Annotated in this window: 67 protein-coding genes, 1 tRNA gene, 1 pseudogene and 1 riboswitch; of the genes and pseudogenes, 43 read left to right on the plus strand and 26 right to left on the minus strand. The window is 72.3% G+C overall.

What is annotated here, in order from left to right:
* Nucleotides 1-98: 98 nt before the first annotated feature.
* Nucleotides 99-1,280, plus strand: a pseudogene (locus tag ABD329_RS26865) (DoxX family protein); the annotation flags it as partial.
* A gap of 485 nt (nt 1,281-1,765) precedes the next feature.
* On the opposite strand, the gene ABD329_RS26870 reads toward ABD329_RS26865, so the two are convergent.
* The 3 genes from ABD329_RS26870 to ABD329_RS26880 all read right to left on the minus strand — a co-directional run bounded on the left by ABD329_RS26870 (nt 1,766) and on the right by ABD329_RS26880 (nt 4,569).
* Nucleotides 1,766-2,566 carry a nucleotidyltransferase family protein gene (locus ABD329_RS26870; protein ID WP_198282466.1) on the minus strand — a complete coding sequence of 267 codons (801 nt, stop codon included), beginning with the start codon at nt 2,564-2,566 and terminating at the stop codon, nt 1,766-1,768.
* 136 nt (nt 2,567-2,702) lie between these two features.
* On the minus strand, nt 2,703-3,122 hold the full coding sequence (locus ABD329_RS26875) for a hypothetical protein (protein ID WP_020870433.1): 420 nt from the start codon (nt 3,120-3,122) through the stop codon (nt 2,703-2,705).
* A 310-nt stretch (nt 3,123-3,432) separates the two neighbouring features.
* Complete coding sequence (locus ABD329_RS26880) at nt 3,433-4,569, minus strand: ABC transporter ATP-binding protein (protein WP_198280759.1); 1,137 nt, start codon at nt 4,567-4,569, stop codon at nt 3,433-3,435.
* Nucleotides 4,570-4,745: 176 nt separating this feature from the next.
* Between ABD329_RS26880 and ABD329_RS26885 the strand changes: the two genes are divergently transcribed.
* The 7 genes from ABD329_RS26885 to ABD329_RS26915 all read left to right on the plus strand — a co-directional run bounded on the left by ABD329_RS26885 (nt 4,746) and on the right by ABD329_RS26915 (nt 11,437).
* A tRNA-Thr gene (locus tag ABD329_RS26885) sits at nt 4,746-4,818 on the plus strand.
* Between the two features lie 464 nt (nt 4,819-5,282).
* Nucleotides 5,283-5,540, plus strand: coding sequence for a LysR family transcriptional regulator (locus ABD329_RS26890; protein WP_014061570.1), 258 nt, complete (start codon nt 5,283-5,285; stop codon nt 5,538-5,540).
* Nucleotides 5,541-6,192: 652 nt separating this feature from the next.
* The gene (locus tag ABD329_RS26895) at nt 6,193-6,921 is read left to right on the plus strand and encodes a helix-turn-helix transcriptional regulator (RefSeq protein WP_309142895.1); all 729 of its coding nucleotides are present in this window, start codon (nt 6,193-6,195) and stop codon (nt 6,919-6,921) included.
* Between the two features lie 94 nt (nt 6,922-7,015).
* Nucleotides 7,016-7,846: a LuxR family transcriptional regulator gene (locus tag ABD329_RS26900; protein WP_309142894.1), complete on the plus strand. Its 831-nt coding sequence runs from the start codon at nt 7,016-7,018 to the stop codon at nt 7,844-7,846.
* 157 nt (nt 7,847-8,003) lie between these two features.
* Complete coding sequence (locus tag ABD329_RS26905; RefSeq protein WP_198280756.1) at nt 8,004-8,747, plus strand: thioesterase II family protein; 744 nt, start codon at nt 8,004-8,006, stop codon at nt 8,745-8,747.
* A gap of 4 nt (nt 8,748-8,751) precedes the next feature.
* Nucleotides 8,752-9,480: an IclR family transcriptional regulator gene (locus ABD329_RS26910; protein WP_344317014.1), complete on the plus strand. Its 729-nt coding sequence runs from the start codon at nt 8,752-8,754 to the stop codon at nt 9,478-9,480.
* An 85-nt stretch (nt 9,481-9,565) separates the two neighbouring features.
* Entirely contained in the window at nt 9,566-11,437 is a 1,872-nt protein-coding gene (locus ABD329_RS26915) for an AfsR/SARP family transcriptional regulator (protein ID WP_344317015.1), read from the plus strand.
* 117 nt (nt 11,438-11,554) lie between these two features.
* Here the strand turns inward: ABD329_RS26915 and ABD329_RS26920 are convergent, their stop codons facing one another.
* Both ABD329_RS26920 and ABD329_RS26925 read right to left on the minus strand, forming a co-directional pair.
* Nucleotides 11,555-11,821, minus strand: coding sequence for a hypothetical protein (locus ABD329_RS26920; protein WP_344317016.1), 267 nt, complete (start codon nt 11,819-11,821; stop codon nt 11,555-11,557).
* 119 nt (nt 11,822-11,940) lie between these two features.
* Entirely contained in the window at nt 11,941-12,438 is a 498-nt protein-coding gene (locus ABD329_RS26925; RefSeq protein WP_344317017.1) for a hypothetical protein, read from the minus strand.
* A 577-nt stretch (nt 12,439-13,015) separates the two neighbouring features.
* Here ABD329_RS26925 and ABD329_RS26930 point away from each other — a divergent pair.
* From ABD329_RS26930 to ABD329_RS26990, 13 genes are all read left to right on the plus strand, one after another.
* A complete protein-coding gene (locus ABD329_RS26930) occupies nt 13,016-13,267 on the plus strand; it encodes an acyl carrier protein (RefSeq protein WP_014061562.1) in 252 nt (83 codons plus the stop codon).
* 55 nt (nt 13,268-13,322) lie between these two features.
* Entirely contained in the window at nt 13,323-14,564 is a 1,242-nt protein-coding gene (locus ABD329_RS26935) for a beta-ketoacyl-[acyl-carrier-protein] synthase family protein (RefSeq protein ID WP_344317018.1), read from the plus strand.
* Entirely contained in the window at nt 14,561-15,694 is a 1,134-nt protein-coding gene (locus tag ABD329_RS26940; RefSeq protein ID WP_344317019.1) for a beta-ketoacyl-[acyl-carrier-protein] synthase family protein, read from the plus strand. Before ABD329_RS26935 ends, ABD329_RS26940 begins: the two co-directional genes overlap by 4 nt.
* A complete protein-coding gene (locus ABD329_RS26945) occupies nt 15,691-16,635 on the plus strand; it encodes a beta-ketoacyl synthase N-terminal-like domain-containing protein (protein ID WP_344317020.1) in 945 nt (314 codons plus the stop codon). The genes ABD329_RS26940 and ABD329_RS26945 overlap by 4 nt, the downstream gene beginning before the upstream one ends.
* A complete protein-coding gene (locus ABD329_RS26950; protein ID WP_344317021.1) occupies nt 16,635-17,561 on the plus strand; it encodes an alpha/beta fold hydrolase in 927 nt (308 codons plus the stop codon). Before ABD329_RS26945 ends, ABD329_RS26950 begins: the two co-directional genes overlap by 1 nt.
* Nucleotides 17,558-18,577 (plus strand): hypothetical protein, encoded by a 1,020-nt coding sequence (locus ABD329_RS26955; protein WP_344317023.1) that lies wholly within the window; start codon nt 17,558-17,560, stop codon nt 18,575-18,577. Before ABD329_RS26950 ends, ABD329_RS26955 begins: the two co-directional genes overlap by 4 nt.
* 31 nt (nt 18,578-18,608) lie before the next feature.
* The gene (locus ABD329_RS26960) at nt 18,609-19,736 is read left to right on the plus strand and encodes a beta-ketoacyl synthase N-terminal-like domain-containing protein (RefSeq protein WP_344317024.1); all 1,128 of its coding nucleotides are present in this window, start codon (nt 18,609-18,611) and stop codon (nt 19,734-19,736) included.
* Nucleotides 19,733-20,182 (plus strand): 3-hydroxyacyl-ACP dehydratase FabZ family protein, encoded by a 450-nt coding sequence (locus ABD329_RS26965; protein WP_344317025.1) that lies wholly within the window; start codon nt 19,733-19,735, stop codon nt 20,180-20,182. Before ABD329_RS26960 ends, ABD329_RS26965 begins: the two co-directional genes overlap by 4 nt.
* A complete protein-coding gene (locus ABD329_RS26970) occupies nt 20,182-20,682 on the plus strand; it encodes a 3-hydroxyacyl-ACP dehydratase FabZ family protein (protein WP_344317026.1) in 501 nt (166 codons plus the stop codon). The genes ABD329_RS26965 and ABD329_RS26970 overlap by 1 nt, the downstream gene beginning before the upstream one ends.
* A 56-nt stretch (nt 20,683-20,738) precedes the next feature.
* Nucleotides 20,739-21,485 carry a 3-oxoacyl-[acyl-carrier-protein] reductase gene (fabG, locus tag ABD329_RS26975; RefSeq protein ID WP_344317027.1) on the plus strand — a complete coding sequence of 249 codons (747 nt, stop codon included), beginning with the start codon at nt 20,739-20,741 and terminating at the stop codon, nt 21,483-21,485.
* A 26-nt stretch (nt 21,486-21,511) separates the two neighbouring features.
* Nucleotides 21,512-22,225 carry a 2-hydroxychromene-2-carboxylate isomerase gene (locus ABD329_RS26980; RefSeq protein ID WP_344317028.1) on the plus strand — a complete coding sequence of 238 codons (714 nt, stop codon included), beginning with the start codon at nt 21,512-21,514 and terminating at the stop codon, nt 22,223-22,225.
* Nucleotides 22,226-22,330: 105 nt separating this feature from the next.
* Complete coding sequence (locus tag ABD329_RS26985) at nt 22,331-22,537, plus strand: MbtH family protein (protein WP_344317029.1); 207 nt, start codon at nt 22,331-22,333, stop codon at nt 22,535-22,537.
* A 162-nt stretch (nt 22,538-22,699) separates the two neighbouring features.
* Complete coding sequence (locus ABD329_RS26990) at nt 22,700-24,787, plus strand: ABC1 kinase family protein (RefSeq protein WP_344317031.1); 2,088 nt, start codon at nt 22,700-22,702, stop codon at nt 24,785-24,787.
* A 210-nt stretch (nt 24,788-24,997) separates the two neighbouring features.
* Here ABD329_RS26990 and ABD329_RS26995 read toward each other — a convergent pair whose 3' ends face one another.
* From ABD329_RS26995 to ABD329_RS27010, 4 genes are all read right to left on the minus strand, one after another.
* Nucleotides 24,998-26,107, minus strand: a complete 1,110-nt coding sequence (locus tag ABD329_RS26995) for a prephenate dehydrogenase (RefSeq protein ID WP_344317032.1) — start codon at nt 26,105-26,107, stop codon at nt 24,998-25,000.
* Complete coding sequence (locus ABD329_RS27000) at nt 26,104-28,677, minus strand: aminotransferase class I/II-fold pyridoxal phosphate-dependent enzyme (protein WP_344317033.1); 2,574 nt, start codon at nt 28,675-28,677, stop codon at nt 26,104-26,106. Before ABD329_RS27000 ends, ABD329_RS26995 begins: the two co-directional genes overlap by 4 nt.
* On the minus strand, nt 28,674-29,705 hold the full coding sequence (gene hppD / locus ABD329_RS27005; protein ID WP_344317034.1) for a 4-hydroxyphenylpyruvate dioxygenase: 1,032 nt from the start codon (nt 29,703-29,705) through the stop codon (nt 28,674-28,676). The genes ABD329_RS27000 and hppD overlap by 4 nt, the downstream gene beginning before the upstream one ends.
* 266 nt (nt 29,706-29,971) lie before the next feature.
* Nucleotides 29,972-30,583 (minus strand): hypothetical protein, encoded by a 612-nt coding sequence (locus tag ABD329_RS27010; protein ID WP_344317035.1) that lies wholly within the window; start codon nt 30,581-30,583, stop codon nt 29,972-29,974.
* Nucleotides 30,584-30,909: 326 nt separating this feature from the next.
* Between ABD329_RS27010 and ABD329_RS27015 the strand changes: the two genes are divergently transcribed.
* Genes ABD329_RS27015 through ABD329_RS27025 form a run of 3 tightly spaced genes read left to right on the plus strand, consistent with a single transcriptional unit; the run spans nt 30,910 to nt 33,989 of the window.
* On the plus strand, nt 30,910-32,136 hold the full coding sequence (locus ABD329_RS27015) for a cytochrome P450 family protein (protein ID WP_344317036.1): 1,227 nt from the start codon (nt 30,910-30,912) through the stop codon (nt 32,134-32,136).
* Between the two features lie 45 nt (nt 32,137-32,181).
* Nucleotides 32,182-33,198 (plus strand): ATP-binding cassette domain-containing protein, encoded by a 1,017-nt coding sequence (locus ABD329_RS27020; protein WP_344317037.1) that lies wholly within the window; start codon nt 32,182-32,184, stop codon nt 33,196-33,198.
* The gene (locus ABD329_RS27025) at nt 33,195-33,989 is read left to right on the plus strand and encodes an ABC transporter permease (protein WP_344317038.1); all 795 of its coding nucleotides are present in this window, start codon (nt 33,195-33,197) and stop codon (nt 33,987-33,989) included. Before ABD329_RS27020 ends, ABD329_RS27025 begins: the two co-directional genes overlap by 4 nt.
* Before the next feature lie 105 nt (nt 33,990-34,094).
* Here the strand turns inward: ABD329_RS27025 and ABD329_RS27030 are convergent, their stop codons facing one another.
* On the minus strand, nt 34,095-35,168 hold the full coding sequence (locus ABD329_RS27030; protein ID WP_344317039.1) for a MupA/Atu3671 family FMN-dependent luciferase-like monooxygenase: 1,074 nt from the start codon (nt 35,166-35,168) through the stop codon (nt 34,095-34,097).
* A 79-nt stretch (nt 35,169-35,247) separates the two neighbouring features.
* Nucleotides 35,248-36,465 (minus strand): cytochrome P450 family protein, encoded by a 1,218-nt coding sequence (locus tag ABD329_RS27035; protein WP_344317040.1) that lies wholly within the window; start codon nt 36,463-36,465, stop codon nt 35,248-35,250.
* Between the two features lie 276 nt (nt 36,466-36,741).
* Here ABD329_RS27035 and ABD329_RS27040 point away from each other — a divergent pair, with 276 nt between their 5' ends.
* From ABD329_RS27040 to ABD329_RS27050, 3 genes are all read left to right on the plus strand, one after another.
* Nucleotides 36,742-47,742 carry a non-ribosomal peptide synthetase gene (locus tag ABD329_RS27040; RefSeq protein ID WP_344317041.1) on the plus strand — a complete coding sequence of 3,667 codons (11,001 nt, stop codon included), beginning with the start codon at nt 36,742-36,744 and terminating at the stop codon, nt 47,740-47,742.
* Between the two features lie 156 nt (nt 47,743-47,898).
* Nucleotides 47,899-59,652, plus strand: a complete 11,754-nt coding sequence (locus ABD329_RS27045; RefSeq protein WP_344317042.1) for an amino acid adenylation domain-containing protein — start codon at nt 47,899-47,901, stop codon at nt 59,650-59,652.
* A gap of 16 nt (nt 59,653-59,668) precedes the next feature.
* Nucleotides 59,669-60,934 carry a cytochrome P450 gene (locus ABD329_RS27050; protein ID WP_198278732.1) on the plus strand — a complete coding sequence of 422 codons (1,266 nt, stop codon included), beginning with the start codon at nt 59,669-59,671 and terminating at the stop codon, nt 60,932-60,934.
* A gap of 27 nt (nt 60,935-60,961) precedes the next feature.
* Here the strand turns inward: ABD329_RS27050 and ABD329_RS27055 are convergent, their stop codons facing one another.
* Together ABD329_RS27055 and ABD329_RS27060 are read right to left on the minus strand one after the other, a co-directional pair.
* Nucleotides 60,962-61,438, minus strand: coding sequence for a 3-hydroxyacyl-ACP dehydratase FabZ family protein (locus ABD329_RS27055; protein ID WP_309142794.1), 477 nt, complete (start codon nt 61,436-61,438; stop codon nt 60,962-60,964).
* A complete protein-coding gene (locus tag ABD329_RS27060) occupies nt 61,435-61,809 on the minus strand; it encodes an ApeI family dehydratase (protein ID WP_198278730.1) in 375 nt (124 codons plus the stop codon). The genes ABD329_RS27055 and ABD329_RS27060 overlap by 4 nt, the downstream gene beginning before the upstream one ends.
* Nucleotides 61,810-62,040: 231 nt before the next feature.
* Between ABD329_RS27060 and ABD329_RS27065 the strand changes: the two genes are divergently transcribed.
* Together ABD329_RS27065 and ABD329_RS27070 are read left to right on the plus strand one after the other, a co-directional pair.
* Nucleotides 62,041-76,428: an amino acid adenylation domain-containing protein gene (locus ABD329_RS27065; RefSeq protein ID WP_344317044.1), complete on the plus strand. Its 14,388-nt coding sequence runs from the start codon at nt 62,041-62,043 to the stop codon at nt 76,426-76,428.
* Between the two features lie 7 nt (nt 76,429-76,435).
* On the plus strand, nt 76,436-76,945 hold the full coding sequence (locus tag ABD329_RS27070; protein WP_198277737.1) for a flavin reductase family protein: 510 nt from the start codon (nt 76,436-76,438) through the stop codon (nt 76,943-76,945).
* Between the two features lie 39 nt (nt 76,946-76,984).
* On the opposite strand, the gene ABD329_RS27075 is transcribed toward ABD329_RS27070, so the two are convergent.
* From ABD329_RS27075 to ABD329_RS27090, 4 genes are all read right to left on the minus strand, one after another.
* Nucleotides 76,985-77,623, minus strand: a complete 639-nt coding sequence (locus tag ABD329_RS27075) for an MBL fold metallo-hydrolase (protein ID WP_198277736.1) — start codon at nt 77,621-77,623, stop codon at nt 76,985-76,987.
* A complete protein-coding gene (locus ABD329_RS27080) occupies nt 77,623-78,708 on the minus strand; it encodes an S-(hydroxymethyl)mycothiol dehydrogenase (RefSeq protein ID WP_198277735.1) in 1,086 nt (361 codons plus the stop codon). The genes ABD329_RS27075 and ABD329_RS27080 overlap by 1 nt, the downstream gene beginning before the upstream one ends.
* Before the next feature lie 118 nt (nt 78,709-78,826).
* Entirely contained in the window at nt 78,827-80,446 is a 1,620-nt protein-coding gene (locus ABD329_RS27085; protein ID WP_198277734.1) for a M4 family metallopeptidase, read from the minus strand.
* Nucleotides 80,447-80,927: 481 nt separating this feature from the next.
* Nucleotides 80,928-81,938: an NAD(P)-dependent alcohol dehydrogenase gene (locus ABD329_RS27090; RefSeq protein ID WP_198277733.1), complete on the minus strand. Its 1,011-nt coding sequence runs from the start codon at nt 81,936-81,938 to the stop codon at nt 80,928-80,930.
* A 102-nt stretch (nt 81,939-82,040) separates the two neighbouring features.
* On the opposite strand from ABD329_RS27090, the gene ABD329_RS27095 reads away from it, so the two are divergent.
* Entirely contained in the window at nt 82,041-82,637 is a 597-nt protein-coding gene (locus ABD329_RS27095; protein WP_198277732.1) for a TetR/AcrR family transcriptional regulator, read from the plus strand.
* 69 nt (nt 82,638-82,706) lie between these two features.
* Nucleotides 82,707-83,303, plus strand: a complete 597-nt coding sequence (locus ABD329_RS27100; RefSeq protein ID WP_078642106.1) for a Uma2 family endonuclease — start codon at nt 82,707-82,709, stop codon at nt 83,301-83,303.
* A gap of 93 nt (nt 83,304-83,396) precedes the next feature.
* On the opposite strand, the gene ABD329_RS27105 is transcribed toward ABD329_RS27100, so the two are convergent.
* Nucleotides 83,397-83,972 (minus strand): TerD family protein, encoded by a 576-nt coding sequence (locus ABD329_RS27105; RefSeq protein WP_037956321.1) that lies wholly within the window; start codon nt 83,970-83,972, stop codon nt 83,397-83,399.
* A 174-nt stretch (nt 83,973-84,146) separates the two neighbouring features.
* Here ABD329_RS27105 and arfB point away from each other — a divergent pair, with 174 nt between their 5' ends.
* On the plus strand, nt 84,147-84,584 hold the full coding sequence (gene arfB, locus ABD329_RS27110) for an alternative ribosome rescue aminoacyl-tRNA hydrolase ArfB (RefSeq protein ID WP_138915090.1): 438 nt from the start codon (nt 84,147-84,149) through the stop codon (nt 84,582-84,584).
* 116 nt (nt 84,585-84,700) lie between these two features.
* Here the strand turns inward: arfB and ABD329_RS27115 are convergent, their stop codons facing one another.
* Entirely contained in the window at nt 84,701-85,201 is a 501-nt protein-coding gene (locus ABD329_RS27115; protein WP_198277731.1) for a flavin reductase family protein, read from the minus strand.
* A gap of 404 nt (nt 85,202-85,605) precedes the next feature.
* On the opposite strand from ABD329_RS27115, the gene cdgB reads away from it, so the two are divergent.
* Both cdgB and ABD329_RS27125 read left to right on the plus strand, forming a co-directional pair.
* Entirely contained in the window at nt 85,606-87,297 is a 1,692-nt protein-coding gene (gene cdgB, locus ABD329_RS27120; RefSeq protein WP_198277730.1) for a diguanylate cyclase CdgB, read from the plus strand.
* 186 nt (nt 87,298-87,483) lie between these two features.
* Entirely contained in the window at nt 87,484-88,479 is a 996-nt protein-coding gene (locus tag ABD329_RS27125; RefSeq protein WP_198277729.1) for a carbohydrate-binding protein, read from the plus strand.
* Between the two features lie 485 nt (nt 88,480-88,964).
* Here ABD329_RS27125 and ABD329_RS27130 read toward each other — a convergent pair whose 3' ends face one another.
* The 3 genes from ABD329_RS27130 to ABD329_RS27140 all read right to left on the minus strand — a co-directional run bounded on the left by ABD329_RS27130 (nt 88,965) and on the right by ABD329_RS27140 (nt 92,356).
* Nucleotides 88,965-89,927: a 1-phosphofructokinase family hexose kinase gene (locus ABD329_RS27130; protein ID WP_198281015.1), complete on the minus strand. Its 963-nt coding sequence runs from the start codon at nt 89,925-89,927 to the stop codon at nt 88,965-88,967.
* Between the two features lie 225 nt (nt 89,928-90,152).
* Nucleotides 90,153-91,424 (minus strand): N-acetylglucosamine-6-phosphate deacetylase, encoded by a 1,272-nt coding sequence (nagA, locus tag ABD329_RS27135; RefSeq protein WP_198281014.1) that lies wholly within the window; start codon nt 91,422-91,424, stop codon nt 90,153-90,155.
* Nucleotides 91,424-92,356, minus strand: a complete 933-nt coding sequence (locus ABD329_RS27140) for an ROK family protein (protein WP_198281013.1) — start codon at nt 92,354-92,356, stop codon at nt 91,424-91,426. Before ABD329_RS27140 ends, nagA begins: the two co-directional genes overlap by 1 nt.
* A gap of 324 nt (nt 92,357-92,680) precedes the next feature.
* On the opposite strand from ABD329_RS27140, the gene ABD329_RS27145 reads away from it, so the two are divergent.
* From ABD329_RS27145 to otsB, 3 genes are all read left to right on the plus strand, one after another.
* Nucleotides 92,681-93,964 carry an extracellular solute-binding protein gene (locus tag ABD329_RS27145; RefSeq protein ID WP_198281012.1) on the plus strand — a complete coding sequence of 428 codons (1,284 nt, stop codon included), beginning with the start codon at nt 92,681-92,683 and terminating at the stop codon, nt 93,962-93,964.
* Entirely contained in the window at nt 93,961-94,284 is a 324-nt protein-coding gene (locus tag ABD329_RS27150; RefSeq protein WP_198281011.1) for a DUF3263 domain-containing protein, read from the plus strand. Before ABD329_RS27145 ends, ABD329_RS27150 begins: the two co-directional genes overlap by 4 nt.
* Nucleotides 94,285-94,486: 202 nt before the next feature.
* On the plus strand, nt 94,487-95,338 hold the full coding sequence (gene otsB, locus ABD329_RS27155) for a trehalose-phosphatase (RefSeq protein WP_344317048.1): 852 nt from the start codon (nt 94,487-94,489) through the stop codon (nt 95,336-95,338).
* Nucleotides 95,339-95,668: 330 nt separating this feature from the next.
* On the opposite strand, the gene ABD329_RS27160 is transcribed toward otsB, so the two are convergent.
* Together ABD329_RS27160 and ABD329_RS27165 are read right to left on the minus strand one after the other, a co-directional pair.
* Entirely contained in the window at nt 95,669-97,159 is a 1,491-nt protein-coding gene (locus ABD329_RS27160; protein ID WP_198279546.1) for an alpha,alpha-trehalose-phosphate synthase (UDP-forming), read from the minus strand.
* Nucleotides 97,160-97,341: 182 nt separating this feature from the next.
* The gene (locus ABD329_RS27165; protein WP_198279545.1) at nt 97,342-98,289 is read right to left on the minus strand and encodes a glucosyl-3-phosphoglycerate synthase; all 948 of its coding nucleotides are present in this window, start codon (nt 98,287-98,289) and stop codon (nt 97,342-97,344) included.
* 190 nt (nt 98,290-98,479) lie between these two features.
* A riboswitch (SAM riboswitch) is annotated at nt 98,480-98,621 on the plus strand.
* Nucleotides 98,622-98,639: 18 nt separating this feature from the next.
* Here ABD329_RS27165 and thrC point away from each other — a divergent pair.
* The 4 genes from thrC (at nt 98,640) to groL (ending at nt 102,764) form a co-directional block, all read left to right on the plus strand.
* A complete protein-coding gene (gene thrC / locus ABD329_RS27170) occupies nt 98,640-99,932 on the plus strand; it encodes a threonine synthase (RefSeq protein WP_198279544.1) in 1,293 nt (430 codons plus the stop codon).
* A complete protein-coding gene (locus tag ABD329_RS27175; RefSeq protein ID WP_037960442.1) occupies nt 99,929-100,207 on the plus strand; it encodes a MoaD/ThiS family protein in 279 nt (92 codons plus the stop codon). Before thrC ends, ABD329_RS27175 begins: the two co-directional genes overlap by 4 nt.
* 408 nt (nt 100,208-100,615) lie before the next feature.
* On the plus strand, nt 100,616-100,822 hold the full coding sequence (locus ABD329_RS27180) for a cold-shock protein (protein WP_009716982.1): 207 nt from the start codon (nt 100,616-100,618) through the stop codon (nt 100,820-100,822).
* A 316-nt stretch (nt 100,823-101,138) separates the two neighbouring features.
* Nucleotides 101,139-102,764 carry a chaperonin GroEL gene (gene groL, locus ABD329_RS27185; protein WP_086885898.1) on the plus strand — a complete coding sequence of 542 codons (1,626 nt, stop codon included), beginning with the start codon at nt 101,139-101,141 and terminating at the stop codon, nt 102,762-102,764.
* Nucleotides 102,765-102,867: 103 nt separating this feature from the next.
* Here groL and murQ read toward each other — a convergent pair whose 3' ends face one another.
* Both murQ and ABD329_RS27195 read right to left on the minus strand, forming a co-directional pair.
* A complete protein-coding gene (gene murQ / locus ABD329_RS27190) occupies nt 102,868-103,800 on the minus strand; it encodes an N-acetylmuramic acid 6-phosphate etherase (RefSeq protein WP_198279543.1) in 933 nt (310 codons plus the stop codon).
* A gap of 177 nt (nt 103,801-103,977) precedes the next feature.
* Complete coding sequence (locus ABD329_RS27195; RefSeq protein WP_425574383.1) at nt 103,978-104,940, minus strand: MurR/RpiR family transcriptional regulator; 963 nt, start codon at nt 104,938-104,940, stop codon at nt 103,978-103,980.
* A 119-nt stretch (nt 104,941-105,059) separates the two neighbouring features.
* Between ABD329_RS27195 and ABD329_RS27200 the strand changes: the two genes are divergently transcribed.
* Together ABD329_RS27200 and ABD329_RS27205 are read left to right on the plus strand one after the other, a co-directional pair.
* Nucleotides 105,060-105,416, plus strand: coding sequence for a hypothetical protein (locus ABD329_RS27200; protein ID WP_198279992.1), 357 nt, complete (start codon nt 105,060-105,062; stop codon nt 105,414-105,416).
* A complete protein-coding gene (locus tag ABD329_RS27205; RefSeq protein WP_138915104.1) occupies nt 105,416-105,688 on the plus strand; it encodes a DUF4031 domain-containing protein in 273 nt (90 codons plus the stop codon). Before ABD329_RS27200 ends, ABD329_RS27205 begins: the two co-directional genes overlap by 1 nt.
* The last annotated feature ends 62 nt before the right edge of the window (nt 105,689-105,750 follow it).

Genomic DNA, 105,750 nt, shown 5'->3' on the forward strand with positions numbered 1-105,750 from the left:
AACGGGCGGTGGCGGCCGTGGTGGCAGGGCGATAAGGAGCCGCGGCAGGAGGAGGGAGGGCGGCCTGGGCGAGCGCGGTGGCCAGGGCGGCCGGCGCGGCGCGGCGCGGCGCGGCCTCCGCACGGCCGGGCGCCCTCGACGGAGAGCGGGACGCGGCGGGGCGCGCAGCGGTTCCGCGCCCGCGCCGCCACTCCGAGTCCGTACGCCACGCCTACTACCCCGGGCGCCGGATGAACCTCGGCGTCGTCCTGCTCCCGCTGCGCATCTTCCTCGGCTTCATCTCCATCTACGGCGGGATGGGCAAGCTCTCCGACCCCGTCTACTTCGACGGCGGCGAACGCGGCTCGATGGTCACCTGGCTGCGCAGGCTGCACCCCTGGCCGATCGCCGAGCCGCTGCGCGACCTGGCGCTGGAGCATCCGGTGGGCGCCGGGCTGACCGTGGCCTTCCTGCAAATCGTGGTCGGGGTGCTGACCGTGCTCGGGCTGTGGCAGCGGCTGGCCGCCTCGTTCGGCGCGCTGCTGTCCGCCGCGCTGATCGTCACCGTGAGCTGGCGCACGGTGCCGGTCTACGACGCGCCCGACATCATCTACCTCGCCGCCTGGAGCCCACTGATCATCGCGGGCGCGCCGGTCTACTCGGTGGACGGCCGCCTCGCCGGTGAGGCGTGGCGGCGGCTCGGCCCCCGGGCCGAACTGTGGGCGCTGCGGCGCCGGGTGCTGCGCCGCGGCGGCGTGATGGCGATGGTGGTCGCCGGGCTGACGCTGCTGGTGGGCTCGATGCTGGGCGCCGCCGTGCGGTCCTCGGAGGTCGTGAAGGCGCCGGAGCCGAGCGATATGCCGACGAACAACCTGCCCGGCTCGCCGCTGCCCAGCAAGCCCGCGGAGAGCCCGCGCGGCGGGCAGCGCGGGACGGTGGGCACGGGCGGTGGCACGGGGGGCACGCCGTCGCCGCGCGAGCGGCTGCCGCACCGTCCGCGGCCGTCCGCCTCGGACTCCTCGGCGTCGGCGTCCTCGGCCGGGGTGCCGAGCGCGACGGATTCGGCGTCCGGCACGTCGGGCCGCCCCAGCGGCGCGTCCGGGCCCCGCCCGGGCCTCGGTACCACCCCCCGCTCCCCGCGCCATCCCCTCGCCCCGACGGCGCCGGGCCCGTCCTCGCTGGGCGGCGCCGGGGGCGGTCTGTCCGCGGGGGGCCCGGAGGGTGGGCCGCCGGAGGACAACACGTACAACTACAGCGACCCGGCCGCCGAGGAAGCCGCCCTGGGCGGCCTCCTCGGCTGAGAACGATCCCGCGCGTAGCGGTGCCCGACGGGTCCAGGGGTTCTGCCCCTGGGCCCCGGGTTCGGGGGTGGGGGCTCGGGGCCTGTGGTGTGCTGGCGCGTGGTGACGGCGGGGCGGTGGGTCTTTCCCCTACCCGCTCCTTCCCGTAACCAGGGGCTCTGCCCCTGGGCCCCGGGTTCGCCGTGGGGCGTTGGGTGCCGTCTGGTGTGTGCTGGCGCGCGGTGACGCCGGGGGGTTGGCGGCTGGGCCGACGTGCCTTCCCGCCGCGTTTCTTCCCGCGGCTTCGGTATGCGGCTCCGCCGCGTGGCGGGGGCTCTGCCACTGGGCCCCGGGGTCTGGGGCGGAGCCCCAGTTTCGGGAAGGGGCGGGGAGGGGAGCAGCCCGCCGCAGGCGCCGTCAGGAAGGGCTCCGGCCCCGAGCCGCAGCCCAGTGCCGCCCGCGGCCAGCGGAGCGGCAGCCCTCCGCGCCGCGTGGCGCGCCGCGGCTCAGGCGTGTGGCACAGGGGTCGTGTCGAAGGGGCCGTGGCCGTGGGGTGGGGGGCCCGCGGCCAGTTCCTTGGCGGCCTCGGTGAGGTCCTTGGCCGTGTCGATGGCCCGCCAGTACGCACCCTGGGGGAGGGGGAAGCCCGCCAGCCGGCGCTCCCGCGCCAGGCGCGGGAAGGTGGTGCGCTCGTGGTCGCCCCGGTCGGGCAGCAGCGCGGTGAACGCGGCGGAGAAGACGTAGACGCCCGCGTTGATGAGGTACGGCGAGGGCGGCGACTCGATGAAGTCCAGGACGTGGCCGAACTCATTGGTCTCCACCGCTCCCCACGGAATGCGCGGCCGGGCGAGGGCGAGCGTGGCGGTGGCGCCGCGCTCGTCGTGGAAGTCCGCCATGTCGCGGAGCGAGAAGCGGGTCCAGATGTCGCCGTTGGTGGCGTACCAGGGCTGGTCGGGCTCCGGGAGCCTGGCGGCGGCGAACTTCAGGCCGCCGCCGCGCCCCAGCGGCTCCTTCTCGACGACGGTCCGCACCCGCAGCGGCAGCTCCGCCGCCTCGAGCCAGTCCTGGAGGACGGCGGCGAGGTGGCCGCAGGAGACCACGGCGTCGGTGACGCCCTCGGCGGCCAGCCAGGCCAGTTGGTGGCCGATGATCGGAGTCCCGGTGCCCGGGATCTCGACCATCGGCTTGGGGCGGTCGTCGGTGTACGGACGCAGCCGTGAGCCCTGGCCTCCGGCCAGGACGACGGCTTGTGTGGGGCGCGCGGTCTGGTGGTGATGCCCGGGCTTGCGCTCGTCGTCATCGCTCATGAACCGCACCATATGCGGTGCGGGGACCGCCGAAGGGGGAACAGAGGGGAACGAGGGCGGGAAGAGCCCCGGCGGGGGACGGAGGGACGGCGGGGACGGCGCGGACGGCGCGGACGGCGCGGACGGCGGGACGCGGTCAGCGGTACGCCTGGGTGGTCCCGGACGCGAACGAGGTGTCGCAGACGGGCCGTGCGTACGCCTGGGCGCGGCTCACACCGCCGTACTTGGCGACCGCCGCGCGGCCGAGCGCCCGGGCGATGGAGGCGCAGTGCTTGGCCAGCGAGGGCCGTTCGGCCGTCGCCACCTGGAGGTGGGTGAGCGCCACGGAGGGGTTCTTCTCCTGGAGCTCGGCGAGCAGCCGGTCCCGCAGCAGCTCATGCGGCGCCCGGTGGGTGGCATGGGTGGACGCCCGGTCGGAGGAGGCGGTGAGGATCTGCGACTCGGCGCTCGGCGAGGCCCAGGGGACGCGGGTGACCGCGAGGGTGCCGGAGAGGACGAGCACGACGGGGAGGACGAGGGCGAGCGTTCTGCCGATGCGGCGGGCTGCGTGGTTCACGGGGTGGTTCCTCGCGGGTGGGTGGTACGGAGTGGGTGGTACGGAACTGCGTACGCGGTGATCGTAGCGAGGAGCGACGATTTGGCGACATTCCGTCACCGGGCCGGGTGATGGAAACCCGCTCCTGGCGTTCGGAGGGTTGACGCTCGGGGGCGAAATGCGCGAAATGTCGGGGAATTTATCGACAACGCAACACCGCGACGCAACACCGCGCCGCGCTCGCTCCCCCGCCCACCCAACGCGACGGCGCCGCCCGTCCGCGGGAAGCGGACGAACGGCGCCGTCGGTACGAACTGACGGGCTCGCGGCCTCAGTCGCTGAGCCGCTCCCCGGACGAGGTCGAGAAGACGTGGGTCTCGCCCGGCCGCGGCACGACGTGCAGCTGCGCGCCCTTCTCCGGCACCTGGCGCCCGTTCACGCGGACGACCAGGTCCTTGACCTCGCCGCCGACGTCGGCGGTGCCGTAGACGTAGCCGTCGGCGCCGAGTTCCTCGACGACGTTGACGGTGACGGCGAGACCGGCCGGGGCGTCGTCGGACGCCTTGGTGAGGCCCTGGGCGGCGCCGCCGTTCTGCTCGACCACGTCGAAGTGCTCGGGCCGGACGCCCACGGTGACCGTGCGGTCTCCCTTGTCGGACGCGGCGCTCAGCGCCTCGCGCGAGACCGGGACGACGCTGTTGCCGAACTTCACACCGCCGTCGGCGATCGGCACCTCGACCAGGTTCATCGCGGGCGAGCCGATGAAGCCCGCGACGAAGAGGTTGGCGGGGCGGTCGTACATGTTGCGCGGCGAGTCGACCTGCTGGAGCAGCCCGTCCTTGAGCACCGCCACCCGGTCGCCCATGGTCATGGCCTCGACCTGGTCGTGGGTGACGTACACCGTCGTGATGCCCAGCCGCCGCTGGAGGCTGGCGATCTGGGTACGCGTCTGCACACGCAGCTTGGCGTCCAGGTTGGACAGCGGCTCGTCCATGAGGAACACCTGCGGCTCCCGGACGATCGCCCGGCCCATCGCGACACGCTGCCGCTGACCACCGGACAGCGCCTTCGGCTTGCGCTCCAGGTACTCGGTGAGGTCCAGGATCTTCGCCGCGTCCTCGACCTTCTGCCGGATCTCGGTCTTGTTGACGCCGGCGATCTTGAGCGCGAAGCCCATGTTCTGGGCGACGGTCATGTGCGGGTACAGCGCGTAGTTCTGGAACACCATGGCGATGTCCCGGTCCTTCGGCGGCAGGTGGGTGACGTCCCGGTCCCCGATCCGGATGGCTCCGCCGTTGACGTCCTCGAGCCCCGCGAGCATCCGCAGGGAGGTGGACTTGCCGCAGCCGGAGGGGCCGACGAGGACGAGGAACTCGCCGTCCTCGATGCCGATGTCGAGCTGGTCGACGGCGGGCTTCTCGGTGCCCGGGTACACCCGGGTTGCCTTGTCGTACGTGACCGTGGCCATGGTGATCTGTCCCTTCACCGGCAGGAACGTGCCGGACGATCCGAGTAAAGGAGGGGTCTAGTCCACCGGAGGTGGATTGGCGTGACGCTATACCGGCGGGGGTGGCCGTGTCTCTAGCCAGGACCCGAGAATTTTCGAACGGATCACCCCCCGGGGCCGGGTACACTACGGGGGACGCCGACTTAGCTCAGCTGGTAGAGCACCGCTCTTGTAAAGCGAAGGTCGTCGGTTCGAACCCGACAGTCGGCTCTGAGCCCGAGCAGGGAAGAAGAAGCCCCGGACGGTCTGCCCTCCGGGGGCGTCCGCTGTCTCCACCCGACCGCTTCTGAGTCGCCGCTTCTGAGTCGCCGCATCTGGGCCGCCACTTCCGGTCCACGGCTTCTGGTCCACTGCTTCCGGTCCGCCGCTTCTGAGCCGCCGCTTCCGAGCCGCCGCGAAGTCATCGCGGCCGGAGTCGCCACGGACCGCCCGCGCGGTGTGTGCGGTGAACGACGGGTGAACTTTCATCGGGGCCGGGTTCTTCACCTCCGGTGTTGCAGCATGTTCCGCTCTTGTGAAGTCTTCGCGGCCCGTCGCATTGCAGCTTCCTGCACCGGATGTTGCCTTCCAAGATTGAGTACGTTGATATGGTCTCGACGGATCGGATAACCCGTGCCTTCTCGGCGACGGGTTCTCGACGGCCATCGGATGATGGCCGCCGGACAGGGGGCAAAATGCATGAGCGGGAGTTCCGCGCTTTCGTTTCCATCGCTGAGATAGGGCGTATGGATCAGGCGGCCAAGGCGCTCGGCTATTCACAACCGGCCATTAGTTACCAGATCAAGTGCCTGGAACAGATGCTGGGCACCAAGCTTTTCACTCGCGACTCCACCGGTGCCCAGCTCACCAGGGAAGGTCGCATGATTCTTCCGTCCGCACGGGCGGTGCTCGCGCTGATCGACAGCATGAAGGGCGTCTGCGCGGCGGCCTGACGCATGCCGTAATCGCCACTTCGGTCCGGGTTGTGGCGGCGGTCACTCAGGAATGAGGAACTCCTCATGTGAATGATCGCCACACGGGTTTGGAGTGGTATGACCCGCTGGTTCGCGGCTTGTCGGAGTCATTCTCCGATTCCCTACGTTGGCTGGCAGTAACAGGACAGAAACAACCCGGGACGCTCGCTGAAAGCCTCCTGACCGATGCGTACAGTGATGATCACGACGTCGGAGGCGGGGGACCCCGGGGATGGTGCTTACAGCTAGCTGACAACTTCGGGGGTTCGCGCGGGGGATCGAGGGGGCCGATAAGGGGGGAGGCGTGCCTACTCTTTCCGGGCCGACTCGAACGCGTTGACTGGCGTAGGAGTGGGAACTACTGTCGGCCGCGCATCGATAATTGAAGTGTTCCGCCTTTCAACCTTTGGCGAACGGAACATACCTGGCCATTCAGGGGGATGGTCACTCACTTCAACCTCCCAGCCGCATCCCGGACCTACCGGTCCGATGTCCGCTGGTGATCGTTGTGTCATAACGGGGGTAAAGCGTGACAGGTTTGGCGATGGCGCCTGTTTCCGCGAGAGCGGGGGAACCGGCGGCGGTAAGCGCGGCTTCGGGAGCCTGTGGTCCCGAACCGGGCCGTGACGGTGTGGTGCAGGCACTGCTCCAGGCCCGTAAATTGATCGATTCGACGGTGAATCTGCACCGCCGCACCGTGGCCCGGCACGCCGTGGTGACGATGAAGGGGAATGACGCGGCCGTCGGACACGCCGTGGAAGGGCTCGTCGACCGGGCCCGGCACGGCGTCAGCATCGCGCTCCCCGCCGGCGGCGACCGGGCCGAGGTCATGGTGTCGGCGCTGCGCCGGCTGACCGGGCCGGGCCGGGGGCGCATTCCGGTGCGGCTGCTGTGCACTCCTGGTGCGCTCGCCGACCCCGCGACCCGCGCCGCCGTGGAAAGCGGTGTGAACACGCAGGTCAAGGTGGTCGACGCGGTCATGGAGATGCTGATCGTGGACGGCGGCGTGGCCATGGTCCGGTCCTCCGTGGAGCGCGGGGGAGGGGACGTGGTGTCGGTCATCGAGGACACGGCGTCCGTCCGGGCCCTGGATCTGCTGTTCGCCGGTGCGTGGTCGGGCGCGGTGCGCCTCGCGGAGCACCGCTGGATCAGCGAGCGGCTGCGGACCGAGTCCGCCCGGCGCATCCTGGAGCGGCTCTGCAAGGGCTACACCGACGATGTCGCGGCACGTGAGGTCGAGGTGTCGTTACGCACCTACCGGCGCCATGTCGCGGAGATCATGCGGGCCTTGGGGGCCAGCTCCCGGTTCCAGGCGGGGGTGCGGGCGGTCGAGCTGGGCCTGCTGTCGACGGCCGACTGACCCGTGGAGTGACGCGGTGCGGGGCGGGCCGCGCCGATGGGCGGACACGAGTGGGTGTTCCGCGGTTGATACGCGATGAAGGACTCACGCGGGGGTGAGTGGTGTGCCATCCGGGGTGCCCGAGAGCTCTTCGGGCAGCAGCCGTCGAGAGGTCGACCTCGTTCCGGTCGAGGCCGCCGATGAATTCGAACGGGAGCTGCTGGAAGTCAGCGCGCTCCTCGCGTCCACGGTGGACAGACGCCGTAATCAGTTGAACCGCGACTCCATGGTGGACGTCGTCGACGCCCATGAGGACGCCGTCGAGACGGCGGCGCGGCTGGTCACGGACGCCACCAAGCGCGTCGACGTGGTGCTCGCCGCGGAGCCCGCGTACTCCGACGCGGTCCACGGCGCCCTGACCGCGCTGCTGTCCGGTACGGCGCGGAAGACCTCCCGGGTGCGGCTGCTGTGCACGCCCTCGACGCTCGACTGGCGGTTCGTCTCGGCGCATGCCGCCGAACCGCGGGTACGGACCCGGGTGGCGCGGATCCCCGCGCTGGTCGCCGTGATCGCCGACAACGAGCACGCGCTGGTGTGCGCCGCGTCGGTGGCGGGCCGCCGGGCCTCGGTGGTCCGCGCCCCCGGTGTCATCCAGCCGCTGGTCGCGCTGTTCGACGGGGTATGGCGCAACGCGGTCGAGGTCTCGGACCGCATCGAATTCGGTGACAAGACGCGGGCGGATATCGCACAGCAGATACTCGAGCGGCTGCGGGCCGGGGTGACCGACGAGGTCGCGGCTCGGGAACTCGCGATGTCCGTGCGCACCTACCGAAGATATGTCGCGGAGATCATGGCATTGCTCGGGGCGAATTCACGATTTCAGGCCGGAGTGCGTGCCGCGGAACTCGGTCTGCTCATCTCACAATCCACCGGCGAGCGACGGTGACGGGCCATCGCATTCTTTTCAGCGGCCCAATGGCAGCTTCCTGACCGGCCGTTGCCCGGTGCATCGGGGCGCGGCTAGAACTGGCCGCAAGGAATGCGGGCGGGTCACCAGGGCGACGGGGGATCGGCCGACGATGACGAGGAGGTGCGTGGAGAAGATGGCCGTCGGCATCGACAGCAAGTGGTTCCGCAGATACGGGACCGGGGCGGCACCGCGCGGGCGGCTGGTCTGCCTGCCGCACGCGGGGGGATCCGCCGGGTTCTTCCACGGCTGGGGGACCGCCTTCGACTACGGGGTGGAAGTGCTCGCCACGCGCTATCCGGGTCGGCAGGAGCGGCTCGCCGAGCCGGGCATCGACCGCATCGAGGACCTCGCGGAGGAGGTCACGGCGGCCCTGCTGCCCTTCGCGGACGTGCCGTTGACCCTCTTCGGCCACAGCATGGGCGCCTCCGTGGGGTACGAGGTCGCGCTGCGTCTCGAGAGCCGGCACGGCATCCTCCCCCAGGCGCTCTTCGTCTCCAGCCGGAAGGCCCCGCACGAACTGACGCCCAGGACCACCTACCTGGACGGCGACGAGGCGCTGCTCGAGGAGGTGCGGGGGCTCGGCGGCACCGACGGCGAGCTGCTGGACGACCCGGATCTGCGCGAGGTGGTGCTGCCCGCGCTCCGGTCGGACTTCAAGGCGGTCGGGACGTACGGCCCCCGTACCGCGGTGCCGGTCGGCTGCCCGGTGGTGGCCCATGTCGGGGACGGCGACCCGCACATCACCGTGGAGGACATGGCCGCGTGGGGCGAGGTGGCACCGGCGGGCTTCGAACTGCGAGTGCTGCCGGGGAACCACTTCTACCTGGTGGAGCAGCGCGACGCCGTCGTCCGCGCGCTCGCCGCGTATCTGGGTTGACCTCATGGCCCACTCGACGATGACCTCACCGCCGCAGATGAGCGGAGTGGGCGTGCTCGACAAGGCGTCGCTGCTGCTGGGCGTGTTGGAGGGCGGCCCCGCCACGCTGGCCCGGCTGGTCTCCGACACCGGTCTGAAACGGCCCACCGTGCACCGGCTGGTGGTGGCCCTGGAGCGGCTGAGACTGGTCGCCCGTGACGGGCAGGGGCGCTTCGCCCTCGGCCCCCGGCTGGGCGACATGGTCGTCGAGGCGCGCCAGGACCGGCTGAAGGCCCAGGCGGGCCCGGTGCTGGCGCAGGTGAGCGCCCGGACCGGGACGAGCGCCCGGCTCCACCGGCGGCGTGGCCGGATGCGGATCTGTGTGGCCTCGTCCGAGGTGCTGGGCGGTGAGCCGATGCCGGTGGGCACCGCGTTCCCCATGAAGTCCGGGGCGGTGGCCCAGGTGCTGCTCGCGTGGGAGGAACCCGAGGTGCTGTACGAGGCGCTGCGCGGGGCCCGGTTCTCCGCGGCCATGCTCTCCGGCGTACGGCGGCGGGGCTGGGCCCAGAGCGTCGGGGGCTGGGAGCCGGACATGGCGACCGTATCGGCGCCGGTGCGCTCCCCGGAGGGGCGGGTGATCGCGGCGCTGTCGCTCTCCGGGCCGATCAGCCGGGTGAGCCGCAATCCGGGGCATCAGCTCGGCTGTGAGGCGATCGACGCGGCGGTGCGGATCGCCGAGTTGTCAGGTAACTGACGTCCCGCGGCCGGCGGGGCGGGGTGGGACGAACGAGGGCGGGGGTGGTCGGGCCGAACGACACCGAGGCCGTGGGGAGGCAGCTGTGCGGCAGGTGGAGTTCGGAATCCTGGGGCCGGTGGAGGTGCGCGTGGACGGGCTGTTGCTGCCCGTCGACGGGGCCAAACAGCGGACCGTGCTGGCCGCTCTGCTGCTGTCCGGCGGCCGGGTGGTCTCGGACGACCGGCTCAGCGAGCTGCTGTGGGGACGCAATCCGCCGGTCACGATGACCGCGCAGCTCTACACCCATATCTCGCGGCTGCGGAAGCGCTGCGCCCCCTGGCTCCAGCTGGCCCGCCGGGGCCCGGGGTACGCCATGGACCCGAGCTGGGCCCGGTTCGACTGGGAGGAGTTCCAGCGCCTCGCCGAGCAGGGGCGCGGTGAACTCGCCGACGGCCGGTACGCGGACGCCGCCGAGCGGCTGCACACCGCCCTGGCGCTGTGGCGGGGGCCCGCGCTGTCGGATGTGACGGGCTTCCTGGAGGAGACGGAGCTGCCGCGGCTGGAGGAGGCCCGGATCAGCGCGGTGGAGCACCGCATCGAGGCGGAGCTGGCGCTGGGCCGGCACGCCCGGTCCGTACCCGAACTGACCCGGCTGGTGGCCGAGCATCCGCTCCGGGAGGGCCTGCGCGGACAGTTGATGACCGCCCTGTACCGGTGTGACCGGCGGGCGGACGCGCTGGCGGTCTACGAGCGCGGCCGGCGGGTGCTGCGCGACGAGCTCGGGATGGATCCCGGCGCGGGGCTGCGCCACGTCCACCACGGGGTGCTGCGCGGCGATCTGCCCGGCCCCGCCGCCCCGGAGCCGGTCCGGGTGCGGCTGCACAAGGCGGGGCGGGCGGGCGTTCCCGGGCCGGAGCCGATGGCCGGGGACATCTGGGCCGGTCTGATGCCGGCCATGCTGCCGACCGACATCGCCGATCTGAGCGGGCGCGCCGAGCAGCTCGCGGTCGTGTCGGACGGGCTGCGGGCCCCCGGGCGCGGCGGGGCGACGGTGCTGACCGGCGCTCCGGGGACGGGCACCTCGGCGCTGGCGGTGCACGCCGCGCACCGGTGCCGTGCCGACTTTCCGCACGGGCAGCTCTACGCCGACCTGAGGGAGGAGGACGGCGGGCCCAAGGATCCGCTGGATGTGCTCGGCTGGTTTCTGCGGGCGCTCGGCGTCGGCCACCACGATCTGCCCGCCGCCCTGGACGAACGGGCGCAGCTGTACCGCAGCCGGCTGGCCGGCCGCCGGGCGCTGGTGGTGCTGGACAACGCGGTCGAGGACCGGCAGGTGCGCCCGCTGCTGGTGAACGGCGACGGCTGCCGCACCCTGATCACCGGTCACTCCTCGCTCGCCTCGGTGGAGGGGGTGCGCCTGGTGCGGCTCGATCCGCTGGACGCCGCGGAGGGGCGGCTGCTGCTGGCGGCACTCGCGGGGCCCGGGAGGGTGGCGGCGGAGCCGGACGCGGCGGACCGGATCGTGGCGCGGTGCGACGGGCTGCCCCTGGCGCTGCGGATCTGCGCGGCGCGGCTGGCGGCCTATCCGCAGTGGCGGCTGGCGCATCTGGCGGACCGGCTGGCGCCCGCGGAGCGGCGGCTGGGCGAGCTCTCCCTGGGCAGTCTCGATGTGCGGGCGACCCTGAGCCGCTGTCACGCCCGGCTGGCGCCGACGGCCCGGTACGCGTTCCGGATGCTGGCGTACCGGGACGGGGGCGCCGCGTTCACGGCGCGTCAGGCGGCCGTGGAGCTGCGGTGGCCGGAGGGGCGGGCCGAGGACGTACTGGAGTCGATCTCGGAGGTCCGCCTGCTGGACATCATCGCCGACGGGGACCAACTGCGGTACCGGTACCGGCCGTTGGTGTGGCTGTTCGCCCGTGAGCAGCGGGGCCGCGGACCGGGGCCGCAGTCACCGCCGGGCGGCGGTACGGGCTGATCCGGGCCGGGGCCGGGCGGTCCTCGGCGGTCGTCGGCCCCGGCCGGTCCTGGCGGATGCCGGGGCCCGGGCGGTCCTCGGCGGGCCCGGGCCCCGGCCGATCCGGTTCGAGACGCCTCAGGGCGTGTCCGCGATGGTGCTGTGGACGGCGTTGATGAGCATGGCCACCAGGCTGGCCCAGCGGGCGCCCGCGTCGCTCATCAGCGACTGCCGGGTCCCGATGTATTCGGCGTACTCCGTGCGGTGCGGGTCGAGCGCCAGCTCGCGGACGACCGCGGCGAACTCCGCCGGATCGCCCAGGTCCCGGCGTTCCAGGTGCTGAAGCCAGGCCGTGAAATCGAGTTCCACTCCGGCCGGAATCTCAGTGGTCGATACGTTTTCCACTGCACCTCCCTGGTTCGTGCGGACCGGCATCCAAGTCCGCGGGACCAGCATGGAATGCCCGCCTATGGCCGTCCTATTCCAGTGGGGGTCCGTGACTATAGGCCGGTGATAGACGGACGCTAGACGCGGGGGAAACGGGCCTGGAGATTCCAGATCGCGGGGTTGTCCGCGAGCTCCTCGTGCAGATCCACCAGATCCGCGATCAGATCGTGCAGGAAGTCCCTGGCCTCGCGGCGCAGTTCGGCGTGGGAGAAATTCAGCGGTGGTTCCGTGGCCGGTGACCAGTCGGCGGTAATGTCCACCCATCCGAAACGCCGTTCGAAGCGCATCCGGTCGGTGGATTCGGTGAAGTCCAGTTCCGCGTGGACGGGGGTGGCGGAGCGGCTGCCGCGCGGATCCCGGTCGAGCAGTTCGACGATGTCGCACAGCGCCCAGGCGAAGTCCAGCACCGGCACCCATCCCCAGGCTGTGGACAGTTCACGGCCGGTCGAGGTGTCCGTCAGATGGACATCGCCGCAGAACAGGTCGTGGCGCAGGGCCTGGACCGGCGCACCCCGGTAGTCCGTCTGCGAGGGGTCCGGGAAGCGGTGGGAGAGGGAGTAGCCGAGCTCGATCACCGACCGATGGTGTCATGGCGCCCCGGCGGCCCGCGGCGGGGGCTGGTCCCGCGCTGGCACCTTCCTGTTAGCGCCATTGTGGAAGATCAACGGACTCGGATAGAAATCCAGTCGGTTGACGGAAGACCCCGTGTCCCGGACGTGGACGGCGGGAGATCCGACTCCGGCGGTGGTCATCCCCCGAACGACCGCCGGTGCCTCCCCCCGGCGCGCCCGCGGTGCTCCGCGCACCCGCCGTGGCATGCCGGGAGGAGGAGGTCAGGGGCTCGGATCCACCGTGTGAACCGTCCACGGGACCGGGCCCCTGATCAGGGGGCGGCGGCGGCCGGGAGCGATTCGCTGGCAGCTTCCTGTACCGGCTGTTGCGCGGTACCGATCGCCCGGATAGTTCTGTTGGGAAGCGCCGATAAATAGCCGCCGATGAGCGGGAATCCGGGTAGCGAGCAGGTCTGCCGACCGGGATGTGGCAGCTTTATGCAGTGGGCATTGCGCGGTATCGCGGGGTGCCATAGAAAGATCCGAGTCCGAAATGGAAACGGGCCGTGGGTCGGCCTTGTTCGAAAGTGGGGGATCCATCATGAGTTCGGTTCACGAGGAGCGCGTGCAGAAGATCAAGGAGATCGTCTGCGACGTTCTGGAGATCGAAGAGGACGAGGTTACCGAGACCAGCCTCTTCAAGGAGGACCACTCGGCTGACTCGCTGCGGTCCATCGAAATTCTCGCGAATCTCGAGAAGGAATTCCACGTCACCATCGACCAGTCGGAACTCCCCCGGATGGTGCACCTCAAGGGCGTCTACGAGGTAGTCGCCGAGTCCGCCGGCTGGTAAAGCGGCGCTTTCGTATCTGCGGACACGGCCGGAACAGCGGACTTAAGGGGTCGGGATGGCGGAGTCGGGGCATGCGAGCCCGCGAAGAGTGGTGATCACCGGTCTTGGTGTGGTCTCCAGTATCGGTATGGGCGTCGATGAGTTCCGGCGGGGACTGCGCGCCGGATCCAGCGGGGCCAAGCCGATCACGGTGTTCGACGTCGAGGGGTTCGACCACGCGAACGGTTGTGAGGTGGAGGATTTCGACCCCGAGCGGTGGATACGCCACCTCGCGGTCGAGCAGCTGGGCCGGGCGACGCAGTACTCGGTCGCGGCGGCCCGGATGGCGATCGAGGACGCGGGGGTGTCCATCGCGGACTGGCGGTCGCTGCCGGGTCTGATCTCCATCGGGACCACCGACGGTGAATCGAGGGACCTGGACCACCTGGTCGAGGCCGAGATCACCCACGGTCCCGAGCACATGTCGCCCGAACTCGCCCGCCGCGTTCCGGCCGGCCGCCTGTCGGCGGCCATCGCGCAGGAGCTGGAGCTGTCCGATGTGGAGGCGGTGACGATTCCGACCGCCTGCGCGGCCGGCAACTATGCCCTGGGCTACGGCTATGACGCGGTCCGCTCCGGGGACGCGGAGTACGCGCTGTGCGGCGGCGCCGACGCGATGTGCCGCAAGACGTTCTCCGGTTTCTACCGGCTGGGCACCATCGCGCCGGACCGGTGCCGGCCGTTCGACGTCGACCGCAAGGGCATCCTCACCGGCGAGGGCGCCGGGGTGCTGGTCCTGGAGAGCCTGGAGTCCGCGCTGGCCCGTGGCGCCCGGATCTACGCCGAGGTGCTCGGGTACGGCCTGAACTGCGACGCCTACCACCAGGTGGCGCCCAACCAGGACAGCGTCGGCCGGTGCATGCAGCTGGCCCTGGAGAACGCCGGGGTCAAGGCCGACCAGGTGGACCTCATCTCCGCCCACGGCACCGGCACCAAGGCCAACGACGTCACCGAGGCACGCGCCATCCGCGAGGTCTTCGGCAGCCGTCCGCCCAGGACCATCTCGATGAAGTCGATGATCGGCCACACCATGGGCGCCGCCAGCGCGCTGTCGGCCATCGGCTGTGCCCTGGCGATCACCGAGAAGTTCATTCCGCCGACCATCAACCACACCACCACCGACCCCGAGTGCGATGTGGACTGCGTGCCCAATGTGGCCATCGAGGCGGAGCTGAAGGTCGTGCAGAACAACGGGCTGGCCTTCGGCGGCAACAACGCCGTGGTGCTGCTCGGCCGGTACGACGGGGTGCCGGCATGAGCTGGGCGGTGACCGGCGTGGGAGCCGTGGCCGGGCTGGGCGGGGATGTCGACGAGCTCTTCCGCAACCTGTGCGCGGGCCGCTCCGGAGTGGCCGAGCTGCGCGGCTTCGACCACGCCCGGCACACGGCCCACCACGCGTACGAGGTGGACAACCGCCCCGCACCCGGGGTGGACGTCACCCGGCGGGCGACCGGGCTGCTGCTGGACGCGGTCGGCCAGGCGGTCCGCGACGCGGGCCTCGACGAGAGCGATCTGAGCGGGGTGCCGGTCCTGGTCGGCACCGGGCTGCGCGAGCTGCGCTCGGTGGAGCTGTGGCGCACCCAGGGCGCCGAATTCCCCGCCTCCGAGCTCCACTTCGGCACCGCGCTGCGCGAGACCTTCCGGGCCGATGACACCCACACCCTGTCCAACGCGTGCTCGGCCGGGCTGTACGCCCTGGCGCTGGGCGTGGACCTGCTGGCGCAGGGGGCGGACACGGTGGTCGTGGCCGGGGTCGACGTGCTCACCGAGACCATGTACGGACTGCTGGAGCGGGTGCAGCCGGTGCCCCCGACCCGGGTGCGGCCCTTCGACCGCGACCGGGACGGCGTCCTGATGGGCGAGGGCGCGGCGGCGGTCGTGCTCAGCCGGGTCCCCGGCGGACGTCCGGTGCACGGCCTGGTCCGGGACGTCGCGGTCAACTGCGACGCGTTCCATGTGACGGCGCCGGACCCGGCCGGTATCGCGGAGGCGATCAGGGAGGCGCACTCCCGGGGCGGGGTGAAGCCCGCGGACATCGACCTGTTGATGGTGCACGGCACCGGGACGCTGCTCAACGACGAGGCGGAGGCGACCGCGCTCGCGGATGTCTTCGGTCCGGACCGGGACAAGCCCCTGGTGACCGCCACCAAGTCGATGACCGGACACACCTCAGGCGCCTCCGGGCTGCTCAACCTGGTGGTCACCCTGCGCTGCCTCGCCGAGGGGCGGGTGCCGCCGACCGTGGGCCTGGAGAACCCGGTGGACGAGGCGGCCGGATTCCGCTTCGTCACCGGCGAGGCGGCCCACCGGCCGCTGACCGTGGCGCAGTTGAACGCGTTCGGCTTCGGCGGCATCAACGCCGTCGCGATTCTGGAGGCGGCTCGATGACCGTGGTGGTGAGCGGGGTCGGCGTGGTGCTGCCCCGCGCGAGGTCGGCACCGGAGCTGCTGGCACCGGCGGCGGAGGCGCCGCCGGTCGAGCCGAAGGACCTGGTCGGCCGGAAGGGCCTGCGGTACAAGGACCGGGCCACTCAACTCGCGTACTGCGCGGCGGACGCGGCCCTGCGGAACGCCGGCCTGCTGGACGACGGGGGCCTGCGCGTCCCCGGCGGAACCGTCGCGATGGTCGCGAGCTCCAACTACGGCAATCTCGACACCATCTGCCGGGCGATGGACACCATCGCCGAGCACACGGCGGCGGCGGGCAGCGCCATGGACCTGCCGAACGCCTCGAGCAATGTCATCGCCTCCTCCGTCGCCATCCGCTTCGGGCTGCGCGGCCCCAATCTGATGCTGTGCAACGGCGCCACCTCCGGGCTGGACGCCGTCCACTGGGCGGCCACGCTGATCCGCGGCGGCCGGGCCGCCCGGGCGCTGGTCCTCGGCGTCGAACCCGACAACGAGTCCGTGCGCGCCTTCACCGGCGGATCCCGGACCATCGACGGGGCGGCGGCGCTGGTGGTGGAGAGCGAGGAGTCGGCCGCCGAACGGGGAGCGAGCGCGCAGGCCGTGCTCGGCGATTACGTCCGGGGCGCCGGACTGGGCCGCTGTCTGGAACGGCTGGCCAGGACGACCGGTGACCGGCCGGCCCTGTGGCAGCTGCCCGAACAGCGGGCGGCCGCCGTGCCGGACACCCTGCTGGAGGGCGTGGACCGGCACGATCTGGGCGAGGTCTTCGGCCTGGGCTCGGGCGCGCTGGGAGTGCTTCAGTGCGCCGCGGCCGTCGGCTGGTTCGCCCGGGGCGGAGCCGGTCCGGTGTACGCCACCGCGGGCACCGACGCCGACGACGCCAGTGCGGGCATCGCGCTGCGCGGGCGGGCAGCGGCCTGATGTCCGCCGCCGGTGACCGCCCCGTGCGGGGACTCGCCCAGGAGGACGGTGGGCCCGCCGAGGCGTCCGCGCGGGGCGACAAGGAGAGCCCCGTGCTGGTGACCCGGCGCGCGCCGGGCGACCCCGGCCGTGGCCGGGTGCTCTTCCTGCACGGACTGTCCAACAGCAGCTCGGTGTGGGACGCCTGCGTCGAGCACGGCCGGCGGGCCGGCGGACCCGAGCTGTGGGCCGCCGACCTGCCCTGGCGGGGGCGGAGCGTCGCCGGGTGGAGCGTCCGGGGCGATCTGGTGCCGTACACGGGCGACGCCCTGCGCGCGGTGCCGGGCGGCGCCACCGTGGTGGTCGCCCACTCGATGGGCGCCAACGTCCTGATGGAGTTCCTGGGCCGCCGGATCGAGGAGGGCCTGGACCCGTTCACCGAGTTCGGCGTCCACGGCCTGGTGCTGGTGTCCCCGTTCTACCGGCGTACGGCCGAGGAGTTCGACTGGGCGAGCCTGGCGCACTCCGTGGACAACATGGCCCCGCTGATCGCCGAGGGCATCCGGGTGCACGCCGGGGACCGCGTCCCCCGGGCGGCCCGCCACCACCTCGCCGAGCGCATCCGGGACTGGGTCGGCCCCTATGGCTGGATGCGGTTCTTCGAGATCTATCTGCGCACCCCCGCCCTGCGGCTGGGAGGGTTCACCGTGCCGTGCCTCGTCCTCGCCGGTGCGGACGACTTCGCCGCGCCGCCGGCCGAGGGCCGCGCGCTCGCGGACGGCCTCCCGGACGCCGAGTTCCGCCTGCTGCCCGACTGCGGGCACTTTCTGATGATCGAGCGGGCGCGGCAGTTCGCCACCCTGCTCGACCGCTTCGTCAGCACCTGTTCGGCCGTCCGTCCGCACGGCGGTCCCGGCCCCGGATTCCCATGGGAGCACGATCGATGACCACAGTGGCCGAAGGCGCCGTCAAGAGGCTGCTCACCAGCGAGACGACCGCGTCGCTGCGCACCCGGTACGAGGGCTCCAACATCTGTACCTGGATCGGGTTCAAGCACATCAACTACCTGGTCGAGGAGGCCATCCTCTGCCACTTCGCCGACGCGGACCTCCCGGCGCGGGCGCTGTACGCCGAACACGGCCTCGGCGTGGACATCGTCGACCTCGACACCCGGATCCTGCACGCCCTCTACATGGACGAGACGGTCCGGGCACAGGTGGTGCCGTCGGCCGGGGACGATGACACCTTCATCTCCTTCACGGTGTCCCTGCACGCCGACCGGGACGGCGCGGACACCAAGGTGGTGGGCGCCAACGCCAAGGTGGTGCTGCGCTCGGACAGCTATGTCGAGGCAGCCGGTGAGCCGCCCGCCGAGCTCGCCCGGTTCGTCACCGACCGGCTGAGCACCCCCGGCGCCGTCGCCCCCGAGCCGCCGGAGCTGACCGGCGCCGACCTCACGGCCGTCACCACCTCGCTGTCGGCCGGCCGCGGCACCTCCGGCCCCGACCCGGTGCTCGACCTGCTGACCTCGGGGAAGAACGCGTTCGGCTGGAAGTGGCGGATCCCCTACCCGTACTGCCACTTCTCGGAGCGGCTCCAGATGTCCAGCTATCTGCGGCAGATGGAGGAGGTCGTGGACCTCTTCCTCGCCGACCGGGGCATCTCGGTGAAGACCCTGCTGGACGAGCGCCGGTGGATCCCCGCCTGCCCGCACTCCCGGATCCAGATCCTGGACGAGGCGCTGATGGAGGAGGACCTCTACACGGTCTACACCGTGGAGAACGTCTTCAAGGACTTCACCTACACCTCCCGCATGGACTGCTATGTGGTGCGCGACGGCAGGCTGGTGCCGACCGCGACCGGCAAGGTCACCCATGGCTACGCCCTGATCGAGAACCGGCGGGACTGGAACCTGATCAACTTCGACGAGCGCGTCTCCAAGGCGCTGCGCGGCGAGTCCTGACCGACGACGGCGACGGAGCGACGGAGCAGACATGAGTGGCGGCACAGCTCTTGTGAATCGACCGGTCATCACGGCCTGGTCGGCGGTATCGCCCTTCGGGATCGGCCGCGCGGCCTTCACCGAGGGGATCAGGGAACGCCGGCCCGCGGCGGCCGGGCTCGACGACGAGCAGTGGCAGGCGGCCGGGGACCGCGCCTGTCTGGTGCCCGACTTCGACCTGCGCACGGTGCTCGGGAAGAAGGGGGTCCGCTCGATGGACCGGGTGACCGGCCTCGCGGTCACCACGGTCGCCCGGCTGCTCGACGACGCGCCGCGCAACCGGTGGGTGGCCACCGGCGAGGACGCCGCCCTCGTCCTGGGCACCACCACCGGCAGTGTGCAGAGCCAGATGGACTTCACCCGGGACTCGCTCACCATGGAGAAGCCGTATCTGGTGGACCCGGCGCGCTTCCCCAACGCGGTCATGAACTGCGCCGCGGGGCAGAGCGCGATCTGGCACCAGCTCAAGGGGCCGAACACCACGATCGCCGGTGGCCACGCGGCGGGTCTCTACGCCCTCAACTACGCCCGCCGGCTGCTCACCTTCGGCCGGGCCAGGACCGTGCTGTGCGGTGCGGTCGAGGAGTTCTCGCACGCCCGCTCCTGGCTGGAGCGGCACGCCCACCGGCCGGGCACCGAAGGCCCCGCGCAACTGCCCGGTGAGGGCTGCGGACTGCTGCTGGTGGAGCAGCGCGGCCCCGGCGCGCGGGACGACGCCGAGCAGCCGGTGCTGGCGGAGATCCTCGCGGTGGAGATGGGCATCGCGCTGGACGGCGGGGTCCGCCCCGCGCTGGCGGCCTGTCTGCGCCGGGCCCTGAACCGCGCGGAGGTGCGCCCGGAGGAGATCTGGGCGGTCTCCACCAGTGAGGCGCCCGGCCCGTCCGGGGAGCAGGAGCGGGCCGCCGTGGCGGAGGCCGCCGAGGGTGCGGACCCCGTCCACCTCACCCAGGCCGCGCTCATCGGGGACACCGGGGCCGCGGCGGCGGCGTTCCAGATCGCCGGGGTGCTGGTGCACGCCGAAACCACCCCCGAGGCCGCCGGCCGGGTGGCGCTGGTGACCTCCGTCGACCGTGACGGCGCGGTCGGCTGCGCCCTGCTGCGTCTGGCCGGTCCGCGATGACCGGGGCGATGGCCGGGGCGATGACCGGGTCCGCCGGGGTGTCCGGCACCCGGCCGAGCAGTCCGATCGCCGCGCGGGTGGAGGTCGTCCGTCCGGCCGCCGCCGACAACCGGGGCAAGGTGCGTGCGGTGACGGCCGTCACGGTGGGCGAGGACGAGGCGGTCTTCCCCGGGCACTACCCGGGCTTCCCGATCTTCCCCGGGGTCTGCGTGATCGAGTGCGTGCACCTCAGCGGCCTGCGGACCCCTCCGCCGGGCGCGGCCGGTCTGGAGCTGGTGGCGGTGGAGAGCACGCGGTTCCTCAGGCCGGTCTTCCCCGGCGACCGGCTGGAGGTGGACCTGGTGTGGACCGGCGGGTCCGGGTCGTGGCGGTGTGCCGCCAAGGTGGCCACCGAGCGCGGTGCCGCCGCCCAGGTCAGACTGCGGTTCGCGGCCGAGGAGGCGTGATGATCGGTCAGTCCGAGATCAGAAAGGTGCTGCCGCACCGGTTCCCGATGCTGCTGCTGGACCGGGTGACCGAAGTGGTCCCGGGGCAGCGGGTGACCGCGGTGAAGGCCGTGACCTGCAACGAGCCCTGGTACCAGGGGCTCGGCCCGGACGCGGCGCCGGAGGACTACGCCTATCCGCGGGTGCTCCTGCTGGAGTCTTGGTGCCAGTCGGCCGGGCTGCTGGCCACCTGGGAGTCGCCGGATCCCGATGTGCTCGAGGGCCAGGTCATGCTCTTCGGAAGCGTGTCCGGGGTCGAGTACCACCGGCCGGTGCTGCCCGGGGACGTACTGGAACACCGGGCGTCCATCACCCGGGTGGTGGACGACACCGTGATCATCGAGGGCGGTTCCACGGTGGCCGGTGAGCCCGCTCTGACGGTCGGCCTCGCGGTGCTGGCCTTCCGCCCGGCCGGGGAGCTGCGGCCCGGGGACCCGGCCCCCGCCCCCGCCCTCGCCTGACCCCTGGCAACAGACATCCGGTCCCGTGCGGCCGGCCGAATCGCTTTGGAGAACCAATGGCAGAGAACGCATCCCGGGTGGCGCTGGTCACCGGCGGTTCACGGGGAATCGGCCGGGCGACGGTGGTGCGTCTGGCGCGGGACGGCTTCGGTGTCGCCTTCTGCTACCAGTCGAACGAGGCGGCCGCCCTGGAGCTGGAGAAGGAGGTCACCGAGACCGGGGTCCGGGTGCTCAGCCGCAAGGTCGACGTCCGCGACGCCGAGGCGGTGCGCGCGCTGGTCGCGGAGACCGAACAGACGCTGGGTCCGATCGACGTGGCCGTGACCGCCGCCGGTATCACCCGGGACAATCCCCTGCTGCTGATGAAGGACGACGAATGGCATGACGTGCTGGACGTCAACCTCGACGGGGTCTACCACGTCTGCCGCTCCGTGGTGTTCGGGATGATGAAGCGGAAGAGCGGGGTGATCGTCAACATCTCCTCGGTCGCCGGTGTGTACGGCAACGCCACCCAGTCCAACTACTCGGCCTCCAAGGCCGGGATCATCGGGTTCTCCCGGGCCCTGGCCAAGGAGGTCGGGCGGTACGGAATCCGCGCCAATGTCGTCGCCCCGGGGTTCATCGACACCGATATGACCTCCGTGCTCACCGGCCAGGTGAAGGACAAGGCGCTGGAGTCGGTGCCGCTCGGGCGGCTGGGGCGGGCCGATGAGGTCGCCGATCTCGTCTCGTACCTCGTCTCGGACCGTGCGGCCTACGTCACGGGCTCCGTCGTCCAGATCGACGGCGGCATCACCATCTAGCTTCGCCCCGAACCCAGGAGGTTTCGTTGGCCGTCAAGCCACCGCGCTGGTATTTCTCACTCCGCAGCCCCTATTCCTGGCTCGCCTACCGTGAACTCACCGAGAACGCGCCCGATGTGGCGGACGCGATCGAATGGCGCCCGTACTGGGAGCCGGACGAGGTGAGCGAGCGCATGCTTGCCGACGCCGGGATCCACCTCCCTTATGTCGCGATGTCGAAGGAGAAGCACTTCTACATCCTCCAGGACATCAAGCGGGCGACCATCGAGCGTGGTCTGTCGGTGGCCTGGCCGATCGACACCGCTCCCAACTGGGACGTTTCCCATCTCGCCTATCTGGTCGCCGAGGACGCCGGCCGCGGGCGGGACTTCATCGACGCCGTGTACCGGGCCCGCTGGGAGAACGGCATCGACATCTCCGAGCGTGCCACCATGGCCGCGATCGGCCATGAACTCGGCCTCGATCCCGACGCGCTGGCCGGTGCGGTCGACGATCCGGAGATCCGCGGGCGGGGCATCGAGGCCCTGCGGGCGGTGGACCGCGACGGAGTGTTCGGAGTGCCGTTCTTCATCCACCGGCACGACAAGTTCTGGGGCCTGGACCGGCTCTCGGGCTTTGTCGCGAGCGTCCGTGCCAAGGCCGGGACCGCCGCCATGGAACAGCGGGAGAACGACCGCGGGGTCGAACCCGCCCTGCTCGTCCCGGCCGGTGACGCCGGCCACGCCGGTGGCTGCGGCTGACCGGGCCCGCTCACAAAGACCCGATAGACCCGATAGACCCGATAGACCCGATAGACGCTACAGACCCGACAGACCCGATAGATCCGTCAGAAAGGCGATCACGCCATGAGCAACCCCTTCGAGGACGAGAACGGCAGCTACTACGTGCTGGTCAACGACGAGCGGCAGCACTCGCTGTGGCCGGCCTTCGCGGAGGTGCCCGCGGGCTGGACCGTCGTCCACGGCCAGGACAACCGCCAGGCGTGCCTGGACTACATCAACGAGAACTGGACCGACATGCGGCCCAAGAGCCTGGTCGAGGCGATGGGCTGACGCCCGCCGCGCCCTCACCCCGCCACGGGGCCCGACATCCTGACGTCGGGCCCCGTGGTGTGTGTCTGGCAGGTTGCTGCGTGACATTCGGGCGGCACGGCCCGGGGGAGACGAGCCGCACTACTGTTGACGCACTGTTCATCGCACCCGGGGGAACGTGCCATGACCTGGCTGGCTGCCACCAGCATTGACGATCTGTCCTTCGGGCTGCTGATCGTGCTGATCGCCGTGTCGTCGCTGGGCGTCTTCGTCTTCGGCGTCTCGGCCATCTCCGGTCGGCTGCTCGGCATCCGGGTGGGCCCGCTGCGCGCCCTCGGCGCCGGTCTGGTCGGTCTTGGCGCGATGCTCGTCTTCAAGCCGACCATGCACGACCAGCAGAGCATGGGCGTGCTGTACGGCGTGCAGGTGGGCGTGTCCGTCCTCGCCGCGATGGCCACCCTGGTGCTGGCCGAGGTCTTTCTGCCGCGCGGCAGCTGGGCGCTGCCCATGCGGCTGTGGCGCGCGATGCGCAGCCGGCTGCGACGCACCCGCCGCTATTCGCAGATCAGCCGGATCTTCATGCGCCACGGGCTGAGCCGTCCGCTGCGCAGCCGGCACAGCCTGGAACGGGCCCTGCGGCCCGGTGAGTTCGGCGAGCGGATGGCCAGGGGGCTGCGGCTGGCGCTCGAGGAGTGCGGCGGGGCCTTCATCAAACTGGGCCAGCTGCTGTCCACCCGGCGCGATCTGCTGCCCCCGCACTTCATCGACGAACTCAGCCGGCTACAGAGCGATGTGGCGCCCGCGCCGTGGGGGGACGTGGCGGCGCTGCTGCGCGCGGAGCTGGGCAGGCCGGTGGAGGACGCCTTCGAGTGGATCGAGCAGGTCCCGCTCGCGGCCGCCTCGATCGCCCAGGTCCACCGCGCCAAGCTGAGCGGCGGTCCGGTGGTCGTGGTGAAGGTCCAGCGCCCGGGGATCCGCGAGATGGTCGAGCGCGACCTGGACATCGTCATCGCGGTCACCCGCGGCCTCCAGCAGCGGTCCCGGTCCTCCCACGCCATGGGGCTGCGGGACCTGGGCGACGGTTTCTCCACCTCGGTGCGGGAGGAGCTGGACTTCCGGATCGAGGCCAACAACGCCGCGGTGGTGGCGGCGTCCTGCGGCGGGTACGAGGCGGACGCCCTGGTGCGCGTACCCCGGGTGTACGAGGAGTTCACCACGGCCAGGGTGCTGGTCCAGGAGTGGCTGGAGGGGGTCACCTTCGACCGGGCGGCGGCCGTCGCCGACCGCAAGGGGCTGGACCGCCACCGGATCGCCAGGACCGCCTTCGCCGCCATGCTCCACCAGATCCTGAAGGCGGGGGTGTTCCACGCCGATCCGCATCCGGGCAATGTGCTGCTGCTCGACGGCGGGCGGATCGGCCTGCTCGACTTCGGCTCGGTGGGCCGTATCGACCCGTCCGTACGCCATGCCCTCCAGGAGATGCTGGTGGCCGTCGACCGCGGCGACCGGGCCGGTCTGCATGACGCGCTGATGGCCCTGCTCGGCACGAGGGCCACCAGGAGCGAGGACCTGATGCTCAACTCGCTGCTGCTGGAGCGTGAGCTGGGGCAGTTCATGGCCCAGCACCTGGGGGCGGGGGCGCGGCCGGACACCGAGATGTTCACCGCGCTGTTCCAGCTGCTCGCCCGGTTCGGACTCGCCGTGCCGCCGGAGGTGGCCGCCGTCTTCCGGGCCCTGGCGACCATCGAGGGCACCCTGGGCCGGATCACCCCCGACTTCAACATGATCGACGAGGCCCGGGCGATCGCCGTGGACCTCCTCACCGACCGGCTGCGGTTCCGTGCCGCGGGTAACGGGAGCGAGGAGGAGGGCGGGTTCGCGTCCGGGTTCTCGTCCCTGGCGCGGAGCGCGACCCATGAGTTCCTGTCCGCGCTGCCGATGCTGCGGCGGCTGCCCCGGAGGGCGGAGCGGATCGGCGCGTCGCTGGAGGAGGGGCGGTTCACGGTCCGGGTGCGGGTGCTCGCCGACGAGCGGGAGCGGCGCTTCGTCTCCGGGCTGATCCACCAGATGACGGTCACGCTGCTGGGGGCCTGCACCGGGCTGATGGGGGTGGTCCTGGTGGTGTTCGGCACCGGGCGCGGGCCCCGGGTCACCGCGGAGGTGGAGCTGTTCCCGCTGCTCGGCTATCAGATGCTCGCGGTCAGCGCGATCCTCATGCTGCGCGCCCTCTACACCGCGCTGCGCCGGCCGAACACCCACGACACGTTCTAGCTCCCGGCACAGCTGAGCCCTCCGCGGGACGTGGCGCAAGGTGCGATCGTTCATCCGCGGCCGCGTCGTGGTGGTCGCGCCCGCGCGGCGGAGCCGCACATCGACACAGCCCCGCGCCCCTTCGGGGCGCAGCCGAACCGCACCGGACTTCAGCGAGGGCGCTTGCGCACACCCGCGGACCGGCTCCTGGGCGGAGCCGGTCCGGTTTTCTCAGGCGTCGCCGACCAGCAGCGGCTTCTCCCGCATGGTCCAGCCGTTGGCGTCCAGCACCCGCCGTACGCCCGCGACCGAGGTCGACTCCACGAGCAGTTCGACCAGGCCGCGCGGCTGGTCGAGGGAGTGCTCGATGCGCACGTCCTCGATGTTGACCCCGGCCTCGCCGACGGTGGAGAACAGCCGGGCCAGCGCTCCCGGCTGGTCCGGAACGGCCACCGGGATCGCCACGTACTCGGCGGGCCGTGAACGCTGTTTGTGCGGTACGCGGGCGTGGCCCCGGTTGCCGCGCCGCAGCAACTCCTGGAGATCGGCGGCGGCCTGCCGGCGCCCCTCGGACTCCGCGCCGGGCAGCGCCCGCAGGACGGCGATCAGTTGCTCCAGGTCCTTGGCGTAGTCGTCGAGGACGTCGGCCACCGCGTCGGCGTTCGCGGTCAGGATGTCGCTCCACAGGGCGGGTTCGCCCGCCGCGATGCGGGTGACGTCCCGCAGCCCCTGGCCCGACACCCGGATGTGCTCGGCCTCGGCGTGCTCCAGCCGGGCCGCCATCATCGAGGCGACCAGATGGGGTGCGTGCGAGGTCAGGGCGACGGCGCGGTCATGGGCGTCGGTGTCCATCAGGACGGGGACGGCACCGCACAGCGAGACCAGCTCCAGCCCCCGGTTGAGCGCCGAGCGGTCGGTGAGGGGCGAGGGGGTCAGCACCCAGGGGCGCCCCTCGAAGAGGTCGGCGCGGGCCGCGAGCGGACCGGAGCGCTCGGAGCCGGCCAGCGGATGTCCGCCGATGTAGCGGGACGGATCGCCACCGGCCGCGCGGACTTCCTCGTGCGGCCGCACCTTGACGCTGGCCACATCGGTGTAGGTGTGTGCCAGCCCGTCCCGCTGACAGCGGGCGAGCACGGCGCCGATGCTCGCGGGCGGCACCGCGAGGACGGCGAGGTCCACCGGCCCGGGCGGCACCTCCAGCGAGCCCGCCCCCAGGGCCTCGGCGGTCCTGGCGGCCGTGGTGTCGGCGTCGTCCAGGTACACCAGGACGCCCCAGCGGCTCAGGGCGAGGGCGATGGACGTCCCGATCAGCCCGGTTCCGACGACGACGGCGGTCCTCATGTGTCACGTCCCGATGTGGGTCCGGTGGCGCCGGAGCGCTCGATCTCCGCGTGCAGGAAGGCGGCGAGCCGTGCGATGCCGTCCTCGATCTCCGCGGGGCTCAGATAGCTGAAGGAGAGCCGGATCGACCGTTCGCCGCCGGGGCCCGGGTAGAAGTAGGCCATCGGCGTCCAGATGACGCCGTGCTCCTCGGCCGAGCGCAGCAGCGCGGCGTTGTCGGCGGGGAACGGCACCCGGACGGTGAGGAAGAAGCCGCCGCTGGGCCGGTTCCAGCCGATGCCGAGCCGGTCGCGGACGTCCTCGGGGAAGTGGCGGTCCAGCTGCTCGAGGGTGACGCGGAGCGCCTCGCCGTAGTGCTTGGCCGGCACCGCGTTGCGCTCGGTGAGCCGGCCGCCGCAGGCCAGCAGGGCACCGGCGACGGCCGCCTGGCTCAGCGCCGGGGTGTTCACCGTCACCATGCTCTTGATCTTGGCGAGCTCGTCGGCGAGCAGGGTCTCGGCCCCCGACGGATCCCGCACGGGCTGGTCCGCGACGACGAATCCGACGCGGGCGCTGGGGAAGACCGACTTCGAGTACGACCCGAGGTGGATCACCCGCCGTGTGTGGTCCATCGACTTCAGGGTGGGCAGCTGGACGCCGGGGCTGACCAGCCGGTACGGGCTGTCCTCGAGGATGAGCAGATCGTGCCGGGCCGCCAGCTCCAGCAACTCCTCGCGGGCGCGCCGGGACATGGTGTTGCCCGACGGGTTCGAATGGTCCGGCACCACGTAGAAGGCGCGCGGGCGGCGGCCCCGGGCCAGCTCGGCGAGGACGGCGGCCTCCACATCGGCCACGTCGAGACCGTCGGCCCGCTCCTCGACGGGGTGCACGGGCACCCCCAGCAGACTGGCGGCTCCGGTGATGCCCACGTAGCAGGGGCTGGCGACCAGCAGGACGTTCCCGGGGCCCGCGAAGAGCGCGCGCAGGGCCAGCAGCATCCCCTCCTGGGCGCCCACCGTCACCACGATCGCGCCCGGCGGGGCGTCGATACCCTCGTCGGCGCGGAGCGAGTCGGCGATCAGCTCGCGGATCTGGCCGGCGGTCGGGCCGTACTGGTACAGCGCGGTGCGGATGGCCTCGTCCGAGGCGCCGCCCGCGGCCAGGTGGTCGAGATAGCGGCGGATGTGATCGAGGATCTCGTCCTTGTCGAAGAACTCCTCGTACGGCCTTCCGGGGGCGAAGGAGACCACGTCCGGGAAGCGGCCGGTGATCTCGTTCAGGAAGTTCATGGTGTCCAGCACCGGGTCGGACACGCTGCGGTGCAGATCCTGCTTACGCAGTCCGGCCGTGGGGGTGTTTTGGGGTGCGGTCGGTGGCGAGGTGTCCGTCACGCTGCGGTGCAGATTCTCCTTGTGCAGGGTCGCCGTGGCGGTGCCCGGCGGGTGCGGCCGGTCGTGGAGCGGCGCCCCGCCGGACGGGCGGTGGCGCACCGCGGTGGTGTCCTCCGGCCCGGCCAGTACCGCGGCGGCCGCGTCGGCGACGGTGGTGGTGCCGGTCAGCGTCATGGCCTCCGACAGCTCGTCCAGGACCAGGCCCAGGACGCCCGCCGCGCCGGTCCCGCCCGCCACGGCCAGTCCGTGCAGCACCGGGCGGCCGAGCAGCACGGCGTCCGCCCCCAGGGCGAGGGCGGCCAGGACATCCCGGCCGCGGCGGACGCCGCCGTCCAGGAGCAGGGCGCAGCGGCCGTCCACGGCGGCGGCGATCGGGGCGAGCACGTCCAGGGTGGCCGGTGCCCCGTCCAGCTGCCGTCCGCCGTGGTTGGAGACCACGATGCCGTCCACACCGGCGGCGATCGCGCGCCGGGCGTCCTCGGTGGTCATGACGCCCTTGACCAGTACGGGCAGTCGGCTGACCGAGCGCAGCCAGGCGATGACCGACCAGTCGAGCGAGGGGTCGAGGCCGGTGCGCCCGTGCTCGGACGGGGACGAGTAGTCGGCCTCGTCAGCGGGCAGGTTGGCGGGCGCGATGTGCGGCGGCAGCCGGAAGTCGTTGCGCAGGTCGCGCAGTCGGCGGCCGAGCCGCGGGGTGTCGACGGTCAGGACCAGCGCCTCGAACCCCGCGGCCTCCGCGTGTTCGATGAGCCGCCGGGTCGTGTCGCGGTCGCGGAAGCAGTAGACCTGGAGCCACAGCGGCGAGGTGGCGGCCGCGGCGATCTCCGCGAAGGTGCGCCCGGCGAAGGTGCTCACCACGAGCGGGAGGCCGGCCGCGCCCGCGGCCCGCGCGGTGGCCGTCTCGCCGTCGGGGTGCATCAGGGTGTGGTAGGCCATGGGCGCCACGGCCACCGGTGCCCCCCACCGCCGTCCCAGGATCGTGGTGGACGGGTCGCACTCACCCGCCCCGGTCAGGACCCGGGGGCTGAGCCGGGTGCGGTCGAACGCCGCCCGGTTGGCGGCGAGCGTCCGCTCCTCCCCGGCCCCGCCCTCGATGAAGTCCCAGACCTCCGGGCCCAGTCGGGTGCGCGCCCGCTCGGCGTACTCATCGAGGGACAGCGGCGGCCGGGAGGCGCCGGAGGGGGCCGTGCGGCCGGTCACGAGTTGGCCGCCCGGGCGCGCTCGACGGCCTCGTACAGCGCGCGGATGTTGGAGCTTCCGAAGCCCTGGGCCCCGTGGCGCTGGATGAGTTCGAAGAACAGCGTGCGCCGCTCGAAGGGCGAGCGGGTGAAGAGCTGCAACAGGTAGCCCCACTCGTCGCGGTCGGCGAGCACATTGGTCTTGCGCAGATCGGTGATGGTCTCGTCGAGGTTGTCTATCCGCTCGGCGAGGGCGTCGTAGTAGGTGCCGGGGGTCTGGAGGAACTCGATTCCCCGGGTCTCGAACTCCACGACGGCCGGGATGATCTCGTCCACGAGGAACGCCAGGTGCTGCACCCCCGGGCCGCCGTTCCGCTCCAGGAATTCATCGATCTGGCCCGGCTTCTTGGTGCTGTCGGGCTCGATGATGGTGAAGGTGATCCCGGCCGAGGGGCTGCGCACCACGATGGAGTCCATGGCCTGCTCGCCGACGGCGACGTATTCGCTGGAGTACTGCTCGAAGCCGAATCCCTCGATGTAGTACCGGACCGTGTCGTGCAGGGTGCCGGCGTCGAGACAGACCGCGATGTGGTCGAGCAGCCGCAGTTCGGTCGCGGTGCCGGCCCGGGCGGCGCCCTTCGGCGACGCGACCCAGTCCCGGCCCGGGGGCAGCCCGTGCGGCCGGTCCGCGGAGCGCTTGAGGAGGGTGTGGCGGACGGCGCCGAAGCCGGAGACGGCGGGGCCGGCCGGGTTGCCGGAGGTCAGATCGCGGGCGCCGGCGGCCAGGGCGCCCTCGTGGGCCGCGAGGGGGTCCTCGCAGGCGAAGGCGATGTCGGCGATGCCGTCACCGTGTTCGGCCAGGAAGTCGGCCGTGCCCGGTCCCGAGGTGATGACGAGCTGGATTTCCTGTCGGCGGAGCAGGATCGATTCCAGCGCGCCGGTCCGGCACCGGGCCTCTTCCTGAAAACCCATACCGGACACGAAATAGTCCGTGGTTTTCCGCTGATCGCTGGTGTAGATCTCGATGTACTCGACGTCATGCGCGGTCACGATGCTCCCCATCCGACGATTGCCTCGCCACACATGTGTGTGTGCAACTCGTGGAATCGCACGGTACCGGGATGGAGAAGCGGAGCCATGGGCCGCCAAGAATTCTTCTATAGACGGAAAGAGACGGGTGCGGCACTTTCGCGGAAGGCGGTGTAGTGCGTAGCGCCGAGAAGGTCCGCCGACCGCGTCAATCGCCTCTTTTCGGGCGGTCAGCGGTGATCGTGAAGACGGTCGGCGGACCCTGGCAATGGCTTATTCGATTCTCTTCATTTGAACGCTTTGCGGCGCACCGCGTAAGCGTAGGTGACGGCGGCCAGCAGCGGCCCCCAGGCCAGCAGCGGCAGATAGGCGGTGACGAACACCCAGGCCCGCCAGCCGAGTTCACCGACGTCATGGATGAGCGATCCGCGCCAGCCGCCGCCCTCGAACTCGCGGCCGTCCAGGGCGCGCCCTTGCAGCGAGAGGACCAGGGTCATGGTCCAGGTGACGGTGAGGGCCACCGCGCCGAGCGCGGCGGGAATGATCGCGGAGAGCGGCCGTACGCGTTTCCCGGCGAGGAAGGGGACCCAGCGCGGCCACACCTCGCCCCAGGTGGAGACCAGCCCCACGGCGAGGAAGGCCAGCCCCTCGGCGATGACGGACAGGATGACGACGTAGATCTCCAGCGGCAGCCAACCCGGCAACTGTCCCCGGCCGATGTCCACGTTCTTGGTGAGCGGAACACCGAAGGTGACCTGGGCGATGCGCCACAGCCCCGAGGGCAGCACGACCAACGGGATCAGAAAGGCCGCACGCCGGGCCCAGAGGGGCACCCCTTCGGCGGGAGTGCCGTGCAGCTTTCGATAGCCACGGGAAACGGCGGTAAGGATTCCGGACACGGGGCCCTCCAGGAAACACCGGGAAACGTGCGTCCGTTGCTGGATCGCTGCCAGGAGGATGGCATACGGCATCCCGCACGCGACTCCTCCCACGGAGGCAAACCCACACGCCGTCGGGTGGAGCGCCCCTTCGCCCCCTCCTCCGTCCGGATGACCGTGCGGGAGGGGACGAACGGCTTTCGAACACGCTCCGTGGGAGCTCGATAGAAATCCTCGAAGTGCGCCGGGGAAGCGCGGAAAAGCCTGCTATCAACGGGTCGGAGACGTAAGTTCACCCACCCTGCTTCCGCGATATGCGGCACGGGCCGACCGAGAGGACCGGACACATGGCCGAGGAGACCAGCCGGGCGCCGGAGGTGCTGGGTGAGGACTTCATCCGGGACCCGTACCCGGTGTACGCCCGGCTCCGCGAGCGGACCCCGGTGGCGCGGGTCGTGCTCGGCGGTGCACCGATGTGGCTGGTGCTCCGCCATGAGGCGGCGCGTGCCGCGCTGACCGAGCCGAAACTGCACAAGGACCCCGAGCGCTGTGCCCGGCTGGCCGCCAGGCACGCGGGCATCGACCCCGTCGCGCAGCCCGCCGAGAAGTCGCCCGGACAGCGGATGCTGGTGGAGCACATGCTGGGCATGGACCCGCCCCACCACACCCGGCTGCGCAAGCTGGTGGCCAAGGCGTTCACCGCACGGCAGATCCAGGCGCTCCGGCCGCGGATCGAGCACACGGTCGGCGCCCTGCTCGACGACATCGCGGGGCAGGGCGAGGTGGATCTGCTGAAGGCGTTCGCCTTCCCGCTGCCGCTCACCGTGATCTCCGAGATGATCGGCGTCCCCGAGGCCGACCAGGCCGCCTTCGGAGCGTGGTCCAACGCGCTGACCGTGGCCGTCCAGCCGCAGGAGATGCACCGCATCGCCGACCAGATGGCGGAGTACCTCACCGGGCTGATCGCCGCCAAGCGGGCCGCCCCGGCCGACGACCTGATCAGCGGGCTGATCCAGGCGCGGGACGACGAGGACCGGCTCAGCGAGAACGAGCTGGTGTCGATGGTCTTCCAGCTCCTGGTGGCCGGATACGAGACCACCGCGCATCTGATCGGCAACGGGATGCTCGCCCTGCTGCGCCACCCGGAGCAGCTCGCCGCCCTGCGCGCGGACCGGTCGCTGCTGCGGGGCGCGGTCGAGGAGTTCTGCCGCTACGACAACTCGCTGCACCTGAACACGCTCTCGGTGACCTCGGAACCGGTGGAGATCGCCGGTGTCCGCGTCCCGGCCGACGAGTTCGTCCTCGTCTCGCTCGGCTCGGCCAATCACGACCCCGAACGCTTCGAGGACCCCGAGCGGTTCGACATCCGCCGGGAGTCCGGCGGGCATCTGGCGTTCGGCCACGGCATCCACCACTGCATGGGCGCGCCCCTCGCCCGGTCGCAGGCCGAGATCGCCGTCGGTGCGCTGCTCGACCGCTTCCCGCGGATCGAACTGGCCGTGGCGCCGAAGGAGTTGCGCCGCGAGGTGAACCTGACCCGGGGGCTGGAGTCACTGCCGGTCCGGCTCGGCTGAGCGAGGCGGACCGGACCGGCGTACCGGCCGATGATGAGGAGTCTGATGGATATCGCAATCTCCGCGGCGGGTCTGCGGAAGACCTACGGCGACAACGAGGTGCTGGGCGGCATCGATCTGTCCGTCGAGGCGGGCACCGTCTACGGGCTCCTGGGCCCCAACGGCGCCGGCAAGACGACCACGGTGCGGACGCTGTCGACGCTGATCAAGCCCGATGAGGGCACCGCGACGGTGGCGGGCTACGACGTGCTGAGCCAGGCGCACGAGGTGCGCCGCAGCATCGGGCTGACGGGTCAGTACGCCGCGCTGGACGGTGAGTTGACCGGCCGCGAGAACCTGGTGCTGATGGGAACGCTGCTGCACATGGGCCGCAAGCGGGCCCGTGCCCGCGCGGATGAGGTGCTGGAGATGTTCGACCTCACCGATGCCGCCGACCGGGTCGTCAAGACCTACTCGGGCGGTATGCGCCGCAGGCTGGACCTGGGCGCCAGCCTGACCGGGAGCCCGCCGGTGATCTTCCTGGACGAACCGTCCACGGGTCTGGACCCGGTCAGCCGGAACGCGCTGTGGGACATGGTGCGCAAGCAGGTCGCCGAGGGGGTCACCGTGTTGCTGACCACCCAGTACCTGGAGGAGGCCGACCAGCTCGCCGACCGTATCGCGCTGATCGACAAGGGGCTGGTGGCGGCGGAGGGCACGCCCGACGAGCTGAAGCGGAAGGTCGGTGGCGAGCGGCTGGAGATCACCGTACGGACCACCGAGATGGTGGAGGCGGCCCGGGTCGCGCTGGCCCGGATCTCCGCGCGGGGCTCCGCCCCGCCGGTCGTCGACGACAGCGGGATGCGGGTGTCGATCGCGCTGGAGACCGGTATCGCCGGTGTCTCCGCGGCGGCGTCGGAGCTCCAGGGGGCCTCGGTCGAGGTGGTCGACTTCCTGGTGCGGCGCCCCTCGCTGGACGACGTGTTCCTGGAGCTGACCGGAGCCGGACCCGAGGGCGAAGGAGCCGGACCCGAGGCCGAAAAGGCCGGAACCGAGGCCGAACTGGAGGCGACGAGCCGATGAGCACCTATGTCCTGAGCGATGCGTTCGCCCTGGCGGGCCGCCACATACGGCACCTGAAGCGGGCACCGCAGCGGATCCTCAGCATCACCCTGATGCCGATCATGTTCGTGTTCCTCTTCGGCTATCTCTTCGGCAGTTCGATGAGCGTGCCGGAGGGCGACTACCACGAGTACATCATGGCGGGCATCTTCACCCAGATGATGCTGGCCGGCGTCATCAACACCGGTGTGGGGGTGGCCGAGGACCTCTCCAACGGCCTGGTGGACCGGTTCCGTTCGCTGCCGATGAGCAGGGGCTCGGTGCTGCTCGGCCGGACCCTCTCCGATGTGCTGCTCAACGCGATCTCCTGCACCGCGATGCTCTCCGTCGGCCTGCTCATCGGCTGGCGCATCCACGGCGGGCCGCTCAAGGCCCTCGCGGGCTTCGGTCTGCTGCTGCTGCTCGGTTACGCCACGGCGTGGCTCGGCGCGCTCATCGGGCTGCTGCTGCGCGATCCGCAGGCGGTCAACTCGGTGGCCATGGTGATCACCATGCCGCTCACCTTCCTGTCGGCGACCTTCTACCCGGCCCAGAACCTGCCGGGCTGGGTGCGTCCGGTGGCCGAGTGGAACCCGGTGACCACCCTGACCACCGGGATGCGGGAGCTGTGGGGCAACCCCACGGGGAACGGCGCCGATCCGGCGTTCCCGCTGCGGCATCCGGTGGCGGCCTCGCTGATCATGGTGGTGGCCCTGCTGATCGTCGTGATCCCGCTGGCCAACCGGGCCTACGAGCGGGCCGCCGCGCGCTGAGCCGCGGCCGCGGGACACCCGGGCCGAAGCCGAAGCCCGAAGCCGAAGCCCGAAGCCCGGACGACCGAGAGCGGTCGTCCGGGCTTCGGCTTCGGCGCCGCCGGGTCAGCTGCCCAGATGCGCACGCCAGGTGTCATGGAGGCGGGCCAGGTGCTCGAAGCCGCCGATCACCTCATCGGTCGGCACACCGAAGTCCACCAGACAGGCGACCTCGTCCACCCCCGCGTCCTTCAGCTGCTTGAGCATCGCCATGCAGTCGTCGACGGTGCCGAACATCCCGCTGGTCTCGAAGTACCGGTCGAAAGCCTGGGCCACCAGGAACTGACGGTCCTCCGGGCCCATGCTCTTCAACTCACGGGACATGTCCGCGCCCTGGGCGCCCGCCGCCTCGGCCGCCTTGATCAGCAGGTCGAAGGAGCTGGCCAGGTAGCGGGAGAACGGCTCGCGCACGGTCTCCCGCACGGCGTCGCGGTCGGTGCCCACGAAGGTGTGCACCATCACGGCCACATGCCCCGGCCCGGCCGAGGCGGGCTGGTGCTCCCGGTGCGCCCGGCGGTACTCCTCGATGCGCTGGGCGAGGACCTCGACCTCCTGGCCGAGCAGATGGGTGAGCATCCCCATCCCGTGCTCACCGGCCAGCGTGAACGTCGCCGGGGTGCCGCCGCTGGTCAGCCACATCGGGAGCGCGGGCTGGACGGGCGGCGGGAACATGGTCAACTCCACCGTCTCGCCCGCCCCGTCGGTCAGGGGCACGCTCTCCCGCCGCCAGAGCCGGCGGATCGTCTCGACCGTCTCCATCAGCCCGGACTTGCGGGTCTCGTAGTTCTCCGGGCGGAGCGCGAAGTCCGCGGCGTGCCAGCCCGAGGCGAGCGCCACCCCGGCCCGGCCGCCCGAGAGATTGTCGACGACCGACCACTCCTCGGCGATCCGCATCGGGTGGTGCAGCGGCGCCACGACGCTTCCGGCGCGCACCGCGACCCGTTTGGTGACCGCCGCCACCGCGGCACCCGTCACCGCGGGGTTGGGGTAGAGCCCGCCGAACGGGTGGAAGTGGCGCTCGGGGGTCCACACCGCGGTGAAGCCGTTGTCGTCGGCGAACCGGGCGCCGTCCAGCAGCAGCCGGTAGCGGTCGCGCTCCTCGGTGTCGTTGTTGGCGAAGTAGAACAGGCTGAAATCCATGGCTCCTCCGGAAAGCGAAAGAAAAGCGCCCGGGGCGCGCTGACGGCGGGTCCCGGGCGGTGTAGCTGCTGTGCGCCGTTCAGAAACGCACCGGCAGGTCGATCATCGGGCGGACCATCAGGCCGGGCCGATAACGCACCTCCGAGGGGTGCACGGCCAGCCGGATGCCGGGAAAGCGTTCATAGACCCGTCGAATCGCCAGCTCGGTCAGCGCCTTGGACATATGGGAGCCCAGGCAGTAGTGGATTCCGTGGCCGAAACTCACATGCGCGGGCTTGGGGCGGGTGATGTCCAGCTCCGCCGGACCGTCGGGGAAGGCGTGCGGATCGTGGTTCGCCCCGGCCAGCGAAATGATGATGATCTCGTCCTTGGGGATTTTCACCCCGCACAGTTCGACCGGCTCCAGCGTGACCCGCTGAAGGGAGTTGATCAGCGGGCTGGTGAACCGCAGCAGCTCCTCGACCGCGTTCGGCAGCAGGCTCCAGTCGGCCCGGATCCTGTCGGCCTCGCCGGTGTGGGTGAGCAGCGCCGCGAAGGAGCCGTTGAGCAGGCTGGTCGTGGTGTCGTTGCCGCCGGTCATCAGGGCGAAGGCGGTGGACAGCGCCTCCGCGGCGGTCAGCCGCTTGTCCTCGTCGGCGTGCACCAGCGCGGAGATCAGATCGTCCTGCGGAGTCCGCTGCTTGGTGGCGATCAGCGCCTTGAGGTAGTCCGACAGCTGCCGGGTGTGCTCGGCGATGATGCCCGTCGGGTCGCTGGCGTCCACCCGGCGCAGCGTGTTCGTCCACACCAGGAACCGCGGCCAGTCGGCGTCGGGCACGCCCATCAGCTGCGCGATGGTGATGATGGGAAGCGGTTCGTTGAGCCCGGAGACCAGGTCCCGGTTGTCCGTCCGCACCATCGTATCGAGCAGATCGTCGACCACCTTCTCCCAGCCGTCGCGCAGTCCTCGCACCCGCTTGGGGGTGAAGGCGAAGGTGAGCGCCTTGCGCAGCGGGGTGTGGCGCGGCGGGTCGGAGTTGGCCAGATGGTTGCTGATCTCGTCGGCGGGCTTGATCTCCTGGCCGAGCTGCTTGCCGAGCGCCGCGTAGAGCTTGCCGATGTCCCGGCCGAGCCGGGGGTCGGAGAGCGCGTCGCGGACGTCGTCGTAGCGGCTCACCACCCAGGCCCGTACCCCGTCCGGGGTCTCCACCCGGCACACCGGCTGTTCCTCGCGCAGTTGGGCGAGGAAGGGATAGGGATTCTGTGTGTACTCGTCGCTGAACATCCAATAGCGGGACAGCGTGCCGGTGTTCGTCACCAGTACTCCCTGAAGTCGCGGTGCGGGTGGCGGGCCCGCGGGCGATTGACGGCGCGCGGCCGAACCGATGACAGCACGGCCGGACCGGAACGGTCAGCGGCAATGTGAATTCTTCGAAGTGGCCACACTTCCACGCCGCGCGGTGCGCAAAACGAAGTTTTTGCAGCGCCGTTGCCCGGTGGGCCGACCGGAGATGAGACTCGGCGATCCAGGCTGGTGGCAGGCGACCGAGCCCTTTTTGTCGGCGACCCGGAATGACGAGTGGAGATTTCCATAATGACGCGAGCAGCCATCGACGACGTCCTTCCGCTGTGGCCACTCCAGGAGGGTCTGCTGTTTCAGACCCTGTACGGGGAAGAGAAACTCGATGTCTACGTCGCCCAGATCCTGATCGACCTCGATGGCCCCCTGGACGCCGGGACCATGCGCGACTCGGTGGCCACCCTGCTGCGCCGGCACCCCAATCTGCGGGCCAGTTTCCGGTACGAGAAGCTGAGCCGGCCCGTGCAGGTGATCGCGCGCGAGGTCCCGGTGCCGTGGCGGGAGTTCGACCTCACCGGGCTCGACGAGCGGGCCCAGGAGCGGGAGCTGGAGCGGCTCGCCGCCGAGGAGGCGGCGCACCGGTTCGACCTGGGCGCCGGGCCGTTGCTGCGCTTCACGCTGATCAAGCTGGGCCCGAACACCAGCCGGCTGATGTTCAACTCGCACCACATCCTGCTCGACGGGTGGTCCACCGCCCGGCTCATGTTCGAGCTCTTCGAGATCTACCACCGCCGTGGCGACGACTCGGGCCTGCCGCCGGTGACGCCGTACCGCGAAGCCTTGAGCTGGCTGGAGCGGCAGGACCGGGCGGCGGCGGAGAACGCCTGGCGCACCGTGCTCGCAGAGGTGGAGGAGCCCACGCTGCTCGCGCCCGACGACGCCGGGGCGCGGACCGCGCCGGCCGAGCTGGTCATCGCCATGCCCGATGAGCTGGCCGCCCGGGTGCGGGAGACCGCCCGGCGCAACGACCTCACGCTGAGCGCGGTGTTCCAGGGCTGCTGGGCACTGCTGCTGGGGCAGCTGACCGGCCGTGACGACGTGGTGTTCGGCTCGACCGTGTCGGTGCGCCCCGCCGAGCTGACCGGCGCGGACCAGATGGTCGGCCTGTTCATCAACTCGGTGCCGGTCCGGGTGCGGGTGCGCCCCCAGGAGAGCCTGCTGTCCCTGCTGACCGGGATGCAGCGCCAGGCGGCCGGAATGGTCGAGCACCACCACCTCAGCCTCCCGGACATCCAGCGGGCGGCCGGGCGCGGCACCCTGTTCGACACGCTCACCGTCACCGAGAACTACCCCATGGGCGGGGACGACCTGCCCGAGCTGCCCGGTGACCTCACGCTGACGGGCGCCAGGGGCACCGACGCCAACCACTACCCGCTGAGCATCGCGGCGCTGCCGGGCGACGGGCTGCGGCTGCACTTCGGCTACCGGCAGGAGCTCTTCACCCGCGAGGACATCGAGGTGCTCGGCGACCGCTTCCGCCGCCTCTTCGCGGCCTTCGCGGACGATCCGGAGCAGCTGATCGGCCGACTGCCCCTGCTGAGCGACGCCGAGGCGGACCGCATGCTCGCCCTGGGCATGCCCGCGCGGCCGCTGCCGGGCGGTGACGTCATCCCCGCGCTCTTCGCCGAACAGGTACGGCGCCATCCGGACGCCGTCGCCCTGGTCCACGAGGACACCTCGCTCTCCTACGCCGAACTGGACCGCCGCGCCAACCGCCTGGCCCGCACCCTGATCGAGCGGGGCGCGGGGCCGGAGCGGGTGGTCGCGCTCGCCCTGCGGCGCTCTCCCGAGCTGGTCGTCGCCATGCTGGCGGTGCTCAAGGCGGGCGCGGCCTACCTGCCGGTGGACATCTCCTATCCGGCCGACCGGATCGCCTATCTGCTCACCGACGCAGACCCGGCGCTGGTCCTGGCCACCGCCGCGTCGGCGGAGGTGATTCCGGACGTCTGCGCCGCGCCGAGGGTGCTGCTGGACGACCCGGCCACCGTCCGCGAGACCGACGCCCGGCCGGACACCGATATCGAGCCGGGCGAGCGGCGGGCGGCGATGACGTCCGCCAACCCCGCCTACGTCATCTACACCTCCGGCTCCACCGGCCGTCCGAAGGGCGTCATGGTGACGCACTCCGGTCTCGCCGGTCTGGTCGCCACCAATGTCGAGCGGTTCGAGGTGGGGCCCGGCAGCCGGGTGCTCCAGTTCTCGTCACCCAGCTTCGACGCCGCCGTCTGGGAGACCTACACCGCCCTGCTCACCGGCGCCGCGCTGGTGCTCGCCCCCGCGACACGGCTTCGGCCAGGCCGGGCGCTGGTCGACCTGGTCGCCGAGCACCAGGTCACCCACGCGCTCATCCCGCCCGCCGCGCTGGCCGTGCTCACCGAGGACCTGCCGTCGATACGCCTGCTGGTGGTCGGCGGTGAGGCGTCCGCGCCGGAGCTGGTCGAGGCGTGGTCCGTCAACCGGACGATGATCAACGCCTATGGGCCGACCGAGAGCACGGTCTGCGTCTCCCTCAGCGAGCCGCTCTCCGGCGCGGTGGCGCCGCCCATGGGCACCGCCCTCGGCACCGCGCGGCTGCGGGTGCTCGACGGCGCGCTGCGGCCGGTGCCGCCGGGTGTCACCGGGGAGCTGTACGTCTCCGGGCCCTGCCTGGCGCGCGGCTATCTGAACCGGCCCGGTGTGACCGCCGAGCGCTTTGTCGCCGATCCGTATGCGGGCGGCGGGACACGGATGTACCGCACCGGCGACCTGGTGCGCTGGAACGCCGAGGGCGACCATCCCGTGCTGGAGTTCGCCGGCCGGGCCGACGACCAGGTCAAGATCCGCGGATTCCGGATCGAGCTGGGGGAGATCGAGTCGGTCCTGGCCGCGCACGAGCGGATCGACCGCGCGGTGGTCGTGGTGCGTGAGCCGACCCCGGGCGACAAGCGACTCGTCGCCTATCTGGTGCCGGTGAGCGGAGGAGAGGTGCCCGCCCCCACCGCCTTGCGCGAACACGTGGGCGCCTCGCTGCCCGAGTACATGGTGCCCTCGGCGTTCGTCGCCCTCGACGCCCTCCCGCTCACCCCCAACGGCAAACTGGACCGCAAGGCGCTGCCCGAGCCCGGCGGCGCGGCCGGGCCGGCCGGGCGCGGGCCGCGCACCCCGCAGGAGGAGATCCTGTGCGCGCTCTTCGCCGAACTGCTCGGCGTGCCCGAGGTGGGGGTGGACGACGACTTCTTCGACCTCGGCGGCCACTCGCTGCTGGCCACCCGGCTGGTCACCAGGACCCGCGCGGTCTTCGGCGAGGAGCTGTCGCTGCGCGCGGTGTTCGAGACGGCCACGCCCGCCGGGATAGCCCGCAGGCTGCACCAGGCCGTGGACGGCCGGCCCGCGCTGGAGGCGGGGCCGCGCCCCGAGCGGGTACCGCTGTCCTTCGCCCAGCACCGGCTGTGGTTCCTGGACCGGTTCGAGGGCGCCAAGTCGATCTACAACGTCCCGCTCACCGTGCGGCTGACCGGCGAACTGGACCTGGACGCGCTGCGCCATGCCTTCCATGACGTCCTGGCCAGGCACGAGAGCCTGCGGACGGTGTTCCCGGACGTGGACGGCGACCCGTACCAGCGGGTGCTGGATCCCGCGGACGCCGAACTCGACCTGTCCCTGGTGGATCTGAGCGCGGCACCGGAGCGGCTGGACGAGGCGCTCCAGGAGGAGGCGTCCGCCGGGTTCCGGCTGGCCGCCGAACTCCCGCTGCGGGTGCGCGTCTTCCGCACCGGCGCCCAGACGTACGTCCTGCTCGTGGTGATGCACCACATCGTCGGGGACGGCTGGTCGCTGGGCGTCTTCGGCCACGACCTCTCGCTCGCCTACACGGCCAGGCTGAAGGACACCGCGCCGTCCTGGGAGCCGCTGCCCGTGAGTTACGCGGACTACACGCTGTGGCAGCGGCGCGTACTGGGCGAGGAGGCGGACGAGAACAGCGCGATCGCAAGGCAGTTCGCCTACTGGTCGGACGCCCTGGCCGGGATCCCCGACGAGCTCAACCTCCCGGTGGACCGGCCGCGCCCCGCGGTGGCGAGCTACGCGGGCGACACCGTGACGTTCCACCTCCCCGAGGAGCTGCACAAGCGGCTGCTCACCATCGCCCGTACCTCCCAGGCCAGCCTGTTCATGGTGGTCCAGGCCGCGCTTTCGGTGCTGTTGTCGCGGTCCGGCGCGGGCACCGACATCCCCGTGGGCACGCCGATCGCCGGTCGTACCGACGACGCCCTCGACGGACTGGTCGGATTTTTCCTCAACACACTGGTGCTGCGCACCGACACGTCCGGCAACCCGACCTTCCGCGAGCTGGTCCAGCGGGTGCGGGAGACCGACCTGGCCGCGTACGCCAACCAGGACGTGCCGTTCGAGCGCCTGGTCGAGCAGCTCAACCCCGAGCGCTCCCTCGCGCGCCACCCGCTGTTCCAGGTGATGTTCACCGTGCAGAACAACCGCCCGGCCGAACTCGCGCTGCCGGGCCTGCGGGTGGACCAGTACGACCACCTCGGCGACATGGCCAAGTTCGACCTGTTCGTCGGGCTGACCGAGCGGCGCACACCCGATGGCGCACCGGACGGTCTGGCCGGGTGGATGGAGTACAGCACGGATCTGTTCGACCGGGAGACGGTCCAGAACCTCGCCGACCGGCTGATCCGGGTGCTGGCCGGGGCGGCCGAGGACCCGAAGCGGCCGATCGGCTCCCTGGACCTGCTCGACCCGATCGAGCGGCACCGCCAGCTGACCGCCTGCAACGACACCGCGCACCGGTTCGACGGGGCCTTCCTGCCCGAACTGCTCGAGCGACAGGCGCACGCGCTGCCGGACGCCCCGGCCGTGGTGCACGGCGACACACGGATGTCGTACGCCGAGCTGAACGCGGCGGCGAACCGGCTGGCACATCTGCTGATCTCACGGGGCACCGGTCCTGAGGACACGGTCGGCATCGCGCTGCCGCGCTCGGCGGAGCTGCTGGTGGCGGTGTGCGCGGTGCTCAAGACCGGAGCGGCCTATCTGCCCATCGACCCGGAGTACCCGGCCGAGCGCGTCTCCTTCATGCTGGCCGACGCGGCGCCCTCGGTGGTGCTGACCCGGACCGGGGTGCTGCCGGACGGTCACCGGGCCCCGCTCCTCGCCCTCGACACACTTCAGACCGCCGCCCTCCTGGCCGGGCAGGCGGACACCGACCCCACCGACGCGGATCGCGTCCGGCCGCTCCACCCGGCCGCCCCGGTCTACGTCATCTACACCTCCGGCTCCACCGGCCGCCCCAAGGGCGTCGTGATGCCCGCGGGCGCCATGGCCAACCTGGTCGCCTGGCACCACGCGGAGATCGGCGGCGGCGCCGGGACGCGGGTCGCGCAGTTCACCGCGATCAGCTTCGACGTCTCCGCCCAGGAGATCCTGACCACCCTGCTCACCGGCAAGACGCTGGTGGTCCCGGACGACGCGGTGCGCCGCGACGCCGCCGCCCTCACCCGGTGGCTGGAGGAGCACCGGATCAACGAGCTGTACGCCCCCAACCTGGTGGTGGACGCCGTCGCGGAGGCCGCCGTCGAGAGCGGTACCGCCCTCGGCGAGCTGCGGGTGATCGCCCAGGCGGGCGAGGCGCTGGTGCTCACCCCGAGGCTGCGCGCCTTCCAGGCCGACCGCCCGTGGCTGCGGCTGCACAACCACTACGGCCCCACCGAAAGCCATGTGATCACGGCCACCACCCTGCACGGCGACCCCGCGAACTGGCCCGCCACGGCGCCGATCGGACGCCCGGTCTGGAACGACCGGGTCTATGTCCTGGACGACGCGCTGGGCCCGGTGCCCGCGGGGGTCGTCGGGGAGCTGTACCTGGCCGGCGCCGGGCTGGCCCGCGGCTATCTGAAGCGGCCGGGCCTCACCGCGGAGCGCTTCGTGGCCGACCCCTTCGGCCCGGCCGGATCCCGGCTGTACCGCACCGGTGACCTGGTGCGCTGGGGCAAGGACGGACAACTGCTGTTCGTGGGGCGGGCCGACCACCAGGTCAAGGTGCGCGGCTTCCGGATCGAGCTCGGCGAGATCGAGACGGCGCTCGCCGCCCACCCCGACCTCGCCTCGGTGGCCGTCCTGGCCCGGCAGGACCGGCCCGGGGCCCACCAGCTGGTCGGCTATCTGGTCCCGCCCACGGGACGGACCGCCCCGGCCCCGGCCGAACTGCGCAAACACCTGGCCGCCACGCTGCCCGACTACATGGTGCCCAGCGCGTTCGTCGTACTGGACGCGCTGCCGCTGACCCCCAACGGCAAGCTGGACCGCCGGGCGCTGCCCGCGCCGGTCCGGGAGGACGCCGAGCGGCGGGAGCCGGCCACACCGCGGGAGGCCGCGCTGTGCGGGCTGTTCGCCGAGGTGCTCGGGGTGGCCGAGGTGGGAGTCGACGACAGCTTCTTCGACCTCGGTGGCCACTCCCTGCTCGCCACCCGGCTGACCAGCCGGATCCGTACGACCCTGGGCGCGGAGCTCGGGGTGCGCGACCTGTTCGAGTCGCCGACGCCCGCCGGCCTCGCCGGGCTGATCGGCGACGCGGGCGGGGCGCGGCGCGCGGTGACCAAGCGGGAGCGGCCCGAGGAGGTGCCGCTGTCCTTCGCCCAGCGCAGGCTGTGGTTCCTGGGCCGGTTCGAGGGGCCGAGCGCCACCTACAACCTGCCGATGGCCCTGCGGCTGACCGGTGAGCTGGACCGGGAGGCGATGCGCGCGGCGCTGGCCGATGTGGTCGGCCGCCACGAGAGCCTGCGCACCGTCTTCCCGGAGGTGGACGGCCGCCCCCGCCAGGTGGTGCTGGACGTGGTGCCCGAACTGCCGGTGGCCGAGGTCACCGAGGCCGGTCTGGAGGCGGCGCTCACCGAGGCCGCCGGGTACGCGTTCGACATCGCCACCGAGATACCGGTCCGGGCGTGGCTGTTCGCGCTGAGCCGGACCGAGCACGTACTGGCGCTGGTGGTCCACCACATCGCGGGCGACGGCTGGTCGATGGCCCCGCTGGGCCGCGATCTGTCCACCGCCTACGCGGCCCGGAGCGCGGGCCGCGCCCCGGAGTTCACCCCGCTGCCCGCGAGTTACGCCGACTACACGCTGTGGCAGCACGAGGTGCTGGGCAGCGAGGACGACCCGGACAGCACCATCTCCCGGCAGGCCGCGTTCTGGCGGTCGGCCCTGGAGGGCGCGCCGGAGGAGCTGGCGCTGCCCGCCGACCACCGCCGTCCGCCCGCCATCAGCTACCGCGGCGATATGGTCACCTTCCGCTTCGACGCCGAGGTGCACCGCGGCCTGCGCGAGCTGGCCCTGGAACACCGGGCCAGCCTCTTCATGGCCGTCCAGGCCGGTCTGGCCGCGCTGCTCAGCAGGCTCGGCGCGGGCACCGACATCCCGCTCGGCACGGCGATCGCGGGCCGCACCGACGACGCCCTGGACGACCTGATCGGCTTCTTCGTCAACACGCTGGTGCTGCGCACCGATGTCTCCGGCGATCCGACCTTCACCGAGCTGCTGGAGCGGGTGCGCGAGACCGACCTGGCCGCGTACGCCCACCAGGACCTGCCGTTCGAGCGGCTGGTCGAGCTGATCAACCCCGAGCGCTCGGCGTCCCGGCATCCGCTGTTCCAGGTGATGCTGGCGTTCCAGAACACCGCCGAGGGCAGGGTCGAACTGCCCGGGGTGGTCGCCGGGCCGCAGCCGATCGGCCAGGACGTGGCCAAGTTCGACCTGTCCTTCACCCTGTCGGAGACCCATGCCGACGACGGCGCGCCCGCGGGCATCGAGGGGGCGCTCACCTACAGCACCGACCTGTTCGAACGGGACACGGTGCGGATGCTGGTGGACCGGCTGGCGCGGCTGCTGGCCGCCGCCGTCGCCGATCCGTCCCGCTCGGTGGACCAACTGGACGTCCTGCTGCCCGGGGAGCGCCACCGGATCGTCGAGGAGTGGAACGACGCCGCGGTGCGCGAGGTGCCCCCGGCGACCATGGCGGAGCTGTTCGCCGGGTGGGTGGCCCGTACCCCGGACGCGCCCGCCCTGCTGGCCGAGGACCGCACCTGGACCTTCGCCGAACTCGACGCGCGGGCCGAGCGGATCGCCCGGGCGCTGGCCGCGCGGGGAGCGGGACCGGAGCAGCTGGTGGCGGTGGCACTGCCGCGCTCCCCGGAGCTGATCGTCTCGCTGCTCGCGGTGGCGCGGGCGGGGGCGGCCTATCTGCCCCTCAACCCGGACCTGCCGCGCGACCGCATCGGGTACATGCTCGACGACGCGGCACCCGCCCTGCTGCTGACCTCCGGCGCCGTCGCCGGACGGCTGCCGCGGACCACCGTGCCCACGGCGCTGTTCGACACGCTGGACGCGACGGAGCCCGCGGCCGACGCGCCCGTGCCCGCCGTCGCCCTGTCGCCCCAGCACCCCGCCTACGTCATCTACACCTCCGGATCGACCGGCAGGCCCAAGGGCGTGACCGTGACCCACGCCGGAGTGGCGCATCTGTGCGCGACGCTGGCGGAGCGGGCGGGCGTCGGCCCGGGTGCCCGGGTGCCGCAGCTGGCCTCGGTCAGCTTCGACGCGGCGTTCCTGGAGATGTCCATGAGCCTGCTGGTGGGCGGCGCGCTGGTGGTGGTCCCGGCCGACCGGCCGACGGCCGGCCAGGCGTATCTCGACCTGTGCGCCGAATACGGCGTCACCCACGCCTTCATCACCCCCGCCTCGCTGGCCGCGCTGCCCGAGGGCGGGCTGCCCGAGGGCATGGAGATCGTCGTCGGCGGTGAGTCCTTCGGACCGGAGCTGATCGGCCGGTGGCGGCACACGGTGCGGATGCACAACGTGTACGGCCCGACCGAGGCCACCTGTGTGGCGGCGATGAGCGGGCTGCTGACCGACGACTCCGTACCGGCGCTCGGCGCGCCCGTCGCCGACTCGCGGCTGCACGTGCTGGACGAGCGGCTCCGTCCGGTGCCGCTGGGCTGCGTGGGCGAGTTGCACATCGCGGGCGTCTCGCTGGCCCGCGGCTATCTGCGGCGCCCCGGGCTGACCGCCGCGGCTTATGTGGCCGACCCGTTCGGGCCGCCCGGATCGCGGATGTACCGCACCGGCGACCTGGTGCGCCGCCGCGCCGACGGCGAGCTGGAGTTCGTCGGGCGCTCCGACGACCAGGTGAAGCTGCGGGGGCTGCGGATCGAGCTGGGTGAGATCACCGCGGCCGTCTCGGACCACCCCGGGGTGCACCGCGCCACCACCGTCGTGCGCGAGGACCGCCCGGGGGTGCGGCTGCTGACGGCCTATGTGGTGCCCACCGCCGGGGCGGGCGAGATCGACATCGACGCACTGCGGGCCGGGCTGGCGCGACGACTGCCCGACTACATGGTTCCGGCGGCGTTCGTGACGCTCGACACGCTTCCGCTGACCACCAGCGGAAAGATCGACCGCAAGGCGCTGCCGGCACCGGAGCAGGGCGGCACGTCCCGGGCGCCGAGCGGAGCCCGTGAGGAGACCCTGCGCAAGCTGGTCGCGGAGGTGCTGGGGCTCGGGGTCGAGGAGGTCGGCGTCGACGACAGCTTCTTCTACCTCGGCGGCGACAGCATCGTCTCGATCCAGCTGGTGGCCAGGGCGCGCGCCGCGGGTCTGGTCTTCACCCCGAAGGACGTCTTCCGCCACCAGACGGTCGCGGCCCTCGCGGCCGCCGCGGGCACCGTCCCCGAGGCCGGGGCGGAGGACCCGGACGCCGGTATCGGGGAGATCCCCGCGACCCCGATCCTCAACTGGCTCAGCGAGCGGCACGGGCCCATCGGCCGGTTCCACCAGTCGATGCTGCTCCAGACGCCCGCGGAGCTGGACCTGGACCGGCTGGTCACCGCCGTGCAGACGCTGCTGGACCACCACGACGCCCTGCGGGCGCGGCTGAACCGGACCGGAGGGCAGTGGTCGCTGGAGGTGGCGGCCCGCGGCGCGGTCCGCGCGGCGGACCTGATCCGGCGGGTCGACCTCACCGGTCTGGACGACGCGGAGCGCCGCGCCCGGCTCGCCGAGCACAGCGACGCGGCGGTGGGCCGGCTCGCCCCCGAGGACGGCACGATGGCTCAGTTCGTGTGGTTCGACGCCGGGCCCGGTGAGCGCGGCAGGCTGTGGTTCTCGCTGCACCACCTCGTGGTCGACGGCGTCTCCTGGCGGATCCTGCTGCCGGACCTGGCACGGGCCTGGGAGGCGGTACGGGACGGGCGCACCCCCCGGCTCGACCCGGTGGGCACCTCGTTGCGCCGCTGGGCGCGGACGCTGGCCGAGGAGGCCGTCACACCGGAGCGGATCGCCGAACTCCCGGTCTGGCGCGGCCGCCTCGCCCGGGCCCCGGAGCCCCTGGCCGCGCTGACCGTCGACCCGTCCAGGGACCTCACCCGCACCCAGCGCTCGATCACCATGGCGCTGCCCGCGGACACCACCCGTACCCTGCTCACCCGGCTGCCCGAGATGTTCCGCGGGTCCGTCAACGACGTGCTGCTCACCGGGCTGACCCTGGCCGTGGCCGACTGGCGCCGCCGGCACTTCGGCGGGGCCACGGGCGGGCTGCTGGTGGCCCTTGAGGGCCACGGCCGCGAGGAGATCGCCGAGCACACCGAACTGTCCCGTACGGTCGGCTGGTTCACCAGTGTGTACCCGCTGTTCCTGGACCCCGGGCGGATCGACTGGGGCGAGGTGTGGACCGGCGGGGCGACCGTCGGGGACGTCCTCGCCCGGATCAAGGAGCAGCTGCGCCAGGTGCCCGACAACGGCATCGGCTACGGCCTGCTGCGCCATCTCAACCCGGACACCGCGCCCTCGCTGCGGGGCCTGGCCGAGCCGCAGATCGGGTTCAACTACCTCGGCCGCTTCGACACCTCGGCCGCGCCCGAGGCCGCCGACTGGGCGCTCGCCCCCGAGGCGGGCGCCGTCGGCGGCGAGGACCCGGACATGCCGGTCGCCCACGCGCTGGAGGTCACCGCGTCCACCCAGGACCGCGACGGCGGCCCCGAGCTTTCGGTGCTCTGGCAGTGGCCCTCGGCGCTGCTGGAGGAGGCCGTGGTGCGGGACCTCGCACAGGCCTGGATCCGGGCGCTGGAGGCGCTGGCCCGCCATGCCGACACCCCGCAGGGCGTCCGCCACACCCCCTCCGACATGGATCTGATCGACGTGAGCCAGGAAGAGCTGGACCAGCTCGCGAGCGAACTGGACGACTGGCAGTAGTCCCACTTCCGAGTTGTTTATGTGCGGCTTTCACCGGGCCGCGGCGCCATTACGGTCGGATCGGCGGGCCTCGCCGACGGGCGAGAGGGGCCCCGCCGATCTCGACTGCGCACTCGTCACACATCGCATCACGAAGACGCCCAGGGAGCCTGTGCAGTGAAGCAGACACGTATCGAGGACCTTCTGCCTTTGTCGCCGCTCCAGGAAGGGCTGCTCTTCCACGCGCAGTACTCCGAGGACGCGGACGCGCTCGATGTCTACACCGTCCAGCTGGCGGTGCGGATCCAGGGCCCGGTGGACGCTCCGGCGGTGCGCCGCGCCGCGGCCGCGCTGGTGCGGCGGCACGCGAGCCTGCGCGCGGGGTTCCGGCGCCGCAAGACCGGCGACCCGATGCAGGTGATCCTCCGGGACCTCGAACTCCCCGTGACCGAGCTGGACTTCAGCGATGTCTCCGCGGACGAGCAGCGGGCGAAGGTCCGCGAGTTCGCCGCCGCGGACCGTGAGCGGCGCTTCGACATGGAGCGGCCGCCGCTGCTGCGGGTCACCATGATCAAGGTCGCGGCCGACGCCTTCTGGCTGGTGCTCACCGCCCACCACATCCTGCTGGACGGCTGGTCCGCCCCGCTGGTGATGCAGGAGCTGTTCCAGCACTACCGGGCGGGCGGCGAGGACACCACCCTGCCTCCGGTCACCCCGTACCGCACCTATCTCGCCTGGCTGGCCCGGCAGGACAAGGACGCGGCGAAGCGCGCCTGGCGCGAGGCGATGGCGGGGGTGGACTCGGCCACGCTGGTGGTGCCCGATGCGGGCCCCGGCGCCGAGGTGCTGCCCGAGGACCTGGTCGCCGAGGTGGACGCGGACCTCACCGCCCGCCTCGGCGAGCTGGCCCGCTCCGCCGGTGTCACCCTGAACACGCTGGTGCAGAGCGCCTGGGGGGTGCTGCTCTCCCGGCTGACCGGCCGCGACGACGTGGTGTTCGGCGCCACCGTGTCCGGGCGCCCGGCGGACATCCCCGGCGTGGAGTCCATGGTGGGGCTGTTCATCAACACCCTGCCGGTCCGGGTGCGGGTGGACCGCGGCGCTTCCTGGACCGACCTGCTGACCGCGGTCCAGCGGCAGCAGGCCGCCCTGCTGGACCACCACCACCTGCCGCTGTCCGCCGTGCAGGAATCCACGGCGGTCACCGGTGAACTCTTCGACACCCTGGTCGTCTTCGAGAACTACCCGCTGGACTCCGACGGCATCACCGAGCCCGTCGACGGGCCGCGGATCACCGACATCACCGGCCAGGACGCCACCCACTACGCGCTCACCCTGTTCCCGACCCCCGGCCCCACCCTGCGGCTGCGCCTGGGACACCGGCCCGATCTGTACCCGGCGAAGCGGGCGCGGGCCCTGCTGGACGGCTTCTGCCGGATGCTGGAGCGGATCGAGGCGGACCCGTCCCTCCCGGTGGGCCGCACCGAAGTGCTCGCGCCCGAGCTGCTGCGCACCGTCCTGGGCGACTGGAACGAGCCCGACGCCGGGGCGCCGGAGACCTCGGTGCCCGAGCTCTTCCAGGCCGCGGTGGCCGCCGACCCGGCGGCGGTGGCCCTGGTCGCGGACGGGGCCGAGGTCTCCTACGGCGAGCTGGACGCCCGCGCCAACCGGCTGGCCCGGCTGCTGTCCGGGCTCGGCGTCGGCCCCGAGACGCGAGTGGCGGTGGAGCTGCCGCGCGGGGCGGACCTGGTGGCCACCCTGCTCGCGGTCCTGAAGACCGGCGGCGCGTACATCCCGCTGGACCCCGAATACCCGGCCGAGCGCGTCGAGTACATCGTCACCGACGCCGCGCCCGCGGTCGTGGTGACGGACTCCTCGGTGCCCTCGGTGCCCGCGACCGGCGGTGCGGCGCGGGTGCTGCTGGACGACCCGGCGGTCCGCGACCGGCTGGCCGCGCTGTCCGGCGAGGCCCCGGAGCTCGCCCCGGTGGCGGGGGACCACCCCGCCTACACCATCTACACCTCGGGTTCCACGGGCAGGCCCAAGGGCGTCGTCGTCACCCGGGACAACCTCACCAACTTCGTCCAGGACATGCGGGACCGGTTCGCCCTGCGGCCCGGGGACCGGCTGGCCGCGGTGACCACCATCGCCTTCGACATCGCGGGGCTGGAGCTGTACACCCCGCTGGTGTCCGGCGCCGCGGTGGTCCTGGCCACCCGCGACGAGGTGATCGACGTCCCCGGGCTGGCCGCGCTGCTGAAGAACACCGGCGCCTCGGTCATGCAGGCGACGCCCACCCTGTGGCAGGCGCTGGTGTCCCAGCACCCCGAGGCGCTCTCCGGGCTGCGCGTGCTGGTCGGCGGCGAGGCGCTGCCCGCCGGGCTCGCCGCCCGGCTGTGCGAACTCGGCTCCGAGGTGACGAACTTGTACGGCCCCACCGAGACCACCGTGTGGTCGACGGCTGCCCGCCTCGCCGAGGTGTCCGGCCCCCCGGCCATCGGCAGGCCCATCGCGAGCACCCAGGTCTACGTCCTGGACGCCGGGCTGTCACCGGCCCCGCCCGGGGTCCTCGGCGACCTCTACATCGCCGGGCGGGGCGTGGCGCGCGGCTACGCGGGCCGTCCGGACCTGACCGCGGAGCGGTTCGTCGCCTGCCCGTTCGGCGCGCCCGGCACCCGGATGTACCGGACCGGTGACGTGGCCCGGTGGACGGACGACGGGGAGCTGGAGTTCGGCGGCCGGACCGACGACCAGGTCAAGGTGCGCGGTTTCCGGATCGAGCTGGGCGAGATCGAGACCGTGCTCGCCGAACTGCCCGAGGTCGCCCAGGCGGCGGTGGTGGCCCGCGAGGCCGGGTCGGGCGAGCAGCGGCTGGTGGCGTACGTGGTCGCGGCCCCGGGCGCGGCGGTGCCGGTGCCCGCGCTGCGCCGGGCCGTCGCCGCGCGGCTGCCGGAGTACATGACGCCCTCGGCGTTCATGGTGCTCGACGAGATGCCGCTGACGCCCAACGGGAAGACCGACCGCAAGGCGCTGCCCGCGCCGGACCTCACCGCGCTGTCCACGAGCGTGGCTCCGCGCACCCCGCAGGAGGAGATCCTGTGCGGCCTGTTCATGGAGGCGCTGGAGCTGGACTCGGTCGGCATCCACGACGACTTCTTCGAGCTGGGCGGGCACTCGCTGCACGCCACCCGGATGGTCAGCCGGACCCGGACGGCCTTCTCCGTGGAACTGCCGCTGCGCGCGCTGTGGGAGGCGCCCACGGTGGCGCGGCTGGCGGAACGGCTCCGCGACGCCGACACCGCGCGGCCGCCGGTGGTCCCGGTGGAGCGCCCGGAGCCGATCCCGCTGTCCTACGCCCAGCGCAGGCTGTGGTTCCTCAACCGGTTCGAGAACGGCGCCGCGGCGCACAACATCAGCCTGGGGCTGCGGCTGACGGGCACGCTGGACCACGAGGCGCTGCGGGCGGCCGTCCGGGACGTCACGGCCCGGCACGAGACGCTGCGCACGGTCTTCCCGGAGACCGGCGGCGCCGCGCGGCAGCTGATCCTGCCCCCGGACCAGTGCCCTGCCGAGATGGCCGTCACCACCGTCGAGGAGCGGGACCTGGACGCGGCGATCGCCGAACAGGCGGCGCGCGACTTCGACCTGGCCACCGAGACCCCGCTGCGGGTGACGCTGTTCCAGCTGGCCCCGGACCACCATGTCCTGCTGATCATCCTGCACCACATCGCGGGTGACGGCTGGTCGGTCGGCCCCTTCGCCGCCGACCTGACCTCGGCCTATCTGGCGCGGACGGCCGGCCGGGCCCCGGACTGGGAGCCACTGCCGGTCCAGTACGCCGACTACACGATCTGGAACTACTCGGTCCTGGGCGAGGAGAGCGACTCCGGGAGCCTGGTCAGCGAGCAGCTCGAATTCTGGCGGCGGCGACTCGAGGGCAGCCCCGATGTGCTGCCGCTGCCGACCGACCGCCCGCGTCCGCCGGAGGCCGACTACACGGCCGAGACGGTCGAGGGGCGGATCTCGCCGGAGCTGCACCGCGCGCTGGCCCGCGTCGCCCGTACGACCGGGACCAGCCTGTTCATGGTGTTGCAGGCCGGTCTGGCCTCGTTGCTCTCCGCGCACGGCGCGGGCACCGACATCCCCATGGGCTCGCCGATCGCCGGGCGCAACGACAAGGCGCTCGAGGAAATGATCGGCTTCTTCGTCAACACGCTGGTGCTGCGCACCGACACCTCCGGCGACCCCACCTTCCGCGAACTGCTGGACCGGGTCCGCGAGTACGACCTGGCCGCCTACGCCCACCAGGAGGTGCCCTTCGAGCGCCTGGTCGAGCTGCTCAACCCCGAGCGCTCGCTGGCCTGGCACCCGCTGTTCCAGATCTGGCTGAACGTACAGAACCTCGAGACCACCACCACCTCGCCGACCGGTCTGCCCGGGGTCGACGCCGTCGCGTACCCGGTGCCGGTCAACGCGACCCAGTTCGACTTGGCCTTCACCTTCAACGAGAGCACCGGGCCCGGCGGCGCCCCGGCCGGTCTCCAGGCGCTGATCGACTTCCGGCTCGACCTCTTCGACCGGGAGACGGTCGAGGCGCTGTTCGAGCGCCTGACGCGGCTTCTGGAGCGGGTCACCGAGGACCCGGACCTGCGGGTGGGCGACATCTCCCCGCTCACCGAGGAAGAGCGCGCCGTGCTGGCGGCCGCGAACGACACCGCGCGCGACCTCCCCCCGGCGACCTTCCCCGAGCTGTTCGCCCGCCGGGTGGCCGAGGCGCCCGACGACCCCGCGGTGGCCTTCGAGGGCCGCGAGATGTCGTTCGCCGAACTGGACCGCAGGGCCAACCGGATCGCGCATGTGCTGCGCGCCGAGGGCGCGGCCCCCGAGCGGTTCGTCGCCCTGGCGCTTCCCCGGTCCCCCGACTGGCCGGCCGCGGTACTGGCCGTGCACAAGGCGGGCGCGGCCTATCTGCCGCTCGATCCGGCGTACCCCGCCGAGCGCCTCGCCCACATGCTCTCCGACGCCCGGCCCGGCGTGGTCGTCACCACCCGGCCGATCGCCGAGACCCTGCCCCCCATGGGCGACACCATGGTCCTCCTCCTCGACGACGAGGCCACCGGGGCCAGGATCGCGGAGGCGCCGGAGACCGCGCCGGAGGTCCGGCTGTCGGTGGACCACCCGGCCTATCTGATCTACACCTCCGGCTCCACCGGCAGGCCCAAGGGCGTGGTGGTCCCGCACACCGGCTTCGCCAGTCTGCTCACCGGCTATGCGGAGGCGCTCGGACTCGGTCCGGGCAGCCGCGTCCTCCAGTTCGCCTCGCCGAGCTTCGACGCCGCCTTCGCGGAGCTGTGCAAGGCGCTCCTCTCCGGCTCCACGCTGGTGATGGCGCCGTCCGAGCGACTGGACCCCGGCGCCCCGCTGGCCGCGCTGCTCGCCGAGCAGCGCGTCACCCAGGCGACCATCCCGCCGGCCGCGCTCGGTGTGATGACGGTCGGTGAGGTGCCCGCGGACATCACCCTGCTGGTGGCGGGGGAGGCGACCCCGCCGGAGCTGGCCGGCCGCTGGTCGGCGGGGCGGCGGATGGTGAACGCGTACGGTCCGACCGAGGCGACGGTGTGCGCCACCATCAGCGCGCCGCTGTCCGGCGTGGCCGAACCGCCCCTCGGCACACCGATCCCCAACGCCCGGGTGCGGGTGCTCGACGCGGCGCTGCGGCCGACGGCCCCCGGGGTGGTCGGCGAGCTGTACCTCTCGGGTCCCGGGATCGCCCGCGGCTACCTCAACCGGCCCGCGACGAGCGCGGAGCGCTTCGTCGCCGATCCGTTCGGCCCGCCCGGCACCCGGATGTACCGCACGGGTGACCTGGCCAAGTGGACCCGCGACGGGGTGCTGATGTTCGTCGGCCGCGCCGACGAGCAGGTCAAGCTGCACGGCTTCCGGATCGAGCTCGGCGAGATCCGCTCGGTGCTGCTGCGCCGGCCCTCGGTCCGGCAGGCCGAGGTGATGGTGCGCGAGGACCGCCCCGGTGAGCCGCGGCTGGTGGCCTACGCGGTGGCCGAGGGCGCGGCCGGGCCGCTCACCGGCGCCGACCTGCGCGCCCAACTGGCCGCGGAGCTGCCCGAGTACATGGTGCCCGCCGCGGTGGTGGTGCTCGACTCGCTGCCGGTGACCCCGAACGGCAAGACCGACCGCAAGGCGCTTCCCGCGCCGGAGTACACCACCGCCACCGCTCCCGCCGACGAACCGCGCACCCCCCACGAGGAGCTGCTGCGCGGGCTGTTCGCGGAGGTCCTCGGGCTGGAGCGGGTCGGCATCCACGACAGCTTCTTCGACACCGGCGGGGACAGCATCATGTCCATCCAGCTGGTCCGCCGGGCCCGGGACGCGGGCATCAAGCTGACGCCGCGGGACGTGTTCGAGCACAAGACGGTGGCCGCGCTGGCCAAGGCCACGGCCGTCGAGGAGGCTCCCGCGGAGGTCGCCGCGGCCGAGCCCGTGGCGGTCTCGGCGGGGGTCGGCGACGTACCGCTGACGCCGATCATCCACTGGATGCGCGAACGGGGCGGCCGCCCCGACCGGTTCAGCCAGACCAACATGATCGTGGTCCCGGCGGACGTCGGCGAGCAGCGCCTGCGGTCCGCGTTGCAGACGGTGCTCGACCACCACGACGCGCTGCGGATGCGGCTGCGCCGCACCGGTGGCGTGGTGTGGAGCCTGGAGGTGCCCGAGCGCGGCGCGGTCCGGGTGGCGGACTGTCTGCGCCGGGTCGATCTGACCGGGCTCGACGAGGAGCGGGCGCGTGCCCGGATGGCGGAGGAGACCAAGGGCGCCTGGGACCGGCTCGACCCCGAGGCGGGGCTGATGCTCCAGGCGGTCTGGTTCGACGCCGGCCCGGACGTCTCCGGCAGGCTGCTGCTCACCGTCCACCACCTGGCGGTCGACGGTGTGTCCTGGCGCATCCTGCTGCCGGACCTGACCACCGCGTGGTCCGCGCAGACGGACGGCGGCGCCTCCGGGCTCGACGCCGTCGGCACCTCGTTCCGGGAGTGGGCGCAGCGGCTCTCCGACGCCGCCCAGCGGCCGGAGCGGATCGAGGAGCTGGAGTTCTGGCTGGACACCCTCGCCGAGCCCGACGCGGCGCTCGCGGACCGGCCGCTCGACCCCCGGCGGGACATCACCGCGACGGCGAAGCGGCTGCTGCTCACGCTGCCGGCCGAGGAGACCTCGGCCCTGCTCACCACGGTGCCCGCCGCGTTCCACGCCCGGATCAACGACGTCCTGCTGAGCGCGTTCGCGGCCGCCGTCGCCCAGTGGCGCGCACGGCGGGGCCACCAGGCCGGCCATGTCCTGGTCAACCTGGAGGGCCACGGCCGTGAGGAGCTCGACGAGGGCGTCGACCTGTCCCGGACCGTCGGCTGGTTCACCAGCCTGTTCCCGGTACGGCTCGACCCCGGCCCGCACGACTGGGCCGAGTACCGTGCGGGCGGTCCGGCCACCGGCCGGGTGCTCAAGCGGGTCAAGGAGCAGCTGCGCGCCCTGCCGGACAACGGGATCGGTTTCGGTCTGCTGCGGTACCTCAACCCGCAGACCACTCCGGTGCTCAGCCGGCTGCCCGAGCCCCAGATCAGCTTCAACTACCTGGGGCGCTTCCCCGGCGCCGTGGCGACCGAGAAGGCCACCCCGGCCGACTGGGGTCCGGCCCCGGAGGGCTTCGACCTCGACGGTGGCAGCGACCCCGGGCGCCCGCTCGCGCACACCGTCGACATCACCGCGATGACCCAGGACCTGCCGGACGGCCCGCATCTGGTAGCCGATGTGACCTGGGCGGGCGAGCTGCTGAGCGAGGACGAGGTCAACGAGCTGGGCCAGAACTGGCTGACCGCGCTCACCGCCCTGGTCAGGCATGCCGAGGGGCCGGAGGCGGGCGGCTACAGCCCCTCCGACCTGACGCTGGTCCCGCTGACCCAGGACGAGATCGACGCGGTCGAGTCCGCGGGGGCGGAGCGGCTGGAGGACGTCCTGCCGCTCACGCCGATGCAGGAGGGGCTGCTCTTTCACGCCCAGTTCGACGAGGACGAGCCCGACCTCTACACCGTGCAGCTCGGCATCGACCTCGCGGGCCCCCTGGACGCGGAGCGGCTGCGGGGCGCGGCGCGGATCCTGCTGCGGCGCCACGCCAACCTGCGCGCGGGCTTCCGCCAGCAGGGGCTGAGCCGCCCCGTACAGGTGGTGGCCGCAGACTTCGAACTGCCCTGGGTGGAGCTGGACTTCGGCCATCTGCCCGAGGCGGAGCGGGCCGCCCGGCTGGACGCGCTGATGGACGAGGACCGGGTGCGCCGGTTCGACCCCGAGCGGCCGCCGCTGCTGCGCTTCACCCTGATCCACATGGGCGACGAGCTGGCCCGGTTCCTGATGACCAACCACCATCTGCTGCTCGACGGCTGGTCGGGCCCGCTGCTGATGCGTGAGCTGTTCACGCTGTACGAGGCGGACGGCGACGAGTCGGCGCTGCCGGAGGTCACCCCGTACCGCGACTATCTCGCGTGGCTCGGCCGGCAGGACAAGCAGGCGGCACGCGAGGCATGGCGCACGGTGCTCTCCGGGGTGGACGGCGCGACGCTCATCGCGCCCGACAGCGACGGACGGACCGTCGAGGTCCCCGGCGACCTGCTCGTGGAACTCCCCGAGCACACCACCACGGCGCTGACCGCGCTGGCCCGACGCCATGACGCGACCCTGAACACGGTCGTGCAGGCGGCCTGGAGCGTGGTGCTCTCCGGGCTGACCGGCCGGACCGACGTGGTGTTCGGCGCCACCGTCTCCGGCCGCCCCGCGGACCTCCCGGGTGTGGAGACCATGGTCGGCCTGTTCATCAACACCGTCCCGGTCCGCGCCGAGCTGAGGACGACCGACACCTGGACGACGCTGCTGGAGCGGCTGCGGGGCCAGCAGACGGCGGTGATGGACCACCACTACCTGGGCCTCCAGGACGTGCTGCGCCTGGTCGAGCCGGACACGCTGTTCGACACGATCGTGGTGACCGAGAACTATCCGCTGGACGGCGACGGAATGCCCGCCGTCGAGGACGGGCTGCGCATCATCGGCCTGTACGGCTCGGACGCCAACCACTACCCGATCAGTCTGGTGGCGATGCCGGGCCGCACCCTGCGGCTGCGTCTCGGCTACCGGCCGGACCTCGTGGCCCCCGACGCCGTGGAGGCCATCGGCGGCCGGCTGGTCCGCGCGTTCGAGGCCATGATCGACGCGCCGGAGCAGCCGGTGAACCGGGTCGATCTGCTGGCCGCGGACGAACGCCGCACGCTGCTCGAGGAGTTCACCGCCACGGCGCGGCCCGCGCCCGTCGCCCTGGTGCCCGAGCGCTTCCAGGCCCAGGCCGCCCGCACCCCGGACGCCCCGGCGCTGCTGGCCGCGGACGGCACCCGGCTCAGCTACGCGGGGCTCGACGCGGCCGCCGACCGGCTGGCCGCCGAGCTGATCGCGGCCGGAGTGGGGCCCGAGCGGCTGGTGGCGCTGGCCCTGCCGCGCTCGGCCGACCTGGTGATCGCCGCCCTCGCGGTGCTCAAGGCGGGCGGCGGCTATCTGCCCGTGGACCCGGGCGACCCGGCGGACCGGCTGGCCCACGTCCTCACCGACGCGACTCCGGTGCTGGTGCTGACCCGCTCGGACATCGCGCCCGGCCTGCCGCGGACGGCGGCGCCGGTGCGGCTGCTGGACGAGGCGGTGACGAGCGAGCCGGCCGAGCCCGCCCCCGCCGCCCCCGCCGTCCCCGACGCCTCCGGCGGCCCCCGGTGGCGGGCACAGAGCCCCGCGTATGTGATCTACACCTCGGGGTCCACCGGGCGGCCCAAGGGCGTCGTGGTGGAGCACCGTTCGTTCGCCCAGTACCTCGACTACGCCGCCGAGGCGTACCCGTCGCTGGGGGAGCGGGCCCTGCTGCACTCGCCGGTCTCCTTCGACATGGCGGTCACCTCGCTGTTCGGCCCGCTGACGACCGGCGGCTGTGTGCACGTGGCGGAGTTGGAGCGGCCCGCGGAAGGGCGGGTCCGGCCGGCGTTCTGCAAGGTCACCCCCTCCCATCTGCCTCTGCTGACCGGTGTGGACCCGGAGTGCTCCCCGACCCGTGAGCTGGTGATCGGCGGTGAGCAGCTGCTGGGCGAGGCGCTGGCCCCCTGGCGCGCCGCCCACCCGGACGTGGCCGTGGTGAACGAGTACGGCCCGACCGAGGCCACCGTCGGCTGCGCGGTGCTGCGGCTGGAACCGGGCGAGGAGACACCGTCGGGCGCGGTGCCGATCGGCCGGCCCACTCCGAACACCCGGCTGTATGTGCTGGACGCGGGGCTGCGGCCCGCGCCGCGCGGCGCCGTCGGCGAGCTCTACATCGGCGGCGGCCAGCTGGCCCGCGGCTATCTGGGCCGGCCCGCGCTGACGGCGGCCCGGTTCGTGGCCGATCCGTTCGGCGCGCCGGGCGGCCGGCTGTACCGCACCGGCGACCTGGCGCGCTGGAACCCGGACGGGCAGCTGGAGTACCTGGGCCGGGTGGACGAGCAGGTCAAGGTCCGCGGCTACCGCGTGGAACTCGGCGAGATCGAGGCCGCGCTCGCCCGGGACCCCGAGGTGGGCCAGGCCACGGTCCTGCTGCGCGGGGACGAGGGCGCGGGCAAGCGGCTGGCCGCCTATCTGGTGCCGGCGGCGGGCGGTGGGCTGGACCCCGCCGCGGTGCGCGAGCGGCTGGCCGCGGCGGTACCGGACTACATGGTCCCGGCCGCGTTCACGGTCCTCGAGGAGCTGCCGCTGAACGCCAACGGGAAGGTCGACCGCAAGGCGCTGCCCGCACCCGACTACAACCCCCGCGAGTGGAGCGGACCGCGCACCCCGCAGGAGGAGATCCTGTGCGGGCTGTTCCGGGAGGCGCTGGGTCTTGACGTGGTGGGGATCCATGACAGCTTCTTCGACCTGGGAGGCGACAGCATCATGTCGATGGGCCTGGTCAACCGGATCCGGTCGGCGTTCGGTGTGAAGCTCGGGATGCGGACGGTACTGACCGCGCCCACCGTCGCCGAACTGGCCCAGCGGCTCGGCGGCGACGCGGAGCAGGACTCGCTCGATGTGCTGCTTCCGCTGCGCGAGCACGGCAGCCGCGTCCCGCTGTTCTGTGTCCACCCCGCGGGCGGGCTGAGCTGGAGCTACTCGGCGCTGCTGCGGAGCGTGGACGCCGAGCACCCGGTCTACGGGTTGCAGTGCCGCGGACTCACCGGCGAGGGGGACCCGCTCCCCGGGACCCTGGAGGAGATGGCGGCCGACTATGTCGCCCAGATCCGCCGGGTCCGGCCCACCGGACCGTACGCCCTGCTCGGCTGGTCGCTCGGCGGCACGGTCATCCACGCCATGGCGGCGCTGCTCCAGGCCGAGGGCGAGGAGGTGGCGCTGCTGGTCAATCTGGACGAGTACCCGCTCGACCGCTCCCAGCCGCTGCCCGACCGGCTGCCGGACGAGCAGGACGCGCTGCGGGTGCTGCTGGACTTCGAGGGCTATGACGTGACCGCCCTGGGCGATGTGACGCTGACCCACGGCCAGGTGGTGACCATGCTGCGGGAGCGGCAGTCGGTGCTGGCCAGCCTGGACGAGGACAACGTGGCCGCCCTGGCCCGTGCCTTCGCCAACAACCGCCGGCTGTTCCTGGCCCATGAACCGGCCCGCTACCGGGGCGACCTGCTGGTGCTGGTGGCCGAGGAGGACCCGACGGTGCCCGCGGCCGACCTGGCCGGGCGCGCCGAGCGGTGGCGGCCCTTTGTCGACGGACGGATCGAGTACCGGCGGATCACCCACGCCCACCCGTATCTGATGCGGCCCGAACCGGCCGCCGAGATCGGCCGCGTACTCAACGAGAAGCTCCGGGAACTCAAGTGACCCGATTGGTGGAGAGATGAGCGTGCAGACAGCGACGAGCCGCGAAGAGATACCGGAGGAGATCTCGGCGGTCAACCTGGTCGACCCCAAGTCCTACCTCGAGCACGACATGGACGCGTACTGGCGCCGGCTGCGCGCCGACCACCCGCTGTACTGGCATCCGCCGGTCGACGGCGCTCCCGGCTTCTGGGTGGTCAGCCGCTACGCCGATGTGATGGCGCTCTACCGGGACAACCAGCGGCTCACCTCGGAGAAGGGCAACGTCCTGGTGACGCTGCTGGCGGGCGGCGACTCGGCCGCCGGCCAGATGCTGGCGGTGACCGACGGCCAGCGCCACAAGGACCTGCGCAACGTGATGCTCAAGGCGTTCTCGCCGCGAGCCCTGTCCAAGGTCGCGGCGCTGGTCCGGGTCAACGCCCGCCGGATGATCGCCGACGCGGTCCGGCGCGGGGAGGGGGACTTCGCGGCCGAGGTGGCCCAGGTGATCCCGCTGACCACCGTGGGCGGCCTGCTCGGGGTGCCGGTGAAGGACCACGCCTATCTGCTGAACCTGACCAAGTCCTCGCTCAGCTCCGACGAGGCGGACCAGGCCCCGGAGGAGGCGTTCCTGGCGCGCAACGAGATCCTGCTGTACTTCAGCGACCTGGTCGCCGAGCGGCGCGCCGATCCGCAGGACGACGTGATCAGCACGCTCACCGCCAGTGACATCAACGGCGTGCCGCTGACCGATCAGGACATCGTCTTCAACTGCTACAGCCTCATCCTGGGCGGCGACGAGACCAGCCGGCTCACGATGATCGACTCCCTCTACAACCTCAGCCGCGAGCCGGAGCAGTGGAAGCGGCTCAAGGAGGGTTCGGTGACGCTGGAGTCGGCCACCGAGGAGGCGCTGCGCTGGGCCACCCCCGCGATGAACTTCGGCCGTACCGCGCTGGTCGACATCGAGATCGCCGGGGGGACCATCAAGGCGGGCGACGTGGTGACGCTGTGGAACACCTCGGCCAACCGCGACGAGTCGGTCTTCGACGACCCGTACGTCCTGGACTTGGGCCGTTCGCCGAACAAGCACATCACCTTCGGCTACGGTCCGCACTTCTGCCTCGGCGCCTACCTGGCGCGGGTCGAGGTGAAGGAGATGCTGGACGCGATGCGGACGTTCAGCAATGGCATCGAGCTCACCGGTGAGCCGCGCCGGATCCACTCCAATCTGATGGCCGGGATGTCGACCCTGCCGGTCCGGTTCCTGCCGGACGAGGCGGGGCTGGCCACCGCCGACTCCTGAGTGCCGCTCGAACACCGGGCCGCCGGTTCAGCGCCGGTCCCCGCCGGGCGGGAGCACCGCGCTCGCGGGGCGGAACGCCATCACCATCTGCCCGATGGACACAATGGTGTCCCCGTCCACCACACTCTCCCCCTCGAAGATCAGATGGTCGCCGAGGGATCTGACGATCCTCGCCCGGTGCTCCAGCAGCACTCCGGGCAGGACCGTGCGGTGCACCCGGACGTCGCTCAGCCCGGCGAGCAGCATCATGCCCTCGGGCAGCTCACCGCTCAGCCGCGACAGGATCCCGGCGGCCTGGCCCCACGACTCGATCACCAGGGCAGACGGATAGCCGAGCCGTTCGGCGGGGGTGGATTCGGGGAGCCGCGTGTACCACGGCTCATTGCAGGTGACGGCCTTCGCCGCGACGATCCGCTCACCCGGGACGACTTCCAGCACCCGGTCCACGAGCAGCATGGGGCGGCGGCGCGGAAGCAGCCGGCGCACCTCGTCCAGTTCGATCACCGGTCCGCCTCCCCGACGTAGCGCAGCCGGGCGGAGGCCGCCGTACCGCGCACGGTGCTCGCGGTGGCCAGCCCGGTCCATTCGTCCTCGCCCGACCGCTGCCAGGTCAGCCGGACCGTGAATTCCTCACCGGGGAAGACCGCGCCCAGGAACCGCACCCGGTCCACCGCGCGCCAGCGCAGGCCCGGGGCGGGCGCGGTGGCCTCCGCGCTCGCCCGCAGATACTCCAGGACGCACACCCCGGGCAGGACGGGGAAGTCCGGACAAGGGGCCGCGAGCAACGTCTCGAGCGACGCGGTGTGGGTGATCTCGGCGGTCATCGCCGCCGGGGCCTGTTCGCGGCGCTCGGCATTCTGCCCTGTGAGGTTCATGGCTGACATGGTGCCCATGGCGAGAGGTGTCGCCTACATCGCCTCGAATAGTTCAAATCGGAAGCCCCGCTACGCCTCCCGGATCACGTACTCAATTCTTTGCACTGTCGTTGTCGCACCTCACGGCGTCGGACAGGCTGCGATGAGTGAAGGCTGTTCAGCCGACTGTCTCCTTTCTCCCATCGAGTGTGGAGTGAGTGCATGTCTGTCCCGCAGGGTGTTCGATTCCGCTTGACCGACGGCCAGCGGGGAATCTGGTACGCCGTCCAGGGTGATCCCGCCAATCCGCTCTTCGGCCTGGCGGAGCGGGTGGACATCCAGGGCCCCGTCGACCCCGGTCTCTTCGAGGCCGCCCTGCGGCGGGTGGTGGATGAGACCGAGGCGCTGCGGGTGTCCTTCGGCGCGGACGCCGACGGCCCGTACCAGGTGGTGGCGCCCGGACTCGACTGGCCGTTCCACTTCGTGGACGTGTCCGGACAGGACGATCCGGAGGCCGCCGTGCGCGCCTGGGCCTCGGCCGACCAGAAGCGCCCGGTGGACCTCTTCGCCGGACCGCTGTTCACCTTCGCGCTGTTCCGGCTCGCCGAGGACCGGCACGTCTGGTACCAGCGCCATCACCACATCGCGCTGGACGGCCAGAGCGTGGGCATGATCGCGCGCCGGGTCGCCGCCGTGTACTCGGCCGCCGTGGCCGGGGAGCCGTGCCCGGAGTCCGGCCACGGGGGCTTGCGGGAGCTCATCGAGGCCGACGCCGCGTACGGCGGGTCCGAGGAGATCGTCCGCGACCGGGAGTACTGGGCCGAGCAGCTGGCCGACCGCCCCGAGGCCCAGGGCCTCACCGCACAGCCCACCCGCTATCCGGACGGCCCGCTGCTGCGGGTGGTCTCCACGCTGGAGCCGACCGCCGTCGAGTCGATCCGGTCGCTGGCCCGCGAGGCGGGCACCGCCTGGCCGACGGTGGCCGTCGCCGCCCAGGCGCTGTATCTGCACCGGATCACCGGCCGCACCGATGTCGTCCTCGCCCTCCCGGTCGCGGCCCGGCCCGGCGGCGAGGCCGCGAGCGTGCCCGGCATGGTGTCCAACCTCGTGCCGCTGCGGCTGTCCGTCCGGCCCGGGGACACCGTCGCCGAGCTGCTGGGCCAGGTCTCCCGGCGGATGCGCGGCGCCCTGCGCCACCAGCGCTACCGCTACGAGGAGCTGCGCCGCGACGCCGGCACGCTGGCCGACGGCAGGCGTCTGGTCGGCCCGCGCGTCAACATCATCATGTTCGACTACGACCTGGACTTCGGCGGCCACCCGGGCGTGGTGCACAACCTGACCATCGGTCACGACGACGATCTGACCGTCGTCGTCGACAACCGGGCGGGTGACGGCGGGCTGCGGGTGGAGCTCAACGCCAGCCCCGAGCTGTACTCCGCCGCCGAGGTGGAGCGCCACGCCGAGCGCCTGACCGGGCTGCTGCGGGCCCTGGGCGCCGGGGCGCCGGACCGGCGGCTCGGCGCGCTGGACATCGCCACCGAGGCCGAGCGCCGGCAGGTGCTGGCGGACGACGGTGGCACGGCCCCGGCCGCCACCGCCACCCTCACCGAGCTGTTCGAGGCGCGGGTGCGGGAGTGCCCCGAGGCCCGCGCGGTGTCCCTCGGCGCGGACACGCTGACCTACGCCGAGCTGAACGCGCGGGCCAACGCGCTGGCCCGGCTGCTGGTCGCGCGGGGCGCCGGTCCCGGCCGGTTCGTGGGCCTGGTGCTGCCCCGCTCGGTCGACCTGGTGGTGGCGCTGCTGGCGGTGGTGAAGTCGGGCGCCGCCTATGTGCCCATCGACCCCGCGTATCCAGCGGACCGCATCGCGTACACCATCTCCGATGTGGACCTGACCCTGCTGGTGACGGACACCCGGGTCGAGGTGGCGCTCCCGGAGGGCGTGGCGCGGGTGGTGCTGGGCGAGGACGAGGTGCGGGAGGGGCTCGCCGCCCTGCCCGGCACCGATCTGACCGACGCCGACCGGCCCTCGCCCCTGCTGCCGGTGGCCCCCGCGTACGTCATCTACACCTCCGGTTCCACCGGGCGCCCCAAGGGCGTCGTGGTCTCCCACCACAACGTGGTCCGGCTGTTCACCGCCACCCGCCGGTGGTTCCCGTTCGGCGCCGACGAGGTGTGGACCCTGTTCCACTCCTACGCCTTCGACTTCTCGGTGTGGGAGCTGTGGGGGCCGCTGCTGCACGGCGGGCGGCTCGTCGTCGTCCCGTTCGAGGTGTCGCGGTCGCCGGAGCGCTTCCTGCGGCTGCTGGCGGACGAGCGGGTGACCTTCCTCAACCAGACCCCGTCGGCCTTCTACCAGCTCGCGGGCGCCGACCGGGAGGACCCGGCGACCGGCGACCGGCTGGCGCTGCGCCATGTGGTCTTCGGTGGTGAGGCACTGGACCTGGGGCGGCTGGCCGACTGGTACGAACGGCACGGCGAGGGCGCCCCCTGCGCCCCGCTGCTGGTCAACATGTACGGCATCACCGAGACCACGGTGCACGTCAGCCATCTGGCCCTGGACCCCGAACTCGCCGCCTCCGGCGCCGGTTCGCTGATCGGCGGGGCCATCCCCGATCTGCGGGTGCGGGTGCTGGACGGCGCGCTGCGCCCGGCGCCCCCGGGCGTGGCCGGGGAGATGTACGTGGCGGGCGCCGGTGTCGCGCAGGGCTATCTGAAGCGGCCCGGCCTGAGCGCCTCCCGGTTCGTGGCCGACCCGTTCGCGGGCGACGGCGGCCGGATGTACCGCACCGGCGACCTGGCCCGCTGGACCGCCGACGGGCTGCTGGAGTACCTGGGCCGCGCCGACGACCAGGTGAAGATCCGGGGCTTCCGGATCGAGACCGGTGAGATCGCGGCCGCGCTGTCGGCCTGCCAGGGCGTCGCCGACTGCGCGGTGGTCGCCCGGGACGACCGGGGCGGTGAGCGGCGGCTGGTGGCCTATGTGGTGCCGCAGGCCCCCGGCGAGGCGCTGGATCCCGGACTGCTGCGCAAGAAGCTCGGCGAGTCGCTGCCGGACTACATGCTGCCCGCCGCGTTCGTCCCCCTGCCCGCGCTGCCGCTGACCCCCAGCGGCAAGCTCGACGCACGGGCGCTGCCGGAGCCGGAGGTGACCGGCGGGGCGGCCGGACGGGACGCCCGCACCCCGGGCGAGCAGGTGCTCGCCGGGCTGTTCGCCGAGGTGCTGGGCGTGCCCGGGGTCGGCGTGGACGACAACTTCTTCGCGCTCGGCGGCCATTCGCTGGCCGCCACCCGGCTGGCCGGCCGGGTCCGTTCCGTGCTCGGCGTGGAACTGGCCGTGCACGAGGTGTTCGACCGGCCCACCGTGGCCGCGCTCGCCGAGCTGCTGGACACCGCGGGGGCGGCGCGGCCCGCGCTGGTCCCGGTGGACCGGCCGGAGCCCATGCCGCTGTCGTTCGCCCAGGCCCGGCTGTGGTTCCTCGACCGGCTCGACGGCCCCAACCCCACGTACAACATCCCCTTCGTGCTGCGGATGTCCGGCGATCTGGACGTCCCGGCGCTGCGGGCGGCGCTGCGCGACGTCCTGCTGCGGCACGAGAGCCTGCGCACCGTCTTCCCCGACACCGCGGGCGAGCCCCGGCAGCACCTGGTGCCCGCCGAGGAGCTGCCGCCGCTGCCGTACGCGTCCGAGGTCACCGCCGCGGAGCTGCCCGCCGCCCTGGCGGCCGCCGCGGGCCACAGCTTCCGGCTCGCCACCGAACTGCCGCTGCGCGCCGAGCTGTTCCACCTCGGCGGCGGTGAGCACGCGCTGTCCGTCGTGGTCCACCACATCGCCGGGGACGGCTGGTCCCTGGCGCCGCTGGTGCGCGACCTGTCGGCCGCCTACACCGCCCGCGCGGACGGCCGGGCCCCCGGCTGGGAGCCGCTGCCGGTCGCCTACGCCGACTACACCCTCTGGCAGCGGTCGCTGCTGGGCGAGGACTCCGACGAGACCAGTCCGCTGGCCCGTCAGCTGGCGTACTGGAAGACCGCGCTGGCCGGTCTCCCCGAGGAGCTGGCCCTGCCCACCGACCGGTCCCGGCCCGCCGTGGCGAGCCACCGCGGCGCCGTACTGGACTGCGAGATCGGCCCCGAACTCCACCGTGAGCTGCTCGCCGTCGCCCACGCCGGCGGCGCCAGCGTGTTCATGGTGCTGCAAGCGGCGCTGGCCGTGCTGCTGTCCAAGCTCGGCGCGGGCGACGACATCCCGGTCGGCAGCCCGATCGCCGGCCGGACCGACGAGGCCCTGGACGACCTGGTCGGGTTCTTCGTCAACACGCTGGTGCTGCGCACCGACACCTCCGGGCGGCCCTCGTTCACCGAGCTGGTCGACCGGGTCCGGCAGGCCGACCTGACGGCCTACGCCCATCAGGACGTGCCGTTCGAGCGGCTGGTCGAGGTGCTCAACCCGGACCGCTCGCGGTCCCGGCACCCGCTGTTCCAGATCCTGCTGAGCATGCAGGACCACCCGGACCGCTCGCTGGAGCTGCCCGGTCTGACCGCCTCGGTGGCCCCGGGCGACCTCACCATCGCCAAGTTCGACCTCCAGTTCGACTTCCAGGAGCGCCGGGACGCGGCGGGGGCGCCGGCCGGGATCGGTGGCCAGGTGCTGTACGCCACGGACCTGTACGACGCCGAGACCGTGCGCCGGATGGTGGCGCGGTTCCTGACGGTGCTGGAGTCGGCCGTGGCGCGGCCCGGCGGCAGCATCGCCGAGATCGACGTCCTGGCCCCCGAGGAGACCCGCAGGCTGGCCGTGGAGTGGGCCGGCCCGGTCCGCGAGGTGCCCGCGCTCACCGGCTCGGTACCCGCCCGGTTCGCCGAGCGGGTGGCCGCCGCCCCGGACGCGACCGCGCTCATCGCCTCCGACGGCACCGGGATCAGCTACCGGGAGCTGGAGGCGCGCGCCAACCGGCTCGCCCACCGGCTGCTCGCCGCGGGCGCGGGCCCGGAGGCGCGGGTGGCCGTGCTCCAGCAGCGCTCGGTGGAGCTCGTCGTCTCCCTGCTCGCCGTGCTCAAGGCCGGTGCCGCCTATGTGCCGCTGGACTCGCGCGCCCCGCAGGTCCGCTGGGAGCAGGTGATGGAGCGGACCGAACCGTCGGTGCTGCTCCTCGACCGGGCCCAGCCGGAGCTGGAGTTCGCCCACCGCGCCACCACCGTCGTGGTGGACGACGACTTCACCGGGCTCCCGGATCAGCCTCCCGCGGTGGCCGTCCACCCCGAGCGGCTCGCGTACGTGATGTTCACCTCCGGCTCGACCGGCCGCCCCAAGGGGGTCGCGGTCACCCACCGCGATCTGCTGGCGTTCGCCCTGGACGGCTGCTTCGAGGCCGACGCCCACCGCCGGGTGCTGCTGCACGCGCCGCACGCCTTCGACGCCGCCAACTACGAGCTGTGGGTGCCGCTGCTGACCGGCGGCACGGTCGTCATCGCCCCGCCGCAGGACATGGACGTCCGCACCCTGCGCCGGATGATCGCCGAGCACGGCATCACCGGACTGCACCTGACCGCCGGGCTCTTCCGCGTCGTGGCCGAGAACGACCTGGACTGCCTGACCGGTGTGCGGGAGCTGCTGGCCGGTGGTGACGTCGTGCCCGGTACGGCGGTGCGCGCCCTGCTCGAGCGGTTCCCCGGCATGGTGTTCAAGGACACCTACGGCCCGACCGAGACCACCTCCTTCGCCACCTTCCACCGGGTGACCTCCGCCGACCGGGTGCCCGACGTCGTACCGATCGGTGCCCCGCTGGACAACACGCGGGCCCATGTCCTGGACGGCCAGTTGCGCCGGGTGCCGCCGGGCGTGGTCGGCGAGCTGTACCTCGCCGGTGAGGGGCTGGCGCGCGGCTACTGGCGGGCGCCCGCCCTCAGCGCGGAGCGGTTCGTCGCCGACCCGTACGGTCCGGCGGGCAGCCGGATGTACCGGGTGGGCGACCTCGCCCGCTGGACCGGGGACGGGGTGCTGGAGTTCGCAGGCCGCGCCGACGACCAGGTGAAGATCCGGGGCTTCCGGATCGAGCCGGGTGAGGTCGAGGCCGCGGTCGCGCGCCGCCCCGGTGTCGCCTCCGCCGCCGTGGTCGTGCGCGAGGACCGCCCCGGGGACAAGCGGCTGGTCGCCTACGCGGTGCCCGCCCCGGGCCACCGCCTCGACACCTCCGCGCTGCGCGATGAGCTCGCCGAGGCGCTGCCCGACTACATGGTGCCCTCCGCCGTGCTGGCCCTGGACGCCCTTCCGCTCACCCCCAACGGCAAGCTCGACCGCAAGGCGCTGCCGGAGCCGGAGCTCACCGGCGAGGGGGCGGGCAGGTCTCCGCGCACCCCGCAGGAGCAGGTGCTGTGCGGACTCTTCGCCGAGATCCTCGAGCTGGCCTCGGTGTCGGTGGACGACAACTTCTTCTCCCTCGGCGGGCACTCCCTGCTCGCCACCCGACTGGTGCTGCGCATCCAGGCCGTCCTCGGCGCCGATGTGGCGGTGCGCGACCTGTTCGACGCGCCGACCGTCGCCGAGCTGGCCCGGCTGGTCGACCGGGCCACCGGAACGCGCACCCCGCTGACCCCCCGGGAGCGCCCCGCGGAGGTGCCGCTGGCGTACCCGCAGCGCGGACTGTGGTTCATCAACCAGCTGGACCACGCGGACGGCACCTACAACCTGGGTGTCTCGCTGCGCTTCACCGGACGGCTCGACCGCGCCGCGCTGCACACCGCGCTGCACGACGTCATCGCCCGGCACGAGAGCCTGCGCACCCTCTTCCCCGACCGCGGCGGGGTGCCCTCCCAGGTCGTGCTGGACGCCGAGCGGGCCCAGGCCGAGATCCGGGTCTCCGAAGTGGCCGAGGAGCGGCTGGACGAGACGCTGTCGGAGGTGGCGCGGCGCGGCTTCGACCTCGCCGCCGAACTGCCGATCCGCGCCGACCTGCTGGTGCTGAGCCCCACCGAGCACGTCTTCCTGATCGTGGTGCACCACATCGTCGCCGACGGCTGGTCCTTCGGCCCGCTGGTGGACGACCTGGTCGCCGCCTACACCGCGCGGCGCACCGGGGCCGCGCCCACCTGGCGGCCGCTGCCGGTGCAGTACGCGGACTACACGCTGTGGCAGGCCGAGCTGCTGGGCGCCGAGGACGATCCGGACAGCCTGCTGGGCGGTCAGCTGGACTACTGGAAGCGGACTCTCGCCGGTCTGCCCGAGCAGCTGGAGCTGCCCACCGACCGGCCCCGCCCGGCGGTGCTGAGCAACGACGGAGACCGTCTGCCGCTGACCCTGAGCCCCGAGCTGCAAACCGCGCTGACCGACATCGCCCGCTCCAGCGGCGCCAGCCTCTTCATGGTGGTGCAGGCGGGCCTGGCGGCGCTGCTGTCCCGGCTGGGCGCGGGCGAGGACATCCCCGTAGGCACGGCCATCGCGGGCCGCAACGACGAGTCCCTGGTGGACGGCATCGGCTTCTTCGTCAACACCCTGGTGCTGCGCAACGACCTGTCCGGCGACCCCACCTTCCGGCAGCTGGTCGAGCGGGTCCGGGAGGCGGACCTGGCCGCCTACGCCCACCAGGAGGTGCCGTTCGACCTGCTGGTGGAGACCCTGAGCCCGGACCGGTCGCTCTCCCGGCACCCGCTGTTCCAGACCATGCTGACGTTCGAGAACATCCCCGAGCTGACGCTGCGCTTCCCCGGCCTGGACACCCGGCTGCACCCCGCCAACAACCGCACGGCCAAGTTCGACCTCGACTTCGCCATCGGCGAGACCTTCGACGCAGGCGGTGCCCCGGCCGGGATGACCGGCACCCTGGTCTACAACACCGACCTGTACGACCGGGCCGGCGCGCAGGCCCTGGCCGACCGGTTCGTACGCCTCCTGGAGACGGTGGCGGCCAACCCGGCCGTCCGCCTCACGCAGATCGACCTCCTCTCCGAGGCGGAGCGCCGCCGGGTGCTGGTGGAGTGGAACGGGGACGCGGCCGATGAAGTCGCGGCCACACTCCCGGAGCTGTTCGAGGCGCGGGTGCGGGAGTGCCCCGGTGCGCGGGCGGTGTCCCTGGGCGCGGATGGGCTGACGTACGGGGAGCTGAACGAGCGGGCCAACGCCCTGGCCCGGCTGCTGGTCGAGGGGGGCGCGGGTCCCGGCCGGTTCGTGGGCCTGGTGCTGCCGCGGTCGGTGGATCTGGTGGTGGCGCTGCTGGCGGTGGTGAAGTCGGGCGCCGCGTATGTGCCGATCGACCCCTCGTATCCGGCGGACCGCATCGCCTACACGGTCTCGGACGTGGATCTGGCGCTCGTGGTGACGGACACCCGGGTCGAGGTGGCGCTGCCGGAGGGCGTGGCGCGGGTGGTGCTGGGCGATGGGCCGGTCGCGGACCGGCTCGCCGGACTGCCGGGTACGGACCTGACGGACGCCGACCGGATCGCCCCGCTCGTACCGGAAGCGCCCGCGTATGTGATCTACACATCGGGTTCGACGGGCCGCCCCAAGGGTGTGGTGGTCTCGCACGGCAATGTGGTGCGGCTCTTCGAGCACACCCGGCAGTGGTTCGCGTTCGGCCCGGACGATGTGTGGACGCTGTTCCACAGTTACGCGTTCGACTTCTCGGTGTGGGAGCTGTGGGGGCCGCTGCTGCACGGCGGCCGGCTCGTGGTGGTGCCGTTCGACGTGTCCCGTTCGCCGGAGCGCTTCCTGCGGCTGCTCGCGGATGAGCGGGTGACCTTCCTCAACCAGACGCCTTCGGCGTTCTACCAGCTGATCCACGCCGACCGGGAGGATCCGGGGACCGGTGACCGGCTGGCGCTGCGCCATGTGGTCTTCGGCGGTGAGGCGCTCGACCTGGGACGGCTGCCGGACTGGTACGAGCGGCACGGAGCGGGCGCCGCCTGCGCCCCGCTGCTGGTGAACATGTACGGCATCACCGAGACCACGGTCCACGTCAGCCATCTGCCGCTGAATGCGGAGCTGGCGGCCTCGGGCGCGGGCTCGCTCATCGGCCGGCCCATCCCCGACCTGCGGATCTATGTGCTGGACGGTGCGCTGCGCCCGGTGCCCCCAGGGGTGGCGGGGGAGATGTACGTGGCCGGTGGCGGGGTGGCGCAGGGGTATCTGAAGCGGCCGGGGCTGAGCGCGTCGCGGTTCGTGGCCGATCCGTTCGCGGGCGATGGTTCGCGCATGTACCGGACCGGTGATCTGGCCCGCTGGACCGTGGCCGGGCTGCTGGAGTATCTGGGCCGGGCGGATGACCAGGTGAAGATCCGGGGCTTCCGGATCGAGACGGGGGAGATCGCCGCCGTGCTCTCCGCCTGCCGGGGCGTGGCCGACTGCGCGGTGGTCGCCCGGGACGACGTCGGCGGCGAACGCCGACTGGTGGCCTACGTGGTGCCGCAGGACCCGAATGATCCTCCGGAGCCGGGCCCGCTGCGCGACGCGCTCGCCGCGTCGCTGCCCGACTACATGCTGCCGTCCGCGTTCGTGGTGCTGGACGCCCTGCCCCTGAACGCCAGCGGCAAGCTCGACCGCAAGGCGCTGCCCGCCCCGGAGTACGCGCCGGTGGCGGCGGGCCGCGCGGCGGGCACACCCCGCGAGGAGATCCTCTGCGGTCTGTTCGCCGATGTGCTCGGCGTGCCCGCGGTCGGCGTGGACGACAACTTCTTCGACCTGGGCGGCCATTCGCTGCTGGCGGCCAGGATCGTCAACCGGATCCGTTCGGTCCTGGCCGTCGAGCTGTCGGTCCGCACGCTCTTCGAGGCCCCGACCGTGGCGGCGCTGGCGAGGACCCTGGACGGGGAGGCGGCCGCCCGGCTGCCGCTGACCGCCCGCGAGCGGCCCGAGGTGCTTCCGCTGTCCTTCGCCCAGCGCAGGCTGTGGTTCCTGAGCCGGATGGAGGGGCCGAGCGCCACCTACAACGTGCCGGTGGTGCTGCGGCTGTCCGGGGAGCTGGACCGGGCGGCCCTGGAGCGGGCGCTGGGCGATCTGATCGGCCGCCACGAGAGCCTGCGCACGGTCTTTCCCGAGACCGACGGCTCGCCCCGGCAGCAGGTGTGGGAGCCGGACGCGGTGCGGATACCGCTGACCGTGGTGGAGACGACCGAGGACGCGCTGCCCGAGCAGCTCGAGGCGACCGTCACCCGGGGCTTCGACCTGACCATTCAGCTGCCGCTGCGGACCACCCTGTTCGCGCTCGGCGGGAGCGAGTACGTCCTGGCCCTGGTGATCCACCACATCGCCACCGACGGCTGGTCCACCGCGCCGCTGGTGCGCGACCTGTCGGCCGCCTACACCGCCCGCGCGGACGGCCGGGCCCCGGCCTGGGAGCCGCTGCCGGTCGCCTACGCCGACTACACCCTCTGGCAGCGCGACCACCTCGGCGACGAGGACGACCCGGAGAGCCTGGCCTCCCGTCAGCTGGCGTACTGGCGCGGGGCGCTCGCCGGGCTGCCGGACGAGCTGACCCTGCCCACCGACCGGCCCCGGCCGGCCGTGGCCGGTCATCGCGGCCGCACCCTGGACTTCGCGATCGACCCCGGGCTGCACGAGCGGCTCACCGCGCTGGCCCGGGCCCGCGGGGTCAGCACCTTCATGGTGCTCCAGTCGGCGCTGGCCCTGCTGCTCACCAAGCTGGGCGCCGGGGAGGACATCCCGGTCGGCAGCCCCATCGCCGGGCGCCCCGACCAGGCCCTGGAGGACCTGGTCGGCGTCTTCCTGAACACGCTGGTGCTGCGCACCGACACCTCGGGCGACCCGACGTTCGACCAGTTGCTGGAGCGGGTGCGGCGCACCGCGCTGGACGCCTACGCCCACCAGGACGTGCCGTTCGAGCGGCTGGTGGAGGTGGTCGACCCGGAGCGGTCCCTGGCCCGGCATCCGCTGTTCCAGGTCATGCTGATGGTGCAGAACATGCCGGCCGCCGAGACCGCGCTGGGCGGGCTGGCCCTGCGGCCCGAGCTGGTCGACCTGGGCGTCGCCAAGGTCGATCTGAGCTTCGCCTTCGGCGAGCGGCCGGACCGGCCGGGCGAGCTGTCCGGCGTCTGCGAGTACAGCACCGAGCTGTTCGACGCGGACAGCGTGAAGACGCTGGTCCGGCGGCTGATCCAGGTGCTGGAGGCGGTCACCGGTGACCCGGGGCTGCGGATCAGCGAGGTCGAGGTGCTCTCGGCGGCCGAGCGCGAGCGGGTGCTGGTCGAGTGGAACGACACCGCGCGGCCGCTGCCCGCACGCCGGGTCCACGAGCTGTACCAGGAGCAGGCGGCCCGTACCCCGTCGGCCGTCGCGGTGCTCTCCGGCGGTGTCGAGCTGACCTACGCCCAGCTGGAGACGCGCGCCAACCGGCTCGCCGCGCTGCTGACCGCCCGCGGGGCGGGCCCCGAGCGGCTGGTGGCCGTGGCGCTGCCGCGCTCGGCGGACCTGCTCGTCGCCCTGCTGGCCGTGCTCAAGACCGGGGCGGCCTATCTGCCGCTGGACCCGGAGCACCCCAGGGACCGGATCGGCTACACCCTCCAGGACGCCCGCCCCGCGCTGGCGCTGGTCACCTCCGGCACCGCACCGCTGCTGGCCGCGGACGGCCGGGACGGCGGGGACGGCGGGGACGGCGGTGGGCAGGATCTGGCGGGCCGCAGCGGGGAGGTTGCCGCGGGCGGTGATGCGGTGACCGGTGGTGCCGCGGGCGCTGGGCACGGCGGCGTACCGGCGCTGGTGCTGGACGACCCGGCCACCGCCGCCGAGCTGGCGGCGGCGCCCACGGCCGCGCCCGGTGCGGTGTGCTCACCGGACCACCCGGCGTATGTCATCTACACCTCAGGTTCGACCGGCCGCCCGAAGGGCGTGGTCGTCCCGCACGGCGCGCTGAGCAACTTCCTGGACGACATGGGCGGGCGGTTCGGCCTCGGCCCCGCCGACCGACTGCTCGCGGTCACCACGGTGTCGTTCGACATCGCGGCGCTGGAGCTCTATCTGCCGCTGCTGTCCGGCGCGGGCGTGGTGATCGCCGACCGGGACACCGTGCGCGACCCGGCCGCGCTGCTGCGGATGGCCGAGGAGACCGGGGCGGGGGTCGTCCAGGCGACGCCGTCGCTGTGGCAGGCCATGGTCACCGCGTCGCCGGAGGCGCTGCGCGGGCTGCGGGTGCTGGTCGGCGGTGAGGCGCTGCCGGAGGCCCTGGCCACGCGGCTGCGCGCGTCGGCCGCCGGGCTGACCAACCTCTACGGACCGACCGAGACCACCATCTGGTCGACGGCCGCGGACCTGACGGACGACCAGGGCGTGCCCTCGATCGGCACCCCGATCGCCAACACCCGCGTCTATGTGCTGGACGACCGGCTGCGGCCGGTCGCCCCCGGGGTGCCGGGCGAGCTCTACATCGCCGGCGCGGGCGTGGTGCGCGGCTACCACAACCGGCCCGCGCTGACCGCGGAGCGGTTCGTGGCCTGCCCGTTCGGCGGCACCGGCGAGCGCATGTACCGCACCGGCGACATCGTCCGCCGGACCGCCGACGGTCGGCTGGAGTTCTCGGGCCGGGCCGACCACCAGGTGAAGGTGCGCGGCTTCCGGATCGAGCTGGGGGAGATCGAGACGGTGCTGACCGCCCATGAGGCGGTCGGCCAGGCCGTGGCGCTCGCCCGCGCCGACCAGGGCGGCGGGGCGCGGCTGGTCGGCTATGTGGTGCCGAAGGTCCCCGGCGCGGCGCCGGATCCCGGAGTGCTGCGCAAGACGCTCGGCGAGTCGCTGCCGGAGTACATGATCCCGTCCGCGTTCGTGGTCCTGGACCGGCTGCCGCTCACCCCGAACGGCAAGCTCGACCGCAAGGCGCTGCCCGCACCGAGCTTCGGCGCGGCGGCCGATTCGCGGCCCCCGCGGACCCCGGTCGAGGAGGCGCTGTGCGCGGTCTTCGCCGAGGTGCTGCGGCTGCCCTCGGTCGGCATCGACGACAGCTTCTTCGAACTGGGCGGCGACAGCATCGTGACGATGCAGCTCATCGCCCGCGCCCGGGCGGCGGGTCTGGTCCTCGCCGTCAACGACGTGTTCGAGCACAAGACGGTGGCCGGGCTCACCGCGGTGGCGGAGGTGCTCGACGACGCGGCCTCCCGCGAACCGGACAACCCCGTCGGCGAGTTCGCCGCGACGCCGATCATGCACTGGCTGCGGGAGCGCGGCGGTGCGATCGACTCCTTCAGCCAGCCGATGCTCGTGCGGACCCCGGCGGGCCTGGACCTGCCGACGCTCACCACCGCGCTCCAGGCGCTGCACGACCGGCACGATGTGCTGCGCGCCCGGCTGGTCGGCCGCGACGTCGAGGGCGTCGAGGGCGACCAGGGCGTCGAGGGCGTTGAAGGTGACCAGGGTGACGAGGGCGGCTGGCGGCTGAGCGTGCCACCGGCCGGGGCGGTGTCCTGCGCGGACCGGGTCCGCCGGGTCGACATCGCCGCCACCGAGCCCGGGGAGCTCGCCCCGCTGATCGGCCGCGCCCTCACCGAGGCCCGTGCGGAACTGGCGCCCCGGGACGGCGAGATGGTGCGCGCGGTGTGGTTCGACGCCGGTCCCGGACGGCCGGGACGACTGCTGCTCGTCGCCCACCACCTGGTGGTCGACGGGGTGTCCTGGCGGATCCTGCTCCAGGACCTCGCCGACATCGCGACGGCCGTCGCCGCCGGACGGGAGCCGGAGCTCACTCCGGTGGGCACCTCGGTGCGCCGCTGGAGCGAACTTCTGGCGGCCGAGGTGCGCAGGCCGGAACGGCGGGCGGAGCTGCCGCTGTGGACGGACGTCCTGTCCGCCCCGGACGCCCGGCTCGGCGGGGCCACCTCGGCCCCCGGGCACGACCCGGCGGGACCGGTCGCCCGCGTCACCATGACGCTGCCGGCCGCGAAGACCGCGCCGCTGCTCGGCGAGGTGCCGTCGGTGTTCCACTGCGGTGTGGACGACGTGCTGCTGAGCGCCCTGGCGCTGGCGGTCGCCGACCGCCGCCGCCGGCTGGGCTCCTCGGTCTCCTCGGTGCTGGTCGCCGTGGAGGGGCACGGCCGGGACGAGAGCGTCGGGGGCGTGGATCTGTCCCGTACGGTGGGCTGGTTCACCAGCCTCCACCCGGTGCGGCTCGACCCCGGCCAGGTGCAGTGGGGCGAGCTGTGGTCGGGCGGCCCGGCCACCGGGCGGGTGGTCAAGCGGATCAAGGAACAGCTGCGCGCGGTGCCCGGCACCGGGATCGGCTACGGCCTGCTGCGCCATCTGGACCGGGAGACGGCCGCGGAGCTGTCCGGGGCGGCCGTGCCGTGGATCGGCTTCAACTATCTGGGCCGGGTCGAGGTCCACGACGGGCCCGGCGGCGACTGGCGCCCGGCCTCGGAGGCGCTCGACCTCGACCTCGGCGGCGACGGCCTCGGCACCCCGTACGGACTGGAGCTGAACGCCGTCACCATCGACCGCCCCGGCGGCCCTGAGCTCATGGTGACCTGGACCTACGCCTCCGATGTGCTGTCCGAGGCGGAGGTACGGGAGGTCGGCGAGGTGTGGCTGCGCGCCCTGGACGGGATGGCGCTGCATGCGGCCGGGCCCGGCGCGGGCGGCCACACCCCCTCGGACCTCGCCCTGGCGAATCTGGAGCAGGAGGAGATCGAGTTGCTGGAGGACGAGTGGTGAAGCGTCGATGACCATCACCTCTGAGGAGTTCACCCGGGCCATGGCCCGGGTGCCCGCCCCCGTGACGGTGGCCACGACGGTCGACGCGTCCGGACGCAGATGGGGGTTCACGGGCAGCTCGTTCAGCTCGCTGTCCCTGACCCCGCCACTGGTGCTGATCTGCCTGGGCAAGACCGCGAGCACCCATGAGGCGTTCACCACCGCCGAGAGTTTCATGATCAACATCTTGGCGGAGGGACAGGCGGACATCGCGAGGCGGTTCGCCGCCTCCGGTGCGGACCGGTTCGCGGCGGGCGACGCCCTGCCGATGGAGCTGGGGCTGCCGGGCATACCGGAGGCGGTCGCCCGGGTCGCCTGTTCACTGCACCGCGTCGTGGACGGCGGCGACCACTCCGTCCTCATCGGCCGGGTCGTGGCGGCCCACGTCGGCGAGGACGACCCGCTCGTCTACTGCGACCGCTCCTTCCAGCGCCCGGCGGCGGTGGCCGAGACGGTCCGCGGGGCAGCGGTCTGGTGAGCGCGGCCCCGCGGACCGGGGGTGGACCGACCGCGGGAATCAGTGCCCGCGCGCGATCCACTCCTCCAGATGCGGGGCCTCGTCCCCGATGGTCGTGGAGTCGCCGTGGCCGGTGCGGACCACCGTCTCCGGCGGCAGCGTCAGCAGCCGCTCCCGGATCGACTCGATGATCGTCGGGAAGGACGAGTACGAGCGCCCGGTGGCGCCCGGGCCGCCCTGGAACAGGGTGTCCCCGGAGAAGACCGTGGTCAGCTCCGGTGCGTAGAGACAGACGGCGCCGGGGGAGTGGCCGGGGGTGTGCAGCACCCGCAGCCGCGTCCCGGCGACCGTGAGGACGTCACCGTCGGCCAGCGGCTTGTCCGGGGCGCGGTCCGGGTGGCGCATCCGCCACAGCACCTCGTCCTCGGGGTGCAGCAGGATCGGCGCGCCGGTGCGCTCGGCGAGCGCGGGGGCCGCGTCGATGTGGTCGTCGTGGCCGTGGGTGGAGATGATGCCGAGCAGCCGGCGGCCGCCGACGGCGTCCGCGATGGCGTCGGCGTCATGCGCGGCGTCGATCACGTACACCTCGTGGTCGTCGCCGATCAGCCAGACGTTGTTGTCCACCTCCCAGGTGCCGCCGTCCAGCGAGAAGGTGCCGGAGGTGACGAGGTGGTCGACGCGTACGGGCGGAGGGGTCATCAGAACATCACCACCGAGCGGAGCACCTCACCGCGGTGCATCTTGGCGAACGCCTCCTCGATGTCCTCGAGCCCGATCGTCTCGCTGACGAACGCGTCCAGGTCGAGGCGGCCCTGCTGGTAGAGGTCGATCAGCATGGGGAAGTCGCGGGACGGCAGACAGTCCCCGTACCAGGAGGACTTGAGCGACCCGCCGCGCCCGAAGACGTCCAGGAGCGGCAGCTCCAGCTTCATCTCGGGGGTGGGGACGCCGACCAGGACGACGGTGCCGGCCAGGTCGCGGGCGTAGAACGCCTGCTTGTACGTCTCGGGGCGGCCCACCGCCTCGATCACGACGTCGGCGCCGTTGCCGTCGGTCAGCTCGCGGACGGACTCGACGACGTCGGAGCTCTTGGCGTCGATGGTGTGGGTGGCGCCCAGCGAGCGGGCCCACTCCAGCTTCCGCTGGTCCAGGTCCACCGCGATGATCTTCGCGGCCCCGGCCAGCCGCGCCCCGGCGACCGAGGCGGCGCCGACCCCGCCGCAGCCGATCACGGCGACGGAGTCACCGCGCTGGACGTTGCCGGTGTTGAGCGCGGCGCCGATGCCGGCCATCACCCCGCAGCCGAGCAGTCCGGCCGCGGCGGGCGAGGCCGAGGGGTCGACCTTGGTGCACTGCCCGGCCGCCACCAGCGTCTTCTCGGCGAACGCGCCGATGCCGAGCGCCGGGGACAGCTCGGTGCCGTCGGTCAGGGTCATGGGCTGCTTCGCGTTGTGGGTGTTGAAGCAGTACCAGGGGCGGCCGCGGCGGCAGGCCCGGCACTCGTGGCAGACCGCGCGCCAGTTGAGGATCACGAAGTCGCCGGGGGCCACCTCCGTGACGCCCTCGCCCACGGACTCCACGGTGCCCGCCGCCTCATGGCCGAGCAGGAAGGGGAACTCATCGTTGATCCCGCCCTCCCGGTAGTGCAGGTCGGTGTGGCAGACGCCGCACGCCTGGATCCGCACCACCGCCTCGCCGGGGCCGGCGTCCGGCACCACGATCGTCTCGATCCTGACCTTCTCGCCCTTGCCGGGGGCTACCACGCCGCGTACCTGTTGAGTCATGACAGCAGCGTAAGTGCCGACCAGCGGCTACGACAGGGATGACGAGGCCCGTCCGGAACGGGCCGCACCGGTCTCCCGGTGCGGCCCGCTCAGGCTTCTTCCGGACGTACCCCGGGGACTACTTCACGTTGATCGCGGTCCAGGCGGCGGCGACCGCCTTGTACTCGGTGGAGTTGGCCCCGTAGAGGTCGGACGCGGCGCTGAGAGTGCCGGTGCGGGCGCCCGCGTACTTGGTCGTCGAGGTCCAGTACGTGGTCAGGGCCCGGTACCAGATCTTGATGGCCTTGTCCCGGCCGATCCCGGTGACGGTCGAGCCGTCGTAGGTCGGGCTGTTGTAGCTCACGCCGTTGATCACCTTCGCGCCGCTGCCCTCGGACAGCAGGTAGAAGAAGTGGTTGGCGGGGCCGGAGGAGTAGTGGACGTCGATGTTGCCGAGCGTCGAGGACCAGTAGTCCTTGGACGCCCCGTCCTTGCTGGGCTTGTCCTGGTAGCGCAGCGGGGTGCCGTTGCCATTGATGTTGATCTTCTCGCCGATGAGGTAGTCACCGACGTCCGCGGAGTTGCCCGAGTAGAACTCCACCGCGGTGGCCATGATGTCGGAGGTGGCCTCGTTGAGACCGCCGGGCTCACCGGCGTAGTTGAGGTTCGCGGTGGCCGCGGTCACACCGTGGCTCATCTCGTGGCCGGCCACGTCCATCGCGGTCAGCGCGTTGGCGTTGCCCGAGCCGTCGCCGTACGTCATGCAGAAGCAGGAGTCCTGCCAGAAGGCGTTGACGTAGTTGTTGCCGTAGTGGACGCGGGAGTACGAGCCCACGCCGTTGTTCTTGATGCCGTTGCGGCCCAGGAACTCCTTGTAGAAGTCCCAGGTCTCGGCCGCGCCGTAGTGCGCGTCGACGCCGGCGGTCTGGCGCCCGCCGCCCCATACGTCATCCGCGTCGGTGAACAGGGTGCCGGTTCCCGAGCTGCCCTGGTTCAGGTCGTACGTCTTGTGGTTGCCCCGGGTGGAGTCGGTGAGGCTGTACGTGGAGCCGCTCTTGGTGGTGCCCAGGGGTACCGTGCCGCTGTACTTGCTGGTGCCGGTGCCGGTCTCGACGCCCTCCCACTGGGACAGCTTCTTGCCCGTGGTGGCGTCGGTGACGACGTGCAGCTCGCTCGGGGTGCCGTCGGCCTGCGTGCCGGTGACGACGGTCTCCCAGGCCAGCACGGGCTTGCCGGTGGCCGCCCAGACCACCTTCCGTGGCGACTTGGCCTTCTCACCGGTGGTGGCCTTCGGCGCGGCCTTCAGCGCGGTGCCGGAGGCGGCCGAGGAGGCCACGGCGGCGTCGGTGCTCTTGACCGCTATCCGCGCGTCGGTGGCCTTGTTGACGGACCGCGCGCCGCTGGTCTTCTCGTGGACGACCAGGTCGCCGCCGAGGACGGGCAGTCCCGCGTAGGTGCGCTCGTAGCGGGTGTGAACGGTTCCGTCCGCGTCCTTGATGACGTCGCGGACGAGGAGCTTCTCCTTGGCCCCGAGCCCGAGGGACTCGGCCTGCGCGGAGGCGTCGGCCTGGGCCGCCTTGATCGCGGTGGCGCGCTCGCCCGCGGACAGCGGAAGCGCCGTGGCGCCCGCCTCGCGGGAGTGCTCCGGCTGGGCGCTGGCCTGGCCGGTCTGCACGCCTATGACGACCATGGCGGCGGAGGCGACGAGCGCCGCCACGCGGACGGTCTTCTTACGGGGGGAGGAAGCGATGGGTCTCACTCGGTCTCCTTGCCTTGGGGCCGCCGGGTCGCGGCCCTGTGTAGGGGGTACGGCCGGCCATGGGTGGGCCGTCCGGTCGAGCAGGAGTTGGTGCGAGTGGTGCACAGAGAGGTGCATGAGGGCCTTACCGCGGAGTCAGAAGACGCGCGGCGGGCCGACCAGAGATTGTCATTGAACGATCGATTGGGATAGGCGCGTAACAAGAATTTGACTCGACGTTGTTCAAGTAGGGGCGAATTCGGTCAGCGAGGCATGAGGCAACAACGGCTGGTTGATGCCGACTTATGCCCCTACGTCATGCCCCCGCCACGTCGGTGCCTCCGGTCGGGGCGAGGGCAGGTCCCGGCCGATCGCCCAGGTGACGAGCGCGGCGGGGCGATCGGCGGCCGCGGAGCGCGGAGTTGGGGTGTGTTGCCGTGTACGCGACGAGAAGACGATCTGTGCGGTGGGCCGTGCGCGACCGGGTGTCCCGCAGGCGCGGTCAGAACTCCAGCACCGCCCGGTAGCGCGCGCGTCCGTGCCGGACGTGGTCGAGCGCCTCGCCGATGCGTGTGACCGGGAACGTCTCGACGACCGGACGGATGGCGTGCCGCGCCGCGAAGTCCAGCATCTGCCGGTTCTCCTCCGCCGAACCCACGACGCCGCCGACGAGCCGCTTCTCGCCCGGCAGCAGGCTCAACGGGTGAATGTTGAACGATTCGTGGGGAACGCCGACCACGGACAGCGTCCCCTGCGGGCGCAGCGCCGCCAGGTACGCGTCCCACGGCAGATCGGCCGAGACGGTCGAGAGGATGAAGTCGAACGAGCCCGCGGCCCGCTCGAGCCCCTCCTCCGCGACGATGAACTCATGGGCGCCGAAGCGCCGGGCGTCGTCCGCCTTCGCCGCCGTCGAGGAGATGGCGGTCACATGGCAGCCCCACTTGGCGAGGAACTGGATCGCGAGGTGGCCCAGGCCGCCCACCCCCACCACGGCGACCCGGTCCGTGGGCCGGACCCCGTTCCGGCTGATCGCCGAGAAGACCGTGATCCCGGCGCACAGGAGCGGCGCCGCGTGCTCGGAGGCGAGGGTGTCGGGCAGGGGCTGGACATACCGCCAGTCGCTCGCCCGCACCCGGGTGGCGAACGCGCCGCGGTCGCCGCGCAGCGCCGTGTCGTCCTTGTGCGGGCACAGGAACTGCCGACCGGTGAGGCACCACTCGCAGGTGAAGCACGCCCCGGCCACCGCGCCGACGCCCACGCGCCGGCCGACGGTCAGCCGCGTGCCGTCGACGGCGCTGCCCACGGCCTCGACCACGCCGACCGCCTCATGCCCCGCGACCACCGGGAACCGGGAGACCCCGTACACGTCGTCCACCAGGCCGACGTCGGTCTGGCAGACGCCGCAGTGCGTCACCCTGACATCGACCTCCAGCGGCCCCAGGGGCTCCGGCTCGTACTCGAGCGGCCGTACGGGCCCACCGGCCTTCTCCACCGCGTACGCGCGCACGGTCATGCGTCCCCACCTCATTTTTCTAACTAACTAGTTGGTTGGATTTTTGTACGCTACGCGCCCACGCCCAGCGCTGGCAACTAACCAGTTGGTAACCTGAGCCCCGTGTCTCCCCGGAAAAGCGATGCCACCCGCCGCCGCCTGCTCGACGCGGCCACCGCCGACTTCGCGGCCCATGGCATCGCGGGCGCCCGGGTCGACCGCATCGCGGCCGCCGCGGGCGTCAACAAGGCGCAGCTGTACGCCTACTTCGGGGACAAACTCGGCCTCTTCGGCGCCGTCTTCCGCCTCCACGCCGACGCCGTCGTCGACGCCGTGCCCTTCACCGCCGACGACCTCCCCCGGTACGCCGTGCGGCTCTACGACGCCGCCTTGGAACGCCCGGAGCTGGTCCGCCTGGCCGCCTGGGCGAGGCTCGAAGGAGTGGTCACCGACAACCAGGTGACCGAGTCATCGGCGGTCACCGTCAAACTCCAGGCGATCGCCGAGGCCCAGCGCGCCGGTCATGTCACCGCCGCGATCGACCCCCAGGACGTCCTCGCGCTGGTGCTGGCCATGGCCCTGACCTGGTCCGCCGCCGGCCTCTCCGCCACCGCCACCCCCGACGACCCGCCCAGGGCCCACACCCGCCGCAAACAGGCCCTGGCCCAGGCGGTCTCGGGTGCCTTCGGCGCAAGCGCTGATCGCCCCCCGAAAGGGTGACAACGGGCTCAGTCGCCCGAGACCGCTCGCCTACGCTGGAAGCATCGCTCCGTACGAAGGAGGTCCACCGTGGCACTGACGGCCCCCGAGCGCGAGGCGCGCACGGACAGTGGCGAGAGCACCGCTTCATCGGTCGAGGAAGCCTTCGTGGCGTTGAGCGCGGCAGCCCCCGAGGGATGGCGCGTGGAACTGATCGAAGGGGAAATCCACGTGGTGCCTCCCGCTAATGGCGAGCACGAAGAGATTGTGTCCGAGGTCGCGGATCAGGTGACCAGTCGTCGCACGAACAAGGAACTGCGGACGCGGACTGGGCTTGGGCTTCTCGTTCCTGGAGCTTCGGCCACCGGCAAGGTCGTTCCGGACATCGTCATCGCGCCCAAGGGGAGCTTTGACGACTCCTTGGAGTATCACGACCCCGGGGCGGTGATGCTCGTCGGCGAGGTCACATCACATTCGACCGCCGACAACGACCGGGGCCCCAAGCTCCGCGGTTACGCGGCGGCGGGCATTCCGTTCTACCTGCTGATCGACCGGGAGCGGAACCAGGCCGTGCTGCACTCCCTGCCCGCCGGGAAGAGGTACACCCGCAAGGTCGAGGTCGACATCTCCCAGCCGCTGTCGCTGCCCGAACCCCTCGGGTTCGACCTGGACACCAGCGAGTTCTGACCCCGCTCCGCTTCAGCGGGGACATGGCCACGGACGCGGCGAGGGCCGCCCCGGGTGCGGGGCGGCCCTCGGTGGTGGTGCGCTGGTGGAACCTCAGACGTTGACGCCGAAGTCCTTGGCGATGCCCACCAGGCCGGAGGCGTAGCCCTGGCCCACGGCGCGGAACTTCCACTCCGCGCCGTTGCGGTACAGCTCGCCGAAGACCATGGCGGTCTCGGTGGCGGCGTCCTCGCTCAGGTCGTAGCGGGCGATCTCGGTGCCGCCGGCCTGGTTGACGATGCGGATGAACGCGTTCCGCACCTGGCCGAAGTTCTGGCTACGGGACTCGGCTTCGTAGATCGAGACCGGGAAGACGATCTTCTCCACGTCGGCCGGCAGCCCGGCCAGGTTGACGTTGATCTGCTCGTCGTCGCCCTCGCCCTGGCCGGTGACGTTGTCACCGGTGTGGACGATGGTCTGGTCCGGAGTGGACTTGTTGTTGAAGAACACGAAGTGCTGGTCGGAGTAGACCTTGCCCTGCGTGTTGACGGCGATGGCGCTCGCGTCGAGGTCGAAGTCGGTGCCCGTGGTGGTGCGGACGTCCCAGCCGAGGCCGACCGTGACGGCGGTCAGGCCCGGTGCCTCCTTGGTGAGCGAGACGTTGCCGCCCTTGGACAGGCTTACAGCCATGGGGAGTCCCTTTCGTGGTCTCGATGGTCCGAGGCGACGGGCGAAGCCGTCGTCACCCTCCACAACGCCATGAACGCCCCGACAGGTTCCAGCTCTCTTTACTTTCTTTGCCAAACCCTGATGTCGGGGTACGACGAGATAACGAGATGACGCCGCCGGGGTCGGCAGGCGACCATGGGGGACATGCCCGCGCCCTATGTCATCCGAGGTTCGGTCTTCTTGCCGGAGGCCGAGTTGATGTGGCGTTTCTCGCGGTCCTCCGGGCCCGGTGGACAACACGTCAACACCAGCGACAGCCAGGTCGAGCTGCGCTTCGACCTCGCCCGCACCGAGGCGCTGCCGCCCGTATGGAAGGAGCGCGCCCTGGAGCGGCTGGCGGGCCGGCTGGTGGACGGGGTGGTGACCGTACGGGCCTCCGAGCACCGTTCGCAGTGGCGCAACCGCGAGACGGCCGCCGTAAGGCTCGCGTCACTGCTCGCGGAGGCGACCGCGCCACCGCCCAAGCCGCGCCGCCCCACCCGGATCCCCCGGGGCATCAACGAGCGGCGACTGCGCGAGAAGAAGCAGCGGAGCGAGGTCAAGCGGGGGCGTACGGGGCGGGGCTGGACATAGCCCCGGGCCGGACGCGGCGACGGGCCGGACGTGCCCGGGCCGGGCCGCCGGTCACCGTTCACCCGGCCGCCATGTCTTCGGTGCCCCTCACCCCGTCGCCATGTCTTCGGTGCCCCTCACCCCAGCGCCCGGTAGCGCCCCCGGAAGTACGTCAGCGGCCCGCCCTCCGCGGCCGGTGCCGCCGCGGCGAGCACCCGGGCCACCACCAGCGTGTGGTCCCCGGCCGTCATCCGCTGCTCGGTGCGGCACTCCACCGTCGCCAGCGCGCCCACCGCGAGCGGCGCGTCCGTATGCTCGCCCCGCACCACGGACATGTCCTCGAACAGCAATCTGTCGCTGATGCGCCCCTTCATGGCGAATCGTCCCGCGATATGCCGCTGACCCTCCGACAGGACCGATACCGCCCAGTGGGGCTGTCGCTCCAGGAGCTCGTCCATCCGGGACCCGTTGCGAACGCTCACCATCACCAGCGGCGGGTCAAGTGACACTGACATGAACGCGGTGGCCGTCATGCCGACGTCCTCGCCGCGCGGCCCCTCCTCCGGGTCGTGCGCGGTCACCAGCACCACACCCGCGGTGAACCGCGACATCGCGGTGCGGAACTCGTCCTCGCTCACCCCACCAGCATGGGGGACGGCGGGCTCGGCTGGGCTGGAAGGAGTCGTCGGGAACACCCTTCGACGCTAACCGCCCGCGGCCGGTCCCCGCATCGGGCCCGGGGACCACTCCGGGCGTAGGTCGCGGGCCGTAAGCCCGGTGCCGGGGCGGGGGTGTCGGGGCGCCCCGGGCGGCCGCCTTGCAAGGCCAGGCGCCCGCATTCCGGGATTTGCGATCACAAAAACTAGGAGCGCTCCCACCCGCTCTGTTGAAGAAGTGAACACGGTCTGTGACATGAGTCACAGCAGGCAGTAATTGTTGACCCTGTGTACCGAGTGGGCAGCTCGCTGTGATTCAGTGGCCGTGGCAATCGGACGACAAGACGCCAGGAGTTTGCTGTCGAGGTCTCGGGGGAGTGCGATCGATGGAGACCGAGTCGGAGCCGTACATCCGCCTTACGACCCTGCGGCAGCTGCACCAGGTGGTCGCCGATCTGAACACCGCCCGCAGCCTCGCCGACACGCTTCAGGCCGTCGCCGACGGCGTCATCGCCGGGCTCGGGTTCGAGCTGTCGGCCGTCAACCTCGTCCGCCCCGACGGTGACCTCGTCGTCGCCGCCGTCGGCGGCAGCGCCGGGGCCGAGGCGCTGATGGCCGGGCGGGTCGGCCCCCGCTCCTCCTGGGAGCGCCGGCTGTCCATGGGCGAGCGCTGGGGCGATCTGCGCTTCATCCCGTACAGCGAGGGCTGGGTCCTCGACGACGACGACGTCCCGCAGTGGCACACCCCGGGACCCGCGCCCCGCTTCCCCGACGAATGGCATCCGATGGACCGCCTGTTCGCCCCGCTCTACGCGGCGGGCGCCTCCGGCGGCGAGCTCATCGGCGTCCTGTCCGTCGACAAACCGCGCAACGGCCGCCACCCCGGCGCCTGGGGCCGCGAGGCCCTCCAGATGTACGCCTTCCACGCCGCCGTCGCGATCGGCAACGCCCGGCTGCGCGGCAACATGCAGCGCGCCCTGCTGCGCCTGGAGCGCGAGCAGCAGGCGCTGCGCGCCAGCGAGGAGTCCTTCCGGCAGGCGTTCGAGTACGCGCCCAGCGGTATGGCCATCGCCGAGATGGGCGGCGATCAGCACGGCCGGCTGCTGCGCGCCAACGACGCCCTGTGCCGGCTGCTGGGCCGTCCGGCCTCCGCGATGCGCCGCTTCTCCTTCTCCGACCTGGTCCACCCCGAGGACATCGGCACCCTGCTGCGCACCTCCGCCGAGGGTGGCCGCGCCGAGCTGCGGCTGGCCCGCCGCGACGGTTCGTACGTCTGGGTCTCGCTGCGCAACTCGGTGGTGGCCGACGCCGCCGACGGCCCGCGCTTCCTGCTCACCCATGTCGAGGACATCGAGGAGCGCAAGCGCCATGAGCTCCAGCTCGCCCACCGTGCCAGCCATGACTCGCTGACCGGCCTGCCCAACAGCGCCGAGCTGCGCGCCCGGCTCGCCGCCCGGCTGTGCGCCACCCCGCCCCGGCCGGGCGGGGGGTACGAGGACGGGGGCGCCGCGGACGGCGGTGTCGCGGGCGCCGGCGGCGTCTATGTGGACGCGGCGGGGCATCTGCACGGCTTCGACGAGTTCGAGTGCTTCGGCACCCCGCCGCCGGTCGAGACCGCCCCGTTCGACGGCCATGTGCACACCGTCCCGCCCAACGAGGACTCCGACATCGACGACGGCCACAAGGGGCTCGCGGTGCTCTTCTGCGACCTCGACGGCTTCAAGTCCATCAACGACCGGTTCGGGCACCACGCGGGCGACGCCGTGCTCATCGAGGTCGCCCGGCGGCTGACCAACGGAGTGCGGGAAGGGGACACGGTCGCCCGCCTCGGCGGTGACGAGTTCGTCGTCCTCGCCGACGGCCTCGGCCGGGCCGACGCGGCTGACCTGGCGGTGCGGCTGCGGAACGCGATCACCCCGCCCATCCGGGTGGACGGCCGGGCGGTCCGGGTCGGTGCCAGCTTCGGTATCGGCTGGGCGGGCTGCGGAATGTCGGCCGAAGAAGTTCTGCACTCCGCTGACCAGCGGATGTACATCGAGAAGCGGTCCCGCTCCAAGGAGCGCCGCCGGGCCGGATGAGGTAGGGGGGCGGTCGGTCGCGGTAGGCTGCGCCGATGCGGCCCTGCCGCCGACAGTGAACCGATCATGAATATTGGCCATCCGGACAGCACACGCCCTGTTGAGGCCCTCTCGACCCTGATATGAGCTGTCGTGGCGCGTTCTGATCCCGCGCCGATGGCCATATGCATAGGGGAGTGACGAGGGATGACGGCCGGCAACAACGGCTCGGGCACACCGGAGAACGACGACCCGTTCGCGTACCTGTATCGCTCGGAGGGCGATCAAGGGAACGAGGGCGGTCAGTCGGGCCAGCCGGGTGCCGCCCCCCGCACCGGTGGCTACGGCTACCCAGGCCCGGCCCAGCCGGGGGTTCCCCGCACCTCGTACAACCAGGTCCGCGCGGTGGGTGAGCGCAACTACGGCCAGCAGCAGATCCCGAACCAGCAGCCGCAGGGCTACGGTCAGCAGGGTGGCTACGGCCGGCAGAACGCCCACTACGCCGCCCCCGAGACCCTGCCCGGCGGCGCGCCCCGCCAGCCCGGTGCGGCCGCCCCGCGCGGCGGCCATGGCGGAGGCGGCCGGGGCCCCAACAACAAGGGGCTGCTCATCGGCGCCATCGCCGTGGTCGCGGTGGTCCTCGTGGGCATCGGCGTCGCCATGATCACCAACGGTGACGACAAGAAGGACGACAAGGCCGACCCGACCGGCGGGCCCACGGCGGGCTCCAGCGTCCGGCCCAGCGACTCCTCCGGACCCACCAAGGGTCCGGGCGACGAGAAGCTGCCCACCGAGGACGCCGCGAAGATGAAGCTGACCGGCGGCGCGGCCCCCGCGAGCGACATCAAGGGCGCCAAGGCCGCGGGCGGCACCTACGTCGGCGGGCTCAACACCCCGGGCTCGTCCGCGACCTGGAGCGTGGACGTGGCCAAGGCGAAGTCCTACCGGCTGTACGTCACCTATGGCGTGCCCGGTGAGGACCAGAGCATGTCGCTGACGATCAACGGCAAGAAGGAGACCCGGCCGCTCAACATGAAGAACTTCTCGGGCGGGCCGAAGGGCGACTACGAGAAGGGCTGGACGGAGACCTGGTCGATCGTCCAGCTCGCCAAGGGCACCAATACGATCACCCTGTCGTGCGACCCCGGTGACAAGTGCGATGCCAATCTCGATCAGATGTGGCTCGCCAAGGCCAAGGGCTAGAGCCGGGCCGCGCCTGCGGCGGGCTGTTCCCCTCCCCGCCCCTTCCCGCAACCGGGGCTCCGCCCCGGACCCCGCTCCTCAATCGCCGGAGGGGCTGGAAGGTGGGGCTCTTCGCCCCGGGGCCCGCTTCTCGAGCGCCGGGGGGGCTGGAAGGTGGGGGGCTTCGCCCCGGGGCCCGCTTCTCGAGCGTCGGAGGGGCTGGAAGGTGGGGCTCTTCGCCCCGGGCCCCGCTTCTCGAGCGCCGGAGGGGCTGGGAGGGGGGCTCCGCCCCGGGCCCCGCTCCGCACCCTCCCCCGGCTGCCGCTGGGAGGTGCCCCCTGGCGGGGCTGGAAGGTGGGGCTCTTCGCCCCGGGCCCCGCTCCTCAATCGCCGAAGGGGCTGGAGGGTGGGGCTTCGCCCCAGACCCCGGGGTCCCGGGGCGGAGCCCCCGCCGTGTGGCGGAGCCGCCGGGCAGCCCGTAGGGCCGGGCGGTGCTCGGCGGTCGCTCAGGCCGCCGCCGGGTGTTCCGTGACCTCGATTCGCGTCAGCGCCTCGTCGTAGACCGCACGGTCGAACTCGCCCGCCACCGGTGACCTTACGGCCGCCGCCGACAGGGCGACGGCGCGGGCCAGCCGGTCCGGCCAGGGCGCCTCCTCGACCAGCCCGGACAGCAGCCCCGCGACCGCCGCGTCCCCGGCGCCCGTCGGATTGCCCGTCAGCCGGCGCGGTGGGGTGGCGCGCCAGGCGCCGTGGGCGGTGACCATGAGCATGCCGTCGGGCCCGAGCGAGGCGGCCACCGCGCGCGCCCCGCGCCGCCGGGTGTCGCGCGCGGCGCGCAGCGGGTCGGTGGAGCCGGTGAGCCCGGCGAGCTCGTCGGCGTTGGGCTTGACCAGATGGGGGCGGGCGGCGATGCCCCGGCGCAGCGGTTCGCCGCTGGTGTCCAGCAGCGTGGGCACGCCCGCCGCATGCGCCTCCCGGATGAGCTGGGCGTACGTCCCGACGGGGACCCCGGGCGGCAGACTGCCGCACAGCGCGACCGCCGACGCCTCGCGCAGCAGCCTGCCGTAGCTGTCCATGAAGGTGGACCACTCGGGGGTGGTGACGATCGGGCCCGGCTCGTTGAGCTGGGTGGTGTCGCCCGTGGTGGCGTCCACGACGCCGATGGTGCGCCGGGTGGTGCCGGCGATCGGGACCAGCGCGTCGGTGATCGTGCCGCGAGGGGCCTCGGGGCCGCCGCCGGGCGTGGCGATCTCGGCGAGCAGCTGCCGCAGCACCGCCCCGGTGACCCCGCCGACGAAGCCGGTGACGACGGTGTCGTGCCCCAGCGCGGACAGCACCCGGGCCACGTTGAGGCCCTTGCCACCGGGCCGTTCGGTGACCTCGGTGACGCGGTGGGTGGTGTGCGGGCGCAGTTCCGGCACCCGGTAGGTGACGTCGAGGGCGGTGTTGAGCGTGACCGTGAGGATCACCCTGGCATCCCCTCTCCCGTCCCCCCGCCGGACGGAGACTCCTGTGCTGAATGCGACTGTGTGCCGGGCCGTGCCCGAATCGCGCCTATCCCGAGTCGTGCCCGCCCGTTCCCGTGCCCGAGCGATCATGCCAAAACGAGTGGCTCGGGCCCAGACCTCCGCGTCGTTCCGGACGGCGTCGGACTGTGCCAACACACCGTCATCGCCAGCTGAAAACAGGGCACTTCAGTCCAGTTCGGGATGGACCACCCAAGCGCCCCGGCGCATCACGCCCCGCAGCCGGAAGTCGTCGTCGAGCACGACGAGATCGGCGTCCTTGCCGGGCTCGAGCGAACCCACCCGGTCGGCGATGCCCAGCACCCGGGCGGGGGTCGTGGACAGCGCCCTTACGGCCGCCTCGACGCCGAGTCCGTCGATCGTGACGGCCCGCCGGAAGGCCCGGTCCAGGGTGAGGGTGGAGCCCGCGATGGAGCCGGCCGTCGGCCCGTCGCTGATCCGCGCGACGCCGTCCTTGACCTCGACCTCCATGGGGCCGAGCGGATAGCGGCCGTCGCTCATGCCCGCCGCGCCCATCGCGTCCGTGATGAAGGCGACCCGGTCCGCGCCCGCCCGGTGGAAGGCCAGCCCCAGGACGGCGGGGTGCAGATGGGTGCCGTCGTTGATCAGCTCCACGGTGATCCGCTCGTCCTCCAGCAGCGCGGCCACCGGGCCGGGGGCGCGGTGCAGCAGTGACGGCATCGCGTTGAACAGGTGGGTCGCCACGGTCGCGCCCGCCTCGACGGCCTCCAGCGCCGCCTCGTACGTCGAGTCGGTGTGGCCGACGGCCGCGATGACCCCGCTGTCGGCCAGCAGCCGTACGGACTCCAGCCCGCCCGGCAGCTCGGGGGCGAGGGTCATCATCCGCGCGGTGCCGCGCGCCGCGTCCACCAGCTTGCGCACATCCGCCGGATCCGGCGCGCGCAGCAGCGAGGGCTGGTGGGCGCCGCAGCGGTGGGGGGAGATGAACGGCCCCTCGAAGTGGATGCCCGCCAACTCGCCCTGCTCCACCAGCTCCGAAAGGGCGGCGGCCTGCCGGGCGAGGTCGTCCAGGTCGCCGGTGACGGTGGAGGCGAGCATCGTGGTGGTGCCGTGCCGCCGGTGCGTACCAATGGCGGTCAGGGCCTCCTCGGGGGTGCCCGCCGAGAACGAGGCACCGCCGCCGCCGTGCACATGCAGATCCACGAAGCCGGGGACGATCCACCCGCCCGCCAGGTCGAGCGCCCGCTCGCCGCCGGAAGCCGCGTGGCCGGACGCGGAATCCGCCGCGGGCCCGGCCGCCGGTCCCGCCGTGTGTCCGGCCGCCGGTCCCGCCGCGGCTCCGGCCGGCGGTCCCCCCGCGGCTCCGGCCGCCGGTCCCGTCGCCGTGATGCGCGTGCCCTCGACCGTCAGCCGCCCGTTGTCGACCACGCCGTCCGGCAGGACCACCCGGGCGCCGGTGAGATGCGTTCGCTGGACCATCAGGCGGTTACCTCCGTGGAGAGTCGGTCCCAGGCGAGCAGACCCGCGCCCAGGCAGCCGGCGGTGTCCCCGAGGGCCGCCGGGACGATACGGGGGAGCTGCTGGAAGGTGAGCCGCTCCTCGACCGCGGTGCGCAGCGGTGCGAACAGCGTCTCCCCGGCCTCGGCCAGCCCACCGCCGACGATCAGCACACCGGGGTCCAGCAGGGTGAGGCCGGTGACCAGGCCGTCGGCGAGCGCGCCCACCATCTCCCCCCACACGGCCACGGCCCGGGGATCGCCGGACCGGACGGCCTTGGCGCAGTCGGCGGCGTCCGCGGCCGGATCGCCGCTCGCGGCGGCCCAGGCGCGGCCCACCGCGGCCGCCGAGGCGAGCGTCTCCAGGCAGCCGGACTGACCGCAGCCGCAGGCGGCGCCGCCCGGCCGGACGACGATATGGCCGATCTCGCCGGAGGAGCCATGGGCCCCGGGGTCGATGCGCCCGTCGACACCGATGGCGCCCGCGATGCCGGTGCCGACGGAGACGAACAGGAAGCGCCGGGCGCCCTCGCCCGCTCCTATGCGCCCCTCGGCCAGCCCGCCCAGCCGGACGTCATGGCCGAGCGCGACCGGGATCCCGCCCAGCCGCTCGGTGAGCAGCGCCCGCAGCGGGACGTCGCTCCAGCCGAGGTTGGCGGCGAAGACGGCCACCCCGCGGTCCTCGTCCAGGACTCCGGGCACGCCGACCCCCGCGGCCAGCGGGGGCCCGCCGAACCGCCGTTCGCCGATCGCGCGCAGCTCGGCGGCGAAGTCGAGGATCGCGGCCACGACCGCCTCGGGCCCGAGCTCCCGCTCGGTGGGCCTCCTGGCCTCGTGGAGGAGTGTGGTGTCCGCCCCGACGAGGGCGGCCTTCATACCGGTGCCGCCCACATCCAGGGCGATGACGTGTTTCACATGGAACAGTCTCGCGCGATCCACCATGAGAGGTCTAGTCCACTCGCCGCTTCTCGTCGGGAGATCACGCCGTTGTCCGCGGGGGAGTCGCAGGGGAGTTGCGGGGGAGTCGCAGGGGAGTTGGTGTGAACCAATCCCTCCGTTTGTGACTGGGTGACACATCCCACTTACGCGTGTAGCACCCCTCTCACCTGGGCAATCGAGCTCCGATACCGAAGCGATATGCCCATGGTGTAGACCTTGTGGAGGTTTGCAAGGCAGACTCGCTCGACCTCGGGGGAGGACCCTTGAGGATGAAACAAGCCATAGGGTGGGAAAACAGCGGTGCAGCGGCGACGGTTCTTGGGTCTGACAACGGCGGGTGTCGCGGCGGTGGCGACGGCACCAGGACTCACGGCCTGTGGCAGCGACAGCTCCGGCTCCGGCGGTGACGTCACCTTGAAGGTGGTCGCGGCCGACTACGGCGACAGCACCGCCAACAGCTCCCAGAAGTACTGGAACAAGGTGGTCCGGGCCTTCGAGGCCAAGAACAGCGGCCTCAAGGTTGACGTCAAGGTCTACAGCTGGACCGAGGTGGACCGCCGGGTGGCCGAGATGGTCAAGAACGGTCAGGCCCCGGACATCGCACAGATCGGCGCGTACGCCGACTACGCCGCACAGGGCAAGCTCTACCGCGCCGACGAGATGCTCTCCATCCCCACCCAGGCCGGTTTCATCACCTCGATCGCCCAGGCGGGTGAGGTGCGGCGGGTGCAGTACGGAGTGCCGTTCGTGGCCAGCGCCCGGCTGCTCTTCTACAACAAGAAGCTCTTCGACCGGGCCGGGATATCCTCCGCCCCCACCAGCTGGGCCGAGCTCAAGGAAGCGGCCGTCCGGCTCAAGGCCAACGGGGTGAAGATCCCGTACGGGCTGCCGCTCGGCCCCGAGGAGTGCCAGGCCGAGGCCATGATGTGGATGCTCAGCGGCGGTGGCGGCTACACCGACCCCAACGGCAGCTACACCATCGACTCCACCGAGAACATCGAGGCCTTCGAATGGCTGCGCGACGAACTCGTCGGCGCGGACCTCACCGGCCCCGGCTCCCCGGCACGCACCAACCGGCAGGACACCTTCGACGCCTTCGCCCGGGGCGAGGTCGGCATGCTCAACGGCCACCCCACCCTGATGCAGCAGGCGTCCGGCCACGGCATCGCATACGGCACCGCGCCGCTGCCCGGCCGCAGGGGCAAGTCCCCGTCGACGATGGGCGTCGCCGACTGGCTGATGGCCTTCAAGCAGAACGGCCACCGCAAGGAGATCGGGAAGTTCCTCGACTTCGTCTACACCGAGAACAACGTGCTGGACTTCGTCACCGAGTACGACCTGCTGCCGGTGACCACCGCCGTCGAGCAGACGATGCGCGGCGACCGTGAGTACAAGCGGCTGTGGCGGTTCCTGGACGAGCTGGAGAGCGCGGAGTTCTACCCGGCGGACAAGACCTCCTGGGCGGAGGTCAGCAAGCTGATCAAGCAGAAGATCGGCTCGACCGTGGCCAAGGGCGGCGACCCGGCGAGCGTGCTGGGCCAGATCCAGCGCGAGGCCGACGCCATGGAGAATGCGGGGGCATGACAGTGGACACGCCCGGCCCCGGCCCCTCCGACGACCCCGCCGACCGGGTCGGGGAACCCGTGGACCGGGTCGGGGAAGAGGAACCGGGCGCGGATACCGGGCTGTCGGAGCGCGATCTGGCCGTGCTCGCCGTGGAGCGGCGCGGCTGGCCGGGTCCCGGCGCCAAGGAGCGGGCGATACGGGAGGGGCTGGGCCTCTCCCCGACCCGCTACTACCAGCTGCTGAACGCGCTGCTTGACGACCCCAGGGCTCTGGAGCACGACCCGGTGACCGTCAACCGGCTGCGCCGGATCAGGGACGAGCGCCGCGGAAGGCGCTGACGCGCCTCGGGGCGACGGGACGGCCGGAACCGTTCACCGGCGGGACGGCCGTGGGGGCCGATCACCGGTGGGATGGCCGTGGGGCCGTTCGGTGTCCGTGGCGCGTTCATCGGCCGGGCGCCGGGGGCGTTCACCGGAGGTACGCCCGGGTGAAGCCCGCCGCGCCGCCGGGCCCGGTAGGGTCGCCGCCATGGGCAGCGCTATGGGAAGTCACCCCGTCCCCGTACCCACCACCTCCGCCGGCCGTGAGGGCCTCGCAGCCCTCCTCGCACGGCCCGGACGCGCCGTCGTCGGACTCGACTTCGACGGCACCCTCGCCGAGATCGTCCCCGACCCCGACCAGGCCCGCGCCCACCCCGGCGCCGTCCCCGCGCTCTCCCGGCTGGCCCCGCGGATCCGCTCCGTCGCGGTGATCACCGGACGCCCGGCCGAGATCGCCGTACGGTACGGCGGCTTCGCGGGGGCCGAGGGGCTGGACGGGCTCGTCGTCCTCGGTCTCTACGGCGCCGAGCGCTGGGACGCGGGCAGCGGCGAGGTGCAGGCGCCCGAACCGCACCCCGGCGTCGCCGCCGTCCGGGCCGAACTCCCCGCCGTCCTCGAGGAGCACGGCGCCTCGCGCGGTACGTGGATCGAGGACAAGGGGCGCGCCGTCGCCGTCCACACCCGCCGCGCCGAGGACCCCCAGGCCACGTTCGAGCGGCTGCGCGCGCCGCTGCACGCGCTCGCCGAGCGTCATGGGCTGATCGTCGAACCCGGCCGACTGGTGCTGGAGCTGCGGCCGCCGGGCATGGACAAGGGCGTCGCGCTCATCGACTACGTACGGCGGACGGGCGCGGAAGCGGTGCTCTACGCGGGCGACGACCTGGGTGACCTGGCCGCGTTCGCGGCGGTGGAGCGGCTGCGCGAGGAAGGCGTGCCGGGGATGCTGGTGTGCAGCGGCAGCACGGAGGTGACCGAGCTCGCCAAGCGGGCCGACCTGGTGGTCGACGGCCCGGCGGGTGTGGTGGACCTGCTGTCGGCCCTGGCCGCCGCGGTAGGCAACGACGCCGCGTAGGGCCGGGCGCGACAGCGCCCGCCCGGCATCCGGGCCGCGTCCGTAAGTCGGGCCGCGCCTGGTATCCGGATCGCGTCCGGCATCCGGGCCGCGTCGGGCATCCGGGCCGTGCCCGGCATCCGGGCCGCGTCGGGCATCCGGGCCGTGCCCGGCACCCGGGCCGCGTCCGGCATCCGGGCCGCGTCCGGCATCCGGGCCGCGTCCGGCACCCGGGCCGTGCCCGGCATTCGGATCGCGCCCGGCGCCCGGGCCGTGCCCGGCATCCGGGCCGCGTCCGTAAGTCGGGTCGTGCCTGGTGCCCGGGTCGCGCTACTCACCCGGACCGGGCCGTCACAGCGCTCGCAGTTGCGCCAGGAACCACGCCTGCGGCGGTAGCGAGGTCGCCGCGGCGGCGAGCCGCTTCGTGCGGTCCGCGCGCTCGTCGTCGCTCATGCGCAGCGCCTCGTGCAGCGCCCGGGCCGTGCCCTCCACGTCGTACGGGTTCACCACCAGCGCGTCCTCGCCCAGCTCGGCGTACGCGCCCGCCTCCCGGGACAGCACCAGCGCGCAGCCCCGCTCGGAGACCACCGGGACCTCCTTGGCCACCAGGTTCATCCCGTCCCGGATGGGGTTGACCAGGGCCACGTCCGCCAGTCGGTAGGCCGCGAGGGACCGGGCGAAGTCGTCCTTCACATGCAGGGCGACCGGGGTCCAGCCCTCCGTGCCGTACTCCTCGTTGATCTCGTCCGCGATCCGCCGCACCCGCTCGGTGTAGTCGCGGTAGACCGCGAGGTCCTGGCGCGAGGGGTAGGCGAAGGCCACGTGCACCACGCGCTCGCGCCACTCGGGGCGGGTCTCCAGCAGCCGCCGGTAGGCCAGCAGCCCGCGCACGATGTTCTTGGACAGTTCGGTGCGGTCCACCCGGACGATCGACTTCCGGCCGGGCCCGATCTGCGCCCGCAGAGTGCTCAGCCGCTCGTCCACATCGGCCTGGCGCGACCGCTCCCGCAGGAAGTCCGCGTCGGCGCCCAGGCCGTGGACGCCCAGCCGGGTCTCCCGGCCCTCGAAGCGAACGGCCGTTACCATGCCGCCACCGTCGCCGCTACCGCTACCGTCCCCGTCCCCGTCTCCGTCCCGGACGATCTCCGCGCCCAGCACCGCCGCGCAGCAGTCGGCGAAGGCGGTGGCCCAGCGCTCGGTGAGGAACGCGGCGCGGTCGCCGCCGAGGATGCCGCGCAGCACACCCGCCGCGACGTCGTCCGGCAGCAGCCGGTAGTAGTCCGGCGGGGCCCACGGGGTGTGGGAGAAGTGGCCGATCCGCAGATCGGGGCGGCGCTCGCGGAGCATCGCGGGCACCAGCGCCAGGTGGTAGTCCTGCACCAGGACCACGGCCTCGTCCACCGCCTCCTGGGCGAGCGCGTCCGCGAAGGCCGCGTTATAGCTCTCGTACGCCGCCCACTGCTCGGCGAACTCCGCGTCGAAGACCGGCTCGACCGGGGTCTGGTAGAGCAGGTGGTGGACGAACCACAGCACCGAATTGGCGACGCCGTTGTACGCCGCGGCGAAGACGTCCGGCGCGATGTCGAGCATCCGCACCTGCTGGCCGCCGGTGTCACCGGGGTTCAGATGGCTGTCCCCGGCCCGCCGGGCCGCCTCGCGGTCGCCCTCGCCGAGCGCCGCGCACACCCACACCCCGCCCGACTCGGGGCCGATCGCGCTGAGCCCGGAGACCAGCCCGCCACCGCCGCGCCGGGCGGTGAGCGAGCCGTCCTCGCCCAGGGTGTACGAGACCGGGCCGCGGTTGGACGCGACCAGGATCGGAGCGGTGCGCGGAACTGCCATGTCGCGAGCCTAGCCAGGCGCGGCCCCGCGCAAACGTACGTACGGTTTCTTGCCCCGTAGGTGCTATTCCGGTTCCGGCCACGTAACCGCCAGGATGCCACCGCTCCGTGGACGCCTGGCCGGGCCCGGGGCCCGGGGCCCGGGCCCCGGGGTCACAGGGGTCACAGGGGTCACGCCCCGCGTCAGGCCGCGCGCCGCGCCGGGTACTCCGGGATCTCGATCATCGGCGGCCGCTCCTCGGTGTCCACCGCCGTGGTGCGCGGCTCGAAGCCGTTCTCGCCCCGGTCGAACTGGGTCAGCCGCGGCCGCACCAAGTGGCCCCGGGCCAGCCGCAGCTGTGCGGTGCGGTAGATCGCGGCCGCCATTCGGCCGAGCGCCTGCCCGTCCTGGTGGCGGTGTTTGCGCACCCCGATGTCCACCTGGCCGAGCGCGTCGAGCCCCACCGTGTGCAGCGCGTCCACCAGCAGCCCGAGCTCGACGCCGTAGCCGACCGGGAAGGGCAGCCGTTCCAGCAGCGAGCGGCGCGCCGCGTACTCCCCGCCCAGCGGCTGGACGAATCCGGCCAGCTGCGGCCAGTGCAGATTCAGCAGCGGGCGGGCGACCAGCTCGGTGACCCGGCCGCCCTGACCCGCCATTTCGCCGAGCGGGCGGTCGTACATGCCCTTCACCAGCTGAAGCGTGGGGTCGGTCAGCAGCGGACCGACGATCCCCGAGACAAAGCGTGCCTCGAATTCCCGCAGGTCGGCGTCGATGAAGCAGACGATGTCGCCGCTGGTGGCCAGCAGGGACCGCCACAGCACCTCGCCCTTGCCGGGCAGCGCGGGCAGCCGGGGCAGCAGCGAGTCGCGGGGGACGACGGTGGCGCCCGCCGCCGCGGCGACCTCCGCGGTGCGGTCCGTGGAACCGGAGTCCAGCACCACCAGCTCATCCACCAGCGGCATCGCCCCGCCCATCAGTTCACGCCGGATCGTGTCGGCGATCTCGCCGACCGTGGCCTCCTCGTTCAGGGCGGGCAGGACCACGCTCACCGTCGTCGTCGCGGCCCGCTTCGCGGCCAGCAGGCGATCCAGCGGACGGTCGTCGGCAGACCAGGAGCGACGCTTCAGCCAGCGCTCCACCTCATCCAGCACCTGTGTGTCTCCCCTGTTGTGGTCACTGTGACCCATCTCGCGCATCGGACGGCTACCTCAACCATCCGGGCCTTCGGTTACAGTCTTGAACAACGCACATGGCCGTCGTATGTCGGGGTCGACCTCGATGTTTACCGACGTACCGACGACGCTGTGCCGACAAACGCCCCGGTTCCGCCCGGTGCCATACCGCTCATCCAGAGGGGCAGAGGGAACGGCCCGTTGAAGCCCCGGCAACCCTCCAGCTGATCTCGCATTCCGCAGCGAGGCTCCCAGCTCGGGAAGGTGCCAATTCCGTCTCGTGGCGAAATGCGTCGCGAGGAAGATGAGGAGAAAGGGCCTCGCCATCCATGGCTGTGCAGTCAGTAGAAAGCTCAACGACCTCCTCCACCTCCGGTGCCTTCGGCCCCGCGGTCGCATTGTCCTGCCGGGAGTGCGGTGAGCGCTTCGAGCTCGGTCCGATCTTCGCGTGCGAGGCCTGTTTCGGGCCCCTCGAGGTCGCGTACGAGCTCCCGGCCGGCGACCCGGAGGGGCTGCGCCGGCAGATCGAGGCGGGTCCGAACAGCATCTGGCGCTACGCCCCGCTGCTGCCCGTCCCCGCGGACGTGGCGGATCTGCCGAGCCTGAACCCCGGCTTCACCCAGCTGGTCAAGGCCGACCACCTCGCCCGTGAGCTCGGCGTGACCGGTGAGCTGCACATCAAGGACGACTCCGGGAACCCGACCCACTCCTTCAAGGACCGGGTCGTCGCCATCGCCGTCCAGGCCGCCCGCACCTTCGGCTTCACCACCCTCTCCTGCTCCTCCACCGGCAACCTCGCCGGGGCGGTGGGCGCCGCGGCCGCCCGCGCGGGCTTCCGCTCCTGCGTCTTCATCCCGCACGACCTGGAGGCGGGCAAGGTCGTCATGGCCGCGGTCTACGGCGGTGAGCTGGTCGGCATCGAGGGCACCTACGACGACGTCAACCGCTTCTGTAGCGAGCTGATCGGCGACCCGGCGGGCGAGGGCTGGGGCTTCGTCAACGTCAATCTGCGGCCGTACTACGGCGAGGGCTCCAAGACCCTGGCGTACGAGATCTGCGAGCAGCTCGGCTGGCGGCTGCCGGACCAGATCGTCGTCCCGATCGCCTCCGGCTCCCAGCTCACCAAGATCGACAAGGGGCTGAAGGAGCTGATCGCGATCGGTCTGGTCGAGGACCGGCCCTACAAGATCTTCGGCGCCCAGGCCGAGGGCTGCTCCCCGGTCTCCGCCGCCTTCAAGGCCGGCCATGACGTCGTCCGGCCGCAGAAGCCGCGGACCATCGCCAAGTCGCTGGCCATCGGCAACCCCGCGGACGGCCCGTACGTCCTGGACATCGCCCGCCGTACGGGTGGCGCGGTGGAGGACGTGAACGACGAGCAGATCGTCGACGCCATCAAGCTGCTGGCCCGCACCGAGGGGATCTTCGCGGAGACCGCGGGCGGCGTGACCGTCGGCGTGACCAAGAAGCTGATCGAGGACGGTCTGCTCGACCCGTCCCTGACGACCGTCGTGCTCAACACCGGCGACGGCCTCAAGACCCTCGACGCGGTGGCCCCCACCACGGGTCCCTCCGCCATCATCCGCCCCACCCTTGACTCGTTCCGAGAGGCTGGCCTCGCATGAGCGTCAACGTCCGAATCCCGACCATCCTCCGCACCTACACCGGCGGTCAGGCCGAGGTCCCGGCCGAGGGCGCGACCCTCGCCGAGGTCCTGGCGGACCTGGAGAAGAACCACGCGGGCATCTCGGCCCGCGTCCTGGACGACACCGGCAAGCTCCGCCGCTTCGTGAACGTCTACGTCAACGACGACGACGTCCGCTTCGCCGACGGCCTGGCCACGGCGACCCCGGACGGCGCCGGGATCTCGATCATCCCGGCGGTCGCGGGCGGCTGCTGACCCCGCGTCCCCCTCCTCACCTTTGGCATCGCCCCGTCCGGGGACAACCGGACGGGGCGATTCCGTGTGTGGAATCGCGATACAGTTGCCCGGATTCCCCGACGGCTCCGGGGTCGGAGCCACATATGAGAACTCGTCAAGTTGTGCGTAAAGTGTGAGCACGAATTGCCGGGTTGGTTCCTTATGTCCGGCCCGGCTTGCCCGAACTTCACATAATTCCTCACTTTTAACCGTTCGACCGTGCCCAGAATTCTCGTCCGATTGACCTGTTGCAGAGGGCGTTGGGACGGATACATTCAGCGGCGGTCGACGCGTTCCGGCGCACACCCCCCACATCCGGGGGGTGAGGTCTGACCCGGGTCCGCGGAGTGCGGTCCTGCGCAAGGGCCAGCAATAGGGGAGTTAGGAATGGCTCAGGGCACCGTCAAGTGGTTCAACGCGGAGAAGGGGTACGGCTTCATCGCGGTCGACGGTGGTGCGGACGTGTTCGTCCACTACAGCGCGATCCAGATGGACGGGTACCGCACCCTCGAGGAAGGCCAGCGGGTCGAGTTCGAGATCTCGCAGGGTCAGAAGGGCCCGCAGGCCGACATGGTCCGCGTGGCCGTAGGCTGACGCGCCGACGCGACGCAGCTGAACGAACAAGTCTGAAGGGTCCGTGTCCCGAACAGGGTACGGGCCCTTCGGCGTGTCCGCGCTGATCATCAGCGGCTTGGCGCAAGGGCGCATGAGCGCAATGCCGCTTGCACTCGATGGGTCCGAGTGCTAATCATTGGCGTTAGCACTCTGACGTTGAGAGTGACAGAAGGACCGGGTCGGTGAGGCCCGCCAGGCCATGCGGGGTAAGGAACCGCGCGGCAGGCAGGTCGTCCGTCGCGGGCGCCAGCGCGGTCCGGAGCAATCCACCCCGTCTCTGGGAGGACCACTTCACATGGCCAAGATCATCGCGTTCGACGAGGAGGCGCGGCGCGGCCTCGAGCGCGGGATGAACCAGCTCGCCGACGCCGTCAAGGTCACCCTCGGCCCCAAGGGCCGCAACGTCGTCCTCGAGAAGAAGTGGGGCGCCCCCACGATCACCAACGATGGTGTGTCCATCGCCAAGGAGATCGAGCTCGAGGACGCGTACGAGAAGATCGGCGCCGAGCTGGTCAAGGAGGTCGCGAAGAAGACGGACGACGTCGCCGGTGACGGCACGACGACCGCGACCGTCCTCGCCCAGGCGCTGGTCAAGGAGGGCCTCCGCAACGTCGCCGCGGGCGCCAACCCGATGGCGCTCAAGCGCGGCATCGAGAAGGCCGTCGAGGCCGTCTCCGCCCAGCTTCTCGAGCAGGCCAAGGACGTGGAGACCAAGGAGCAGATCGCCTCCACCGCCTCCATCTCCGCCGCCGACACCCAGATCGGTGAGCTCATCGCCGAGGCGATGGACAAGGTCGGCAAGGAAGGTGTCATCACCGTCGAGGAGTCGCAGACCTTCGGGCTCGAGCTCGAGCTCACCGAGGGCATGCGCTTCGACAAGGGCTACATCTCCCCGTACTTCGCGACGGACATGGAGCGTATGGAGGCGTCGCTCGACGACCCGTACATCCTGATCGTCAACTCCAAGATCAGCAGCGTGAAGGACCTCCTCCCGCTGCTCGAGAAGGTCATGCAGTCGGGCAAGCCGCTGCTGATCATCGCCGAGGACGTCGAGGGCGAGGCCCTGGCGACCCTGGTCGTCAACAAGATCCGTGGCACCTTCAAGTCCGTCGCCGTCAAGGCCCCGGGCTTCGGTGACCGCCGTAAGGCCATGCTCGGCGACATCGCCATCCTCACCGGTGGCACCGTCATCTCCGAGGAGGTCGGCCTCAAGCTGGAGAACGCCGGTCTCGACCTGCTCGGCCGCGCCCGCAAGATCACGGTCACCAAGGACGAGACCACGATCGTGGACGGCGCCGGCGACACCGAGCAGGTGCAGGGCCGCGTCAACCAGATCCGCGCCGAGATCGAGAACTCGGACTCGGACTACGACCGCGAGAAGCTCCAGGAGCGCCTGGCGAAGCTGGCCGGCGGCGTGGCCGTCATCAAGGCCGGTGCCGCCACCGAGGTCGAGCTCAAGGAGCGCAAGCACCGCATCGAGGACGCGGTGCGCAACGCCAAGGCCGCCGTCGAGGAGGGCATCGTCGCCGGTGGTGGCGTGGCCCTGCTCCAGACCGTCTCGGTCTTCGAGAAGCTGGAGCTCGAGGGCGACGAGGCCACCGGTGCCCAGGCCGTGCGCCTGGCCCTGGAGGCCCCGCTGAAGCAGATCGCGGTCAACGCCGGTCTCGAGGGCGGCGTCGTGGTCGAGAAGGTGCGCAACCTGACCCCGGGTCACGGCCTCAACGCCGCGACCGGTGAGTACGTGGACCTGATCGCCGAGGGCATCATCGACCCGGCCAAGGTCACGCGCTCCGCGCTCCAGAACGCCGCGTCGATCGCCGCGCTGTTCCTCACCACCGAGGCCGTCATCGCCGACAAGCCGGAGAAGGCCGCCCCGGCGGGCGCTCCGGGCGGCATGCCGGGCGGTGACATGGACTTCTGATCGACTCGGCGCGTTCGTTCGCCGGTCGGTCGTACCGTCCGAGACGTCGGGGCGGCACCCTCTCCCAGGGGTGCCGCCCCGACGGCGTGTCCGGGCCCGTGCGTCAGCCCGTGGCGGCCTCCAGGGCGGCGCGCAGATGGCCGTGTGCCTCGGTGAGCAGCTTCTCGGCGGTCGGGGCGTCCACCTCGCCCAGGATGGTGAGGATCGCGTTCTTCACCTCGCCGTCCGTGGCCGCCAGCGCGCTCTCGATCCGTTCGTCGGAGGCGCCGGTCGCCAGGGAGACGATCCTCCGCGAACGGGCCCGCAGCTTGTCGTTGGAGGCGCGCACATCGACCATCAGATTCCCGAAGGTCTTGCCCAGCCGGATCATGGTGATGGTCGAGATCATGTTGAGCACCAGCTTCTGGGCCGTGCCCGCCTTCAGCCGGGTCGAGCCGGTGAGCAGCTCAGGGCCCACGATGATCTCGATGCCGTGGTCGGCCGCGGCGGCGAGCGCCGATCCGGCGTTGCAGGACAGCCCGACGGTGAGCGCGCCGCGCCGCCGGGCGTGCTCGACCGCGCCCACGGCGTACGGGGTGCGGCCGGAGGCCGAGACGCCGACCACGGTGTCGTCGGGCCCGATCCCGAGCCGGTCGAGGTCCCGGGCGGCCAGCTCCGCGCTGTCCTCCGCGCCCTCGACCGAGGTCACCATGGCGTCCGGGCCGCCCGCGATCACCCCGACGACCTGTTCGGGCCGGGTGTTGAAGGTGGGCGGGCACTCGCTCGCGTCGAGCACCCCGAGCCGTCCGGCGGTGCCCGCGCCCGTATAGAGGAGGCGGCCGCCACGGGACATCCGCGCGGCGATGGCGTCGATGGCGGCGGCGATACGGGGGAGCTGACCGGCGACGGCGGTGGGGACGGCGGCGTCCTCCGCGTTCATGATCCGGGCGATCTCGAGGGTTTCGAGCCGGTCGATCTCGGCGAGTTCGGGGCGGAACGCCTCGGTGGTCAGGGTGTCGAGCTGGGCGCGGAGCCGTGCGGAGTCGGCGGTAGTCATGGCGAAGCGGCTCTTTCCGGTACGTCAGCGTGAGGGTGGGGGTGACGGTGACTTGGAAGGGCGGTCACCGGGCGAATCAGTGACGGGTATCGGGGGTGGGCGCGCGCGGGCGCGACCGGCGGGGCTCGGCGGTGCCCGGGACCGGCCGGGTTCAGCGATTCCCGGGACCGGCCGGGCTCAGCGCTGCCCGGGGCGCGGATCGTGGCGGTGCGCGAGCGCCTCGTACGACGCGGAGAGCGCGGGCGCCGCCGATTCGTACGTCCGCTGGGCGACCCCTATGAACAGGCAGTCCACCACCAGCAGCTGGCTGGTCCGGCTGGCCATGGCCGCCGGGCGCAGCTCGCTCTCGCGGGCGGTGGAGGTGGTGAGCACCAGGTCCGCGTACTGCGCGACCTCGCCGTTCGGCCGTCCGGTGATCGCGACGGTGGTCGCCCCGTGCTCGAAGGCCACCCGCAGCGGCTCGATGACGTCCGTCGTGCGCCCGGAGTGGGTGATCGCGATGGCGACGTCGCCGGAGTGCAGCTGGACCGCGTTGGTGACCGCGAGGTGCGGATCGGCGTGGGCGTGGGCTATCAGCCCGATGCGCAGCAGCTTCTGGACCAGGTCCTGGCCGACGAGGCTGGACGCCCCGACCCCGTACACATCGATCCGGCGGGCGGCGGCCAGCGCGGAGACGGCCGCCTCGACCTGGCTGGTGTCCAGTCCGGCGGCGGTGTCGGCGAGGCACTGCTGCTCCTCCCGCGCCAGCTTGGTGACCACGTCGGCGATCGGATCGTCCACCGCGATGTCCGCGGTGACGGCCGGGGCCCGGCCGGCGGCCTGCTGGGCGGCGAGCGCGGCGAGCGCGAGGCGCAGATCCCGGTATCCGGGGTAGCCGAGCAGCCGGGAGGTGCGGACGACGGTGGCCTCACTGGTGCCGGTCCGCTCGGCGAGCCCGGTGACGGTGAGCGCCGCGCAACCGGCCGGATCGCCCGCGACGGCTTCGGCGACGCGGTGCATGGACCGGGTCATGGAGGGGGCTAACGTGCGGACCTTGGCGGCGAGGGCGGCCGGGGCGGGTGGGGCGAGTGTGGGTGGTGTGGGTGGTGTGGCGTCGGGCTGTGGAGGAGGCATGAAAGTTTCCTTCAGGTCGCTACTCACCAGCGAAAACTATTTCCGGCCACGGTGCCCGTCAACCCTCCGGGCGAACGACGCGGCGGACCGTGACCCAGGACGAAGCGAACAGGCGGCGGGAGGAAGCAAAGGTGACAATGGGACCCATGAAGCTCGAACAGGCACTGCACGCGGCCCGCGCCCTCGTCCTGGCCGACCTCGCGGCGGGGGAGGTGGCCCGCGCCGACATCGTCTCGCTGGTCGAAGACGCGATCGCGCACCGGCGGTGGTGGGTCGAGCAATGGCCGGAAGGCGTCGCGTACGTGGCCGGTCTGGTTGCCCAGGATGTCCAGGACGCCCTGCTGGAGCGGTACGGCCGCTGGCCGCTGTGCCCCGTCTGCACCACCGGCGGCGACCTCCACGCCCTCGACGTGGAGCCCGAGTTGGGCCCCGACCCGCACTGGGTCTGCGGCAAGACGGCGGTCGCGGTGGCGCCCGTGGGCTCGCTGGGCACCACCCTCTGATGGCCGTCCTGATCGACCCGCCCGCGTGGCCGGGCCACGGCCGCCTGTGGTCCCACCTCGTCAGCGATGTCTCCTACGCCGAACTCCACGCCTTCGCCGCCCGCATCGGCGCCCCGCGCCGGGGCTTCGACCGTGACCACTACGACGTGCCGAGCGAGCTGTACGCGAAGGCGGTACGGGCGGGCGCGGAGGAGGTCGGCAGCAAGGAACTCCTGCGCCGCCTCAAGGCCGCGGGCCTCCGCCGCCCCAAGCGGGCCGCGGGCGCGGACTGAGCGGGGCGGGCGGGGCCGCGGCGCGCCCTGCCGACTGGCGCGCCCTGCCGACTGGCGCGCCC

Source organism: Streptomyces javensis, from assembly GCF_039525925.1.
GTDB classification, from domain to species: domain Bacteria; phylum Actinomycetota; class Actinomycetes; order Streptomycetales; family Streptomycetaceae; genus Streptomyces; species Streptomyces asiaticus.

What these genes read in the sequence shown, in the direction of transcription:
- ABD329_RS26870 (WP_198282466.1), bottom strand. Translation starts at nt 2,566, where the DNA reads ATGAGCGATGACGACGAGCGCAAGCCCGGGCATCACCACCAGACCGCG.
- ABD329_RS26880 (WP_198280759.1), bottom strand. Translation starts at nt 4,569, where the DNA reads ATGGCCACGGTCACGTACGACAAGGCAACCCGGGTGTACCCGGGCACC.
- ABD329_RS26890 (WP_014061570.1), top strand. Translation starts at nt 5,283, where the DNA reads ATGCATGAGCGGGAGTTCCGCGCTTTCGTTTCCATCGCTGAGATAGGG.
- ABD329_RS26905 (WP_198280756.1), top strand. Translation starts at nt 8,004, where the DNA reads ATGGCCGTCGGCATCGACAGCAAGTGGTTCCGCAGATACGGGACCGGG.
- ABD329_RS26910 (WP_344317014.1), top strand. Translation starts at nt 8,752, where the DNA reads ATGGCCCACTCGACGATGACCTCACCGCCGCAGATGAGCGGAGTGGGC.
- ABD329_RS26930 (WP_014061562.1), top strand. Translation starts at nt 13,016, where the DNA reads ATGAGTTCGGTTCACGAGGAGCGCGTGCAGAAGATCAAGGAGATCGTC.
- ABD329_RS26935 (WP_344317018.1), top strand. Translation starts at nt 13,323, where the DNA reads ATGGCGGAGTCGGGGCATGCGAGCCCGCGAAGAGTGGTGATCACCGGT.
- ABD329_RS26940 (WP_344317019.1), top strand. Translation starts at nt 14,561, where the DNA reads ATGAGCTGGGCGGTGACCGGCGTGGGAGCCGTGGCCGGGCTGGGCGGG.
- ABD329_RS26945 (WP_344317020.1), top strand. Translation starts at nt 15,691, where the DNA reads ATGACCGTGGTGGTGAGCGGGGTCGGCGTGGTGCTGCCCCGCGCGAGG.
- ABD329_RS26950 (WP_344317021.1), top strand. Translation starts at nt 16,635, where the DNA reads ATGTCCGCCGCCGGTGACCGCCCCGTGCGGGGACTCGCCCAGGAGGAC.
- ABD329_RS26955 (WP_344317023.1), top strand. Translation starts at nt 17,558, where the DNA reads ATGACCACAGTGGCCGAAGGCGCCGTCAAGAGGCTGCTCACCAGCGAG.
- ABD329_RS26960 (WP_344317024.1), top strand. Translation starts at nt 18,609, where the DNA reads ATGAGTGGCGGCACAGCTCTTGTGAATCGACCGGTCATCACGGCCTGG.
- ABD329_RS26965 (WP_344317025.1), top strand. Translation starts at nt 19,733, where the DNA reads ATGACCGGGGCGATGGCCGGGGCGATGACCGGGTCCGCCGGGGTGTCC.
- ABD329_RS26970 (WP_344317026.1), top strand. Translation starts at nt 20,182, where the DNA reads ATGATCGGTCAGTCCGAGATCAGAAAGGTGCTGCCGCACCGGTTCCCG.
- fabG (WP_344317027.1), top strand. Translation starts at nt 20,739, where the DNA reads ATGGCAGAGAACGCATCCCGGGTGGCGCTGGTCACCGGCGGTTCACGG.
- ABD329_RS26985 (WP_344317029.1), top strand. Translation starts at nt 22,331, where the DNA reads ATGAGCAACCCCTTCGAGGACGAGAACGGCAGCTACTACGTGCTGGTC.
- ABD329_RS26990 (WP_344317031.1), top strand. Translation starts at nt 22,700, where the DNA reads ATGACCTGGCTGGCTGCCACCAGCATTGACGATCTGTCCTTCGGGCTG.
- ABD329_RS26995 (WP_344317032.1), bottom strand. Translation starts at nt 26,107, where the DNA reads ATGAGGACCGCCGTCGTCGTCGGAACCGGGCTGATCGGGACGTCCATC.
- ABD329_RS27015 (WP_344317036.1), top strand. Translation starts at nt 30,910, where the DNA reads ATGGCCGAGGAGACCAGCCGGGCGCCGGAGGTGCTGGGTGAGGACTTC.
- ABD329_RS27020 (WP_344317037.1), top strand. Translation starts at nt 32,182, where the DNA reads ATGGATATCGCAATCTCCGCGGCGGGTCTGCGGAAGACCTACGGCGAC.
- ABD329_RS27025 (WP_344317038.1), top strand. Translation starts at nt 33,195, where the DNA reads ATGAGCACCTATGTCCTGAGCGATGCGTTCGCCCTGGCGGGCCGCCAC.
- ABD329_RS27030 (WP_344317039.1), bottom strand. Translation starts at nt 35,168, where the DNA reads ATGGATTTCAGCCTGTTCTACTTCGCCAACAACGACACCGAGGAGCGC.
- ABD329_RS27040 (WP_344317041.1), top strand. Translation starts at nt 36,742, where the DNA reads ATGACGCGAGCAGCCATCGACGACGTCCTTCCGCTGTGGCCACTCCAG.
- ABD329_RS27050 (WP_198278732.1), top strand. Translation starts at nt 59,669, where the DNA reads ATGAGCGTGCAGACAGCGACGAGCCGCGAAGAGATACCGGAGGAGATC.
- ABD329_RS27060 (WP_198278730.1), bottom strand. Translation starts at nt 61,809, where the DNA reads ATGAACCTCACAGGGCAGAATGCCGAGCGCCGCGAACAGGCCCCGGCG.
- ABD329_RS27070 (WP_198277737.1), top strand. Translation starts at nt 76,436, where the DNA reads ATGACCATCACCTCTGAGGAGTTCACCCGGGCCATGGCCCGGGTGCCC.
- ABD329_RS27075 (WP_198277736.1), bottom strand. Translation starts at nt 77,623, where the DNA reads ATGACCCCTCCGCCCGTACGCGTCGACCACCTCGTCACCTCCGGCACC.
- ABD329_RS27080 (WP_198277735.1), bottom strand. Translation starts at nt 78,708, where the DNA reads ATGACTCAACAGGTACGCGGCGTGGTAGCCCCCGGCAAGGGCGAGAAG.
- ABD329_RS27090 (WP_198277733.1), bottom strand. Translation starts at nt 81,938, where the DNA reads ATGACCGTGCGCGCGTACGCGGTGGAGAAGGCCGGTGGGCCCGTACGG.
- ABD329_RS27105 (WP_037956321.1), bottom strand. Translation starts at nt 83,972, where the DNA reads ATGGCTGTAAGCCTGTCCAAGGGCGGCAACGTCTCGCTCACCAAGGAG.
- arfB (WP_138915090.1), top strand. Translation starts at nt 84,147, where the DNA reads ATGGGGGACATGCCCGCGCCCTATGTCATCCGAGGTTCGGTCTTCTTG.
- cdgB (WP_198277730.1), top strand. Translation starts at nt 85,606, where the DNA reads ATGGAGACCGAGTCGGAGCCGTACATCCGCCTTACGACCCTGCGGCAG.
- ABD329_RS27125 (WP_198277729.1), top strand. Translation starts at nt 87,484, where the DNA reads ATGACGGCCGGCAACAACGGCTCGGGCACACCGGAGAACGACGACCCG.
- nagA (WP_198281014.1), bottom strand. Translation starts at nt 91,424, where the DNA reads ATGGTCCAGCGAACGCATCTCACCGGCGCCCGGGTGGTCCTGCCGGAC.
- ABD329_RS27150 (WP_198281011.1), top strand. Translation starts at nt 93,961, where the DNA reads ATGACAGTGGACACGCCCGGCCCCGGCCCCTCCGACGACCCCGCCGAC.
- otsB (WP_344317048.1), top strand. Translation starts at nt 94,487, where the DNA reads ATGGGAAGTCACCCCGTCCCCGTACCCACCACCTCCGCCGGCCGTGAG.
- ABD329_RS27160 (WP_198279546.1), bottom strand. Translation starts at nt 97,159, where the DNA reads ATGGCAGTTCCGCGCACCGCTCCGATCCTGGTCGCGTCCAACCGCGGC.
- thrC (WP_198279544.1), top strand. Translation starts at nt 98,640, where the DNA reads ATGGCTGTGCAGTCAGTAGAAAGCTCAACGACCTCCTCCACCTCCGGT.
- ABD329_RS27175 (WP_037960442.1), top strand. Translation starts at nt 99,929, where the DNA reads ATGAGCGTCAACGTCCGAATCCCGACCATCCTCCGCACCTACACCGGC.
- ABD329_RS27180 (WP_009716982.1), top strand. Translation starts at nt 100,616, where the DNA reads ATGGCTCAGGGCACCGTCAAGTGGTTCAACGCGGAGAAGGGGTACGGC.
- groL (WP_086885898.1), top strand. Translation starts at nt 101,139, where the DNA reads ATGGCCAAGATCATCGCGTTCGACGAGGAGGCGCGGCGCGGCCTCGAG.
- murQ (WP_198279543.1), bottom strand. Translation starts at nt 103,800, where the DNA reads ATGACTACCGCCGACTCCGCACGGCTCCGCGCCCAGCTCGACACCCTG.
- ABD329_RS27200 (WP_198279992.1), top strand. Translation starts at nt 105,060, where the DNA reads ATGAAGCTCGAACAGGCACTGCACGCGGCCCGCGCCCTCGTCCTGGCC.
- ABD329_RS27205 (WP_138915104.1), top strand. Translation starts at nt 105,416, where the DNA reads ATGGCCGTCCTGATCGACCCGCCCGCGTGGCCGGGCCACGGCCGCCTG.